Here is a 115,343-nt window from a genome sequence, read left to right as displayed (position 1 = left end):
TATCATCGTCACCTGCGCCAAGGGTATCGACCGCAGCTCCGGCCGGCTGCTGACGGAACTTCTCGAGGCGGAACTGCCGCATCATCCGATTGCGGTCCTTTCCGGTCCCGGATTTGCGGCAGATATCGCGCGCGGCCTGCCCACCGCCATGGCGATTGCGGCGGAAGACGCAGCGGTTGCCGAACGGCTGGCGACCACGATTTCCGGCAGGACCTTCCGGCTTTATGCCTCCACCGACCGTATCGGCGTGCAGCTTGGCGGGGCGCTGAAGAATGTGCTGGCCATTGCCGCCGGCATCGTCGAAGGCGCGGGTCTTGGTGATTCCGCCCGGGCGGCGCTGATTTCGCGCGGCCTTGCCGAGATGTCGCGTCTCATCGTTGCGATGGGTGGCAAGGCGGACACGGTGCGCGGCCTCTCGGGCCTTGGCGATCTGGTGCTGACCGCCACCAGCCACCAGTCGCGCAACCTGCGTTTCGGCATCGCGCTTGGCCGGGGTGAGGGCAAGGATATGTCCGGTGGGTTGGTGGAGGGTGCCTTTGCGGCAGCCGTCGCCGCCCGGCTCGGAGAAAGTCATGCCGTCGACATGCCGGTTACCGAAGCGGTGGCTGCCATCATCGACGGCAATCTGGATGTGGCGAACGCCATGCAACAATTGATGACACGGCCCATCACCACCGAATGAGGATGGGTCTTTGCTCCAAGTCGCTGACGCGTTTGGAAGACATGTTTTAACGAGGAGACGAAAATGCTGTTTGCCTTTATCTGCAAGGACAAGTCCGGCCATCTGAACGTGCGCATGGAAACGCGCCCGGCGCATCTGGAGCACCTGAACAAGCTGAATGCCGAGGGTACGCTGAAGATCGCCGGTCCGTTTCTGGATGCTGAAGGCAAGCCGAATGGCAGCCTCGTGATCGTTGAAGCCGCTGATATCGATGCCGCGAAGGCGCTCGCCGATGCCGACCCCTATGCCAAGGCCGGCCTGTTCGAAAGCGTGGATGTGAAGCCCTACAATTGGGTCTTCAACAATCCGGGAGCTTGAGCAGGCATGGCGAATTACTGGCTTTACAAGTCCGAGCCGTTCAAATGGTCCTGGGAGATGCAGAAGGCCAAGGGCGAGGCGGGCGAAGAATGGACCGGCGTGCGCAATTATCAGGCGCGCAACAACATGCGCGCCATGAAGATTGGCGACAAGGGTTTCTTCTATCATTCCAATGAGGGGCTGGATGTTGTCGGCATCGTCGAAGTCTGCGCGCTGTCGCATCCGGACTCGACCGCCGAAGGGGATCTGAAATGGGATTGCGTGGATATCCGCGCTGTCTGCGATATGCCGCAGCCGGTTTCGCTGAAAGATGTGAAGGCCAACCCCAAATTGGAGAAGATGTCGCTCGTCACCTCCATGCGGCTCTCCGTGCAGCCCGTGACGGAAGAGGAATATCTTGAGGTCTGCCGCATGGGCAACCTCGCCAATCCGCCGAAGTCACCGGACTGAGCTTTCGGTGAGGACCGATCCCGAACGTTTCATTCTCGACAATACCGGCATCATGCATCCGCCGCATGTGCCGGAATTGCGCCTTCATCTCGCCACCGAAGCGCATGAGCTGTGGCTGAAGACGGAAGAGGAACTGGAGGAGATCGGCCTGCCGCCGCCCTTCTGGGCCTTTGCCTGGGCCGGCGGGCAGGGGCTTGCCCGTTATGTTCTCGATCACCCTGAAAGCGTTTCCGGCAGAAGCGTGCTGGATTTCGCCAGCGGCTCCGGGTTGGTCGCCATAGCGGCTGCGAAAGCGGGTGCCGATACAGTTCTGGCCGCCGATATCGATCCATGGACGGAAACGGCCATTCGGCTGAATGGGGCGCTCAATGGCGTGGATATCGGTTTTACGGGGCTCGATATGGTCGGAAAGCCGGTAGAGGCGGATGTGCTGCTGGCGGGCGATGTGTTTTACGACCGTGCCTTCGCCGATCTCTTGGTGCCGTGGTTTCTGGACCTGACGGAAAAGGGCGTGAGGGTGCTCGTCGGCGATCCGGGGCGGGCTTATCTGCCCAAAGAGCGTCTTCGCGCTGAAGCCACCTATCAGGTGCCGGTAACGCGGGCGCTGGAAGACAGCGAAGTGAAAAACACCACGGTGTGGCGCTTCATCTGATCGGAGCGTTCCGCATTTTCGAACGCAAGCTCGTTCTGCATTTTTACCGGAAACGCCTTAGGGCCTGATAATACAGACGCCATGTTCGTAGGCGCAGGCATCGCCCGCGCTTTCGGCATGGACGTTGATGATTTTAGCCTTGGGGGCAAGTTGCGCGGCCGTCGTATCCCCTGCTCCTCTTTGCGTAAACCCGCCGCCGATTGCAAAATAATTGCCGTTGCCGCGTATCCGCAGGGCCGATATCGCGCCCACATAGGTGCCGCCAGGCAGGGTTGACGGCAGCCCGTCCGTGGAGAAACTTGTCTGTGATTGCCTATGCCGATAATCATGGCGGCTATGAAAATCCTCTGCTGCCGCAGATGGCATTGCGGTGAAAATGACGCCTGCGACCATCATGGTCAGAGCGGCGATTCGGCGCTGTAACATGAGCCTCATTCTCCGGATTTTTCAGGTTAACCAAAGGTAAATTACACGATTTCTGAATTACGTAAAGGTAAATATTTCGAGGGTGTAAATCTTGGAAACGCTCGATTTTTTATTTTCACGCAAAAAAATTCCAAAAAAAATTCGTGAACCAATCGATTAAATTCGAATCGGTCATGAAATGTGCTTGTGGTGATGCCCCCATGTGATTAAACGTCGCGGTTGGTGCAATGCACATTCTTTCGTCATGTGCTGTTGCTTGGGGGCGTCCAATCTTGTGGGCGCACGGGAAAACGCCGCGAGGTTCTGATGGCGAATGTGACAAATAACCGGCCTCTGTCGCCGCATCTTCAAGTTTACAAGCTGATTCCGACGATGGTCGCATCCATCGTGCACCGCATTACAGGCGGCGCGCTTTATTTCGGAACGCTTCTGGTTGCCTGGTGGCTGATCGCAATCGCCTCGGGTCCTGCCTATTACGACTGGGTCAACTGGGCGATGGGTACGATCATCGGCAGGCTCATCCTGATCGGCTACACCTGGGCTCTGGTCCATCACATGCTGGGCGGTCTTCGCCACTTCATGTGGGATCTGGGCTACGGTTTCGAAAAGCACTTTACCACCAAGCTGGCAAAGGCCTCATGGGTGGTGTCGATCTGTCTGACCGCGCTGATCTGGGTCATTGCCCTGATCGTGCGCTGAGGAGATTTTTCATGGATATGCGTACACCTCTCGGAAAGGTTCGCGGCCTCGGCTCCGCCAAGGAAGGCACCGACCATTTCTGGCGCCAGCGTGTGACTGCGGTCGCCAACGTTCCGTTGCTCGTCTTCTTTGTCGTCTTCCTCATCAGATATGCCGGCGCGCCCTATCCTGAGGTCGTCGCGGCGCTGTCGAACCCGCTCGTTGCGGTCATCATGGCTCTGGTTCTGGTTTCCGGCCTCATCCACATGAAGCTCGGCATGCAGGTCATCATCGAAGACTACATTCACGCCGAGGTTTCGAAGCTCGTTCTTCTGATGCTCAATATGTTTTTCGCGGTTCTCATTGGCGGCCTTTCCATCTTCGCCATTCTGAAAATCGCATTCGCAGGATAAGTCCGCCATGGCATCGATCAGTTCACCTTCCCAGAATGGCAAGGCCTACACCTATGTCGATCACTCCTATGACGTGATCGTGGTGGGCGCCGGCGGCGCGGGTCTGCGCGCAACGCTCGGCATGGCGGAACAGGGTTTCCGCACGGCCTGCATCACCAAGGTTTTCCCGACGCGCTCCCACACGGTTGCGGCGCAGGGCGGCATCGCCGCATCGCTCACCAACATGACGCCAGACTGTTGGCAGTGGCACCTTTACGACACCGTAAAGGGCTCCGACTGGCTCGGCGACGTCGATGCGATGCAATATCTCGCCATGGAAGCGCCAAAAGCGGTCTATGAGCTGGAGCATTACGGCGTGCCTTTCTCGCGCAACGAAGAAGGCAAGATCTACCAGCGCCCGTTCGGCGGTCACATGCAGAACTATGGTGAAGGCCCGCCGGTGCAGCGCACCTGCGCCGCCGCCGACCGTACCGGTCACGCCATTCTGCACACGCTTTATGGCCAGTCGCTGCGCAACAATGCGGAATTCTTCATCGAATATTTCGCGCTCGACCTCATCATGTCTCCCGACGGCCGCTGCACCGGCGTCGTTGCCTGGAACCTCGATGACGGCACGATCCATCGCTTCGCCGCCAAGATGGTGGTCCTGGCGACTGGCGGTTACGGCCGCGCCTACTTCTCGGCGACCTCGGCCCATACCTGCACCGGCGACGGCGGCGGCATGATCGCCCGCGCTGGCCTGCCGCTTCAGGACATGGAATTCGTGCAGTTCCACCCAACCGGTATCTACGGCGCAGGCTGCCTGATCACCGAAGGTGCACGCGGCGAAGGCGGTTATCTCGTCAACTCCGAAGGTGAGCGCTTCATGGAGCGTTATGCGCCTTCCGCGAAGGACCTTGCCTCGCGTGACGTGGTCTCGCGCTGCATGACGATGGAAATCCGTGAAGGCCGCGGCGTCGGCAAGAACAAGGACCACATCTTCCTGCATCTCGATCATCTCGATCCGGCGATCCTGCATGAGCGCCTTCCGGGCATTTCCGAAAGCGCCAAGATTTTCGCCGGTGTCGACGTGACGCGCGAGCCGATCCCGGTCCTGCCGACGGTTCACTACAATATGGGCGGCATTCCGACCAACTACTGGGGTGAAGTGCTGAATGCCGATGCCAACAACCCGGAACGTATCGCACCCGGCCTGATGGCTGTCGGCGAAGCCGGTTGCGCCTCGGTTCACGGTGCGAACCGCCTCGGCTCCAACTCGCTGATCGACCTTGTGGTCTTCGGCCGTGCCGCCGCCATTCGCGCCGCGCAGGTCATCGACCGCGATGCGCCGGTTCCGGCGCTCGACATCGCGGCCTGTGACAAGATCATGGAACGCTTCGACAGCGTGCGTTATGCCAATGGCTCGACGCCGACGGCGGTGCTGCGCGACAAGATGCAGCGCGCCATGCAGGACGATGCGGCCGTGTTCCGCACGCAGGAATCGCTGGAAAGCGGTTGCCAGCGTCTTTCCGCCATCTGGAAGGAACTGCCTGACGTCAAGGTCACCGACCGTTCGATGGTCTGGAACTCCGATCTGGTCGAGACGCTCGAGCTGCACAACCTCATGGCCAATGCGATCACCACGGTCTATGGCGCGGAAGCGCGCAAGGAAAGCCGTGGTTCGCACGCCCGTGAGGATTTCGTCGACGGTCCGTTCGCCGGTCGCGACGATGTGAATTGGCGCAAGCACACGCTCTCCTGGGTCAGCCCGGAAGGCGACGTCAAGCTCGACTACCGCCCGGTTCACACCGACCTGATCGCCGACGGCATCGATCCCAAAAAGATCGAGCCGAAGGCGCGCGTCTACTGATTTGAGGAACTGGATATGGTTGAACTCGCTCTCCCCAAGAATTCCCAGATCAACGAAGGCAAGGTCTGGCCGAAGCCTGACGGTGCCAAGAATGTGCGCGAATACCGCATCTATCGCTGGAACCCGGATGACGGCCAGAACCCGCGCATCGACACCTATTATATCGATGTCGACGATTGCGGACCGATGGTTCTCGATGCGCTTCTCTACATCAAGAACAATATCGACCCGACGCTGACGCTGCGCCGCTCCTGCCGCGAAGGAATTTGCGGTTCCTGCGCCATGAACATCGACGGCACCAACACGCTTGCCTGCACCAAGGGCATGGAAGAGATCAACGGCACGGTGAAGGTTTATCCGCTGCCGCATATGCCCGTCGTGAAGGACCTTGTTCCGGATCTGTCGAACTTCTATGCCCAGCATCGCTCCATCGAGCCCTGGCTGAAGACGGTTTCGCCGACGCCTGCCAAGGAATGGAAGCAGAGCCATGAGGACCGCCTGAAGCTCGACGGTCTTTATGAGTGCATTCTCTGCGCCTGCTGCTCCACCTCCTGTCCCAGCTACTGGTGGAATGGCGACCGTTACCTTGGTCCGGCCGTTCTGCTGCAGGCCTATCGCTGGCTGATCGACAGCCGCGACGAAGCAACCGGCGAGCGTCTCGACAATCTCGAGGACCCGTTCCGTCTTTATCGCTGCCACACCATCATGAACTGCGCGCAGGCCTGCCCGAAGGGCTTGAACCCGGCCAAGGCGATCGCGGAAATCAAGAAGATGATGGTCGAACGCCGCGTCTAACGGCGATTCGCTGGTGACGGGAATTTATCCGGGCCGCGGTCTCAGCCGCGGCTCTTTTTACGACAGGGCTCGGGAAAATCGGTAAAAATCAACCGAAATTGTAATTATCCCGGCCATCGCTTGCGCAAGATAAGGCTTTGGTAATAATTCAGCCTTCTTGTTTGATCATCGTCTTTCCTGAAGCGAGAGAATCGGGAGCTTGATATGCAATTCAGATATGTGGTGACAGGCCTTGCGGTTGTGATGAGTCTCGCCGGTTGCCAACGTACCTCCTACGATTACAACAATAACGGCAGTAACAATCCCGGTTATACGCCGCCCTTGCAGGCTCAGCCGGTTCCTTCCGTTCAGTCCGGCGCCCTGCCGCCGCCTGGTGGCGCTTCGGGCAGCCAGTTCCCTTCGGCTCCGGCATCGGCGGCCCCTGGCGGCATGAATGTCGCTTCCGCAGCTCCTCCGGCAACGGCGCTTGACGTGACCAAGGAATCCATGGTCGGCAACTGGCGCGTTTCCAATGGCGGCGCCAATTGTGACATGTTCCTGACGCTCACCAATCTCGGCAGCGGTTCGCGCGGCGGCACACGTGGATGTTCCGGCGAACTGACGGCGATGGGTTCCTGGGAAGTGTCGGGCAAGATGGTTCTCTTCAAGAACCGTTCGGGCGACACCATCGGCCGCGTCTACAAGAGCGCCGATGCGCGCTTCGACGGCACGACCAACAGCGGTCAGCCGCTCAGCCTCAGCCGGTGAGCCGTTCCGGTGCGGCCGGATTGCTTTCGTTGTTCTGAGTCATTCCATTCCTCGCGGGTGCTGCGTTGCGCCCGCGGCCGGGGCGCTTTTCCATGAAGCCATTGCCTGATTACAATCATAGTGTCGTTGAACAGCTCAACGCATTGACGGCAGCTGGCACCTTGCAGGCCGATGCGGCTCAGCTTGGCGTGGCAGCGCATCTCGATCGTATCCTTGCCGATCTGAAGGCGCGCAAGCCGGCCAAGAAAAAGAGCGCGCTTGGCTGGATGTTCGCGCGCAAGGCCGGACCTGCTGCCGCCGTCAAGGGATTGTATGTCTATGGCAGCGTTGGTCGTGGCAAGACGATGCTGATGGACATGTTCTATGAAATGGCACCGGTTTCCTCCAAGCGGCGCTGCCATTTCCATGAATTCATGGCGGATGTGCATAATCGTGTGCACGCGCACCGGCAGAAGCTGAAGAACGGTGAAACCAAACAGGCTGACCCCATTCCGCCCGTTGCCGCCCAGCTGCTGGCGGAAGCCGAGCTTTTATGTTTCGACGAATTCACCGTCACGGATATTGCCGATGCGATGATCCTCGCCCGGCTGTTCAGCGAGCTGTTCGCCAATGGCTGCACGTTGGTGACGACCTCCAACGTCGTGCCGGACAATCTCTACAAGGACGGCCTCAACCGCGGTCTGTTCCTGCCCTTCGTCGATCTGCTGAAGAAATATGTGGAGGTGGTGACGCTGGACAGCCCCACCGACTACCGGATGGAGAAGCTGGAGAGCCTGCCCGTCTATGTCACGCCGCTCGACGGTTCGGCGGATCAGGCGATGGACATGGCCTGGCGGCACATGATTGCCGGTCACCTCGTTGCGCCGACCGAGATACCGATGAAGGGCCGCTCCATTCTGGTGCCGCGCGCCAGCGGCCGGGTCGCCCGTTTTTCCTTTTCCGATCTTTGCGAGAAGCCACTCGGGGCTTCCGATTTCCTTGCCATCGCCAATCGTTTCGATACGGTCTTCATCGACCACATTCCGTTCTTGAACGCGGACAAGCGCAACGAGACCAAACGTTTCATCATCCTCATCGATGCGCTTTACGATCACAGCGTCAGGCTTTTCGCTTCCGCTGCCGCCATGCCGGAGGACCTGCTCGGCAAACGCAAGGGCACGGAAGGTTTCGAATTCGACCGCACGGCCTCGCGGTTGTTTGAGATGCGCAGTGCCGATTATCTGGCGCTGCATCACGAAAAACGGCAGAAAGTTTGACACTTTCGTGACGCATTTTCTTACGTTTACGTAAGAAAATAATGATCTAAACGATTGAAAATATTCATCACAAAAGAATCTGTTGCCAATTTTGGCCAATGGGGCTAATCGAAGTGCGACAATTTAGCTGCCGGTTTGGCGCGGTGAAATTGAATTGAAGCTCAAGAGGAAGCATTCGATGGCTCGCAAAAAAATTGCACTTATTGGTTCTGGCATGATCGGCGGCACGCTGGCACACCTCGCCAGCCTGAAGGAACTGGGCGATATCGTCCTCTTCGATATTGCCGACGGTATTCCGCAGGGCAAGGGTCTGGATATTGCCCAGTCCGGTCCAGTTGAAGGTTTCAATGCCAAGCTCTCCGGCGCTTCCGATTATGCCGCCATCGAAGGTGCCGACGTCTGCATCGTCACCGCCGGCGTTGCCCGCAAGCCGGGCATGAGCCGCGACGATCTGCTCGGTATCAACCTCAAGGTCATGGAACAGGTCGGCGCCGGCATCAAGAAATATGCCCCGAACGCTTTCGTGATCTGCATCACCAACCCGCTCGACGCCATGGTCTGGGCACTGCAGAAGTTCTCCGGCCTGCCGAAGAACAAGGTCGTCGGCATGGCCGGCGTGCTCGACAGCGCCCGTTTCCGTCTGTTCCTCGCTGAAGAATTCAACGTTTCGGTTGAAGACGTCACCGCTTTCGTTCTCGGCGGTCACGGCGATACCATGGTGCCGCTCGCCCGTTACTCCACGGTCGCCGGCGTTCCGCTGACCGATCTCGTCAAGATGGGCTGGCTGACCGCCGAGCGCCTTGAGCAAATCATCCAGCGCACCCGTGACGGCGGCGCTGAAATCGTCGGCCTGCTCAAGACCGGTTCGGCCTATTACGCGCCGGCCGCTTCGGCGATCGAAATGGCTGAATCCTACCTCAAGGACAAGAAGCGCGTTCTGCCCGCCGCTGCCCATCTCTCGGGCCAGTATGGCGTTGACGACATGTATGTCGGCGTGCCCACCATCATCGGTGCCGGCGGTATCGAGCGCATCATCGAGATCGAACTCAACAAGGAAGAAGAAGCCGCCTTCCAGAAATCCGTCGGCGCTGTCGCTGGTCTTTGCGAAGCCTGCGTCAACATCGCTCCGTCGCTGAAGTAATATTCCAAGCGGCTCCAAACAGGGATTATTCCATGAATATTCACGAATATCAGGCCAAGGCTCTTCTGAAGGGCTACGGCGCGCCGGTTGCTGAAGGCGTCGCCATTCTCAAGGTCGAAGAAGCCGAAGCTGCCGCCAAGCAGCTTCCCGGCCCGCTCTACGTCGTCAAGAGCCAGATCCACGCTGGTGGCCGCGGCAAGGGCAAGTTCAGGGAACTCGGCCCGGACGCCAAGGGCGGCGTTCGTCTGGCGAAGTCGATCGACGAAGTCGTCTCCCACGCCAAGGACATGCTCGGCAACACGCTGGTAACGGCGCAGACCGGTGAAGCCGGCAAGCAGGTCAACCGCCTCTACATCGAAGACGGCGCTGACATTGCCCGCGAACTTTATTGCTCGCTGCTGGTTGACCGTTCCGTCGGCCAGGTTGCTTTCGTGGTTTCCACGGAAGGCGGCATGGACATCGAAGCTGTCGCCCACGACACGCCGGAAAAGATCCACACCATCGCCATCAACCCGGAAAAGGGTGTGAGCGACGCCGACGTTGCCGCGATCTCCAAGGCTCTCGAGCTTGACGGCGTTGCAGCCGAAGACGCCAAGGCGCTGTTCCCGATCCTCTACAAGGCCTTCAACGAGAAGGACATGGCTCTCCTCGAGGTTAACCCGCTGATCGTCATGGAAAATGGCCATCTGCGCGTTCTCGACGCCAAGATGTCCTTCGACGGCAACGCGCTGTTCCGCCATGACGATGTCAAGGCGCTGCGCGACGAGACCGAAGAAGACGCCAAGGAAATCGAAGCCTCCAAGTGGGACCTCGCTTACGTCGCCCTCGACGGCAACATCGGCTGCATGGTCAACGGCGCCGGTCTCGCTATGGCGACGATGGACATCATCAAGCTGTACGGCAAAGAGCCGGCTAACTTCTGCGACGTCGGCGGCGGTGCCGGCAAGGAGAAGGTTGCGGCAGCCTTCAAGATCATCACGGCCGACCCGAAGGTCGAGGGTATCCTCGTCAACATCTTCGGCGGCATCATGAAGTGCGACGTCATCGCCGAAGGCGTGATCGCAGCCGTCAAGGAAGTCGGTCTGAAGGTTCCGCTCGTCGTGCGCCTCGAAGGCACGAATGTCGAGCTTGGCAAGAAGATCCTCAACGAGTCCGGCCTTGCGATCACCGCGGCTGACGATCTCGACGATGCGGCGAAGAAAATCGTCGCAGCGGTGAACGGCTAATTTGAAGGACCGGATATAATGTCGATTCTCGTCAATAAAGACACCAAGGTCCTCGTACAGGGCCTGACCGGCAAGACCGGCACCTTCCACACCGAGCAGGCGCTTGCCTATTACGGCACGCAGATGGTTGGCGGTATTCACCCGAAGAAGGGTGGCGAAACCTGGACCGGTTCCAAGGGTGAAACCCTGCCGATCTTCGCAAGCGTTGCCGAAGCCAAGGAAAAGACCGGTGCGGATGCATCCGTGATCTATGTTCCGCCGGCAGGTGCAGCCGACGCCATCATCGAAGCCATCGATGCCGAAATTCCGTTCATTACCTGCATCACCGAAGGTATCCCGGTCATGGACATGGTGCGCGTCAAGGCTCGCCTCGACCGCTCCACGTCGCGCCTGCTCGGCCCGAACTGCCCGGGCATCCTGACGCCGGAAGAATGCAAGATCGGCATCATGCCGGGCTCCATCTTCCGCAAGGGTTCGGTCGGTATCGTTTCCCGTTCGGGCACGCTCACCTATGAAGCCGTGTTCCAGACCTCGAACGAAGGTCTCGGCCAGACGACGGCTGTCGGCATCGGCGGCGACCCGGTCAAGGGCACCGAGTTCATCGACGTGCTCGAAATGTTCCTCGCTGACGAAGCCACGCAGTCGATCATCATGATCGGCGAAATCGGCGGCTCGGCTGAAGAAGATGCGGCGCAGTTCCTGATCGACGAAGCCAAGAAGGGCCGCAAGAAGCCGATGGCCGGCTTCATCGCGGGCCGTACGGCTCCGAAGGGTCGCACCATGGGCCACGCCGGCGCTGTCGTTTCCGGCGGCAAGGGCGATGCGGAATCCAAGATCGCTGCCATGGAAGCGGCCGGCATCAAGGTTTCGCCTTCCCCGGCGCGCCTCGGCAAGACGCTGGTTGAAGTCCTCAAGGGCTGAGACCACATGAGACCGGTAACGGGCGGTGCGGCTTTATCGCCGCGCTGCCCGATGCCGCAAAGACGATAGACAGAACGGCATACCGCCTCGGCGGCAGACAGCAATAATCAAAGCGGCAGGCCGGTGAAACGGCCCTAACGGCATCGAGGAGGCGGACGGACAAGTCCGCAGGAACGAAAATGGCAAGGCAAGAAGCGAACGAGCAGTTTCAGATCACGTCGTTTCTGGACGGCGCGAATGCGGCCTATATCGAGCAGCTCTATGCCCGGTACGAAGAGGATCCCTCTTCCGTGTCGCCGGAGTGGCAGAGCTTCTTCAAGGCACTGTCCGATAATCCGGAAGATGTGAAGAAGGCGGCCAAGGGCGCCTCCTGGAAGCGTGCCAACTGGCCTATCCCGGCGAATGGCGAACTGGTATCCGCGCTGGACGGAAACTGGGCCACGGTCGAGAAGGCCATCGAGAAAAAGGTTCAGGCGAAGGCCGAAGCCAAGAGCGCCGACACGGGCAAGCCGGTCAGCGAAGCGGAAGTGTTGCAGGCGACCCGTGATAGCGTTCGCGCCATCATGATGATCCGCGCCTACCGCATGCGCGGCCATCTGCACGCCAAGCTCGATCCGCTCGGCATCGCCGTCGCCGTTGAGGATTACAACGAGCTGTCGCCGAAGTCCTACGGCTTCGAGGAAAGCGACTACGACCGCAAGATTTTCATCGATAACGTGCTCGGCCTCGAATATGCGACCGTGCGTGAGATGATCGATATTCTGGAGCGCACCTACTGCTCCACCATCGGTGTCGAATTCATGCATATGTCCAGCCCGGAAGAAAAAGGCTGGATCCAGGAGCGCATCGAAGGTCCGGACAAGGGCGTCGCCTTCACGGCTGAAGGCAAGAAGGCCATTCTGTCCAAGCTGGTCGAAGCCGAAGGCTACGAGCAGTTCCTCGACGTGCGCTTCAAGGGCACCAAGCGTTTCGGCCTCGATGGCGGTGAATCGCTGATCCCGGCGCTCGAGCAGATCATCAAGCGCGGCGGCCAGGAAGGTCTCGAAGAAGTCGTTCTCGGCATGGCCCACCGTGGCCGCCTGAACGTTCTGACCAATGTCATGGGCAAGCCGCATCGCGCCGTGTTCCACGAATTCAAGGGCGGTTCGTTCAAGCCTGACGATGTCGAGGGTTCCGGTGACGTGAAGTACCACCTCGGTGCCTCCTCCGACCGCGAATTCGACGGCAACAAGGTTCACCTGTCGCTGACGGCCAACCCGTCGCACCTTGAAATCGTCAACCCCGTTGTGATGGGCAAGGCCCGCGCCAAGCAGGACCAGCTTGCCAAGGCATGGGACGGCGACATCATTCCGCTGTCGGAACGCGCCAAGGTACTGCCGCTCCTGCTGCACGGCGATGCCGCTTTTGCGGGTCAGGGCGTTGTTGCTGAAATTCTCGGCCTTTCCGGTCTGCGCGGCCACCGCGTTGCCGGCACCATGCACTTCATCATCAACAACCAGATCGGTTTCACGACGAACCCGGCCTTCTCGCGTTCGTCGCCCTATCCGTCCGACGTTGCCAAGATGATCGAAGCGCCGATCTTCCACGTCAACGGTGACGATCCGGAAGCTGTGACCTATGCGGCCAAGGTTGCCACCGAATACCGCATGAAGTTCCACAAGCCTGTCGTCGTGGACATGTTCTGCTATCGTCGTTTTGGCCATAACGAAGGCGACGAGCCGGCGTTCACGCAGCCGAAGATGTACAAGGTCATCCGTGGCCACAAGACCGTGGCGCGCATCTATGCCGACCGTCTGATCGCCGAAGGCCTGATCAACGAAGGCGAATTCGAGAAGATGAAGGCCGACTGGCGCGCCCATCTGGAGCAGGAATTCGAAGCCGGCCAGTCCTACAAGCCGAACAAGGCCGACTGGCTGGATGGTCAGTGGTCGGGTCTGCGTGCCGCCGACAATGCCGATGAGCAGCGTCGCGGCAAGACCGGCGTGCCGATGAAGCAGCTGAAGGAAATCGGCAAGAAGCTGTCGACCATTCCGGAAGGCTTCAGCGCCCACCGCACGATCCAGCGCTTCATGGAAAACCGCTCGCAGATGATCGAGACGGGCGAAGGCATCGACTGGGCGATGGCGGAAGCGCTGGCTTTCGGTTCGCTCGTTGCCGACGGCCACAAGATCCGTCTTTCCGGTCAGGATTGCGAACGCGGCACCTTCTCGCAGCGTCATTCGGTTCTCTACGATCAGGAGACCGAAGAGCGTTATATTCCGCTTGCCAATCTTTCGCCGACGCAGGCCCGTTACGAAGTCATCAACTCGATGCTTTCGGAAGAAGCCGTTCTCGGTTTCGAATACGGCTATTCGCTGGCCCGTCCGAATGCGCTGACCCTTTGGGAAGCCCAGTTCGGCGACTTCGCCAACGGCGCGCAGGTGGTGTTCGACCAGTTCATCTCGTCGGGTGAACGCAAGTGGCTGCGCATGTCCGGTCTCGTCTGCCTTCTGCCGCATGGCTACGAAGGTCAGGGTCCGGAACATTCGTCCGCCCGTCTGGAGCGCTGGCTGCAGATGTGTGCCGAAGACAACATGCAGGTTGCCAACTGCACGACGCCGGCCAACTACTTCCACATCCTGCGCCGCCAGATGAAGCGCGACTTCCGCAAGCCGCTGATCCTGATGACGCCGAAGTCGCTGCTGCGTCACAAGCGCGCCACCTCGTCGCTGGCCGAGCTTGCAGGCGAGTCCTCCTTCCACCGTCTCCTGTGGGACGATGCTGAAGTCATCAAGGACGGCCCGATCAAGCTGCAGAAGGATTCGAAGATCCGTCGCGTCGTCATGTGCACGGGCAAGGTCTATTACGATCTGCTCGAGGAACGCGAAAAGCGCGGTATCGACGACATCTACCTGCTGCGCGTCGAGCAGCTCTATCCGTTCCCGGCCAAGGCGCTCATCAACGAGCTGTCGCGCTTCCGCAATGCGGAGATGGTCTGGTGCCAGGAAGAGCCGAAGAACATGGGTGCGTGGTCGTTCATCGATCCTTACCTTGAATGGGTCCTGGCGCATATCGACGCCAAGTACCAGAAGGTCCGTTACACGGGCCGTCCGGCGGCCGCCTCTCCGGCGACCGGCCTGATGTCCAAGCATCTGGCGCAGCTTGCTGCGTTCCTGGAAGACGCGCTGGGAGAGTGAAAACTCTCCCGCATCGCCCCGCAAAAAAGACACCTGAATAACGGAACTAGATCATGGCCACTGAAATCCGCGTACCAACCCTCGGCGAATCCGTCAGCGAAGCGACCGTCGGCACCTGGTTCAAGAAGGTCGGCGATACCGTCAAGGCCGACGAACCTCTCGTTGAACTGGAAACCGACAAGGTTACCGTCGAAGTCCCGGCGCCTGCGTCCGGCGTTCTCACCGAAATCGTTGCGCAGAACGGCGAGACCGTCGGCCTCGACGCTCTTCTCGGCCAGATCGCCGAAGGTGCTGCCGGTGCAGCAACCTCCGCACCTGCCGCAGAACCGGCAAAGCCAGCTGCGGCCGCCGCACCGGCACCTGCCGCCGTTGCCGCTCCGGCAACCGGTTCCATGCCGCCGGCACCTGCCGCTGGCAAGCTGCTTGCTGAAAACAACCTGTCTGCCGATCAGGTCGATGGTTCCGGCAAGCGTGGCCAGGTTCTGAAGGGTGACGTTCTCGCCGCTGTCGCCAAGGGCGTTTCGGCACCTGCCGCCGCTCCGGCTCCGGTTGCTGCTGCTCCCCGTCCGGTTTCCGCCGAGCAGGATCAGGTTCGCGAAGAGCGCGTGAAGATGACCCGCCTGCGCCAGACGATCGCCCGTCGCCTGAAGGATGCACAGAACACCGCCGCCATGCTCACCACCTATAACGAGGTGGACATGAGCGCGGTCATGGACCTGCGCAACCGTTACAAGGACGTGTTCGAGAAGAAGCATGGCGTCAAGCTCGGCTTCATGGGCTTCTTCACCAAGGCCGTGACCCACGCGCTGAAGGAACTGCCCGCCGTCAACGCTGAAATCGACGGCACGGACATCATTTACAAGAACTATTGTCACGTCGGCATGGCTGTCGGCACCGACAAGGGCCTCGTTGTTCCTGTTATCCGCGATGCCGACCAGCTCTCCATCGCCGGCGTCGAAAAGGAACTCGGCCGCCTCGCCAAGGCAGCGCGTGACGGTTCGCTCGGCATGGCCGACATGCAGGGTGGCACCTTCACCATCACCAATGGCGGTGTCTACGGTTCGCTGATGTCCTCGCCGATCCTCAATGCACCGCAGTCGGGCATCCTCGGCATGCACAAGATTCAGGAACGCCCGGTCGCCATCGGCGGTCAGGTCGTCATCCGCCCGATGATGTATCTTGCGCTCTCTTACGATCACCGTATCGTTGACGGCAAGGAAGCCGTGACCTTCCTCGTTCGCGTCAAGGAAAGCCTGGAAGATCCGGAACGTCTGGTTCTCGATCTCTAATCGCTCTTGCTTTTCCTTTCAGCGGGGTTTCAAGTGAAGCCCCGCTGAAAGACCACCTGGAGAGCAGATGTGCAGCCGACATTTCTTGCCGCTTCCCCTTTTCTGCCGCTCATCGGTCTAAGCGTTCTTCTGCTCGTGTTTCACGTCATGCTGCAGGGCATGACGGCGACCAAGGAATTCGGGCTGGAATGGAATGCCGGGCCAAGGGATGGCAGCCAGGTGCCGCAGGGCAGGCTTTCCGGCCGTGCCTCACGCGCGTCTGCGAATTTCCGGGAAACATATCCGGCTTTTCTGGCGCTCGCTTTCGGGGTCATCATGGCGGGCGATCCTGCCGGTCTGGCGCTGACTGGCGCCTGGATCTGGCTGATCTGCCGGGTGATTTATATTCCGCTCTATCTGGCGGGCGTCCCTTATATCCGCTCTTTCGTGTGGCTGGGGTCCGTGCTTGGGCTGGCGCTCATGTTTGTCGTGCTGATGTTCTGAAGGCTGCTTTACGATGCATCAATATCTCATCGAACTTGCATCCCTGATGGCGATTTTCTCCTTCGCGATCGTGTCGCCCGGTGCCGATCTCGCCATGGTCATGCGCCAGGCCATGGTGCATGGGCGCAGGCAGGCCATCATCACCAGTTTCGGTGTTGGAACGTCTTTGATGTTCCATGTCACCTATACGATCCTCGGACTTGGCCTCATCATTTCCCAGTCGATCTATCTCTTCAACATCGTCAAATGGCTGGGCGTCGCGTATCTCATCTATATCGGTATCAAGGCGCTGCGTGCGGGCAAGACCGAATTGCCGGAGGCTGATGCGGATGGTGCCGTGCCGGTCAAAAGCAGGCAGACGGCGCTGAAGGCGTTCACACTCGGTTTTGCCGCCAATGCGCTCAACCCCAAGCCGGTGTTTTTCTTCCTGTCGATCTTTTCGACGGTGGTTCACGCGCATACGCCGGTCGCTATCAAATTCGGATACGGGCTCGTCATGGCGAGCTGCCTTATCCTGTGGTTCGTCGGCGTCAGCCTGTTCATGACGACGCCGCACATGCGCGCTGCATTTCAGCGCGCCAGCCAATGGATCGACCGCACCAGCGGCGTGGTCTTCATCGCACTCGGTATAAAACTCGCAACGGAAAAAGCGGCCTGAGTTTCAGGTCAAACGCAAGCAGGGCAACGATCCCGCATCTTGCCCGACATCAATCAGGAAAACGAACATGGCATATGATGTAGTTGTAATCGGCACGGGCCCCGGCGGTTATGTTTGCGCGGTCAAGGCGGCACAGCTCGGCCTGAAGGTCGCTGTCATCGAAAAGCGCGCGACCTATGGCGGCACCTGCCTCAATGTTGGCTGCATCCCTTCGAAGGCGCTGCTGCACGCGTCCGAAACCTTTGCCCATGTTGCCCATGGCGTCGATTCGCTCGGTATCGAAGTCGCCGCGCCGAAGCTGAACCTTGAAAAGATGATGGGCCACAAGGACGGCGTGGTGAAGGCCAATGTCGACGGCGTGTCCTTCCTGTTCAAGAAAAACAAGATCGATACCTTCCAGGGCACCGGCAAGGTCGTTTCCGCCGGCAAGGTTTCCGTCACCAACGACAAGGGCGAGAGCCAAGAAATCGAAGCGAAGAACATCGTTATCGCCACCGGTTCCGATGTTGCCGGCATTCCGGGCGTTCAGGTTGATATCGATGAAAGCGTCATCGTCTCCTCCACGGGTGCGATCGCCCTTTCCAAGGTTCCGGAAAAGCTGATTGTTGTCGGCGGTGGCGTCATCGGCCTCGAGCTTGGTTCGGTCTGGTCGCGTCTTGGCGCGAAGGTGACCGTCGTCGAATATCTCGACAATATTCTCGGTGGCATGGATGGTGAAGTTTCCAAGCAGTCTCAGCGTCTGCTCGCCAAGCAGGGTCTCGATTTCAAGCTCGGCGCCAAGGTGACGGCTGTTGAAAAGACCGCCGCCGGTGCAAAGGTGGTGTTCGAGCCGGTCAAGGGCGGCGCGGCTGAAACGCTGGAAGCGAATGTCGTGCTGATCTCCACCGGCCGCAAACCCTACACCGAAGGTCTCGGTCTTGCGGAAGCAGGCGTGGTGCTGGACAGCCGCGGCCGCGTCGAAATCGACGGCCACTACAAGACCAATGTCGACGGCATCTATGCGATCGGTGACGTGGTGAAGGGTCCGATGCTGGCGCACAAGGCGGAAGACGAGGGCGTCGCGCTTGCGGAAATCCTCGCTGGTCAGCGCGGCCATGTGAACTACGACGTCATTCCGGCAGTCGTCTATACCCAGCCGGAAATCGCTTCCGTCGGCAAGACCGAGGAAGAACTGAAGGCCGCTGGCGTCGCCTACAAGGTCGGCAAGTTCCCCTTCACCGCCAATGGCCGCGCCCGCGCCATGCAGGTGACGGATGGTTTCGTGAAGATTCTTGCCGACAAGGAAACCGACCGGGTTCTCGGCGGTCACATCGTCGGCTTCGGCGCTGGCGAAATGATCCACGAAATCACCGTGCTGATGGAATTCGGCGGTTCTTCGGAAGACCTCGGCCGCACCTGCCATGCGCACCCGACCATGTCGGAAGCCGTGAAGGAAGCGGCACTTGCGACGTTCTTCAAGCCGATCCACATGTGACCGGCGCTGGAACGGCAGAACGAAAACGAAAGCGTTCCGCCGGCCTGGCTTCTGTTTGCGTGCTGGCTTTCAAAACCGCCAGGGGTGTTTCTGCCCGACGTGCAAATATTAAATTTCATTCATCTGCCAAACCTCGGCTTGCCATGCAGGCCGGGGTTTCACATACTCGTGCCATAGCCTGTCTAACCTTTTGATAAAAGGCAATAAAATGGCATTTTCAACTCAAGTTTCCTTCTCGGTTCCACAGCGCATCATTCATTGGGCGATGGCGCTTCTGATCTTCTTCAATCTGCTGTTTCCCGACGCCATGGCCCATGCCTACCGGCTGATGCGGCGGGGTGAAACATTGACACCGGATCAGATTTCCTCGGCCAATATTCACGCCTATGTCGGTTTTGCCATCCTGTTGCTTGCGGTCCTGCGCCTCTGTCTGCGCTTTTTCCAGGGCGTGCCGCCGCATCCCGCGGAAGAGCCTCGGCCGTTTCAGATCGCGGCCAAAGTGGCGCATTTCACCTTCTACGCCTTGTTCTTCGTCCTGCCTCTATCCGGTGTCGCCGCCTATTATTTCGGTGCCCAGGCCGCAGGCCAGCTGCATTCCGGCCCGTTCAAGGCGCTGATGTGGGTGTTGATCGTCGGCCATGTCGCAGCCGTTCTGGTTCACCAGTTCTACTGGCGCACCAATGTCCTGAAGCGCATGACACACGGCTAGGGCACTTCCGGACGAAAGATGGCTTCGCGCTTTCGCCGGGAATGCTTCGAGCGGCGGTTTGTCGCGTTTCCCGCCCATCGGAAAAAGACGATGGTGGCTCCTGCCGCATCGGGCGGCCGGGGTTCATGGATGCGGAATAACGAAGACATATTGCCGGGCGCTGACTGGTGGGATCGTTTCGAAGGGGAGATGGTGTCACCGAAGTCGTCCTCGCTCGATGTGAGCAGGCTGCTTCTCGACCATCCGCCGCTATGGATAAGCCGCCTTATGACGCTTCGAAACCGTGTCGTTTCGCTTTTCGGCTTGAAAACGGTCGAACTGGCGGCGGGTGCTTCGGCGGGCGGGTTTCCGGTTCTGTCATCCACGCCGGAACGGACCGTGCTCGGCTTCGATGACCGCCATCTCGATTTCCGGATCGTCATCGATCTCGAAGAGACGGGTAGCCGCCAGACGGTGAGCGTCACCACCATTGTCAGGCGCAGGAACCTGTTCGGGCGGCTATATCTTCTTATCGTCGGGCCGTTTCACCGTCGGATCGTGCCGGCGACGATGCGGCCATTCTGCGCCAATGTCCGGCCTGTCCGCATCGCAGAGGGGGGTCTTATTCAACCCGCGTGAGGGTGAAGCCTTCTGCACGCAGGAGTTCGATCACGCCCTCTTCGCCCGGCAGGTGCAGGGCGCCCACGGCCATGAAGACATTGCCCTTGGCCAGTTCGGGGGTGGCCCGTTCCGCCATGACGTGATTGCGGTCGGTGATGATACGTTGCTCGAAGGCGGCGTAACCCTGTTCGTTTTCTGCCACTGCCTTCTTGGGGTCCAGGCTTTTCAGCATGGGCATGGTCATGCCGATATCGCCGGCGACATAGAGATCGGTCATGGTCTTCATCACGTCGTCCATGCGGTCGCCGAGTTCGAGCGTCTCAATCAGCGCTTGAAGATGAAATTCCATCGGCAGTTCGGACATGGCCGTCAGCTGCTCGACCATGGTTTCCAGCCCGACGAGACGTTTTCCATCCGCGAGTGCATCTTCGGCCAATTTCTTGTCGAGAAAGGAGAGGCCGGTGGCCTTGCGGGCAAATTCGCAGGCGGGAAGGGCAACGAAGCTCGAGAGCATCCACGGCTTCATCCGTGAAACGGCATTCAGCGGAATGCCGCGCTCCTTGAGGCCCTTTTCCAGACGCGTGACATTCTCCGGCGACAGGATGTCGGTGATCGACTTGCCGTCCAGAAACATGGTGAGTTCGGGTTTGCTCAGCAGCGAGGTCGCGACCTTCTTGTCGTCGACGATTTCGTCCGATTCCACGATGACAGTTGCGGCTTTTTCGAAGGCGGGGCTGGCAGCGGCAGGCATTTCCAGAACGCGTGGGTCGGTGACATGCATCGTACCGAGAAGATAGGAGGGCTCAGTTCCGGCCTTTTCGATGCGCCAGAAATTGCCCTTGCCATTGGGGATCGCTGCCGCTTCCTGTTCGATCTTCGCAAAAGCCTGCGGATCGGTCTTGCGCATATCCACGAGAATGTCGCTGCCCGTGCAGGTGATCTGTTGCCCTGCGGCTTCCGCTTCACTTAGCGAAAGCAAAGTCATGAGCAGAATGGCGAGGGCCGTGACATGCAGGGCCGCGAGCAGCCACAGCAGGGCGTCGCCGGTTTTGCCCATCAGGGTGGCGGTAAGGTTGTGTGGCTTTATCAGGCTGTGCATGGGTCCAATCCGGTTCTTGTTCGCTTATAGAACGGCGGCTTGGATGTCTGGTTAATGTTTATGGTTAACCATTTCCTGCGTCATGCGCGCGGGTGGGCATTGTCGTAGATTTCCAGCAGTCTGGCGGTATCGACGCCGGTATAGACCTGGGTAGTGGACAGGCTCGCATGGCCCAGCAGTTCCTGAATGGTGCGCAGATCGCCACCACCAGCCAGAAGATGGGTGGCGAAGGAATGGCGCAGCGCATGTGGCGTGGCGTTTTCCGGCAGGCCGAAAGCGCCACGCAGCTTCTGCATTTCCCGCTGTATGATGGCGGGCTGCAGCTTGCCGCCGCGTGCGCCGAGGAAGAGGGGGGCATCCGCCGCCAGAGCATAGGGGCAGAGCTTCCTGTAGGCATCGACTGCTTCCGTCACCACTGCCAGCAGTGGCACGATACGCGTTTTGTTGCCCTTGCCGGTGATGCGCAGGCTGCGGGCACCGGACGGAAAATCGGCTGGCGTCAGACCGAGTGCCTCGGAAATGCGGAGGCCGCAGCCATAAAGCAGCGAAAGGACTGCCGCATTGCGGGCGGCGATCCACGGTTCCTCGTTCAATTGTGCCTCGGCCGTGGTGATCTTCAGGGCCTGCCGGTCGGTCAGCGGTTTTGGCAGGGATTTCGGCTGTTTTGGCGCGCGCATGGCGGTGGCGCCGGCCGCATTGACGAGGCCTTTTTTTTGCAGGTGGTGAAGAAGGGAGCGTAGTCCGGCCAGATGCCGGCCGAGTGAACGCGCACCAACTCCCTCCTTGCGTCGGTTGGCCAGAAAGGCGCGAAGATCGACCGGGCGCAAATCGGCAATATCGGCGATGGTGGCGGGCTTGCCGGTGTAACCGGTGAGAAATGTCAGGAACTGGCGGGTATCGCGTTCATAGGCTTCGACGGTGTTGTCGGAAAGACGGCGCTCGCCGGCAAGACCGGCGAGCCAGGACTGGCGCTCGTTCAAAAGATCGGGTTGCGCAAATGTCAGGATTTCAGTCACGGGGTGCTCCATTCCATGCTTTGAAGCTATGCCTCTATGGTCAGTATTTGGTTAAGAGATGGACTTTGCGGGATGGGCCCACTACATCCGGGCGGTTTCCTTTTTCATCTCGCCGGGGCATGGTCGCCACATCATGGCAAAAGATTCGTCCGATCTGTTTGGGGCTTTGTTCGACCCGCCGTCGCCCGTGCGCACGGTGCCCGTTCTCGTGCCCATGCCGGCGCCCGGGCCCTACAGCTATGCGGTGCCTGAGGATATGGTGGTCGAGACCGGCTCGGTCGTGCAGGTGCCACTCGGTCCCCGGCAGGTCTTCGGCGTGGTGTGGGACGATGCCGGCGAAAAGGGCATCGATCCGAAGAAATTGCGGCCCATCACCAAGAGTTTCGAATGCCCGCCGCTGAAGGCGGAGATGCGCCGTTTCGTTGACTGGGTTGCCGCCTATACGCTTTCTCCGCCCGGCCTGGTGGCGCGCATGGCGCTCAGAGCGCCTGCCGCCTTCGATCCGGAGCCGATGATCGAGGGGCTTCGACTGACGGAAGGCCGGCCGGAACGCCTGACCCCCGCCCGCGAGCGGGTGATGGAACTGGCGGCGGAAGGGCACGGCTGGACGAAGAGCGGGCTTGCTCATGCCGCCGGCGTTTCGACCAGCGTCATCGACGGCCTTGTCAAACAGGGCGTATTCGAGACGGTTTTTCTGCCAGCGCCGCCTGTCGTGGCCGAGCCTGATCCTGACTTTGTCGAGCCGCGTCTGGAGGGCCCGCAGAAACAGGCCGCTTCGGAAATCCTTGAAGATGTGCGCAAGGGTGGTTTTCATGTCTCGCTGATCGATGGCGTGACCGGTTCGGGCAAGACCGAGGTCTATTTCGAGGCGGTGGCCGAGACGCTCCGTCAGGGCAAGCAGGTTCTCATCCTGCTGCCTGAAATCGCGTTGACGGCGGCCTTTCTTGAGCGTTTTCAGGATCGTTTCGGCGCGAAACCGGCGGAATGGCATTCGGACCTGTCGCCGCGTATGCGTGAAAAGGTCTGGCGGCAGGCGGTGACGGGCGAGGTGAAGGTGGTGGCTGGCGCGCGCTCGGCACTTTTCCTGCCCTTCGACAATCTCGGTCTCATCATCGTTGATGAAGAGCACGACCCCGCCTACAAGCAGGAAGACCGCGTCTTTTATAATGCCCGCGACATGGCCGTCGTCAGGGCGCGGATCGCAGAATTTCCTGTCGTGCTGGTGTCGGCCACGCCGTCGGTGGAAAGCCAGGTCAACGGCAGTTCGGGGCGCTACAACACCATTCACCTGCATACGCGCTTTGGCGATGCGGCCATGCCCGATCTGCACCTTGTCGATATGCGCCGCCATCCGCCGGAAAGGGGAGGGTTTCTCTCGCCCGTCCTGCTGCGCGGCATTGGCAAGACCATCGAAAAGGGCGAGCAGGCACTTCTCTTCCTCAATCGCCGTGGGTATGCGCCGCTGACGCTTTGCCGTGTCTGCGGCCACCGTTTCCAGTGCCCGCAATGTTCCAGCTGGCTGGTGGAGCACCGTTTCCGCAATCAACTGCAGTGCCACCAGTGTGGCCATAACGAGCCGACACCTGATCATTGCCCGGAATGCGGCACCTTCGATCATCTGGTGGCCTGCGGTCCCGGCGTGGAGCGCATTGCCGAAGAGGTGGAGAAACATTTCCCCGAGGCCCGCACCATCGTGCTCTCCTCCGATCTCATGGGTGTCAAGCGCCTGCGGCTGGAGCTGGAGGCGATCGTCAAGGGCGAGGCGGATATCGTCATCGGCACGCAGCTCGTCGCCAAGGGGCATAATTTTCCGCTGATGACGCTTGTCGGCATCGTTGATGCCGATCTGGGCCTTGCCAATGGCGATCCGCGCGCGGCAGAGCGAACGTTCCAGCTGCTCTCGCAGGTGACAGGGCGCGCCGGGCGCACGGGGTTGAAGAGCCATGGTCTGCTGCAGACCTACCAGCCGCAGCATCCCGTCATGCAGGCGATCGTTTCGGGTGATGCCTCGGCCTTCTACGAAAGGGAGATCGTGGAGCGGGAAAAGGCTGTTCTGCCGCCCTTCGGCCGTCTCGCCTCGATCATCGTTTCCGCCGATACGCGCGGAGAGGCCGAAACCCATGCGCGGGGTTTAAGGGCCGCAGCGCCGCAGGTTACCGGCATCATGCTGCTCGGCCCGGCGGAAGCGCCGCTCGCGCTCATCCGCGGCCGCCACCGTTTCCGCCTCCTGGTGCATGGGCGGCGCAATTCCGATATGCAGTCCTTCCTTCGCACATTGCTGGCCAATGGCCCCAAAGAGCGCGGCAGCGTGCATGTTCAGCTCGATATCGATCCGCAAAGTTTCCTTTGAACTTTGCCGCCGGGGCGTTTTCCCGCTGTCATGACCGTGTCATAACGCAGCAGGCAGTCAAAATGATTTGGGGACCGAGATGGAGTTTTATTTTCCCGCCGAGTTCGGCGAGCAGCTGGCTTTCGGAGCGGCGGTGGTTTCGGCCGTGATGGGCCTCTTTTTTATGTTTGCGCCGGGTATTACGCTGCGTGCCTTTGGTCTGCAGCCGTCGGGTGAGCGCAGGGATGGTTATGCGCTCGTGCGCTCATCGCTTGCCGGCTTCTATCTCGGTCTCGGCGCCGCTGCCCTGCTTCTGGCGCAGCCCATGGTCTATCTCGCCTTCGGTGCGGCTTTCGGTCTCAGCGTATTCGGCGGCATTCTCTCCATTCTCTCGGACGGAGGCGCAACCATGCGGAATTTCATACTCCTGGTTGTACACTTTCTGCTCGCTGCACTGTCGTTGAGCTACGTGTTCGGGCTGGTCTGAAGCGGGCTTTTTGCCTTTTGTGACGCACAGATGCCGCATCCTGAGCGAAATCGGAAAATTTAAACGCATTCCCCCTTGCCCAAACGGCGCTTTCCGCTATTACGCGTGTTGCGAGTCCCGGCGTCCTATGCTAGACGGACCGCGAAATTGGGAAAAGACAGGGGGGAATTCCGGTCTTTTTCGGGGAAATTGAAACGATTTCAAGAATTTGATGTGATGGATCCCCATCGCTGACGATCTTGGATGATTAGCAGGGAAAAAGTGCCCGTGGCAGACACCTCCCAGGGAACATCCGGTGTAGCGGAAAGGTATGCGTCGTCGCTTTTCGAGCTTGCTTTGGAAGCGGGTGCGGTTGAAGCGGTTGGGGCCGATCTGGACAAGTTCGGCGCACTTCTCGACGAAAGCGACGATTTGAAGCGTCTGGTTGCGAGCCCGGTGTTTTCCGCCGAGGATCAGTTCAAGGCAATCACCGCGATCTGCGAGAAGGCCGGCATTGCCGGTCTTGCTGTTAATTTCCTCAAGGTCGTTGCGAATAACCGCCGTCTCTTTGCCGTTCCCGGCATGATCCGCGCCTACCGTGCCATTGCCGCCGACCACCGCGGCGAAATCACCGCCGAGGTCACCTCGGCACATGCGCTCGACGAGGCGCAGGAAACTGAACTGAAAGCGGCGCTGAAGAGCGTTACCGGCAAGGATGTGACGATTTCCGTTACCGTCGATCCGTCGATCCTCGGCGGCCTGATCGTCAAGGTCGGCTCTCGCCAGATCGATACGTCTCTTCGCACCAAACTTTCCACCCTTAAGCTTGCACTGAAAGAGGTTGGCTGATGGATATCCGCGCCGCGGAAATTTCCGCAATTCTGAAAGATCAAATCAAAAATTTCGGCAACGAGGCGGAAGTCTCGGAAGTCGGTCAGGTGCTTTCCGTCGGTGACGGTATTGCCCGCGTTTACGGCCTCGACAATGTTCAGGCCGGTGAAATGGTCGAGTTCCCCGGCGGCATCCGCGGCATGGCACTCAACCTTGAAGCCGACAACGTCGGTGTGGTTATCTTCGGTTCGGACCGTGACATCAAGGAAGGCGACACCGTAAAGCGGACTGGCGCTATCGTTGACGTTCCCGTTGGTCCGGAATTGCTCGGCCGCGTCGTTGACGCGCTTGGCAACCCGATCGACGGCAAGGGCCCGATCAATGCCGCCAAGCGTTCGCGCGTTGACGTCAAGGCTCCCGGCATCATTCCGCGCAAGTCGGTTCATGAGCCGATGTCGACCGGCCTCAAGGCTATCGACGCGCTCATCCCGGTTGGCCGTGGCCAGCGCGAGCTCGTCATCGGCGACCGCCAGACCGGCAAGACCGCGATCATTCTCGACACGATCCTGAACCAGAAGGCCATTCACGACAATGGCCCTGACGGCGACAAGCTTTATTGCGTCTACGTCGCTATCGGTCAGAAGCGTTCGACCGTTGCCCAGTTCGTGAAGGTTCTGGAAGAGCGCGGCGCGCTGCAGTACTCGATCATCGTTGCCGCAACGGCTTCCGATCCGGCTCCGATGCAGTACCTCGCTCCGTTCGCCGGCTGCGCTATGGGCGAATATTTCCGTGACAACGGCAAGCACGCTCTCATCGGTTACGACGACCTTTCCAAGCAGGCCGTTGCCTATCGTCAGATGTCGCTTCTGCTGCGTCGTCCTCCGGGCCGCGAAGCTTATCCGGGCGACGTTTTCTACCTTCACTCCCGTCTTCTCGAGCGCGCTGCAAAGCTCTCCGACGAAATGGGCGCAGGTTCGCTGACGGCTCTGCCGGTCATCGAAACCCAGGGTAACGACGTTTCGGCCTTTATTCCGACCAACGTGATCTCGATCACCGACGGCCAGATCTTCCTTGAAACCGACCTGTTCTACCAGGGCATCCGTCCGGCCGTTAACGTCGGTCTGTCGGTTTCGCGCGTTGGCTCTGCCGCTCAGATCAAGGCGATGAAGCAGGTTGCCGGTTCGATCAAGGGTGAACTCGCCCAGTATCGCGAAATGGCCGCTTTTGCCCAGTTCGGCTCGGACCTTGATGCGTCCACGCAGCGCCTGCTTAACCGCGGTGCCCGCCTGACCGAGCTTCTGAAGCAGCCGCAGTTCTCTCCGCTCAAGACGGAAGAGCAGGTTGCGGTGATCTTCGCTGGTGTTAACGGCTACCTCGACAAGATTCCGGTCGCACAGGTCGGCAAGTTCGAGCAGGGTTTCCTCTCCTACCTCCGCTCGGAAGGCAAGGCGATCCTCGACACCATCCGCACGGAAAAGGCTATCAGCGACGATACCAAGGGCAAGCTCAAGGGCGCTCTTGATACCTTCGCCAAGTCTTTCTCTTAAATCAGGGCTCTTTTACTCGGACGGATAACGGATGCCTTCACTAAAGGATCTGAAAAACCGCATTGCCTCCGTGAAGGCGACGCAGAAGATTACCAAGGCGATGAAAATGGTCGCCGCGGCGAAGCTTCGGCGCGCCCAGGAAGCTGCGGAGGCCGCCCGGCCTTATTCTCAGCGCATGAGCGCCGTTCTTGCCAACATCGCCTCGGCGGTCGAGGCAGACGTTGCTCCGGCGCTGATGACCGGCACCGGCAAGGACGACGTGCATCTGCTCGTCGTCTGCACGGCTGAACGTGGTCTTTGCGGCGGTTTCAACTCGCAGATTTCCCGTTTTGCCCGCGATCATGCCCGCAAGCTGATTTCGGAAGGCAAGACGGTCAAGATCATCACGGTTGGCAAGAAGGGTTACGACAGCCTTCGCCGCGAATTTGCAGCCAACATCATCGAGCGCGTCGAACTGCGCGAAGTGAAGAAGGTCGGTTTTGAAAACGCCGACCAGATCGCCAAGAAGGTGATCTCGCTCTTCAACGCGGGTGAATTCGACGTCTGCACGCTGATCTATTCGGAATTCAAGTCCGTCATCAGCCAGATCCCGACCGGCCTGCAGCTCATTCCGGCCGCTACGCCTGTTGTGGAAGCGGATGAGACGACGCAGAACGCCGTCTACGAATATGAGCCGGATGCGGCTTCTATTCTGGAAGACCTTATTCCGCGCAACATTTCGGTTCAGGTTTTCCGGGCTCTGCTCGAAAACGTTGCCGGTGAAATGGGCGCCAAGATGAGCGCGATGGACAATGCAACGCGCAATGCCGGTGAGATGATCAACAAGCTGACGCTGTCCTACAACCGTCAGCGTCAGGCTCAGATCACCAAGGAACTCATTGAAATCATTTCGGGCGCGGAAGCGCTCTGAGGTAAGGAAAGAGGGTAAGGATAATGGCTAAGGCAGCTACCCCCAAGAAAACCGCAGCGGTGAACGGCGCGGGCAAGGTTACCCAGGTTATCGGCGCTGTTGTCGACGTGGCGTTCGAAGGCGAACTGCCTCCGATCCTGAACGCGCTCGAAACCGAGAACAACGGCAACCGCCTCGTTCTGGAAGTCGCGCAGCACCTCGGCGAAAACGTCGTTCGCACCATCGCCATGGACTCGACCGAAGGTCTGGTTCGCGGTCAGGGCGTCGTCAACACCGGTGCACCGATCTCCGTTCCGGTTGGCCCGGAAACGCTCGGCCGTATCATGAACGTCATCGGCGAGCCGGTTGACGAAGCCGGTCCGATTGTCACCGCTTCCAAGCGCGCGATCCACCAGGACGCTCCGTCCTATGTCGAGCAGTCGACGGAAGCACAGATCCTCGTCACCGGCATCAAGGTCGTCGACCTTCTCGCACCTTACGCAAAGGGCGGCAAGATCGGCCTGTTCGGCGGCGCCGGCGTTGGCAAGACCGTTCTCATCATGGAACTGATCAACAACGTTGCCAAGGCACACGGCGGTTACTCGGTATTCGCCGGCGTGGGTGAACGTACCCGCGAAGGTAACGACCTCTACCACGAAATGATCGAGTCGAACGTCAACAAGCTTGGCGGCGGCGAAGGCTCCAAGGCCGCGCTGGTTTACGGCCAGATGAACGAACCGCCGGGTGCACGCGCCCGCGTCGCTCTGACCGGTCTGACGATCGCTGAAAACTTCCGTGACGAAGGCCAGGACGTTCTGTTCTTCGTGGACAACATCTTCCGCTTCACGCAGGCTGGTTCGGAAGTGTCGGCTCTGCTCGGCCGTATTCCTTCGGCCGTGGGCTATCAGCCGACGCTGGCAACCGACATGGGCCAGATGCAGGAACGCATCACCACCACGACCAAGGGTTCGATCACCTCGGTTCAGGCGATTTACGTTCCCGCCGACGACTTGACCGACCCCGCGCCGGCCACCTCGTTCGCGCACCTTGATGCAACGACGGTTCTGTCGCGTTCGATCGCCGAAAAGGGTATTTACCCGGCTGTTGACCCGCTCGACTCCACCTCGCGTATGCTGGACCCGATGATCGTCGGCGAAGAGCACTACGAAGTGGCTCGTAAGGTTCAGTCGACCCTGCAGCGCTACAAGGCTCTCCAGGACATCATCGCCATCCTCGGCATGGACGAACTGTCGGAAGAAGACAAGCTGACGGTTGCCCGCGCCCGCAAGATCGAGCGCTTCCTGTCGCAGCCGTTCTTCGTTGCTGAAGTCTTCACCGGTTCGCCGGGCAAGCTCGTTGCGCTCGAAGACACGATCAAGGGCTTCAAGGGCCTGGTCAACGGCGAATACGACAACCTGCCGGAAGCTGCCTTCTACATGGTCGGTTCGATGGAAGAAGCCATCGAAAAGGCGAAGAAGCTGGCTGCCGAGGCTGCCTGATCATGAATTGGCGGGCGCGCGGTTCATCCGCGCGCCTTGCCGACAATGGTGAAACCGGAACGGCTTTCGCCTGCGTTGTAAAAGACAAGTCCGTGACGCCCGCGTAATTGAAAAGAAGTGAATAGCCATGGCTGACAGTTTCAAATTCGATCTCGTTTCCCCGGAGCGTCTGCTCGTTTCCGAAACGGTTACGGAAGTCGTCATCCCGGCTACGCTGGGTGAAATGACCGTTCTGGCCAATCATGCTCCGACGATGACGACGATCAAGCCGGGTCTGGTAACGGTGAAGTTCGCTTCCGGCGAGACGCACAAATATGTCGTCTTCGGCGGTTTTGCCGATATTCTGCCGACCGGTTGCACGCTTCTCGCCGAATCCGCCGTTTCGGCCGATGATATGTCTCCCGATACGCTGCAGAAGCGTATCGATGCGGCCAAGGCCGAAATCGAAGAGGGCAATCATCACCACGAGCACCTGACCAAGCTTGAAAAGCACCTTTACGAACTGACGAACCTGCATGAGGTTCTCGTCGCTGCTTGAAAGCACCGGGCGGGTTCGAAAGAATGACTGCCCACAAAAAACCTGAAGCAGAAAGCGGCCGTTTCGGTCGCTTTTTTGTTTTCGGCTCCGAGCTGAATGAGACCCACGCCTGCTTATGCCAGGAGCCTGTGAATGGCGCTGGCTCGCTCGCAGAACGGCTGAATGGGGGGGACGCCTGAAGGCCGCTCAGCGAGGAAATACAGAGCGCATCCCAGCCTTCCGTTTCAACGCTCGTGATGGGAAACCGATTCCGATTTTCAGCACAATGGGCTAGATGTGAAGTCGGAAGCAATCCTGCCCTCCGATCGCAAACGGGGCAGCGGCTGGTTTCGTCATGGAGGGAGGATCGGCATGTCGGTTGAGGCAAGTTTCCGGAGGGTCGCGAGAACCGCTTTGCGCGACGGGGCAAGAGCCGAGGGCGAACGCGCGGTGCCTGAGGAAGTGCCGGTGGCCTTTTCTTATGGCGGCAGCACGCATGCGGTGATGATGGCGAGCCCTGCCGATCTGGTCGACTTCGCCCTTGGCTTCAGCCTTACGGAAGGCATCATAACGTCGCGCGCTGAAATTCGCTCCATTGAAGTGGTCGAGGCCGGGCAAGGGTATGATGTTCAGGTGGACCTGCAGGATGCTAAGGCCGATGCCCTGCGGGCGAGACGGCGGCACATGGCAGGCCCGGTCGGTTGCGGCCTGTGCGGCATTGAATCCATCGAACAGGCGGTGCGCACGGTGCCCGATCTAAGCGGCGTTGAACTCTTCGTCAACGGCCATGATATTGTTGCTGCGGTGAAAACGTTGAGCGAGGCGCAAAGCCTCAATCGCGAGACGCGGGCCGTTCACGGTGCTGGTTTTTATAGCGCGCAGGAGGGGCTGCTTGCCGTGCGCGAAGATGTCGGCCGCCACAACGCGCTCGACAAGCTGGCAGGCGCGGTGATCAACACCGAAATATCTCCGCCTGCCGGCATTGTGGCCGTCACAAGCCGTCTGTCGGTGGAGATGGTTCAGAAGACGGCAATCCTCGGTAGTCCCGTTCTGGCGGCCATCTCGGCACCGACGGCGCTCGCTATTGAAACGGCCGAGCGCGCGGGTGTTACCCTCGTCGCTCTGGTTCGGGGTGAAGATTTTGAAATCTTCACCCGTGCGGACCGCATCGTTCTTTAGCGTGCAGGCCGACGACTCCCGGCGGCCTGCCGGTTTCCGGGAGCTAGAACTCCGCCCATTCGGCCGCGGCATTTCCATGAGACCTTGGTGCGGCATATCGCGCCTGCGGTGTCGGCAGTCTGGTGATCACGGCCGGCTTTCTGTCGACCGGCCGGGCGGATGATACGGATGTCTCGTGCGATATTCTGAATTGCCGCAGCAATTCATGCAGATTTTCCGCTTCATTGGCGAGACCGTGGCTGGCGGCGGTGGTTTCCTCCACCATGGCGGCGTTTTTCTGGGTGGCCTGATCCATGACGTTGACGGCCTGATTGATTTCCCTGAGGCCGTTTGCCTGTTCCCGGGAGGCTTCTACGATGGCGGAGACATTGGCGTCGATTTCCCCCATCTGTGATTGAATATCCCTGAGGGCGCCACCGGTCCTGCCGACGAGGTCCACCCCATTGGCGACCTGTTCGCGAGAGGTGTTGATGAGGGATTTGATCTCCTTGGCCGCAACCGCCGATCGTTGCGCCAGCTCGCGAACCTCCTGCGCGACCACGGCGAAACCCTTGCCTGCCTCACCCGCACGGGCGGCTTCCACCCCCGCATTGAGGGCCAGGAGATTGGTCTGGAAAGCGATATCGTCAATGACGCCGATGATATTGGTGATCTCCCCGGAGGACCGGGAAATTGCGTCCATGGCTGAAATTGCGTGCTGGACGATGTCGCCGGAATGTTCGGCATGTTCTTTCGTCCGCAGCACCAGCTTGCCGGCCTCCCCGGCACGCTGGCTGGCATCGGTAACGGTGGTGGTGATTTCCTCCAGTGCCGCCGCCGTCTCTTCCAGTGAGGCGGCCTGCTGTTCGGTGCGCTGTGAAAGCTGGTCGGCGGCGATGCGAATTTCACCCGAGCCGGAAGCAATGGTAGAGGCATTATGGGCGATGGTCTGCATGGTGACCTGAAGCTTGGCGACCACTTCGTTAAAATCCTGGCGCAGTTTCTCCATGCTGGGCACGAAGCTATTATCGAGGCGTTGTATGAGATCGCCCTCGGCCAGCGCGCGCAAGGCTTCGGCAAGAACGGCGATGGCGCTCATGCGCGGGGTTACGTCAGTGGCGAATTTCACCACTTTCACCACCTTGCCTTTATCATCCAGCACAGGGTTATAGGCAGCCTGAATCCATACCTCCTTGCCGTTCTTGCCATATCGGACAAATTCGTCCGAGATGAATTCCCCCGCCGCCAGCCGTGGCCAGAAATTGCCGTAGGCCGGTGACGCCGCATAGGCAGGATCGCAGAACATGCGATGGTGCCTGCCCTCGATCTCCCTGAGGTCGTAATCGACGGTGGTACAGAAATTCGGATTTGCAGTGATGATGGTTCCGTCGGGCAGAAATTCGATGGTTGCCTGGGAGCGGGAAAGCGCCTCCAGTTTGCCGGCATCTTCCACGGCCCTGATTTTCTTGGCGGTGATATCGGTGGCGATCTTGACCACCTTATAAGGTTTGCCGGAACGGAAAACCGGATTGTAGGAGGCTTCTATCCAGATCACCGATCCATCCTTGCGGATGCGGCGATATTCCTTGGCCTGAAATTCACCGCGGGTGAGAGCGTCCCAGAAGTCCTGATAGGCGCGCGAGGCGACGAAATCTGCGTCGCAGAACATGCGGTGGTGCTTGCCGATGATTTCGGCGAGGTCGTAACCCAGCGCCGTGCAGAAATTCCTGTTGGCGGTGAGAATATTTCCCTTGAGATCGAATTCTATGACCGCCTGCGATCTGGATATCGCATCGAGCATGTTCCGGTTATCTGCACTCTTCCCTAACCCCAGCATTGGATGTCCCCCGAATATCGGCCCACGGCGCGGCTGGCCGCACAGAGGATGCGGTCCGCGCCGTCTCATGTTGAACAACGAACAGGTTTTGCCGCCAATGGCAGCAATGCAGGCAATTCTCGTTTTCTGGCCTGGGTCAGTATCGGACCTGCGATATAGGGTGCCGGTGCGGCACTGATCTTCGGCTTTTAATATTAGATATCTATAATATTAAAATGTTCTTATTTACTAAGTGAAAGAAAAGGAAAAACAAAACCGCCGGAGAGGTGCTCCGGCGGTTGGATCTAACTGTCGATAATCGCGGCCAGCGGGTGTTGCCGCCCGATATGCGGGCTCAGGCCGCGAGATCTTCTGCTTCGGTTCCCTTGAACATCTTTGCAAGGTTCAGGAAGCAGATCATGCCATGTTCGTTGGCGATGATGCCTTCGGAATAGGACTTGTCGAAAGAGGCCGAAATTTCCGGAACCGGCTGGACCTGATTTGCCGGGATCGTGAGGATATCGGACACGCGGTCGACCAGCATGCCGATGACCATATTGTGCACTTCGGCCACCACGATGGCGCTTCTTTCGTTGGCGACGGTGCTTTTCATGCCGAGCTTGTGGGCCAGATCGATGATCGGAATGACCGAGCCGCGCAGGTTCATGACGCCGATGACGTCTTTCGGCGCGTGGGGAATGGGCGTGGAAGGCGCCCAGCCGCGGATTTCGCGGATGGTCGTCGTCTTCACGCAGAATTCCTGATCATGCAGGCGGAATGCGATGATTTCGAGCGTCTCACCGCCAAAATTGGTAGAGTTTATCATTGCCATCAGAATTCTTCCCAATGCTCGCTGTGGAGGCCGGCGCAAGTGCACCGACACTTGCATATGCGGGTTTGGCGTTCTGCCTGGTGCCTGAACAGCCGGAAACAATATTTCCGTCTTCAATGGAAGAGTCGTATCATGAGATGGTTTCGCAAACCTAAATGCGACCGGTCTCAATATTCCTTCTCATAAAATATGCCGGCCGCGCCTTCGCCATCGCCGCCCGCTTCGCCACGCAATTTCACGCCACGCCCGACATCGAGGTTGATGATCGCCTTCGCGCCGGATTCGCCGCTCTGCTGCAGCTCGAGATAGGTTCTCTCGTTGAGATATTTGCCGGCGGAAACCCGGGCCTGGCCTTCGGAATCCGTCGAGATATCGAGATCGTCGACACCGAGATTGCTTCTGAGCTTGTCGAACAACGAGGTGGAGCGACCGCCGGCCAGCTGGGCTGCGGCATCCGCCAGCCGGGCGATCTGCAGGGCGGAGAGTTTCGACATGGACTGGCCAAAGATCAGCTGCGCCATGACCTCATCCTGCGGCAGGGCAGGGGCCGAGGAGAAGGCGAATGTCGGGTCGTTGGCATTGCCGGAAACCGCAACCGTGACGGTGGTTGAACCAACCGTCGAGTCCGCTTTCATATCGAGGACAGGAATGAGGCCGCCACCGAAGCTGATATTGCCGGTGGTGAAATCAAGACGGCGGGTGAGAATTTCGAGCCTGCCGCGGCGCATTTCAAAACCGCCGGAGATGACGGGAACGGCAGCCGTGCCGCGGATCGTGAGATTGCCGGTCAATTCCGCATCGATGCCACGGCCGCGCACGAAGATGCCGCTCGGCGCGTTCACCTGCAGATCGAGATTGATGGTGGACGAGCTGCCGCTGCCGCCCTGATCGCCGCCGAGCGCCTTCGCCTGCGCGCGTACCTTGGGCGGGGCGTTCTTGTGCTTGACGTCGATTTCCGTCAATGAGGCCGGGAGTTTCTCCGGAATGGTGATGGCGCTTCTGTCGAGCGTCAGATTGCCGCCCAGCACCGGTGAATTCAAGAGCGGGCCTTTCAGTGTCAGCGTACCGCTTACCACCGTGGTCACCAGCGTTCCGTCATTATAACCGGCGCGATCCAGCGTGATCGAAATGTCTGCGGGGAAGCCCGCGCCGCCGGCTATGCCGACGCTGCCGGTTCCCGAGATCGTGCCGCCGCCCGCCAGCTTGCCCGCCAGTCGGGAAATGACGGCGCGATCGCGATCGAAGGTGATGGTTGCACCCAGCCCATTGATCGTCAGGTTTCGGCGCACGTCGGTCAGGCGCGTGCCGTCAGTGGTGATGTTGCCGGTCACGACCGGTGCCGTGGCGCTGCCGGAAATTTTCACGTCGATGGCGGCCGTGCCGTCCACATCGAGGCCCTGGGCGGCAGTCTGCGCGGCTACGGCGGAGAAGGGCAGCCTGCCGGTAAAGGCCATGGAAAGCGGGCGATTGCCGGCAATGCCAAGGGAGCCACCGCCCGCAAGCGACATGCCACCCTGACCAGTCACATTCGTATCGATCTGCAGCGTGCCGCCGGCAAAGCGGCCGTTTGCCTTGATGCCGAGCGCGGCAAGTCCCGCGGCGCGGGTCTGCGACACCTCTGCATTCGTCCAGTTCAGATTATAATCGACTGTCGGGTCCGATGCGGCACCTTTGGCGCTGACGGTGCCGGATATGCTGCCCGCCGCATCCAGCCCGGCGGCGAAGGCGTTTGCGAGACTGGCGGGAAGCGAACGGATATCGGCGTTGATATCGAGTGACGATCCGGCGGTGCCGTTGACCTCAATACGCCCGTCGCCGGTGATGATGGTCAGGTCGGAGATACGGGCGGTGCCGTTCTGGATGGCAATGGTGCTTGATTTTTCGAGCCGCACCGCAATGCCCTTGGGCGCGGCGGAAAAGGCGTCGAGCCTCACCGTCATCGGCGCGCCGCCTGTGTCGGCGCTGCCCTTCACTACCAAGGGCGCATTGTCGTAGCGGCCGTTGACGTCGAATGCGGTCGTTGTGCCGGAATGGCCGATAGTGGCATTCAGGCCGGAAATCGAGGCTGCGCCGGCATTAACGCTGTCGGCACTGACCTTGCCGTTGATGGCAAGCGCCTGCAGGTCATCGATGGAAATATCGGCGGCCAGCTTCGAGATAACCGTGGTTCCCTGACGGATGCTGCCGCCATTCGCCTTTATCGTCGCGGCGATCCGACCATTGGCGTTGCTCAAGGCGATATCGCCGGCAATATCCCCGTCCGCCTGCTGCGCGGCAAGTGCGGCCAGCAGCGCAAGGTCCGGGAAATTGAAGGAGAGATTGCCTGTCGGCAGGAATTGCTGCGAAAATTGCAACTGCCCGTTCAGCAGGTTACGACCTACTGCGACATGCAGTTCGGGGATAGCCGTACCGTTTTCGGTCTGCACCACATTGGCGTTGGCGTCGATCTTCTGCCGGTCGAGGCTGCCGCTGGCGGTGAGTTTTGCCTGCGGTGCCTTGGGATCAGCCTTGCCAGCGGCGCTGACTTTCAGCGCTTCGAGGGTTCGCCCGGCAAGGATTGCGCTTTCAGAACTCAGGGTGACGTTGAAATCCGGTGCGGAGACTGCGCCACTGGCTTCGATTGCAAAATCGGCAATGCCCTTGGCCTGCGGTGTCAGCTTTTCGAGAGCGGGGAATTTGCCCGTCAGGCTGGCGTTCAACGCCTCGTTTTCGAGGCTGACATCGCCTGCCGCCTCTATCGTGCCGGATTTGACGGTGAGGTTCTGCACGCTGATGCGCCCGCCGACGGTCAGGTCGATATCGCCCTGCAGGGCGATTGTGGTGTCGAATTTTTCCGCCAGCGCCGGAGGCAGGGTGGCCGGCAGCGCGAAGAGCTGCACGCTGGATGTCAGCCGATTGCCGGCGAGGTTGAAACTTCCATTCAGCGTTCCGCCGACGCTGGCGCTTTCCAGCGTCGTGCCGTCAAAGCCGATGGCGGAAGAGGTGAGGCTGAGCGGCGCCCTGATGGTGAGAGGTGCCCGTACCAGCCGGTCGATATCCGGGCTGACGAAGGACGATTGCGCTACCGAGAGGACGGTTGCGATGGTGCCGCTGCGGCTGGCAATGTTGAGATCGGTGCTTTCGGCCGTCAGCTTGACGTCGTCAAGCCGGCCCTGTGGCAGGGCAAGGCTGCGCAATGACGCCGTGGTCTTGAGATGTGCGGCGTCTGCGCCACCCTTCAGGGACAGATCGAGACCGTTGATGAGAGCCTGGACTTCGCCATTCTCCAGCGGCCAGCGGAAATCCACGGGGCCGGCGGTGCCGATGAGATTGGCGGCAAGATCGTTTTGGCCGTTCGGATCGATGGTGCCGGAAGCGGTGAGCAACAAGGTGCCTGTTTCCAGCGTGCTGCTGCCGATTTCGATGCGGCCCTGCGGCGAGAGCGTGGCGTTTGCGTCGAGCTTCGTCTCACCGGCAAAAAGCTGGCGGAAGGCGGGCGGAAGAAGCAGGTCCGGCTGGCCGCCGCCCGCGACCTCGATACGGCGCGTTCCGTCATCTCCAAGGATGTGGCGGCCGGTGAGATTGATCACCTGGTTGCCGGAGACATTGCCGCGGAGCGTGCCGGTCCAGTTGGAAAGCGGCCCTTCGCCGTTCACGTCGATTGCCACTGCGGGTGTGCCGGGAAGCGAAAGCAGCGTGGCAAGGAGACCGCCTTCGGGCTCCTTCATCTCCGCCTTCAGCTTCAGGACATTTTCATTCGGCAGAAAGGCGATGTCGGCATTGACGGCGGCATCCGCCGCATTCACCCGATGCGCCGTGAGGGACAGCCGGATATCGTCGCGTGCGGCCTTGAGATTGCCTTCGGCGGTCAGTTCGAAAGGCGTGCCGAGAAGTGATTGCCCGAGGCTGATATCGGGGAAGCTGAAATTGTCGATACCGATTTCAATCGGTAGCGAGGAACTGCCAGAGCTTTTGGTCGTCGTCTCTTCGGCCGCAAGGGGCTTGCGCTCGACATCGATCGATCCGGCCGACACGTGATCGGCATGAAAGGTTCCCGCAAGAAGCGAGAGCGGCGACCAGTCGACGGCGATCTGGTTCACGCGGGCATAGGGTCCCTGTCGATCCGAAAGGGTGACATTGTCGAGCCGCAAGCGGCCGGTCAGAAGACCGCTGGGGGGAGAGATTTCGATCGTCTGATCGGGCGTCGATACGAGCGATGAAATCTGCTTTGCGGCAATTCTTGCGCCCATCGGCGTAAAACCGACGAACAGAACCGCAAGCAGCACCAGCACCACGCCGCACAAGGCAACGTAGCCCAGCCATTTCAGCAATCGAATCAACGTTTTCATCAAAGGTAATCTACACTCTGTTGCAAGGGTGTTCGATGGCGGCGTTTAAAAAGACTGGCCGATGCCAGCATAAATGCCGAAACTGTTACCGCCATCATATTTTTTTAGCGGCGTGGCGACATCGAGACGCAGAGGCCCGAAGGGCGTCGCGTAACGCAGGCCGATACCGGCACCCGCCCGGATATCGGAAAAATCAGGGGTTACATCCTCCGAAACCACACCAGCATCGATGAAAGGCACGATGCCGATCGTATCGGTGACCTTGATGCGCGCTTCGATGGAACCCACGACATAGGAGCGGCCGCCGGTCGCATCGCCTGCTGCATTATAGGGCGATATTTCCTGATAGCTGTAGCCGCGCACCGATCCGCCGCCGCCAGCATAAAAGCGCCGGGTGGTGGGTATGTCCTGCAGGTCGCTGCCGCCGACCAGTACACCGCCGGAGAGCTTTCCGGCCATGATCAGCCGGTCTTCGGCACCAAGTCCCTTGTAGCCGGTAATCGAGCCCTCGAAAGAAGAAAAGAACGTGCCGTTCAGTGCCTCATAGCTCGGCTTGGCAGCCACCGACGCGCGAAAACCTTCGGTGGGGTTGAGCTTGTCGTCACGTGTGTCGCGAACAAATTCCAGCGGTATCGAGGTGGTCAGGTATTCGTTCTTGCCGAAGGCGTCTTCGGTGTCGGCCCATTGTACCTCAAGGCCGGCTGCGGCAGTGTCGGTGTCGTTCAGCTCATAGGCGAAACCGGCCGTGCCCGTCAGCGTCTTGGCTTCATAGGTGTCGGGGTGTTCGGTCTTGGCGATCAGGCTCGTCTTGAATGTGGTGCGCGGATTGAACATGCCGGGCTTGGTGAAGGTGATGCCGGCCGAATAGTCCATGCCTTCCACGCTTGACGCTTCGGCGATGCGTGAGACCGAGCCTTCGATACGCAACGATTCCGCCTTTCCAAACAGGTTCCGGTGACCCCAGTAACCCTGGAGGCCAATGCCTTCGGTGGTGGAATATTGGGCGCCGACGCCGAAATAGCGATGCTTGCCTTCGGATACTTCGATGGTCAGCGGAATGGAGCCGTCACGCGCCAGCGTCCCCGCTTCCTTGATTGTCAGGCTGGAGAAGACGCCCAGCTGGCGTAGCCGGTCCGCGGCCTTGCGCAGTTTTTCCGGCGAATAAGGTTCGCCGCCATTGAGGCGCGAATAACGGCGGATGAAGTCGCCATCGACGGTTTTTTCGCCAGTGACGGTGACCTCGCCCAGCGGCGCAACAGGCCCACCTTCGGCTGCCATTGTGATGTCGACCGTATTTGTCGCGTGATTTGCGACCGCCTCGCGCTTCGTCAGCTTTGCGAGTGGCCGGCCTTCCGCCTTCAGGTCGTCGATCAGCTTGTTGCCGGCGCGGATGATCGCCAGAGACCCGGCATCGCCGCCGGTGACGAGGCCGTATTCTTCAAGGTTGCGGCCCGTCACATCGCCTTCAAGGCGGACGCTGCCGAGCGTGAACTTCGGACCTGGCGTTACCGTTATGACGACCGGTACGGGTGCGCTGTGATCGAAGACCGGATTGGGTGGCAGAGCATCCACGTCCCTGCCGGCGACGGTGACCTTGACGATACCGCCATACCGGGCGTTTTCATAAAGCGCCGCGATCAGCCTGTCGCGGTCGTCCCTGGCCTTTATGAGAAGGCCAAGGTCGCCGGAGGCGGGCTTGTCCTTGTCGGCGAGAAGAAGCGAGCTGTTTTCGAGGCTGCCTTTCAGCGCCTTGTCGGCTTCACCCGCGTCGAGCGTGACGGCGTATTTGACGGGGTTGATAACCTCCACCTCCGGTTCTTCCGAACCCCAGAGGCGCATACCGAACAGTTTGAAGGCAAAGGCGTCACGGGTAAACGCCGGATACAGGGCGAACGTGAAAGCAACCGCAAGTGCGGTGCCAGCCTTCCGATACGCAATACCTGTCTTCGGGTTAGTTCGTGTTCTTCGCATATGCTGCTTTATGGTTGAGCATTTATTGTCGCTCTAACCCGTTTCCTGTCCGTTAACATTGCAATTTAATCATAAATAAACGGCTTTGAGGACCCTTCGACTGGCGTTTTGCCGCCCTAAACGCAAAAAGCCCCGGATGACCGGGGCTTCTGTGCAACGGTATTTCGCGCAGCGATTAGCGGCAACGTGCCGTGTAACGCTGACCGTACTGGTCGCGATAATAGCAATAGCCCGGCTCGGAAGCGTTGCCGATCAGAGCGCCGCCTACACCGCCGATTGCCGCACCAACAGCCGCGCCACGAACGTTACCCGTGATAGCGCCGCCGAGGACCGCACCGGAAACGGCACCGATCGAAGCACCCTTTTCGGTCTGCGTGCAGCTTGCGAGCGACAGGCCGACCAGCGCAAATATGATTGCCTTCTTCATGAAACTCTCTCCAACGTTACAATGAGCTCTTCGGCTCGGTAGGCGTCCCATATTTATCTGCGGCGACTGCTACCTCCGACCGCCACAGATAACTAACAATTCGATGCCGTTAAGGGAAGCCTCATGTTTCGGGGATTCCTCCGCGCGTAAATCGATTGCGTGCCAGACAACGGGACTAGGCGAAAAAGGTTCCAAAATTCGTGGTTTTTTGATGTGAATCAATTTTGTACTTTTCATCGGCGGCTATAAACGGTTTATTGGAATGGTTCAAAACAACGGCGAATTGACGCAGACGCGGTTAAAGTGGCCCGAAAGGGTTGACGGTCCGGGTGTCGGAGCGGAAAACGGTCTGGTCAATTCTGGAGCATGGCATGGACTTCGAGGCATTTTTCACGACGGAACTGCAAAGCCTGCATTCTGAGGGACGTTATCGCGTTTTTGCGGATATCGAACGCCAGCAGGGTAATTTTCCCCGCGCGACACGCTATAACGCCAATGGCGAGCGCAGGGACGTAACGGTCTGGTGCTCCAACGACTATCTCGGCATGGGCCAGAATCCGAAAGTCATCGAAGCCATGAAAGCCGCCATTGATCACTGTGGCGCGGGTGCGGGAGGCACCCGGAATATTTCTGGCACCAACCACTACCACGTCCTGCTTGAACAGGAACTCGCCGACCTGCATGGCAAGGAAGCGGCGCTGATCTTCACCTCGGGTTATGTGTCCAACTGGGCGACCCTCGGTACGCTTGGCCAGAAAATTCCGGGCCTCATCATCTTCTCGGATGCGCTCAACCACGCATCGATGATCGAGGGTATCCGTTACGGTCGTTGCGAACGGGTGATCTGGAAACACAACGATCTCGAAGATCTCGAGGCAAAGCTCAAGGCTGCCGATCCGAACGCGCCGAAGCTCATCGCCTTTGAATCCGTCTATTCGATGGATGGCGATATCGCGCCGATCAAGGAAATCTGCGATCTGGCCGACCGTTATGGCGCCATGACCTATCTCGATGAGGTTCACGCCGTCGGCATGTATGGTCCGCGCGGTGGCGGCATTGCCGAGCGCGAAGGGCTGATGGATCGCCTGACGATTATCGAGGGAACGCTTGGCAAGGCCTTCGGCGTCATGGGCGGCTATATTACCGGTTCTACGGCGGTCTGCGATTTCATCCGTTCTTTCGCCTCAGGCTTCATCTTCACGACGGCCCTGCCGCCGTCGCTTGCTGCCGGTGCCATTGCCTCGATCCAGCATCTGAAGGCAAGCCCGTTCGAGCGCGCCCGCCATCAGGACCGGGTGCGCAAGCTGCGCGGCCTTCTCGACGCGCGCGGCATTCCGCATATGGACAATCCAAGCCACATCGTGCCTGTCATGGTGGGCGATGCCGCCAAGTGCAAGTGGATTTCGGATATCCTGCTCGACAATCACGGTGTCTATGTGCAGCCGATTAATTACCCGACCGTGCCGCGCAAGACAGAGCGCCTGCGCATTACCCCGACGCCGCTGCATACCGATGCCGATATCGAGCAGTTGGTCGGTGCGCTGCATCAGCTCTGGTCGCATTGCGCACTGGCGCGGGCGGTGGCGTGAGGCCTCCACTTAAATAAAAGTAGATAGGGCCGCGTTTACGCGGCCTTTTCTTTGGTGGAGATCAATTCACGAGCGTGGCGGCGGGCTTCTTCGTCGGCCGCGAAGACATCTTCAATCGTGGTGGCGGAGCGGCCGTCATGCAGGCGGTCCATGACCGTTTCGACGATTTCGGCCATGTCGAGGAAGCCGATACCACCCGCGACGAAGGCGTGAAAAGCGGTTTCTTCCGCTGCGTTCAGGGCGGCACCCTGCAAACCGCCACGCTCCAGCGCCATGCGGGCGAGCCGCAGCGCGGGGAAGCGGGCCTCATCCGGTGCCTCGAAATCGAGCCGTGCCAGTTTCGCGAAATCCAGTCGTTCCACGTTGAGATTGCCGCGCCGGGGATAGGTGAGGGCATAGGAAATGGCGGTGCGCATATCGGGCGAGCCGAGCTGGGCGATATAGGAACCGTCGCTGTAACCGACCATCGAGTGCACGATCGATTGCGGATGGACGATCACCTCCACCTGATCGGGTCTGAGATCGAAGAGGTATTTCGCCTCGATCATTTCCAGCCCCTTGTTGAACATGGAGGCGCTGCCGATGGAGACCTTCAGCCCCATCGACCAGTTGGGATGGGCGCGGGCAATATCGGCCGTGACATTGGCCATTTCGTCGCGCGACCAGGTGCGGAATGGCCCGCCAGAGGCTGTCAGAACGATGCGCTCCACTGCCTGTTTGTGATCGCCCGTCAGGCACTGGAAGATCGCGCTATGTTCGCTGTCGACGGGGATCAGCCTGCCGCCGCCCTGTTTGACCGTGCGCAGAAAAACATCGCCCGCCGAGACCAGACACTCCTTGTTGGCAAGGGCGATATCCGCGCCGCGCCTGGCGGCTGTCAGCGTCGGGTCAAGGCCTGGCGTTCCGGCAATCGCTGCCATCACCCAGCCGGCGTCCATCGAAGCGGCTTCTTCAAGGCCGGATTTGCCGGCCGCGACTTTTATGCCGGTGCCGGTAAGGGCGGATTTCAATTCTTCATATTTGTCATCTTCGGCGGTAACCGCAAGCTTCGCACCGAACTCGCGCGCCTGTTCCGCCAGAAGCGCGATATTTCCCGCACCGGTCAGGGCCATGATCTCGAACTGATCACGGCCGCCCAGCTGACGCACGACATCCAGCGTATTGGTGCCGATCGAACCCGTCGAACCCAATATGGTCAGCTTGCGTGGCATTTCACTGGCATTCGTCATTTTCAGTCCGTCGATCGGTTGCGGTTCGCACCCTTTGGTGCATGCCGTTCTTCCGAAACCGCTGCACTTTTTCGGGCTACATGCATTAGCCTCTACTCGCGAAAACCAGCCATAACAAGGACAAACGCCGGGCTATTGTTTTTGCGGATGGCAAAGCCATATGCAAGAAAACGATGAGAGGACCTTGATGCGACGATTTCTAGTTTCCAGCGGGTGGATTTTTGCGGCAAGCCTTGTGCTGGTGCTGGTCTTTATTCCTCTCGATCCACGTCTTTCCGAAAGCGCGCAGGCCCTGCCCGGAACGATCGTCTCCTTCAATCGCGCCATCACCGATTTCGGAACCTTCAGCTGGATGCTCTATTCCACGGGCGCCCTTGCCATTCTTGCCTATGTCGGCGCACGGGTTTTGCAGGCTCAGACCTATGCAGGGCGCTTGAGAACCGCATGGCGGCTTCTTGCCTATTTCTTCCTGACGATCGGCACGGCGAGCATTCTCGTCCATACGCTAAAATTCCTGATCGGGCGGGCGCGACCGGAGCTTTTTCTGGAAATGGGCGCGTATAGTCTCACGCCGTTTACCGGTGACAATCTCTATGAAAGCTTCCCTTCGGGGCATTCGACGGCCGCCGGTGCCTTTTTCGGTGTTTTGGCCATGCTGGTGCCGCGCTTCCGCTGGGCGTTTCTTTTGCTCGCCCTCGTCATCGGCGTTTCGCGTGTCATCGTTGGCGCGCATTATCCAAGTGATGTCGCCGCCGGGCTGCTACTCGGCATGTGGACGGCCATGGCCTTCGCTTTTATCTTTGCCCGGTCCGAAATGCTGTTTCGGTTCGATGCCTATGGCTGGCCGCAGCCAAAAAATGCAAATCTTCCGGTGACGGATCCACGATAGAATGTTGAACGGGGCGGAAACGGAGAGATGTGATGGAAGAAGCGAAAGTCGCGCCGGAAAATGACGGTAAGGCGGTTCAGCACATCCGGACCTCCGTTGCCATTGCTGGCGGTGGGCCGGCGGGTGTGATGCTTGGCCTGCTGCTTGCCCGCAGCGGTATCGATGTGACGGTGGTCGAGAAGCACGGGGATTTCCTGCGCGATTTTCGCGGCGATACCATCCACCCCTCCACGCTTGAACTGATGGAGCAGCTGGGTTTCATCGATGAGTTCCTCAGTCTGCCGCATACGCGCGCGTCGCGGCTGAATGCGGTTATCGGCGGCGAGCGTATCACGATCGCGGATTTTTCCCGGTTGCCGGTCCACCATCGTTTCATCGCCTTCATGCCGCAATGGGATTTTCTCAATTTCATCGTCGGCAAGGCCGGGCAATATGAGAACTTCCGGCTGCTGATGAATGCGCCGGTCACCGGCTTGATCGAGCGCGACGGGCGTGTCGGCGGTCTGATCGTCAATACAGCGGATGGGGTGATCGAGATTGCCGCCGATCTGGTGGTGGGCGCGGATGGCCGTACTTCCATCGTCCGGGAGGCGGCGGGGCTGGAAATCCAGCGGTTCGGTGTTCCGACCGAGGTGCTGTGGATGCGCCTTTCAAAACAGCCGGGCGATTCGACCGAAACCATGGGTCATGTCGGCTCGCGACAGGGTTTCGTGATGATCAACCGCGGCGATTACTGGCAATGCGGTTATGTGGTGCGCAAGGGCTTTTTCGCGGACATAAAGCTGCAGGGACTTGAGGCGTTCAGGGAGAGGGTGGCGGAAATCTGCCCTTTCCCGCGCGAGAGGCTTGACGAGCTTACCAGCTGGGACGACGTGCATCTCCTGACCGTTCGCATCGACCGGCTGCAGCGCTGGTGGAAGCCCGGCCTGATCTGCATTGGGGACGCGGCCCATGCCATGTCGCCGGTTGGCGGTGTCGGCGTCAATCTGGCCGTTCAGGATGCCGTTGCTGCGGCCAATGTGTTGGTGCCGGTATTTTTATCCGGCCGGCCCGTTGGTGATGATGATCTCGCCGCAATCGAGAAACGACGATCCTTCCCGACCAAGGCCACGCAATTTCTGCAGCGAATGATGCGCATCGGCCGCAAGAAGGGGCAGGTGGAGGAGGCGGAAAAGCCGAAAGGTCCACCGGCGCTTGTGCTGGCGCTCATGCGATTTCCGCTTCTTGCCCATTTGACCGGGCGGCTGGTCGGGCTGGGCTTCCGCCGGGAAAAGATCGAGACCTAAGGCCGCTCAGGCAGGAACGGCGATTTCCTTCTCATATTTCAGTCCGATGACGGCTGAACCGATCAGCCCCGGCTCGATCCGGCAAATGGCAGGCACGACCAGCGGGCGGTTGAAACGCCGGAGAACGCGGCCCCTGACCGCTTCGTCCAGAGCGGCCAGAAGCTCTCTTGAATTCGAAAGCCCGCCGCCGACCGGCACGATGGTTGCGCCGGTGACGTTGATCACCATCGCGAGTGGCGAGGCGAGAATATCAACGAGAATATCGATGGTTCGTGCGGCCTGCGCATCGCCCGCCTGCCAGGCGGAGATGATGTCCTCGCTGGTCATCTCCCGCTGGTGAAGATGCAGATGCAGCTTTTCCATGCCACGGGCGCTGCCGATGGCATCAATGCAACCGGTGAGGCCGCAGCCGCACTCAAAACGCGGCAGCGCTATCGGCGGATTGCCGGCCAGGGTTGCGGCCACCGGCCCGTGGCCCCATTCGCCGGCGAAACCGCCATCGCTGTTGATGAGCCTGCCATCGATGACCAGCCCGCCGCCGACACCCGTCCCGAGGATGACGCCGAAGACGACACGATGGCCCTGTCCGGAGCCGATTTCCGATTCGGCGATCACGAAACAATCGGCATCATTTGAAACGATGACGGGAAGGTTGAGCGCCTTTTCCAACTCGTCCTTCAGCACCCTGCCATGGATGCTCTGAATATTGGCAACGGTGGCCTTGCCGGTTTCGGGATCGATGACGCCGGCAATCGACAGCGACACGCAGGCGGGTGTGCCGCCGCTATTGTCGATGACGGATTTAAGGCCGGCCGCGAAGTCCTCGAAACTGGTTTTCGGTGTCGGTATGCGCGGCACGGGGCGAATATCATCCGGGGCATAGGCAATGGCCCCCTTGATGGTCGTTCCGCCAATATCGAAACAAACGATCATTGTTCAGGCTCCGGAACGGGCGGCATCGTGGATTTTTTCTCCGCCGATCCATGTGGAATGCATTTGAAGATCAGGTGTCAGCACGACGAAATCCGCATCGGAACCGGGCAGGAGTTTCCCCTTGGCCGTAGCACCGATGGCTTCTGCTGGATAAGCGGAGGCCATTCTCAAGGCCTCCTCCAGCGGCGTGTTCATTTTCTCATGCATGAAGCGGATGCAGGACAGCATGTCGATATCAGCCCCCGCGAGCGTGCCATCGGCAAGCGTCAGGCGTCCGCCATTGCGATAGACGCGCCGGCCGTTCAGTTCGAAGCCGTCATCATCCGTGCCGATGGTGGACATGGCATCGGTGACGAGGAAGATGCGGGCCGGGCCGTTCTTGGCGCGCAGCGCAATGCCGATCGCGGCTGGATCGACATGGAAACCATCGGCGATCAGCCCGCAATCCAGTTTTCCGTTCGAAAGTGCGGCTCCCACCAGCCCCGGTTCACGATGGCCAAGCGGGCTCATGGCGTTGAAGAGATGGGTCACCATGGAAGCGCCGGCATCAGCATAGGCCATCGCCACATCGAGGCCTGTGTCGGTGTGGCCGAGGCTGACGACGATGCCGGCTTTTCGGAGCGCTGTAACCTGCTCCCTGGTCACGTTTTCCGGGGCAATGGTGGTCAGCACGAAGGCAAGTTCCGCCTTACAACGGGTCAGAACCTCAAGATCGGCTGCCTCCATCTTGCGGATCAGCGCCGGATCATGGGTGCCCTTGCGTGCGACGGAAAGATGCGGACCCTCGAAATGCAGGCCGAGGAAACCCGGCACATTTGCCTTACCGGCGGCGATACCCGCCTGTGCTGCTTTGGAGCTCACATCCGGCCGGTCGGTGATGAGCGTGACCATCAGCGCCGTGGTGCCGAATTTTGCATGGGCGGCGCAGATCCGGGCGATGCCATCCACATCCGGCTGGTTGTTGAACATGACCCCGCCGCCGCCATTGACCTGAAGGTCTATGAAGCCCGGCGCGATCAGCAGCCCGTTCGCATCAATCACGTCGGCTTCGGTGGGCACTTTGTCTGAGATGTCGGTGACATGTCCGTCACTGGTCAGCAGTACCTTGCCATTGTGCCAGGCGGCGCCATCGAAAATGCGGGCGCCGACAAATGCCTTTATGCCGCTCATTGGGTTTCCGTTACCTTCTTCAATGCCGCCGGCGCATCCGGGTTGAAGCCGCGCGCGCGCGACAATTGCTCGATGAAGCCGTAAAACGGCGCGATCAGCAACAGGGCATCGGTCAGCGGGTGGTTGGTCTCGACGAAGGGCAGGGGCTTGGCCGGGCTGCCTTTTGCAGATGTGACGAAAACATTTGCGCCTTTGTGGGCAAGACCCGCGGCAATGTCCGTCACGGAAGCCTCCGCGCGGTCGCGTGCGGCAAAGGCGATGACGGGGAACTTCGGCGCGACCAGCGAGACCGGGCCATGCATGACTTCCGCCGAGGAGTAGGCTTCCGCATGCAGTTCGCAGGTTTCCTTGCATTTCAGCGCGGCTTCTGCGGCAATGGCAAGGGCGGGGCCACGGCCCAGCATATAAAGCGATTCTTCGCCTTTCACCGCCTCGGCAATCTGGCTCCAGTCGAGGGCAACGGCTCTTGCGAAATTCTGCGGCAGGGCGCTGACGGCCTTGGCGAGCAGGTTGTCTTCCGTCCATTCGGCAAGGATTGCGAGGCCAGCAACGATGGAGTTGACGAAGGATTTGGTGGCGGCGACCGCTTTTTCCGGTCCTGCTTGGATGTCGATGGCCTGATTGGCTGCATTACCAAGCGGAGAGGGCAGGGTGTTGACGAGAGAGACGGTGAATGCACCGCCCTTGCGGGCACTTTCCGCTAGCGCAACGATATCAGGGCTTTTTCCGGACTGAGACACGGCGAAGGCCGCCGCCCGTTCCAGCCGCAATTTCGTCTGGTAGATGGAGGCGAGCGAGGGCCCGAGCGACGCCACCGGCAGCCCGGTCTGCAATTCGATCGCATATTTCAGGAAATGTGCGGCGTGGTCGGAGGAACCCCGCGCAATTGTGACGATAACGGCTGGATCACGGGCCTTCAGCTGGCTGCCGGCTTCCTGAAAATCATTTTTCGCATTGTCCAGCAGACGGGCGACGGCATCGGGAATCTCGTTGATTTCCTGGCGCATCAGGGTTGTCATCGTTTTGTGTCCTTGGTCGGTGTGTTTCACTCGGAGGTCATCGTCAGTTCGGCGACGAGGTCATAGGCGTCGCTGCGGTAGAGGGCGCGCGATATTTCCATGAGGCGCCCGCTTTCCAGATAGGCCATGCGCTGGACGGATAGTGCGGCGGAGCCTGGCGGAACGCCGAGCAGCAGCGTTTCCTCATCCGTCAGATTGCGGGCGGAGATGCGTTGAATGGCGCGAACGGGGCGGATGCCGTTTTTTTCAAGCTCGAGATAAAGCGAGTTTTCGACCAGCTGCGGGTCGGGCAGAAGATCGCCGGGCAGGCTCGTCACTTCGAGCGCAATCGGCTGATCATTGGCAAGGCGCAGGCGGGTAAGCCGTGCCACCATGGCCGATTGTGAAAGGCCGAGCGTCATCATCTCGTCGCCGGTCGGGTAAAACAATCCCCGGTCCAGCCAGCGGGTGCTTGCCGTCATTCCCCGCCGGCGCATGTCCTCCGTAAACGAGGTGAGCTTGGTCAGCGGCTGCTGCATGCGGGTGATGGGCTTGACGACGAAGGTGCCGGAGCCGTGTCTGCGAACCAGAAGACCATCACGCACGAGATCATCCACCGCCTTGCGCACCGTGACGCGGCTGACGCAGGCGCTTTCTGCAATATCACGCTCCGGCGGCAGGGCGTCACCGTGCTTCAGGCGGCCGCCATTGATGGCGTCTTCAATCGTCTGACGCAGTTTCAGGTAAAGCGGGCCGCCGCCTCCCGATTGCAGGTCGTCCAGATTAAGCACTGCCCCGTTCATCCATAACCTCTGTCACAATCGATCTGGCCATGTCTGGCTATATCATACGGGCCGCAATCGGCAATACCAAAATAGAACCATTACCAAATTTGTACGATTAATCGGTGTTTTATTCGATCGTTTGCCGAATAATCAGGCTTCATGCTTGATATTTTCGCATTAACCAAAAAAATTTTCCAGTTGTGGATATTGCTATAGACGATTGGCATTTTTTTGGTATTGTTTTTGTATCGGTGGCGATCGGCGCTCTGTTCGGCACCCGCGTTGCCGGAAAAAATCGGCTTCTGATTCTCAGTCGGGCGCATGAAATCGAATTTAGCTTGACCGTCTTGAAAATTAATTTCATCGTGACGGGAAATTATCGCAGATAACTGAATGGCCGGCGTAGAAACGGTCACTTCTGCGAAAATGAATTACGAATGAACAGGGAACAAAGTTCATGAAGGTGGGAATTATCGGACTCGGATTCCGTCTCGGTTATCTGGGCTACGTTTTTCATGAAATCGACAAGGATTTCGAGATCGTCGGTTATGTCGATCCCGCTCCGGCCGGTCTGCCGGGTCTGCAGGAAAAGGGCATTTCGGTCGGCAAGGCGTATGACAGTCCCGAGGCGCTCATCGCCAACGAGAAATTCGATCTTCTGATGATCGGCTCGCCGAACCATATGCATCTAGAACATATCCGCATCGGGCTTGAGGCCGGTTGCACCATCTTCAGCGAAAAACCAATCGTCGTCAGCATCGAGGAAAGCCTTGAGCTTGCCCGGTTGCTCAACAAGCATGGCCACGAGCGGCTGTTGGTCGGCCTTGTCCTGCGTTATTCGCCGCTTTACCGCGATCTGCGCGCCGCGCAGGCCGAAGGCAAGCTCGGCGATGTCGTTTCCATCGAGGCTTCGGAACATATTCCGCCCTATCATGGTGCGTTCTTCATGCGCGACTGGCGGCGTTACGAGCATTATTCCGGCTCCTTCATGCTGGAAAAATGCTGCCACGATCTCGATCTTTATAATGGTGTCGTCGGTGCAAGGCCGCGGTTCGTATCGAGCTTTGGCGGGCGCAAAAGCTTCACGCCTGCCAATGCCCCGCAAAATGACGGTATCAACGACATGGAGGTCTACCATCGCAAGCCGAGCGGCTGGATGGGTTCCGAAAAGGTCTTCGACAGCGACGGCGACATCATCGATTACCAGACGGCGATCGTTGAATATGAAAATGGCGCGTCGCTTGCCTTCCATACCAATCTCAACGTTCCCGACGATTTCCGCCGTTTCTGCGTGATCGGCGCCAAGGGTATGGCGGAGGGCGACTTCGTGCGCGGCTTCCTCAACGTGCACAATGCCCGGACCAACGAGAAGACCGTGGCAAAGACCTATTCGGCGGCAACCACGCTTTCGCAGCACTACGGTGCCGACGAACAGATGGCCGAGGACGTCGTCGCCCATATCGTCAAGGGCACACCCCTGCCGGTTTCCGCGCTCGATGCGATCGAGGCCGGTATTCTGGCGCTCGCCATGGACGAGGCGCGTCACGGCCGCAAGGTGGTCGATCTCCAACCTGTGTGGGATGAATATGACCTGGCGCTCCATGGGCGGCCGAAATCCCCCGCCGCGAAGTCGGCTTGAGGGGGCTGCGCGATGGATGCAAAACGTAGCGCAGTCGTCTTCGCCTGGTGTCTTCTTCTGCCGGCGCTTTTATATATCGCTCTAATCGTCGCCTATCCGCTCGTGGATACGTTCATCCTGTCGTTCACTGATGCGTCGCTTAAAAAAGTGACGAATTGGGTCGGCTTCATCAATTACGAGAAGATCTTCAACGCGACGTTTGCCGATGTCATCACGCGGACCTTTATCTGGACGTTCTTTTCCGTTTCGATAAAGATGATCATCGGCACATTTGGTGCAGTGCTTCTGAATTCGGCGGTACCTGGCCGGGCACTGTTTCGTATCCTGACAATGCCGCCATGGATCGTGCCGATGGCTATCGGCATCTTCATGTGGGGCTGGATGTATAACGGCCAGTTCGGCATGATTTCCGGCGTGCTGCAGAATCTCGGTCTGGTAAACGGCCCGGTCGCGTTCCTTGCCTATGGCAATACGGCCTTCTGGGCAACGATCATCACCGATGTGTGGATCGGCGTGCCGATGGTGACGCTCTATCTGCTGGCCGCCATCCAGTCCATTCCGCAGGACCTTTACGAAGCGGCGTGGACGGACGGGGCAAGCCGCGCCTATCGCTTCCGCCGTATCACGCTGCCGCTGATGTTGCCCGCCATGATCACCATGTCGGTCCTGTCACTGATTTCGACCTTCAATTCCTTCGATATCATCTGGATTCTCACGCGTGGCGGTCCGAACGGCGAAACCACAACCATGATCATCGATACCTACAAGACGGCGATCGGAGCTTACAAATATGGTGAAGGTGCCGCGCGCGCCGTGCTGATCTGCATCTTCCTGTCGATCTTCACCTTCTTTTATTTCCGCATCACCAGCCGTTTCTCGCAGGAGGCCAGCCGATGACCGACAAAAATGCGATGATCAACCGCTACAGATGGTATGAAGTTGTCGGGATCTATTGCGGCGTCGCTGTGTTCCTCACCTTCGTGCTGGCACCCTTCGTGGAAGGGTTTCTGGTTTCGCTGAAACCGCTCAGCCTGCTGTTTTCGTCCCCTTACAAGTTTTGGCCCGAGAATGGCTCCTTCGAGGCCTACCGGACGATGTGGGTCAGCGTGCCGGGTTTTGCGCTTTATATTTTCAACTCCTTTTTCATCGCGGGGAGCATTACGCTCATCGTTCTGGTACTCGTGATACCCGCTTCATACGCGTTTGCCCGCTTTAACTTCAAAGGCGCGGGTCTGCTGCTAGGAATATTCCTTGCCGTGAAGATGTTTTCGGGCGCCGTGCTCCTTATTCCATTGTTTCGCCTCATGCGCTCCATTGGTGTATTGAATACCTACTTCGCGATGATCATTCCCGGAGTCGCTTTCATAATTCCGACGGGCATCCTGCTCCTCGTGACCTATATGCGCCGCATACCCCGAGAGTTGGAGGAGGCGGCTTATGTCGATGGCGCAAGCAGGCTCTACACCCTGCGTCGGGTTGTCTTGCCCATAGCAACGCCGGGTATAGCGGTCGTCGCAATCTCATCGTTTATCGAGGCCTATGCGCAGCAATTCATCTACGCGCTGACGTTCAATTCCAAGACCGAATATATGCCGCTGCCAGTGGGTCTGTTTGCCTATTTCGGCCGGCAGGAGGTCGTCTGGAACGAACTTATGGCAGCGAGCTTCGTCGGTATCGCCCCAGCGATGATCGCGATTTTCCTGATGCAACGATATCTCGTCGGCGGGCTAACCGCAGGCGCGGTGAAATAACCAACAACCGGAACGACTACCAAAAACGGGAGACTACTATGGCACTGAAACATTACGGATTGGCGCTCTGCGCTTTCGCACTTGCCGGTTCCACCGCCCTTGGCACGGTGACGGCGCATGCCGCTGACAAGGAGATCAGCTGGATCTATTGCGGCGACAAGATGGATCCCATCCATGAAAAATACATCAAGGAATGGGAAGGCAAGAACGAGGGCTGGAAGGTCGTGCCCGAAGTCGTCGGCTGGGAGCAGTGCCAGGACAAGGCCACCACGCTTGCCGCCGCCGGCACCCCGGTCGCCATGGCCTATGTCGGCTCGCGCACGCTGAAGCAGTTCGCGCAGAACGATCTCATCGTTCCGGTGCCGATGACGGAAGATGAAAAGAAGAGCTACTACCCTAACATCGTCGACACGGTCACCTTCGAGGATACGCAGTGGGGCGTGCCGGTCGCGTTCTCGACCAAGGCGCTCTACTGGAACAAGGACCTGTTCAAGCAGGCCGGTCTCGACCCGGAAGTGCCGCCGAAGACCTGGGCTGAAGAAATCGCCTTCGCCAAGCAGATCAAGGAAAAGACCGGCATTGCCGGCTATGGCTTGCCCGCCAAGACTTTCGACAACACCATGCACCAGTTCATGCACTGGGTTTATACCAATAACGGCAAGGTCATCGATGGCGACAAGATCACCGTCGACAGCCCGCAGGTTGTTGCAGCGCTCACGGCTTACAAGGACATCACGCCTTATTCCGTCGAAGGTCCCACGGCCTACGAGCAGAACGAAATCCGCGCCATCTTCCTTGATGGCAAGGTTGGCATGATCCAGGCCGGATCGGGTGCCGCAACCCGCCTGCAGGAAACCAAGATCAACTGGGGCATCGCCACGCTGCCGCTCGGCCCCGAAGCCAAGGGTCCCGGCACGCTGCTCATCACCGACAGCCTTGCGATCTTCAAGGGAACCGGTGTCGAAGAAAAGGCGACCGAATTCGCCAAGTTCATCACCTCACCCGGTCCGCAGGGCGAGTACGAGTTGCAGGGCGGCGCTGGTCTCACCCCGCTGCGTCCGTCGGCCAAGGTTGATGAATTCGTCGCCAAGGACCCCTTCTGGAAGCCGCTGATCGACGGTATCGCCTATGGTGGTCCCGAGCCGCTCTTCACCGACTACAAGGGCTTCCAGGACGTGATGATCGAGATGGTGCAGTCTGTCGTCACCGGCAAGGCAACACCGGAAGATGCCGCGAAGAAGGCTTCCTCCGCTCTCGAGCAGTATAAATAATCCGCATCGGCATGGTTGCGGGCGCGTGTCGTCCGCAACCGGCTATTTCGCCGCGAGAATGATCGCCGCCTTCATGGACGCGTCCTCTCGTGTTTTTTCAACGGTTCCGATCCGACACGGTTTTCCCCCGTGTTTCGGAACGTCTCTGAACGCAGCCTGATGTCGGCTGGTGACGGGAGAGGCAAGTTTTGGGTCAGCTTTATCTCAACAACGTCCGCAAGAACTATGGACATTTCGAAGTCATCAAGGGCGTTCAGCTCGACATCAGGGATGGCGAGTTCGTCGTTTTTGTCGGCCCTTCGGGATGCGGCAAATCCACATTGCTGCGTATGATCGCCGGCCTTGAGGATATTACCGCGGGCGACGTCGTCATTAACGGCGTGAAGGTCAATGAATTGCCGCCGGTCAAACGCGGCATCGCCATGGTCTTCCAGTCCTATGCGCTCTATCCGCATATGACTGTTTTCGAAAACATCGCTTTTCCGCTGCGCGTCGAAAAGATGGAAGAGAGCAAGATCAAGGAAAAGGTCGAGGGGGTTGCCAAGATCCTGCAACTCGACCAGCGCCTGCAGCAGCGCCCCGGCATGTTGTCCGGCGGCCAGCGCCAGCGCGTCGCGATCGGCCGCGCCATCGTTCGCGAGCCGAAGATATTCCTGTTCGACGAGCCGCTGTCCAACCTCGATGCGGCACTTCGCGCCGACATGCGCATCGAACTTACCAATCTTCACCGGACGCTGCAGGCGACGATGATCTATGTCACCCACGATCAGGTGGAAGCCATGACCATGGCTGACCGCATCGTGGTGCTGAACGCCGGCGAAATCGCCCAGGTCGGTGCGCCGCTCGAGCTTTATCACAAACCGGCAAACCTGTTCGTGGCCGGTTTCATCGGCAATCCGAAAATGAATTTCCTGAAGGTCACCTGCAAGTCCGTCAGCGCCGAGGGCGTGACTGTGGAATATGAGGGTCAGACGGTAACGGTACCGGTGGAACCTCGCGCCGGCCTTGAAGGTAGGCAACTGACGCTTGGCATTCGCCCGGAACATACCGGTCTGGAAACGGCTGACCTGAACGTGAAGGTTGCGCCCAGCGTCATCGAGCGGCTGGGGGTGAACACGATCGCTTATGGCGTCGCCCCTACGGGCGAGAACTATTGCGCGCTGCTTTCCGGTTCTGCGCCTGTCGTCGTTGATGAACCGATCGTCACCGGCATCAAGGCGGCGGATTGCCATCTTTTCGATGAAAGCGGCATTGCGCTCGAACGGCGTGTCGACCTTTCCGTCCTCAAGCTGATCCAATAAAGGGCAGGAGCCGGGCCATGACATCCGTTTTTCCGTGCCCGGCTTTTTCTGACGCGATGCGTTTTCGGCGGTTTTCATCCGTCTCCGCCAGACGCAAAAACAACGCCGGGCTTTCGGCCCGGCGTTCGCAACATTCCCGCATGTCTGCTCTGTCAGGCCATGGGATTGGGCATGTAACCGGTGAAACCGCTGATCTTCCAGCGTCCCTCATGCAGCCGGCAATAATAGAGCGTCTGCCATTTCATGACGTCGAAGCTGCCGTCAGCCTTGCGAAGTCCTCCGTCGAACTTCTTGCGAACCAGCGCGGTCTCACCCTCCACTTCGATCTCTTCGAGCGTTGTGGTCGTGAAGATCGCATTGCGCGGATCTTCGGCGAATTGCTGGGTCTGGAAATCCTTCGCCTGTCTCAGCCACTCGTCGCGATAGGCGGTGAGCGAAGGGAAGGACAGACGCCAATTGTCCGGGTTCGCATCCCGATTGGCATTGATGCCGAGAAAACCGTCCTCGACGAAATCATCCGCGACCTTGGACCAGTCCGCGGTGAGGAAAGCGTCGATGTCCCGCGTCACCAGCATCTCCCAGATGGAATGACGGGCAATGTCTGTTTCGGGAAAGGGGTTTTTGAAGGGGTCGCGCATGATTTGTGTCCGTTGTTGAAATTATTTTCAGGATTTGGAGATTTCTCTGGCGAATATTGTTGGCATATGCTCATCTCGCAATCAACAGAGAAAATTATTTTCAAATCAGGGATATGCAGCGTGTCGTCATCGGGATGGAAGGCGGTCGATTCATGGGTGTGTACGGTTGACGGGCGTCCTGGATTAGGGTGCATCGGTAACGGGGCCAAGGCTTGAGTTTTGGCGGAACGGAGACCGGTGAGCATGGATATTTTCGCAAGAATACAGGAAGACAGGGGACAGTTCTCGCAATCGGAACGGCGGATCGCCGATATTCTGGTTTCGGACTTCGAATTCGCCGTTAACGCCTCGATCATCGAGCTTGCCGCGCGCGCCGAGGTTTCCCCGCCGACAGTCACGCGGTTCTGCCGCAGGCTTGGTTGCCAGAGTTTTTCGGATTTCAAGGTCAGCCTCGCCAAGACCGCTTATGTCGGTATTCGTTATTTGACCTCGGAACCATCGAGCACCGGACCGTCGGATGTTGCCGAAGAGGTGCTTGCCAAGGCGCAGGAAGCGCTTTTCCTGCTGCACAGGACGCTCGATCCTGCCCTTGCCGAAAAGGCGGCGATCAAGATCGCCAATGGCGGCATGATCTACGCCTTCGGTGCCGGCGGCAATTCCTCGATGATCGCCTCGGAAATCCAGAACCGGCTGTTCCGCCTTGGCCTGCGTGTCTCCACCAGCGCCGATCACAGCATGCAGCTGATGATGACGGCCGCCGCGCGCAAGGAAGACGTGATTATCGGTTCGTCCTTTTCCGGCCGCAACATGGAGCTGGTGAAGTGTTTCAGGCTGGCGCGGGAAATGGGGGTGACCACCATCGCGCTGACCCAGAGTGACACGCCGCTTGCCGCGGCGGCCGATATCGTCGTGGCCGTCAATGTGCCCGAGGGAAACAACATCTTCCGCCCGACCTCATCGCGTTACGCCTATCTGGCGGCCGTCGATATTCTGGCGACGCTTGCCGCCTATCACCATCGGCAGAGGTCGATGGTGACGTTGCGCCACATCAAGCAGCAGCTCGTGGAGCATCGCGATTCGGATGACAAGCAATTGCTCGGTGACTGAGTGCGGACGATGAAAAACACGGACCGTTTTGCCTGAGACCCCGCCCCGCGGTGGATTGGAAAGCTTCAAGGGAGTTGTAGGAGATGCAGGACAGGAAAGACCAGCTCGCTATCGTGACCGGTGCGGCAGGTGATATTGGCCGGGCGATTGCGGCAGCACTTTCTGAAAGCCATGCGAAGGTGGTGCTCGTCGATATCGATGCCGACGCCTTGTCCAATGCGCTTTCCCAGCTTTCCGGCCCCGGCTTCGTCGCGAAGACCTGCGATGTAACCCATCCACAGGACCTTGCGCGGCTGGCCGCCGAGGTTTCGGAACTGGGTGATGTCGCGACCCTCGTTAACAATGCGGGTGCTGCAAGGGCCGTCAGCCTGCATGACACGACCGCCGACATATGGCGCAGGGATAATGCCCTTAATCTGGAAGCGCCGTTTCTCTGCTTCAGGGCTTTCGAGGATGCGCTGAAGCGGACACAAGGGTCTGTGGTCAATATCACCTCCGTCAATGGCATGGCGGTGTTCGGCCATCCGGCCTATAGCGCGGCCAAGGCCGGGCTGATCCATCTGACGAAGCTGATCGCCGTCGAATACGGAAAATTCGGTATCCGCTCCAACGCCGTGGCGCCCGGAACCGTGCGCACGCAGGCATGGGAAGCACGGGCGGCCAGCAATCCGCAAGTCTTCGAGGAGGCGAAGCACTGGTATCCGCTGCAACGGATCGTGCGGCCCGAAGATGTGGCCAGCGCCGTCGCATTTCTGGCCGGTCCGCAGGCACAGGCCATCAGCGGCGTGTGCCTGCCGGTCGACTGCGGGCTGACGGCGGGGCAGGCGCCGTTGGCCCGGACTTTTTCGCAGTCTGAACACTACTGATCGAAGCCTTTCACGGGCTCAATACGCAATGGAGGGGAGCATCATGGCGCTCGCAAATTACCGTCTCGAAAATTCATGGCATCCGCTAGCAGAGTCCGCATCCGGCGGCTTTACATTCACGCTGGTCAATCTTTCGCGTGAGCCGCTGAAGGATTTTCGCATCGTCTATACGTCGCTGACGCGGACGGTGGACAAGCCGGTTTGCGGCAATGCCGTTTATCTGCGCCGCAATGCCAATTTCCATGAATTTGCGCCGCCAGCCGGTTTCGTGCTCGAAGCGGGGAAATCCTGGCGCTTTACCGTCGATGGCCTCCTGAGGCCCGCGCGGCATCGCACCGACGGGGCGAAATCCGCCTATGTCAGCCTTGCCGATGGCACACATCGCGCCGTTGATGTCGGCGATTTGATGCTGGATGGGCGTCACAGCGAGCCGGCTCCGGTGCTGCTCCCGGAAGGAAAGCTCGACCTGCCTTTCGCCATCCAGCCATGGCCTGCTGAAATCAATGCCGAACCGGGCGAGGGCTTTCCTGTCGCGCTTTTCCCGACGGAAGACGCAAGCACGGAAGAGGTTCTTGCGGTGGAAACCGTGCTTTCCCTGTTCCGCAGGCTTTTTGCCGTGGGACATGTGCCCTTCAGCCTTGCACCGGTTCATGAGGGAAAGCCGCTTCATTTCAAACAGCATAGCGGGCTGGAAGCCGAAGGTTATCGTCTCACCTTTTCCGGAGAAGCGGTTGTTGTGGAATATTCGGCCGCTGCCGGTCTGCAATATGGCCTGACGGTTCTGGCGCAACTGCTGCATGGCGCGCGCATCGATCCCCAATTCCGGTTCCCGGCGTCCGGCAGCATCAGCGATGCGCCGCGTTACAGCTGGCGCGGCTGCCATCTGGATGTCTCGCGGCAATTTTATCCGACCGGCGATGTCGTGCGGCTCATCGATATTCTCGCATGGCTGCGCATGAACCGGTTCCATTGGCACCTGACGGATGACGAGGCATGGCGTCTGGAAATCAAGGCCTATCCGCTGCTGACCACCGTGGGTGCGACCCGTGGTCCGGATGCGCCGCTTCTGCCGCAGCTTGGCAACGGGGCCGAACCGGTTTCGGGCTATTACACCCAGGACGACGTCCGCAGGGTCGTTGCCCATGCGGCCGCGTTGAATGTCGAAATCGTGCCGGAAGTCGATATTCCCGGTCACAGCACGGCGGCTCTCGTCGCCTATCCGGAATTGACGGATGGGCAGGAAGCGCCCGACAGTTATCGCTCGGTGCAGGGATATCCGAACAACGCGCTCAACCCGGCCATCGAGCTGACCTATGAGTTCCTCGGCAAGATATTTGACGAGATGGTGGAGCTGTTCCCGTCGCGGCTGATCCATATTGGCGGCGATGAGGTTGCGGATGGTTCATGGCTGGCCTCGCCGCTTGCCAAGGCATTGATGGAAAAGGAGGGGCTGGACGGCACCTTCGGCATCCAGTCCTATTTCATGAAGCGCATTCAGGGGATGCTGCATGAGCGTGGCCGCCAGCTTGCCGGCTGGGACGAGGTTTCCCACGGCGGCGGTGTCGACCCGGCTGGAACATTGCTGATGGCATGGCAGAAGCCGGAAGTCGGTCTTGAGCTTGCAAAACAGGGCTATGACGTGGTGATGACACCGGGTCAGGCCTATTATCTCGACATGGTGCAGGATGAAGCCTGGCAGGAGCCGGGTGCAAGCTGGGCCGGCACCGTTCCGCCCTCGCATACCTATGCCTATGAGGCCGTCGGCGAATTTCCCGAGGAATTAAAGGAGCGGATGAAGGGCGTTCAGGCCTGCATCTGGTCCGAACATTTCCTCAACCGCGCCTATTTCAACCATCTGGTTTTCCCGAGGCTGCCGGCCATTGCCGAGGCGGCATGGACGCCGAAGGCGCAGAAGGACTGGCTGCGGTTCTCCGCCATCGTTCCCTTGAGCCCGGTTTATTAAGGGGGAAGGTGCCATGCGTATTGCCGTTGGTGGAATCCATACCGAATGCAGCACCTATTCGCCGGTGCTGATGGGCGAGCAGGATTTTCGCGCCTTTCGCGGCGCGGAGCTTCTGGAAGCCGAATACTTCAATTTTCTCGGCGAAGGCGGGGCGGAAGTGCTGCCGCTTCTGCACGCTCGTGCGGTGCCCGGCGGCCCGGTGTCGCGGGTGGCTTATGATGCATTCAAGGCGGAGTTTCTTGACCGTCTCAAGGCTTGCCCGCCGCTCGACGGGCTTTATCTCGCCATGCATGGCGCGATGAATGTCGAAGGCATGGATGATGCGGAAGGGGACTGGATTTCCAGCGCTCGCGCCGTGGTCGGGCCGGATGTGATCATTTCCGCGAGCTACGACCTGCATGGCAATGTCAGCCAGACGATCATCGATCAGCTGGATATATTCGCCGGCTACCGAACAGCGCCACATATCGATGTGCGCGAGACGATGGTGCGGGCTTGGACGATGTTGCTCAGGGCCCTGAAAACGGGTGAAAAGCCCGGTGTGGCTTGGGCGAAAATTCCTGTTCTCCTGCCCGGTGAAAAGACGTCCACCGAAGATGAACCGGCCAAAAGCCTTTATGAGGTTCTGCCGGGCTATGACACCCGGCCCGGTATTTGGGACGCGAATTTCATGATCGGTTACGTCTGGGCCGATGAGCCACGGGCGACGGCCTGCGCGGTGGTGACGGGATCGGATCGAGAGGCCGCACAGGCCGTCGCGGCCGAAATCGCGCAATCTTACTGGGACGCCCGGCAGAATTTTCGTTTCGGTCCTGTGACCGAGCCGCTCGAGGCCATTCTGGATATTGCGGAAAAGACGGTTACCGGCCCGATCATTCTCGCTGACTCCGGCGACAATCCAACCGGTGGCGGGGTGGGCGATCGTGCCGATGTTCTGGCGGCGCTGATTGCGCGCAACTGGCAGGGTGCACTCCTGGGCGGCATCACCGACAGGCCTGCGGTCGAAGCCTGCTTTGCGGCAGGCGAGGGGGCGAGCCTTTCCCTGAAGATCGGCGGCAGTCTCGATCCGCAAAGCCCTTCGGTCACTGTCGAAGCCACGGTCCTGAAATTGGATGATTCCAGCGCTGCGGATCAGCGGCAGGCGGTGGTAGGCATCGGCGGTATCACCGTCATTCTGGCGGCGCGACGCAGGCCCTATCACATGATTTCGGATTTCACCCGTCTCGGTTTCGATCCGAAGGCGGTGAAGCTGCTGGTCGTCAAATCGGGTTATCTTTCACCGGAGCTTGCGCCGATCGCCAATCCCAACCTGATGGCGCTGACGGAAGGCGTTATCAATCAGGATATCGAAAACCTTCCCAATCGCCGCCGGGATGGGGATTTTTACCCATGGAAGCCGCATTTCGATTATATGCCCGAACCCATTCTTTCGGCCCGCTGGCGATGACAGCGGTCCGGTAGCTTTTATCCAGCGATCCGGCGGGGCCGGATCATCTCAGGCGAATATCCATGCCGTCGGCTCTTTCTATCGTCATCAATAATCCGTCGATCCGCATCGGGGCGCTCGCCATCCTGTTTTTCGGATTCTCGAATGCGGCGACCGCACCTTATCAGGCGGTCATCGGCATTCGCGAAATAGGGCTCAGCAACACCGTTTATTCCCTGCTGATGCTGTTTGCCGCCATCATCAATGTCAGCGCCAGCGTGCTGATGGGCATTGTCGCCGACAGGCTGGGCGAATATCGCAAACCCATGCTGTTCATCGCACTGTTCGGTGTCAGCGGTTATATGCTGGTTTATCTGGCCGGCAATGCCACGGCCTTTGTCAGCGCGAAGCTCATTCTCCTGCCGATTTTCGGGGCGATGAACTCGCTGATCTTCGCGCATGTGCGCGCCGATGCCCGCAATCTTTCGACGGGCGACATGATCGCGGTGAACTCGATCATGCGGGCGACAATCTCGCTATCATGGGTGCTGGTGCCGGGTATCGTCGGCATTTTTCTCATCAGTTCCGGCAACATGCTGACGGCCTTCCTTTTTTCCGGCCTCTGCGCACTTGTCTGTTTTCTGCTCGTGGCCTTCTGCCTGCCCCGGGCGGCCACGCCGGCGGTGGCGAATACCGAAGCGCGTTTCGGCCTGCGTGCCTCGCTTGCGGAAATCGGATCGCGGCGAGTATTGTTGCGGATCATCGCCATTGCGCTCATCTGCTCGATGCTGCATCTCAATGATTCCATACGTTCGCTCATCATAACCGGTCAGGCAAAGGGCACGGTCGCGGATATCGGCATCGTGGCGGGCATCGTTGCCGCGCTGGAAATCGTTTTCATTCTCTTGTGGGGCTGGATCGAGAAGAAGGTGCCGCAAACGCTGACGCTGGCGGCGGGAGCGGTGCTTTATGCGGTCTACCTCATTCTGCAGGGGCTTGCGACGGCTCCCTGGCATATCTATGCGCAGACCGTCATCAGCGCGCTGGGGGCCGCTGCCATCATCAGCATCCCCATCACCTATCTGCAGGAGTTGATCGCGGACCGGCCGGGGCTCGGAAGCTCGCTGATCGCGGTCAATATCTTCCTCGGCGCAGGTCTTGGCGCTTTGATTTTTGCCCTCGGAACGATGGTCTCCACTTATTCGGGCACCTCGATATTGGGGGCCATCGTGGGTCTTGGCGGTGTTTATATGCTCTACACGCTTGATGGGACGGGTCGCCGCAGGTAGAGCGTCGGACCGAAAAGTGTGGACGGTTTTCGGATGGTCCGGCGCGAAAACGGGACACATTCAAATGAAAGAGGTTAGGATGATTCTCGAGATTTGCGTGGACGATGTGGCCGGTCTGGAAGCGGCGGTCCGGGGTGGGGCCGATCGGATCGAGCTTTGTGCTGCGCTATCGGGTGGCGGTGTAACGCCGTCCGCCGGCTTCATGCAGCGGGCGGCGTTCTGTGGAGTGCCTGTCAGCGTGATGATCAGGCCACGTGCCGGTGACTTCGTGTTCACGCGTGACGAAGCGGATGTGATGAAACGCGATATCGACGCGGCACGCGCTGCAGGCCTTTCCGGCCTGGTGCTCGGCGCATCGCGTGGCGACGGCTCGCTTGATATTGCCTTGCTTGAAGAGTTACGCGGCCACGCAGACGGGCTGGATATGACTCTGCACCGCGCTTTCGATGTCGTTCCGGATATGGATGAAGGGCTGGAGGCGGCCATCGCGCTCGGTTTCCCGAGAATTCTGACCTCCGGCGGCGCGCGTTCGGCGCTTGAAGGGATTGAGGCGCTGGCGCGTCTATCCGAGAGAGCGGCCGGTCGGATCGTCATCATGCCGGGTGCTGGCGTGCGTCCGCAGAGCGTGCAGGCATTGCTGGATCGCTTTCCGATTACCGAGATTCACGCATCCTGTTCCGCCGTCCCGCCTTATGACCCGGAAAGCCGGGTGGCAAAGCTCGGTTTCACCGGCGATGGCCGCAAGGGCACGGATGAGGCGGCGGTTCGCGAATTAAAGGCGATCCTCACCGCTCATCATAAAGGCGGCGCAGAACTCTAGCCGTACCGGCCGCGCCATCGAGATCGAGGTGGATCGTGTCCGGTCCGGGTAGAGCCAACGCCGCGGTGATGGCTTCGGCCATGGATTGCGCGGAGATATCTTTCTCCTCCAGCACATGCGCGAGCCCCAGCCGTGCCAGCCGTTCGGCACGGGCGCTCTGTTCGGTTTCGCCCCCCACCGCGAAGGGGATGAGCAGCGAGCGGCATTTGGCCTGAAGAATATCGCAGACGGTGTTGTAACCCGCCTGTGAAACCGAAAGCCGTGCGCCGGCGAGCAGGCTCGCGAAATCCTTGCGGAAACGGAAGACGGAGACATTGTCCGGCGCCTCAGCCGAGATGGCATCGAAATCCGCTTGTGGCATGTTGGGGCCGGTGATGAGGCACCAGCTTTTGATAGCGTCCAGCAGCGGCGCGGCCTCAAGGGCGGCCCGGACAAGTGCTGCACCAACCGCGCCACCGCCTGCGGAGACCACGATATCGAATTTCTCCGCCGGTTGCGACGGTGGCAGCGGGGCAACAAGGCCGGTATAGACGATGCGTTGGCTGATTTCGCCGGCAAGGGGGAAGGTGTCCTCCAGCCGGGCGAAGCCGGGGTCGCCATGCACCAGCACCGCATCGAAATGTTTTTTCACCAGCGACACGGTTTCCTCGTCCCGGCCCGGCTTGGTTTTTTCCTGCAGGATGTCGCGCAGCGATGTCATGACCAGCGGGCGCGGTTCGCTGTCCTCGATCTCGTCCAGAAGTGGCAGCAATTCGAAACGCACCTGCCTGCGGCCGAAGGGAAAAGCCTCGATGATGACGATATCGGGTTTCGCACCGTGATAGGCGCCGATCAGCATGTCGGTTCTGAGTTTCCTGAAGGTATCGTCCACCGGCTTGCCGGAACTGTCGACAAGACCGGAGAAGTTGCCGTCGCTGACTGCGATCGGCGGCAATTCGACATGGCGGATGCCTTCGCCCGGAAAGCCCGGAACCGGGGTGCCGCCTGTCACCAGAACGACATCGAAACCATTCGCCTGCAGGGCATTGGCAATGCGGCTGGCGCGGGCGATATGGCCGATGCCCAGAAGATGCTGGACATAAAAGAAGACGGAGGGGCGCTTTTCCGTGTCATTCATGGCGTCTTTTCCCACTCGGTCTCGAACAGGGCCTTCAGTTCGGCAATGCTGGTGCGGTGATCGAAGGCGGTTCGAACGCGGTTTTCGGCGGCAGCGCCCAGACGCTGGCGCAATTGCGGATCGGTGATCGCGCTGCGCAGAGCCTCTGCGAAGGCTGCGGGGTTTTCCGGCTCCGTCAGCAGTCCGTTTTCACCAGAGACGAAAAACTCCGGAATGCCCGAAATATTGGTGGAAATGCAGGTCAGCGCCTGACTGGCCGCCTCGACCAGCACATTGGGAAGGCCGTCTCGGTCGCCATCGCTGGTGATGCGGCAGGCCAGCGCGAAGAGATCGGCTTCACGGTAGTTCTCCAGCACCTGCTTCTGGTCCATGGCGCCGGTCCAGACGATCCTGTCGGCGATGCCGAGTTCGTCGGCGAGTTTCTTCAGCGCGGCCAGTTCATCGCCGCCGCCGATATGGGTGAAGCGCCAATGGATATGCTGCGGAAGAGACGCCAGCGCCTGCAGCAGAATATCGATGCCCTTTTTCTTGACTGCCCGGCCGACACTTAAAATCCGGACCGGATCATCCGCGTCGGATCCGTCTCGTGCCGGACGCGGTGTGTCGAAATGGGGAAAACGGGTGAGATCAAGCCCATGATAGCTCAGATGAACATTCCGTTTTGCTCCGGAAAGGGTTTGCAGGTGTTGAAAACCACCGGCGGTGCAGGTTACGGCCCAGCGGGCGCTTTGCAGCTTGGCGGCAAGGTCGCGGTCGTTCGAGGTCCAGATATCCTTGGCATGGGCGGAAATCGTCCAGGGTGTGCCGGTGATGAGATGGGTATAGGCGGCGACCGAGGCGGGCGTGTGGATGAAGTGGACATGCAGCCACTCGGCATCCGCAGGCCATTCATGCGCCAGCACGGCGGCCTGCCCGAAACGGCGGAAACGGTTGCGGCTGAGATCATGTGGCAGATCGCTGAAGAAGCGGCGAAGCGCGCTGGTGAAGCCCGGTTTCTTGCGGCAGGCCCATAGCGCCTTTAAAACCCGCAAGGGTTCTTCATGCAGATATTCCGGCAGATAGGTGACGGGTGCACGGATTTCATCATGGACGGGGTGGCGTTTTTTATCCGTCGGCCGGCGCATGGACATGAGTTCAAGTTTCAGCCCGGCCTTTTCAAGCCCCAGAAGTTCCTGTGCTATGAAAGTCTCGGACAGGCGCGGATAGCCCTTGAGGAGCACCACGATTTTTTTTGTATCTGTCACGTTGCGCGTGTCTCTTTTGAAGCGGTGTTGGTCGGGGAGCCGGTCACGCGGTCAGCGTGATCGGCGCCTTTTCGCCCTCGGGCGGCAGCCATTCGGCGATCCGGCGCGATATGTTTTCCAGACCGTCGAGCTTGAGATTCCGTGAATTGACGGAAGGCGGCGCGCGGTTCGGCAGCGCTTTCAGAGCCGCGGCCATCTTGGCGGGATTTTCGGCGTCTTCCGGCAGAAGCATGTCGAAAAGACCAAGCTCCGATGCGCGGCTGGCGCGGATAAGCTGCTCTTCCCGCGGCACCGTGCGCGGCACGACGAGGGCGGGCTTGTCGAAGGACAATATTTCGCAGACGGTGTTGTAGCCGCCCATCGACACGACGGCCTGGGCGCCGGCGACGAGATCTTCCATGCGGTTGTCGAATTCGATGATCTCTATATGCGGAATATCGGCGACGCTGCTCATGAAACGCTGACGCTGATCGGCCGGCATATAGGGGCCGAGAACCACCAGCGCCTTGTGCGTCAGTTCCTTGTCATGGCGATAGGCGTTGATGACATCGTCGATCAATTCGCTGCCATCGCCGCCGCCGCCGGTGGTGACGAGAAGGTAGTCACCTTCCGGTCGATGTGACACGGTTTCGGCCTGCGTTTTGGAGCGCTGCAGGAAGCCGACGAAATCCATCTTGTCGCGAACGGTCTCAGGAACATCAAGGCCCGTCAGCGGGTCGTGGAAATCCGGTGGGCCGTAGACCCAGACATGGTCATAGAACTGGCCGATCTTGGTCATGACGTTGTTGCGCTTCCACTCCGCCTCGAGCAGTTGCGGCGCATCCATGACATCGCGCAGGCCGATGACGAGCTTTGTTCCCTGTCCCTTGAGATAGGCAAGGGTTTCCTCCACTTCGCCGCGCAGGCCCATGGGCTCCTTGTCGACGATGAAGATGTCAGGCTTAAAGCTCTCGGCGGTGTGATAGATGATGGAGCGGCGCATCTTCAGGGTTTCCTGAAGGTCGATATGCCTGTCCATCGAGGTATATTCGCCGTTGCGCAGCTTGATGACGCTCGGGATTTTCACGAAATCGACGCGGGCGCGATAATCGAATGCGCCGGCAATGGTGGCACCCGAAATGATGAGGACATTCAGGCCGCGATAATCCTCCACCAGCGCATGTGCGATCGTGCGACACCGCCGCAGATGCCCGAGGCCGAAGGAATCGTGGCTGTACATGAGGATGCGCGCGTCGTTTAAACGGGAGGTCATGGGCCACACCTCTTGTTGCCTTTCACGGTAAAGGCGATGGCGGAAGGGCAGTTCATCAAGGCGTATTCCATTTTATCTGAAGGGGTCCGCAGCATCACGTAGTCCGTCACCGAAGAAATTAAAGGCCAGAATGACGAGGACGACCGGGATCGTCGGTATGAGAAGCCATGGATATAGCGCAATGACGCTGACGCTGCGCGCCTCCGTGAGCAGAATTCCCCAACTTGTGATCGGCGGGCGAAGACCGAGGCCGAGGAAGCTCAGTGCGGTTTCGCCGAGAATCATGCCCGGTATCGTCAATGTGGCCGAGGCGATGAGATGCGACATGAAGCCAGGAATAAGATGCCTGCCGATGATGCGCGGTGTGCCAGCACCCATCAATTGTGCAGCCAAAACATAGTCTTCCTCGCGAAGTGCCAGCAGTTTCGAGCGCACGGCGCGCGCCAGCCCCGTCCAGTCCAGCATGCCGAGAATGATGGTGATGCCGAGATAGACGAGGATCGGGCTCCAGGTCACAGGCATGATCGCCGCAAGCGCCAGCCACAGCGGAATGCTTGGAATGGATTGCAGGACCTCGATGATGCGCTGGACAATCAGATCGAAGGTGCCACCGCGATACCCTGCCAGACCGCCGATCACAATGCCGAGAACGAAGCTCATGGCGACGCCGAGTAGGCCGATGGTGAGCGAAATGCGGGCGCCGTAAATGATGCGGGACAGCACATCGCGTCCGAGGCGATCCGTGCCGAACAGGAACATTTCACCGCCTTCTGCGGGGCAGACGAAATGGGTCCTGCCCTCGAACATGCCCCAGAAACGATAGGTATCGCCCTTGCAGAAGAAACGCAGCGGCTGGATATCCGTCGGCACATCCCGGTAGACGCGTTTCAGATTGTCCATATCGAGCGTCATTTCCCGGCCGTAAACAAAGGGGCCGACAAATTTGCCGTCGTTGAAGAAATGAATGGCCTGAGGCGGGGCGTAGATATGTTCGATATTGCGGGTGTGGAGATTATAGGGCGCGAGGAATTCGCAGATCAGGATCGAGAGATAAAGCACCAGCAGAAAGGCGCCGGACCAAACCGCGATCTTGTGCTGGCGGAACTGCCACCACATGAGCCGCAGTTGCGACGCCTTGCTGAAGGCCGCCATTCCAGAGGTATTGGGCTCGATCAACGATGGATCGAAAGGCGCGGTCGATACGTAATGGGGCAGCGCTTCGCCCGGTTTCGGGATGGATGAAGTCATTTGACGTTACCACCTCCGAAGCGGATTCGCGGGTCGAGTATGGCAAGGGCGATATCCGATACCAGAACGCCGATCACCGTCAGGAAAGCGAGGAACATCAGGAACGAACCGGCCAGATACATGTCCTGGCTCTGCAACGCCCGGATGAGCATCGGGCCGGTGGTTTCGAGCGACAGGACGACAGCGGTTATTTCTGCGCCCGATATGATCGCGGGCAGGATTGAGCCGATATCCGAGATGAAGAAATTCAGCGCCATGCGCAGCGGATATTTGGTCAGCACCTTGAAGGGGTGCAGCCCCTTGGCACGGGCGGTGACGACATATTGCTTCTGCAATTCATCGAGCAGGTTGGCGCGCAGGCGGCGGATCATGCCGGCGGTGCCGGCCGTTCCGATGATGAGGACGGGTATCCAGATATGTTCAAGGATCGACTTGAACTTCGCCCAGCTCATCGCCTGGTTGAGATATTCCCGATCCATCAGATGGCCGATGGATATGCCGAACCAGATATTGGCGAAATACATCAGGATCAGCGCCAGCATGAAGTTGGGAATGGCGATGCCGAGCAGACCAAGGAAGGTGAGCCCGTAATCTCCCCAGCTGTATTTATGCGTGGCGGAATAGATGCCGATCGGGAAGGCGATAAGCCAGGTAACGATAATGGTAACGAAGGAGACCAGAACTGTCAGCCAGAGGCGATCTCCGACCACGTCACTGACCGGCAGCTGATATTCGAAGGAATAACCGAAATCACCGACCAGCATGCCGGTGGCCCAGCGGAAATAACGGATCGGCGCCGGTTGATCGAAGCCATAGCGGACGCGCAGTTCCTCGATTTCGGCGAGGTTTGCCGTTTCGCCCATGGCGCGCAGTTCGGCGACATAACTTTCGAAATAATCGCCCGGCGGCAATTCGATGATGGTGAAGACCAGCATCGAGATCAGGATCAGCGTGGGGATCATGACGAGGATGCGCTTTAAAATATACCGCAGCATATCAGGCGTCTCCGTCGTACCAGAAGGCATCCGGCATATAGACGCCGAGATAGGATGTGGGTTCGTAACCGAAGAGTGCCTTGTCCGGCACGTTTCGCATGCGTTTTACGTGGACGACGGGTTGCAGCGCGCCGTTGACGATGCCGATGGAAAACACCTGCTGCGTATAGATCCCAAGCATTTCCAGCCAGATCGCCTCGCGCTCCTCCTCGGTGACGCTTCTGCGCCATTTTTTGAGGAGATCGAGCAGATGCGCTGCTTCGGCCAAGTCCGGCTCCTTGCCTTCGCGGCCGCCGGAAAGATAATGCACGCCCCAGACGGGCCATTGCAGCTGGTCGTCGCCGGTGGGGGCAAGGCCCGAAGGCAGCATGTCCGGTGTGGGCACGCCGTTGTCCATGCCCATCCATACCGACATCAGCACTTCGCCGCCCATGGCGCGCTTGCGGAAGACATCGCGCTGGGTAGGGCGCACGGAAACCGCCACGCCGATATGCCGCCAGTGATCCGTCACCAGTTCCATCACATCGGTTTCGAGCGTGCTTTCGCCTGTCGTCTCGACAATGATATAGACCGGCCGTCCGTCCGGCAAAAGCCGGATGCCGGCATTGTCGCGTTTGTCGAGACCGGCCTCATCCAGCAGCCGGTTGGCCGTCGCCCGGTCGAAGGCGCTCCAGGCGTCTGCAAATTCCTGCCGGTAAAGCGGACTTTCCGGCAGAACGGTATCGGCGCTCTCCTTTGCCAGCCCGTAAAAGCAGACCATGTTGATCTCATGCCTGTTTATCGCGAGCGACAGCGCGCGGCGCACGCGCACATCCTGGAAACAGCCTCGCCATACCGGGTCGGCGCAATTGAGATTGGGCAGAAGCGCGATACGCGACCCCTGAGAGCGCTTGTATAGATTGACCTTCAGCGGGAAACGCTTTTCCGCATCCTTCAGGAAGGTGTAATCGGCAAAATCGAGGCCGAAATATTGCAGGTCGCTGTCGCCGGATGCTGTCTTGGCCGAAATGATATCGGAGGACGTGACGTTGAGCAGGAAACGGTCGAGATAGGGTAGCTGCAGCCCGTTTTCGTCGACACGATGGTAATAGGGATTGCGTTCGAAGACGAACTGTTCAGCCGGTGGCGCGGTGGTGTTGCGCCAGGCATCCAGTGTCGGCAGGTCGGGGTTTTCCGGGCGGACCTGCCGTGACATCTTGATATGCAGCCCGCTCCAGTCATCCGTCTTGTTTTTCTTGATGAGCTTGGCGAGGTTTTCCGCCGTCTGATATTTGACGTGGAACTGTTTCATATAGGCGGCGGGTAAAAACAGCCTCGCCGGGGAGGCTGCTGCAAGCTTCGCCAGAAAATCCGGGTTCGGACTGTCCCAGCTGTAACGCACGGTCAGCCGGTCGATGACTTCGATCAGGGGCGGCTTGTCATTGACCAGCAGTTCGATGGGGGGGCCACCCTTGTGGATTTCCCTGTTGAGAGCGACATCCTCCCAGAAATAACGGAAATCCTCTGACGTGAAATCGCTGCCGTCGGACCATTTGTGGCCTTCGCGCAGCTTGAAGGTGAAGATGCGCTCTTCCTGGATGTCGTAGCTTTCCAGAATGTCCGGATGCAGCTCGAATTTCTCGTCATAACCGACAAGGCGGGCATAGTTGCTGATCGGCATGAGCCGGATGTCGCGCTGGCCGCCGATCAGCATGCGTACCGAGCCGCCGTGTTTTCCCGGCTCCCGGCCAATCGATTTCATGTCGATGACGCGCGGATTTTTCGGCAGGCGTTCTGCAACATCCGGCAGTTCGCCCTTTTCCCGCTTTTCCTTGAAATAGGCCGGATCGGTATAGGCGGCCCGCGCATAGGCCGGCAGGAAGACGGAGGCCAGCAGGGCAAGAGTGGTGCGGCGCGTGATCAAGGGCGAAGCTCCCGGATGTCGGCATTGCCGTTGGCAAGGACGAAATGGCCGTCGCCGAGATCGGCGGAAATCATCTCGCCGTCACCCTCGTCGCGGAACTGCTTGCCCCAGTCGAACTTGCCGGTTGCACTGATCTTGCCGATCGTGCGGAAATCGAGGGGACGGTCGAGATCGGGGAATGGCACGGCTGCCAGCAGGGATTTCGTATAGGGGTGAACCGGAGAGCGCATCAGGAGTTCCCGCGGCGCAAGTTCGACGATGCGGCCTTCGCACATCACGGCCACGCGGTCGGCCATATAGTCCACCACGGCCAGATTATGCGAGATGAAGAGATAGGTGAGACCGAGATCCTGCTGAAGATCCTTCAGCAGGTTGAGAATTTGCGCCTGTACCGAGACATCGAGAGCGGAAACCGGCTCGTCACAAATGAGAAGCTCGGGACCGAGCGCCAGCGCTCTTGCGATGCCGATACGTTGCCGCTGGCCGCCTGAGAAACTGTGCGGATAGCGGTTCAGCGCGCTTTCGCCAAGGCCGATGGCCCTGACGAGGTTGCGGACCTTCTCCGCCCGGTATTTCGCATCGCCCCGCCCATGGATTTCCATCGGTTCGCTCAGGATGTTGCCTACGGTCATGCGCGGAGACAGCGAGGAGATCGGGTCCTGAAAGACCATCTGTATCTTCGAGCGCAGTTCCTTGAGATCGCCATCTCTCGCATTGAGCACGTCGATATTGCCCTGCGGGCGGTGGAAGGTGACGGCACCTTCATCCGGGCGAACGGCGCGCATGAGGATCTTGCTGACGGTGGTCTTGCCGCTGCCGCTTTCGCCCACGAGCCCAAGGCATTCCCCCCGGCGGATTTCAAAACTGACGCTGTTGACCGCCTTGGTGGCGTTGGCGTCGCCTTTGCGAAACCAGCTGGATTTGCGGGTCGTGAAGGTCTTGCTGATATTGTCGACGGTGAGAAGCGGGCCGGGTGTCTTGTTCACCGCCGCGGTTTTCTTGCCGACAAGGCTTTCATGATCGACCTTGATTTCACGCAGCGCCTTCAGCCTCTCGCCGGGCTTCATGTCGAAATGCGGTACAGCGGCCATCAGGCCCTTGAGATAGGGATGGCTCGGCGCCTTGAATATGTCATCGACCGTGCCGGCTTCCATGATCTCGCCCTGATAGATCACGGCGACCTCGTCGGCGATATTCGCGACGACGCCGAGATCATGGGTGATGAGCAACATGCTCATGTTCAGCCGGCTTTGCAGATCACGCAGCAACTTGAGGATTTGGGCCTGGATGGTCACGTCCAGCGCCGTCGTCGGCTCGTCGGCGATCAACAGGGCAGGGCGACAGATCAATGCCATGGCGATCATGGCGCGCTGGCGCATGCCGCCGGACAATTCGAAGGGATACATGTTCACGACCTTCTTGGGCTTGGAAAACCCTACGAGATCGAGCGTTTCATACATTTTTTCGGCGCGCTCTGCCGGCGACAGGATGCTGTGGATTCTGAGCGCCTCATCGATCTGGTTGCCGATGGTGTGCAGCGGCGAAAAGGAGGTCATGGGCTCCTGAAAAATCAGCCCGACGCGGTTGCCGCGTATGGAGCGGATTTCCCGGCCGTCCTTCGGCAGTTGCAGCAGATCGACGGCGCCGGCGGCGGTATTTTCCGGATCGGTGAACAGCACGCGGCCGTTGACACGTGCGGTCTTGGGATGGATACCCATGATCGTCTGGCCGATGACGGATTTTCCGGAGCCGGACTCTCCGACCAGTGCTGTTACTTTTCCCGGAAGAATACGGAGGCTGGCACCCCTGACGGCATCAATCGTGCCACCCATAAGAGAAAACGAGACCCGCAGATTTTCAATACGGAGCAAATCTGCGCCTGCGCTCATGCCAAAGGGTTCCTTGCCGTCTCTTTATCGTTGCCTTGTGACAATTGCTCAGGAGGGCTTAAAGCAACGTTATCGCAGGGTTTGTTGTCTGTCTATGCTTCTGAAACATCGAATTGTTTAGCAAATTCAAAGCCGGCTTCCGAAATAGAGTGGCTTGCCTGACGGCTGCCGTTTCGTGATATGTTAACGGGCGCTTTTGAACGAGGATTCATGTCCGACAAGAAATATTACGATGCCCAGCTGCAAATAGCCCGTCAGTTGCAAAATGACGGCCAGTATGCGGAGGCGCATGCGCTTCTTCTATCTTTGGTTGCGGCAAAGGACGGATATCTTATGGGCGAACGGACGGTGCTTGGCCTGCCGCGCAGGCTGCACGCGGCGCGGCTGCGTCTTGCCAAGGCTGAAGGCGATATGGTCGCCAAAATCGGCTATCAATATACGCTGGTGCCGCCGCCGCAGCTGCTGGCGAAATATGCACGGTTTTCCCCACAGGAGTGCCGCACGATCGGCCTTAAAAGCAGAGAGGATGTGCCGCGGCTCATTCACCAGATATGGATCGGCGAAAAAGCCCCGCCGATATCCGTGGAGGCCTGGGCTGCTCATGCCGCAAGGCATGGATATGACCATCACCTCTGGCGGGAGGCCGATCTTGAGCGCGAAGGCGTGTTTTCCAACGCCGTCTTCAAGGCCATGCTGGATCAGGGGGACTATCCGGGTGCGGTGGATGTGGCCCGTTATATCGTGCTGGAGCGATTTGGCGGCATCTATCTCGATTGTGACTGGTATCCGGCGCGGGACGATATGAGTTTCGATGCATTCCTGCCTCTGGCGGGGTTGACGGCATTCGATGAAAAAACGCCGCGTGACACGGGGCAGGGCAGCATGCTGCTTGCCAATTCCTTCATCGCCGCCCCGGCCGGACATCCCGTTTTCCGCAGGATGCTGGAGGCCTTTCCCGGCATCCTCGAAGACATGCCGCGTGCGCCGGCCTGGTGGTCGACCGGGCCGTTGATCTTCACCGTTATTGCCCGGGCGGGAAGCATCAGCCTTGCGCCGGCGGGATTTGTCGCCGCGTCCCTTGCCGACCGCGCGCCGTTCGAGGACGTGGAAGCGGTCAGGCGGGAACTTGCCACTGAGGCGAGCGGGTTGCTGATCGCCTGGAAGTCATGGTGAGATTTCGTCGACGAGGTCTTTCGAGGAACGCCACAGGGCGGCGGGGTGCCGGTTGGTTACTTCGAAAAGCCGCCTCAGAAAGCCCCATACGGCGTCATCATGCACGAGATGATGGGTAAGGATGCCCGTTGTACCGCCGTTTTCAACGGTGCGTATGATGCGTGCGGCGGTTTCGGCGAAAAGGATATCGTCGTCGCGACCGCCACGGCTGCCGTGCCAGTCGATCACATCGACATGGGTGTTCAGGCAGGGCGGGAGGGTGGCCTTCTCCGGGCCGAAAACGGACAGGGCGCGATAGCCGAGCCCCGCCAGTTCCTCGATGGTACTGGCATCCACGCGGTTCCACGGTGGCACGAGCATCGGCACGAAACGCCCGCCATGCAGGTCGTGGAGCTTGTCCAGCCCGGATTGCAATTCGTCAAGAACGAGGGAAAGCTCGCGGTGCGTTCCGAGTTCCTGTTTCTTTTCGCCGCTCCCGGCATAATTCGTGTGCGACCAGCCGTGCACGGCGACATGGGCGATATCCGATGCGTCGAGATGCTGGGCGAGCCTGTTCGTTGTCATTTCGGGAATGACCGCGAGGGTGACCGGAACGGAAAAGCCGCGGCAAAGATCAAGCAGCGTATCGAGTGCGGATGTCGGTTCCACCGCATCGTCGTCCCGAAGCCAGAGATGGGCCTTTATGCCGCGTCGATCGCATTCGTCCAGTGCCGCAACGAGTTTTTCCAGACTCATGATCTTCGTGCCTTTGCTTGCAGCAGGATATGGTTCAGCGTTGTCGCGGCGTTTTCCAGAGATCGTTCATTGACGACGAACCGGCGGGCCGCTTTTGCCAGTTCCTCGCGCTGCCTGTTATTGCCGAGCAGGGTTCTGATCGCGTCGGCATAGGCGGCTTTATCATTTTCCGGTGTCAGTAATCCTGTGATACCGGATTTTACCACTTCGGGAACGCCGGCCACTTTTTCGGCCACCACCGGCAGACCGGCGGCCTGTGCCTCAAGATAGGCAAGACCATAGGCCTCGCCGTGGCCTGGCCAGACATAGAGGGATGCTTTTGACAGAAGCGTGGCGATTTCGGGTGCGGTTTTTTCTCCGTGCCAGACGAGGCGCTTATCGGGAAACGCGCTGAACATGGCCTCTACAGCCGCGCGTTCCGGCCCGTCACCAATAACATCCAGTGTCCAGTCGAGATCGTGCGGCAACAGGGCGAGCGCTTCGGAAAGTGCGCGATAGCTGTCCAGCTTGTCGCCCGTTCGCATCATGGCGATGGTGACGAGTCTTGCCGGTGTCGGATGTGGAACAATTTCAGTAAAATTTCCGGCATCGATAAAGGGTGACAACATAGCCCAGTGCAGTGCCGGTTGAGCGCGCAAAAGTCCTTCACGATCCCGCTCGGTGAAGCAGATATTGACGGCTGCTGCATTCAATGCGGCCAGCAATCCGTCCTGTATCGCCTGCCAGCCCATGGCATTGCGCTTCGGCGAATAGGAGGCCTCGGCGGTGACGTAGGGAATACCGAACCGTCTGGCGAGTTCCGGCCCGAGCAAATCCGGGGCCTTGTAATAGGGATGGTAACAGAACAAGAGGTCCGGTGGCCCATCCCGCCGCCAGCGATCGGTGATCGTTTCGATTTCAAGTTCAGCGCTGCTGGTGAGCGAGCGCCGTGCGGGGTCGTCCGCCTGTTTCAGAAAGCTGCGCAGTTCGGAGGCGACGAAGACCTCGTGACCGCCCATCGTCATTGCCCGCATCAGCAGGCGGGCCATCAACCGGTCTCCGGAGGGAACGGGATGGTTGGGCGATTTGAGCGGCGAATAAAAGGCGATCTTCATGCCGAAGGTTGTGCGTTGGCCGTAGCATCGGCGTCAACCGGAATTTGAAAGGGCCGAGCCTTGACAGCCCGGCCATTCTTGCCCAACTGAAAGGCATCTTTTGCACATGCGCGGAGCGTGACACGCTTTGACTTCCCCAGATATCTTCCGGAACCTGCTTTCCAGCATCGAAAACAAAAGCGCCAGGGCGGGTGTGATCGGCCTTGGTTATGTCGGCCTGCCGCTGGCCATGACGGTGGCGAAAGCCGGTTTCAAGGTCGTTGGCTTCGATATCGACCCCGGTAAAATTACCGCGATCGACGCGGGCCGCAGCTATATCGAAGCGGTATCTGACGAGGTGCTGGCAAGTGTGAGGCAGGATGACCGTTTCGTCGCCACCTCCGATTTTGCCAGACTGGCCGAATGTGACGTGATCGCGATCTGTGTGCCGACGCCGCTGACGAAATATCGCGAGCCGGACCTCTCCTATGTCGAAAAGACCTGCCGGGAGATTGCCGCCTATCTGCGCAAGGGGCAGCTCGTGGTTCTGGAATCGACCACCTATCCCGGTACGACCGACGGGGTGGTGAAGACCATTCTGGAAAGCAGCGGACTGGCCTCCGGCGTCGATTTTTTCATCGGCTTTTCGCCGGAACGGGAAGATCCCGGCAATCGCGATTTCGAGACCTCGACCATTCCGAAGGTTGTTGCCGGCGACGGCGAGGCGGCCGGAAAACTGATGATCGCCTTCTACGGTTCGGTGGTCAGAAAGATCGTGCCCGTTTCGACAAATGCCACGGCCGAGGCGGTGAAAATCACCGAAAACGTCTTCCGTGCCGTCAATATCGCGCTCGTCAACGAACTCAAGGTCGTTTACGAGGCCATGGGTATCGACATATGGGAAGTCATCGACGCGGCGAAAACCAAGCCGTTCGGTTTCATGCCGTTTTATCCAGGCCCGGGTCTCGGCGGCCACTGCATACCGATCGATCCGTTCTATCTCACCTGGAAATCACGGGAATATGAATTGCCGACGCGGTTCATCGAACTTGCCGGTGAAATCAACACCGGCATGCCGCGCCATGTTATCGGGCGGGTTGCGGAAGCGCTCGATATCCATTCCGGCAAGGCGCTCAGCCGTTCGAAGGTTCTGGTCGTCGGCCTCGCCTACAAGAAGAACGTGCCCGATATTCGCGAAAGCCCCTCGCTGAAGCTCATCGAACTTATCCAGGAGCGGGGTGGCGAAGCGGCCTATTATGATCCGCATGTGGCGGAAATCCCGAAAACCCGCGAATACAGCCACCTGATGGGCATGAAATCGGTGCCATGGGACAGACAGACCATCGGCGCCTTCGACGCCGTTCTCGTCGCGACTGATCATGACAATGTCGATTATGCCGCTCTTTGCGAATGGTCGCCGCTGATCATCGACACACGAAATGTTTTCGCGCGGCGGGATATTGCCGCAAAACACATTATCAAGGCCTGATACGGACGGATCATGAGCAGACTAGACAGTTTCATTCGCCGGTTGACCGCGCAGCGGGATATTCTCAATCACCTCGCGGCCGATCTCGAATTGCCAAATGAGGGTGTGCTCATGGAAATCGGTCTCGGAAACGGGCGGACTTTCAATCACTTGCGGGAACTGTTTCCCGACCGTCGCATCATTGCCTTCGACAGGGCCATGGGTGCGCATGCCTCGTCCGTTCCGGCGCAGGAGGATCTTGTGATCGGCGAGATATCGGAAACCGCTCCTGCTTTCATTGGCGTGGATGCGGCGATGGTCCATGCCGATATCGGCACGGGTTATCCGGAAAAGGATGCGGTTACCCTGACATGGCTGCCCGAGCTTGCCGCGGGCATGCTGGCGAAAGGTGGCGTTGCCGTCAGCGGTCTGCCTCTCGATCATCCCATGCTGAAGCCTTTGCCGGTGCCGGAAAGCGTGCCGACGGACCGATATTTTCTCTATCGCAAGATTTGACGTCATACAGCCCCGGCAGCGGAAACGCCGGGGTGGTTCAGAGATAACGTTCGCTTTCTGCTCTTGAGAGCAGGAAAACCTTCATCTGCGAGTTACGCCCGCGAATGGAGATCTGTTCGCTTCTGAGATCGTCAATATCCTGACCCGCCTGAATGATGGCCGGTTCGGAGACGACGATGGCGGCACCGAATTCCTTGGCCTTGGATTCGAGCCTGCTTGCGACATTGACGGTGTCGCCTATGGCCGTCAGGGTTTTTGCGGCGCCGTATCCCATAACGCCTACGATGCTCGGACCGAAATGAATTCCGACGACGACCTCCAGACGGACGGTGAACTGTTTCTCCAGTCCCTCATTCAGGATTGCGATATCCCGCAATATCACCGCCGCCGCTTTCATGGCGTTGCGACAGGCATGTTCCGCGTCCTCGCCAAGCCCGAAAAGGGCCATGGCGCCATCGCCGATGAATTTGTCGAGATGGCCACCCGCCTGCTCGACGGCCTGGCCGACGATGGTGAAATAACGGTTCAGAAGGAAGACGACGTCATAGGGTAGTTTCGCTTCGGACAGCGTGGTGAAGTTGCGCAGATCGCAGAAGAGGATGGCGATTTCCTCTTCCCGGCCGGGGCGGGCCGGCTGCGCGTCGGCTGGCAGGTCGCTCTGCTGGGGCGGCGAAACGAGAAGTGCGACGCCGAGATCGCTCGTGGGGCGCAGCTGACAGCCGAGCCGCACGTCCGAATCGGCGTGGATGCGCCTCAATGTGGTTTGTTCGATGTCGCCGGGCGGTGGAAGCGGGCCCTTGTTGTCCAGTATCTTGACCCGACAGGTTGAGCAGCGTCCCTTGCCGCCGCAGACGGAGTAGTGCGGTATGCCCGCAAGCCGGCTGGCTTCCAGAATGCTGAGCCCGGCTGGCACACGCGCCTGCGCACCATGTTCATAGCGGATTTCGATTGCCGTCAGCCGCTGCCGCCAGCTGCGCACGCCGCGAAGGGCGAAGACCAGCATTACCGCGCCGGCAAACAATGCCTCCACCGTTCCGGTGACGAACCTGATCTGCGTCTCCATCTCGCGTTGTAGCGGTAATTCGTCTTTTTGAATGGTATTGTCGACCAAACCGGGAGGAAGCGCGTATTTTTCGTCGATCTCCGCCAGCCACCGGCCCGCATCGCTGAAGCCCAGCAGTGCCAGAAGCGGCAACATTACCGCCACCGTCATGAAGAGCCCGGCTATGCGCGGATACCAGTCCCGGTAACGCAGCCAGAAATAAAGGCCGATACATCCGTGGACCCAGATCACGATCAAGGCGAGGCTTTGCCAGGCACCTTGTATCGGATTGTTGATCCACAGCCTGCGGATGACCGAATAATAACCGACATCAATGCCATAGAGCATATGCGACACGCGGATATTGACGGCGTGGCCGATGATCAGAAACGGGATAGCCAGGCCGAATATGACCTGAAGCGCTTCGCGGAGCGGCATCCGCAGCGTCCTGCGCAGATAAAGCGAGCGCAGAACAAGGCAGACATGCACCAGAACCGAACCATAAAAAAGCAGGCTGCTGACGGGGTTGAGCCAGATCAGGCTGAACCATTTTCGCGCCCGTTCGGCGGTGTCAATGGAGATGAGGGCAAGAGAGTGATTGAAAAGATGGGAAAATACGAAAGCAAATATGATGAGGCCGGATAAAATCCGGGTGCGTCTCAAATTGGTCTCCGAAAAGAAACGGATCATGCAAATCCCATCATGTGGCCATTCGGTACAGAATCATCATCTGGTGTGACGTCTTAGTGCGTTGCATCTCATGGCAATATCGTGGAGCAACGCGATCCGCTACGGTCAATTGTGCGTGTTCGAATGTCCGTGCGAGCCGGAATTGTCAGATTCGGCATGCGAGAACCGTCAAATATTCACAAGCGCCAAGAGGCTGTCGCGGTCAGATCTGGATGACCTGACCGTCCATCGCCGCGAAGGCGCCGTCGAAAAGGGCCTTCGCCTGTTTCTCGATACTGTCCAGTTCCTCGTCGCTGCGGCTTGGGGCGTGGTGGATGAAGCCGACATTTTTGGCGTCGGCCAGTTTGGCGAGACGGAGTGCCTGTTGCCATGATGAATGGCCATAACCGCGATAAAGGCCCATTTCATCATCGGTGAACATGGCGTCATAGAGGAAAAGATCGACATCTCGGATCAGATCGAGCACGGTTTCGTCAATGCTACCCGGCTCGTGTTCGGTATCGGTGATGATGGCGAGGGATTTTCCTTCCCAGTCCAGCCTGTATCCGACGGCATTGCCGGGATGATTGAGCATACCGGTCCTGATTGAAAGGCCAGGGCGTGGGGTGAGCGTGTCGCCGGGCATGAAGTCCCGTGTGGCGATCTTTGCGCAGCAAATCTCCAGCGGCACGGGAAACCAGGGCGGGCTCATGAAGTCCTTGAGCATTTCCCGCGTTGTCATCGTGCCGGCAAGATGGCCCGACCAGATGGCGACGTCGTTGCAGCTGTTATAGAATGGCTTGAAGTAGGGAAATCCGACAATATGGTCGTAATGGCAATGCGAGAAGAAGAGGTCGACATCCGTGATGCCTTCCGCCCGTAACGCCAGACCGGCGGGATGAAGGCCTGAACCTGCATCGAACAAAAGAACGTGATCTCCGCATCTTACCTCGATGCAGATGGTATTTCCGCCATATTTTCGGAAGTTTTCACCTGAAACAGGAAGCGTTCCCCGCGCGCCCCAGATCTTTACCCGAAAATTTCTATTACTTTCCCGACTTGCTGTGTCGGAATCGAACGCCATGACACACCCCAATAACAACGGAATCTTGCACGCTTTCCTCCCATGAAGCCCGTTGTCTCTATAGATTCTTATATCCGCCGTTTTTTGGCGGATGCCTTTACCCCTTATTCAGTCAGCATTTCATTTATATTGCAATGGTGCGACATTTATTTTTCCAATATCGCCCTTCAGGGTAGCAAGGAATTGCAGCTCATGTTCTGGCGCTTGCGCGCGCTTTGCTGAGTTCCGCCGTCGTCTGTGTCAGGCGTTCGGCGAGGACGCGCATGACTTTGATGGTAATATCGGGGAAATCGGACATCAGCTTGAAGAACTGCTCCTTGCCGATGCGCAGGGCTTCCACATTGGTGGAGGCGCGCACGGTGGCGGTTCTGACGCTGTCGCAGAGGATGGCGATTTCACCGACGATGGCGTTGCCGGTCATCTCCGCCACTTTCAATGTGCCCGATGGTGAATCGACCAGAACATCCACCTTGCCGGTCAGAAGGACGTAGGCCGCATCACCGACATCCCCCTGCCGGAACAACACGTCGCCGGTGTGATAGGACACGCGGTCGGATGCGAAAGCGAGCAGTTTAAGTTTCGACGGTTCCATTTCCGAAAAAAACGGGACGCGTTTCAGCATTTGAATTTCGTCTTTAAACAGCATTGCCTTACCCTATTCTTGTTCCACCTCGGCCGCGTTCTTGGACTTATGTTGCGACCATGTCCTTGAATGTACCGTTTTCCTCGGCGAGAGTCTCGTAACTTCCGTCGGCGGTAACCAGTCCCTGGTGGACGACGATGACCCGGCCGAACATGCGCGAAAGGCTTGCGTTCGACAGAACCCATATGATTGACGGGTTATTGTTGTTCTGTTTCAGGAGTGTGATGACCCGTTCGACAATTTCCTCCTGTTGTCGTGGATCAAGGCCGGGAAGGGGGCGATTAAAGACATAATAGTCGGATTTGCGGATGAGCGCCCGCGCGAGATTGAGCTTCTGGCGCTGGAGCGGGCCGAGCCGCTTGCCGCCGGCGCCGAGATTGAAATCCAGGCCGACCGCCAGAACACGCTCGTATACGCCCTGTTTGCGCATCACATCCGCCACGATGCGGGTAATGCGCCGTGAGGCATCGGTATAACGATGGCTGACCTTGCCGAAGAGAATATTGTCCAGAAGGCTGGTGGCGCTCATGTATTTCGTCGGATCGTAGATCTCGATCACGTTCTTCAGACTGTCGGGCAGGTTTTCATGGAACATGTGCCGGACTTCGACGATCCTGTTCATGATTTCCGGCGACAGCAGACCGAAACGCTGTCGGGGCTCGATGTAGAAGAAGCTCAGCCGCAGCATCGCGCGCTTTTCGCTTTCATTGGCATCATCGAAACCGCGTCCCTGCAGGCGCTGCAGCATTTGCTGATAGACCGGGATGTCATCGGGCGTCATGAATGTCAGCTGCTGGAAGAAAGGGTGGTCGCCCGGCAGATCGGCGAAGATTTCGACGATGTTTTCGGCGATCGTGTATCCCATCTCGAACAGGGTCTTGACGAGGCCGGTTTCGCGCATCAGGGAGCGGAAATAGTCGCTTTCGATGATGGTCCGGATCGTCTGGGAGGGGTCCCGCATGGTACCGAACAGCAGGTTTTCGCCGACCGTCGCCTCGCTGTTGTAGCTTTCAAGCTCGAAGGGCGCGATGAGGCCGCTCAGATTTTCCTTTTCCAGTTCGGCGCGCAACACATGCCGCAGTTCCACGATACGGGCGGCAAGATGCAGGTCGGTCAGAGGATCGATCGATGAGCGCAGCGCAAATTCCAGAATGTCCTGTGACAGTTCCACGCTGTCGAGGACGGCGAGAATGGCCCTGATGAGATTTTCCGGACTGCTGTCGCCGGCGGGGCTCGAAGCGTAGTCGATCCATTCGCTGTTTATGTCGATCAGCGGATTGCCGGCCATCTTCGCTTCGCGGATTTCCCACTTGCGGTGTTCCAGCGCCGCACCCTCGTAATTTTTGTCCGCGAGCGGGGCGTGCTTCAGGCCGTAGAGCAGATTGTCCATCAGGCTGGCATGGAAAAAATAGCTGTCCGAAGAGACATAGGAGATGCGACGTCCTGTCAGCGATTCCGGCAGCTCCAGTATGTCGACATCGTTGATGCTGATCTTGCCGGAGGCTGGCCAGAGCGTGCGACCGATCGCATCCGCAAGGGCTTCGCCCCCCGCGCCGCCTACGATGGCGATGACTTCACCCGGCTCGATCTTCAGCGACGCCTGCTCCAGAAGCCGGCTGCCACTGTCGTCTTCCAGTGTCAGATTGGTGACGACGATTGGTCCCGTGATGGCTGCGACGGCCCCCGGCGACAGTTTCTGCACGTTCGGTTCGATCATGTTCGGGGCGTTGAACTGTTCGAACACCTGCTCGTATTTCACCTGCACGTCCTGGCGCGCCTGATCCCAGTCGATCAGTTCCTTCAGCGGTCCGGGCAGTTCCTTATAAGCGTTGATGACGGCGACCAGCTGCCCGACATCGAGGCTGCCCCTGAGGGTGAGATAACCGCCGAGCGCATAAAAGAAAAACGGGGTAAGCTGTGCGAGGAAGTTATTGATGAATTTGACCAGGAACTTCCACTGGTAGAGATCGTAACGGATCTTGAAGATGTCGCCGAGCCGGTGCGAGGCATCGGCGCGCTCGTAGTTGGAGGTATCATAGGCGTGGATCGTGCCGATACCGTCCACCATTTCGCCGATGCGTCCGGCAAGCTGGCGGGCGCTCAGCTGCCGCTGGCGACCGAGTTCGATGAGGCGGCGGCGCATCTTGGGAATGATGCCGACCTGTATCGCGGCCATGAAAGCTGCAATCAGGCCCAGCCAGAAATTCTGCACGAGAATGAAGAAGAGCGCGGAGAGCGCCTGCCCGCCGAGAAGCGCCGGCTGCACAAAGGCATCGCCGGTAAATCCGCCGAGCGGTTCCACCTCGTCCTTCACCATGCTGGAAATTTCCGCGCCCTTGACCCGCTTGAAATGCGAGGGCGGGAACCGCAGGATCTTGTCGATCAGTTCGAAACGGATACGCCGCAGCAGGCGCTCACCGAGGCGGCCTTTGTAGGTATTGATGTAATATTTGAAAAGGCCGTTGATGATGACAAGCGCAAGGAAGGTCAGGCTGAGAGCCATCAGCATCGACATGCGGTTGAGTTCAAGCCCGGGGAACAATGTCACGGTGCCCCAATAGGGAATATCGACCGTGAGATGCATGAAAAGCTGCGTCGCGTTCGCCCCTTCGAAGCCGTCACCCTGAATGGGGCCGTTGACGATCTGTTTGGGCAGATCGAAGGCGAGGAAATAGGGGATCATCGATAGGGCGACGATCAGCAGGATGAAAAGCTGCTGCCGCCTCGTATGCGACCAGATGTAACGCGTAAGGCTTTGTTCCATATAAAACTTCTATGACCTGGCGGGGCGGGCCCGGCGTGTTGGTTTGCACGGTGTCAAGACGATCAGGCTGCCGGGTGGCGGAGTCTCCTCCTGCAAATAGGTACGTGACTCGCTATTTATCAGTATATTCAAGCGGTTTCGAGCAAAATAGCATCCGCGGCGAGGCTTGCCGGCCACACTGAAGGATTGTTTTTGCAACCTGTGGGCCGCACCTGAAATAAATGCCACGGTATTTTTAGAATTATCTAATGTTATTGTTTTTGGTGTAGAACAGGCGCTAAGAGACTTGGGTATAGTGATCCCGTAATGGTTGAGCCGGGCACTGGCGCAATAGTGGCAAGGTCGATGGCAATAGATATTTCAGCGCGTGCAGGCAGTGAACCTTCCCTCGACGCATTGCAGCTTTCCGATATTGCGGTGGATGGCATGATTGCGCACCCCGTTTCGTTTGAAGGGCTTGCGGGTATTTTTCATCCGGCGCGCAAAGACGTGAAGCGGGATCGCGCGGTGCTTTTCGTCAGCCCCTGGGGCATGGAAGAGTTGTGCAGCCGCAAGTTTCAGCGGGTTCTGGCCGAGCGGCTGGCCGCTTCCGGCGTTGCCAGCCTGCGGTTCGACTATCTCGGTGCCGGCGATGCGCTCGATCCTGAAGATGCCGGCCGGATGGCGGACTGGTTTTCCGATACGCGGGCCGCGCTGGACTATCTGACGCGTCTTTCCGGCTGTTCCGGAGTTGTCGTTGTCGCGCAGGGTCTCGGTTGTCCGATCGCCGCGCAGGCGCTTGCCGGGTCTGCGGCTGTCGATTCCATGGCCTTTCTTGCACCGGTCGTTTCCGGCCGCGGCTATCTGCGCGAGCTGGCGATGTGGTCGTCCATGATCGATGACGGTCTTGGACTTCTGCCCGGGCAGCGTCTGGCGGAGGCCGGGGCGATTGCCGGAACGGCGATGCCGGCCGGTATTGCGGATAGGATCAAGAAGGTGAACCTCTCCGGTCTCGACGCCATTCCGGCGCGCAATTTTCTCGTGCTTTCGAGACCCGGTCGGGTGACCGATGGTGATTTTGCCAGACATCTTGCGGCCATCGGCGGTGAGGTGGAGGAGGCGGAGTTCTGCGGTTATGATGATCTCGTTTCCAGCCCGACACTTTCGAAAATATCGGGCGAGGTGGTGAACCGACTGGTGGATTGGGTCTTGTCGCAGACCCACGCCGGGAACCCGGCAGCCGTCCTGGAAGATTTCATTATCAATGATCCGCAGCGCGGTCGGGGCTTTTTCGAACAGCCGGTGCAATTTGGCGAGGGTGGGCGGCTTTTCGGCATTTTTTGCGGACCGGACGATCGGCAACCGGTTTCCTCGGTCCTTCTGCTTGGCGCCGCCTATGACAGGCATTCGGGTTGGGGCAGGCTTTCCGTGCAGACCGCCCGGGCGCTTGCACGCGAGGGTGTCGCTTCGCTGCGCTTCGATGCGGCCAATATTGCCGATAGTCCGCCTGTCAAAAACAAGCCGGATCAGGTTCTTTACGATGCCGCGCAGAATGACGATGTCGCTGCCGCGCTCGATTTTCTCGGGCGGCGCAGCAACGGGCCCTTCATTGCGGCAGGCCGGTGCAGCGGTGCCTATCTCGCTTTCAACGGCGCGCTTGCCGATGATCGGATCAGTGCCGTCGCGGCGGTCAATCCGGTGGTTTTCCACTGGCAAAAAGGTCGCTCGGTCGATGAGGCTCTGCACAAGCGGCCGCGCTCCTTTGGGGAATACAGCCAGCGCTTTCGACAGGGAGCGACATTCAAGCGTCTCGTCAGCGGTGATGTCGATGTGGTCAGCGCCGGGCTGAACATCGTCAAGGCGACGTGGAAGAGGCTGTCGACAAAAACGGCGCGGCTCTTCCGTCGGGGTAGCGAGGAAGGGCGCGCTGTTTACAGCGCTTTCGATTCACACAAGGCCAGGGGCACCGCCATCAGCCTGCTTTACAGCGACAATGACGACGGGCTTGAGCATTTCCGTTATTATTTCGATGCCGATGGTGGTGGGCTTTCCACCTATCGGAACGTATCGCTGACCATCATTGCGGATGCCGATCACAACCTGTCGACGCCAGAGGCGAAAAAAATCTTTATCGATGCGGTGAAACGGCTGGCTCTAAAAGGAGAAACGCCGGCTGGAGCCCAGTGATACCACCTCGCCGGAAGGCGGTGTTTCGGCCGCCGTGGCCACCGGCACAAGGTTTATTCTTTTGCTCTCGCCGGGCGCGAGATGGAACCAGTTATCCGAGGCGCCATAACCTTCCGCCGTGACATGGACGGATTGCGCCAGACGATCCGTACCGATCTCAAGCGACCAGATGCCGCTGGTTTCGCTGACCCCCAGTTGCAGGTTTGCGGAATGCAGCGCCTTTTTCCGGCCGAGAGGAAAATGGAATGCATCGGCAATGACCTGCCCGGTTGCGACATTGCGAAGCCGTGCGACGGTGACATCATGGGATGGCGGGCCGAAACGATAGGCATAGGTCGTATCGAAAAAGGCGCCGAACAAGTCGGTTGCGGCAATCGTCTGGTTCTGCCTCGGCGGAAGCGTCAGCGGCCTTTTGGCGTGGACGACGGGCTGTGTGCCGTCGCGCAGGCAGGTGAGTTCCAGCATGGTCTCAAAGCTCTCGCCGGTCTCGTTGACGAGATGAATATCCAGCCCGTTGGTGCCTTCGTCGGAGAGGCTGACCTGTATCGGGCGGAACGCCCGCTTCAACGCGTGCCAGACGGATTTGGGTCTGCCGGCGGCATCGATGATACCCCAACCCGCGCCGGGAACGAGATCCTGCAGGGTCCAGACCAGCGCACCCTGGCAAGGGGAGCCGCTGCGCCGCCACTCACCGAAGGTTGCTTCCATGACCTCGGCGGTCGCGGCCCGCGACATATCAAGATAAAGGCTGCCATCCTCCCGCCGCAGAACGTCCGGTTCGACCTCGTAAAGCAGCTTCAGATAATGATCACGAACATCCTCGAAATCCCATGAGGCACCGCGGTCGCGCGGGGTGCGGGCTTTCCATCGCGGATCGTGCACGGCCACGCCGGGAAGATAGTGGTCCAGTGTTTCCTGTTCTGGAATATTGGCGAAGGCGAGGCATTCGGCGGCAAAGCGCACCTCGGCGCGGCGGGCATCCTCCAGCGGGCGGCAATAGGCGCCCACGCCGTAATAATGGCCGACCCCGGCGTTGGGAAAAAATGGCAATGCGCCGCCGGAGGGGGAATTGGCGACATAGGCTGCGTCCGGTCTTTTCGCGGCAACCAGTTCTGGCAGGATCTCTTCGGTAAGCGCTCCCTTCCATATCTGTTCCGGCAGACCGAGCATCGCGCCCTGCTGGTACATTTCGCTGCCGCCGCAGAAAACGGCGAGCGATGGAGAAAGCGCAGTCGCTTCGAGGAATTGCGAGATTTCGGCCACGATATGCTGGCGGAGGGCATCATCCTTTGCCGGGTAATCGAAATTGGCGAGCATGGCATCCTGCCAGACCATGATGCCGAGTTCGTCGCAGAGCGCGAAGAATTCCGGTGTCTCATAAGCCATGGTGCCGCCGATACGGATCATGTTCATGCCGGCTTCGGCGGCTTTTCTAAGCCATGGCTCATAATCCGGCCGTGTTCCCGGCAGGCGCACGATATCGGACGTCGTCCAGACCGCGCCGCGGCAGAAGACGGGTTGCCCGTTCACTTTAAGCCCGAAACCCTTGCCGTCCCCGCCATGATCGATCTCTATCCGCCGGAAGCCGGTGCGCCCGAGCCGATGCTGTTTGCCGTCCAGCTCCAGAAGGATCTCATGGAGCGCCGGCCTGCCATGGGTTTTCGGCCACCATGTTTCGACATCGGGAATATGGAGTTCGCCGGAGAGTTTACCGCCTTCATCCGTGGAAAGATCGGCACTGTAACCGGCACAGCTCAGCCGTGCCGATGTTATGGCGCGGCTGGTTTCAAGGGCGATGCTGACGGTGCCGCGCCCGGCGGCGTCCAGCCAAGACCCTAGTGTGCAGAGTACGCCGTCCTGCCTTATCAGGCTGATGGGTCGCCATGGACCGGCGGCATGGATTTCCGGGCACCATCCGGGCATGTAGCCCAGTGCAGTGGTGCGGATCAGCCGCAGGCCCTGCGTGTTCATCATCTGCGGGCGCCAGCGGGCGCGCGGGCCGGTTTTTTCGAGCCTTGGAGCAAGAGCCCTGAAGCAGATCGAAAGTTCGTCCGCGCCCGTCAGATCGACAGGCACTTCCAGCCTTTCGAACATGCTCTGGCTGGCGGCGATCAGTTCACCGTTAAAGAAGATTTCGGCAATGGTGGAGAGGCCATCGAAGCGCAGTGTGGCCCGCTCCCGCGCATCGGAAATCATCGTCAGCCGATACCAGGCGTCCCTGTCATTGAGGGCGACGGGGGCAAGGCGATCGAATTTCCCGGCCGCTTCCAGAGCTTGGGCTACCGTGCCCGGAACGGAGACGTGAAGGCTTTCAAGCGATGCCGGAATGTCGGATGGGGTCTCGCAGGCATCGGCCGGCGTCAGTGTCAGCGTCCAGCCTTCACTCAGCAATTCCTCGCTTTCGCCCGGAAGATAGGTCCTCACGCGGCCTCGCTGGCATCAGACAGTTTGGCCGCAAGGCTTTTCATCAGAGCATCCCATGCGTCCGCTGCCGGATCGAGCACGGAGGCCAGCGCATCGAATTTGCGGCGCGTGACAGCGCGGGCAAGCTGGAACTGCACGGTCTTGGCGACCTCGGAGATGCGCAGCGCGTGGTCTCGTGCTTCAGAAAAACCATCCTTGTCCAGCCATTCGAAATGGCTTGCCGCCAGTTCGAAATTGGCGCCGAGTTGGCGCAGCGTGTTGAAGGCATATTTGTGGAAAAAGCCGAAGGGCCTGTCGGCAACCTTTTCCACCTGCGCCGGAAACACGGTTGAAAAAGCTCTGACCGGATTGGCGGATGGCCGCCGCGAAAAATGAAATCTCAGCAACCGCTCGGCCGTCTTGCGAATATGGGTCGGCGAGGGATTACCGTCTGCGAATTTCGCAAATTCGGTGTAGGGCAGGAAAGGTGGGTCGGTCTCAGCCAGATGGTGCTGGAACAACCCGTCGAAATCCTCGCCCGACAGATGGAAAAAGCCGGCATTGTGGAAATAGTCGAGTTCCCGGTTCGCCAGATCGAGCCGGTTGATGGCGACGGTGGTTTTGCCGTGCTCCTTCTGATAACCCACCCCATGGGTGTCGGGCATATAGAAGCTGTCCATCTCGATCAGGCAGATGCGGCCGCGTTCCAGCTGCGCCTCGATGTGGTTTTCCACCCGGTCGAAGATCGCAAGCTCGGTGGCGCGAACGCCATAAAGCGCTTCGAGATCTTCCAGCGGCACCTTGAAGAAGGTGAACTGGTCACCCTCAAAGTCTTGCGTCAGGGTGAAACCGAACATGGCTTCCGGCGGCAGGCCTTTCGAGGCCAGCACCTCGATCCACAAATCAATGTAGCAATTGGTCTCCGGCCACATTCTTTCGGAGGAATGGAGCGGATGTTGCACATAGTTCTTGGGATCAAGGCCCGGAAAAATCTGCCGCATGGATAATCAGCCCCAGAGCGTTTCCACGACCTTTGCAGGCCATTTCTTCACATCCAGACCATGATGCGCAAACAGCGCCAGAGCGATACGCTCAAGGCCGAAACCGACGCAGGCGGTATGGGCGACATCGCCGTTGGCGAGGTTCAGACCCCATTTCTGGCCGAAGGCATCCTGATGGTAGTTGAAGCTCATGCAGGCTGTCGGATTGGTCGTCGATGTGACCGGGATCAGCAATTCGAATTTCAGGTTCTGATCGCGCTGGTTGTTGGCGAGCATCTTGCCGGCACGGCCGAAGAAAGGATCGTTGGCGATATCGATGGTGACGTCGAGCCCGACCGCTTTCATCATCTCGACGCCACGGTCCATCCAGGTCTGGCGGAATTCGGTGACGTCGGATTCGGTGCCCATGCAAACATATTCGCGCATGCGGAAAAGCTGCTGGCGGGCCGGATCCTTGGAGGGCTCATGGCGGAAGCAATAGGACTGGATGTCATAGAGACCACCGCCGGCAGGCAGCGCGCCGCGCTTGGCGATCGTCGGATAAAGCGGATAGCAGGCTGCCGGCGTCAGCACGATGTCTGTTGCTTTCTGGTCCTTGGTCCAGTCGCCGCCCTCATCCATGGTCTTCAGCAGGCTGACATGGTCGAGCTCACAGCCGCAGAAGGAATGAACCGTGCCGGCCAGCTGCGGGAAGCTCTTCATGTAACCGCTTTTTTCAAAATGGGCGCGGTTGATGCCGGGCGGAAAACGGATCGCTTCGGCGCCATCGGCGGCGCCCGTGCGGTCGATCAGCCGCTCGAATGCGGCAATCACGTCCTCGAACTGGCCGCTACGTCCATAAAGGCCGTCCACACCCGTTTCAATCAGCAGGCCTTCTTCGAACAATCGGTCGAGAAACGATGTTTGCATGTCCATGGTCTTATCCCAAGAGGCTGGTGTCCTGCTTGTGAACCAGCAGGAGATTGGCGGAATTACCGAGAATACGGTCGTTGGAAATCATCAGCCGGGCGGAATGCGCATCGCGCAGATGCCGGCCGAGGCTGTAGGGCGTGCCGTTCTTGTAGCCCATGATGCCGCAGACCAGCATGGCGTGGTCGATGATCTCAAGAATGGTTTCCGAAGAGCAGATCTTCACATTGTTCATGGCAACAGCAAAGGCCATGGACATCAGCTTTTCCGGATCGCTCTTGGTGTCCTCGTAAGCCTTGATGCCGGCAATGATGTTGGATTTCACCACCTGCAGCTTGGTGGATACCTCGGCAAGGCGGATCGCGCCGGGAGGGGCGGTGCCGGGTGACTTGCGGGCCGCGGCCCTGACGAAGGACTGGGCGCGCAGCACAGCATCCGAGGCGATGCCATACCAGACGGCGCTCCACAAAAGATGGGAGCTTGCAAGCATGGATTGCGCGGCGATTTCGGCGAAAGGCTTCGGGAAAATCTGCGCCGCCGGCGCTTCGCCGCGAAACAGGAAGCCGTCCGAACAGGTGCCACGCATGCCGAGCGTATCCCAGACATGGGTCTTTTCGAGCGTGTACTGGTTTTTCAGGAAAACGGTCATCACCTGATCGGCCGGCGCGGCATCCTTGTGGGCGCGCGAGGTGATGAGGATCGCATCGGCATTGCTGCCATAGGAAATGACGGTGGCATCCTTTTCCAGCCGGCAGAAGTCGCCATCGACCTCGATCGCGCAGATGGAGTTGCGCAGATTGCCGCCGATGCCGCCTTCGGTGGTGGCGGAGCCGAGCAGAAGCTGTTCACCCGCGATGCGGCGCATGAAGCCCGCATGCCATGCGCTAGCCTCGCCGTGTTCCACCAGGCTGGACAGCTTGATGTGATGCATGGCGAAAATCATTGCGGTTGCCGAACAGGCCTGGCCGAGCCGGGCGCAGATATCGGCGATTTGCTGCAGGGAAGCGCTTTCGCCGCCCAGCGAGGAGGGGATCTGGATGCCCAGCAGGCGTTCCTGCCTCAAGGCATCGACAGCCTCCTCAGGGAAGCGGCCGGTGACATCCACCTCGTCCGCATGTCTGGCGGCAATGGCCGCGACACGGCCCGCGCGCGCGGACAGAGTTTCATCCTGCGGCGCAACGGTCACGTTCATCAGGCAGCCTCTTTACCATCCAGAATAAGCTTAACGGTGTCTTCAATGGCCTTGATGCTGGCGAAGGACTTGCGGTTCAGCAGGTTATCGGGAAATTCGATGTCGAAAGCTTCTTCGATTCCCAGCATCAGTTGCACGGATGCAAAGGAAGAAAGGCCTGCCGCATAAAGATCGGCTTCATCTGCAATCGTATCGACCGGGGTTGGAAGCTGGCCGAATTTGGCCAGTATTTCACGTATAGTCGCGTTCATTCCGACGTATCTCCCATAAATTTCATATCTGCATAGTTTGTGCTTATCGTTACGTGGCAAACGATAATATTCACCTAAACCGTTAGGTTAATTACAACTAACGGCAGCATGCGCCATTCCCGCACCTTTGCCAAGCGGTGATCGGCGGCCTTGACAAAAGCCGGGCGGTGTTTTTTGCTGTGGCCATTCACCAGGGGTGTCCCGTCAAGGGGCTGAGATTCTGCTTTCATGCGCAGTGACCCGTTGAACCTGATCCAGTTCATACTGGCGTAGGGACGGTGCAAAGACCTGATGTCGGGCGGGCGCATGGCGTTTCGTGTCGGCAGTCAGGTATTTTCCATCATTCCGGCTCGAACTGGGTCTCCACTGTCAAACTTTGGAGCCTCAAGATGAATATCGCTGCCAAGACTATCCCGCTGTCGGTTACCACCGGACCGCATGCCGCCTCCACGAAAATCCATAAACCGGGAATTCTGCATCCGCATATTCGCGTGCCGATGCGCGAGATCGCGGTGCACCCGACGGCGGGCGAACCGCCGGTGACGGTCTATGATTCCTCCGGCCCCTATACCGATCCCACACATCCCGTTCTGATCGAAAAGGGTCTGCCGCGACTGCGTCACGACTGGGTCGTGGCACGTGGTGATGTCGAGGCTTATGAGGGCCGGCACGTTAAGCCGGAGGATAACGGCTTTGCCACCGGCGAGCGCCTGACACCGGAATTTTCCGTGCGCCACCAGCCGCTGAGAGCCACGGCAGGTAAAGCCGTGACCCAGCTTGCCTACGCGCGAGCCGGCATCATCACGCCGGAAATGGAATTCATCGCCATCCGCGAAAATCTCGGGCGCGAGGCGGCCAAGGAGAAGCTGGTGCGCGATGGTGAAAGCTTTGGCGCGCATATCCCTGACTACGTGACGGCCGAATTCGTTCGGCAGGAAGTGGCGTCGGGCCGGGCCATCATTCCTGCCAATATCAATCATTCGGAACTTGAGCCGATGATCATCGGCCGTAATTTTCTCGTTAAGATCAACGCCAATATCGGCAATTCCGCCGTCACTTCCTCCATGGCGGAAGAGGTGGAGAAGATGGTCTGGGCAATCCGCTGGGGTGCGGATACCGTCATGGACCTTTCGACCGGGCGCAACATCCACAATATCCGTGAATGGATCATCCGCAACTCGCCGGTGCCGATCGGCACGGTGCCGCTTTATCAGGCGCTGGAGAAGGTCAACGGCATTGCCGAGGATCTGAATTGGGAGGTGTTTCGCGACACCCTGATCGAGCAGGCGGAACAGGGCGTGGATTATTTCACCATCCATGCCGGCGTGCGGCTGCATTACATTCCGCTCACCGTCAACCGCGTTACTGGCATCGTCTCGCGCGGCGGCTCGATCATGGCCAAGTGGTGTCTGCATCATCATCGCGAAAGCTTTCTCTATGAGCATTTCGACGAGATTTGCGACATTTGCCGCGCCTATGACGTCTCCTTCTCGCTGGGCGATGGCTTGCGTCCCGGCTCGATCGCCGATGCCAATGACGCTGCGCAGTTTGCGGAACTGGAGACGCTGGGCGAGCTGACGCAGATCGCCTGGGCGAAGGATTGCCAGGTGATGATCGAAGGCCCCGGCCATGTGCCGATGCACAAGATCAAGGAAAATATGGACAAGCAGCTGAAGACCTGCGGTGAGGCGCCCTTCTATACGCTTGGGCCGCTGACCACCGATATCGCGCCCGGTTACGACCACATCACGTCAGGCATCGGGGCGGCGATGATCGGCTGGTTCGGCACGGCGATGCTCTGCTACGTCACGCCCAAGGAACATCTCGGCCTGCCTGACCGTAACGACGTGAAGGTCGGTGTCATCACCTACAAGATTGCCGCCCATGCCGCCGACCTTGCCAAGGGCCATCCGGCGGCACAGGTGCGGGATGATGCGCTGTCGCGCGCAAGGTTCGAATTCCGCTGGGAAGATCAGTTCAACCTGTCGCTCGACCCGGATACGGCGCGGTCCTTCCACGATGAGACCCTGCCGAAGGAGGCGCACAAGGTCGCGCACTTCTGCTCCATGTGCGGGCCGAAATTCTGCTCGATGCGGATTTCCCACGATATCCGCGCCGAGGCGCAGAAGGAGGGGCTGGAGGCGATGGCCGCCCGCTTCAAGGAAGGCGGCGAGCTTTATATGCCGCTGCCGACGCCTGCGAATGCCGAATAAATGCGCGCCCTTGTCAAGGGAACGGGGGTCGCCGGATTAACGGCGGCCTTCGAGCTAGCGCGGAGCGGCGTTGTTGTCGAGGTCTCGGAGCGCAATGCCGAGCCTTCTCGCGGGGCGTCGTTTTATGCGGGCGGTATGCTGGCGCCCTGGTGTGAGCGCGAAAGCGCGGAAGAGGCGGTTCTGACGCTTGGCAAAGCGGCGCTTGATTGGTGGGCCGAAGCGGCTCCCGGCCTTGTAGTCCGCAATGGCACGCTGGTGGTCGCGCCTGCCCGCGACAAGGCGGAGCTGTCTCGTTTCGCATCGCGGACCAGTGGTTATCGCTGGGTGGATGAGGGGGGGATCGCCGCTCTGGAGCCTGATCTTGCCGGCCGGTTCCTGTCCGGACTTTACTTCCCGGGCGAAGGACATCTCGATCCGCGCCTTGCTTTGAAATCGCTGCATGAGCGGCTTTGCGCCATGGGTGTGCGGTTTCATATGGGCGTTTCGGTGGATGAACAGCGGTTCGACCGGGTGGTGGATTGCACCGGGTCTGCGGCGGTAGGAACGATTTCCAGCCTTCGCGGTGTGCGGGGAGAGATGCTTTATCTCGGCACGCCAGAGATTTCCCTCTCCCGTCCTGTCCGGCTGCTACATCCACGCATTCCGCTCTACATCGTGCCGCGTGAGCCCGGCCGCTTCATGGTGGGTGCGACGATGATCGAGACGGAGGATGACGGGGCGATTTCCGCCCGTTCGATGATGGAATTCCTCAATGCCGCCTATGCCGTGCATCCGGCCTTTGCGGAGGCGGAAATCATCGAGACCGGCACGGGCGTGCGCCCCGCCTATCCCGACAATCTGCCTGACGTGACCGAGGACGGGCGGACCATCTTCATCAACGGCGCGTACCGGCATGGCTTTCTGCTCTCGCCGGCGATGGCGCGGCATGCGGCCGGGATCGTCTGCCAAACTCTTATTCAAAAGGAACACGATCATGAAACTTCTGGTGAATGGCGACGAGCTTGATCTTGCCGCCGAGACGCTGGCCGGCCTGCTTGCCAGCCTCGAATATGAGGGCGAGTGGCTGGCGACGGCGGTCAATGGCGATCTGGTGCATTCGGAAGAGCGCGCCGATTATTTGCTGAAAGCTTTCGACCGCGTCGAAATCCTTTCGCCGATGCAGGGAGGTTGAGGCCATGCTGACGCTTTATGGCCGCGAGGTCTCGTCCCGTCTTCTGCTCGGTACGGCGCGTTATCCGTCTCCCGCCGTGCTTGCCGATGCGGTGCGGGCCAGCAATGCGGATATTCTGACGATTTCGCTGCGTCGGGAAATGGCGGGCGGCAAGCAAGGCGGTCAGTTTTTCGAGCTGATCCGCGAACTGGACCGTCATATCCTGCCCAATACCGCCGGTTGCCACACCGTGAAGGAAGCGGTGTTGACGGCGAAGATGGCGCGTGAGGTGTTTCGCACCAACTGGATCAAGCTCGAAGTCATCGGTCATCACGATACCTTGCAGCCGGATGTCTTTGCGCTGGTGGAGGCGGCAAAAATCCTCTGCGACGAGGGTTTTGAGGTCTTTCCCTATACGACTGATGATCTTGTCGTGGGCGAAAAGCTGCTGGAGGCCGGCTGCAGGGTGCTGATGCCCTGGTGCGCGCCGATCGGCAGCGCCATGGGGCCGCTTAACCTGACGGCACTGAAATCGATGCGGGCGCGGTTTCCCGATGTGCCGCTGATCGTCGATGCCGGCATCGGCCGGCCGTCACATGCGGTGACGGTGATGGAGCTCGGCTATGACGCTGTTTTGCTCAATACGGCGGTTGCCGGGGCACGTGAACCGGTCGGTATGGCGGAGGCTTTTGCCCGCGCGATAGAGGCTGGCCACCGGGCATTTCTGTCCGGGCCGCTGGAACCACGGGATATGGCCGTTCCCTCGACACCTGTTATCGGGAGGGCAGTTTTCTCCTGATCGCGGCTTTTGCCAGAGGCGGGGCATGTCACCTTTTTGCGTTGACAGTGCCCTGCGGCGGCGGGATACCGGGAGAAAAGGGGAACGGCATGGCGACGCGCAACAATCTTCTCACGGATATCGACGGCGTTTCGGTCGGCAATGTCACCGATCTCTCCCTCGGCTCCGGCGTCACGGCGATTGTTTTCGAAAAACCCGCCATCGCCTCCGGCTCGGTTCTCGGCGGTGCGCCCGGCGGGCGTGACACCGGCCTGCTCGACCCCGCGATGACGGTGGAAACCGTGGATGCACTGGTGCTTTCCGGCGGTTCGGCCTTCGGGCTGGATGCGGCGGGCGGTGTTCAGGCCGGGTTGCGCGAGATCGGCCGTGGGTTGCAGGTAGGTTCCACCCGCGTGCCCATCGTACCTCAAGCCATCCTGATGGATTTGCTGAATGGCGGCGACAAGGAGTGGGGGTTGCATTCGCCTTATCGTGAGATGGGATATGCGGCCTTCAAGGCGGCAGGTCGCGAGACTTTCGAACTCGGAACGGTGGGCGCAGGAACGGGCGCGACGACCGCCACCTTCAAGGGTGGCCTTGGTTCGGCCAGCGCCATCAGTTCCGGCGGCTATAAGGTGGCGGCCATCGTCGCGGTCAATGCGCTGGGTTCCGCGACTGTTGGCACAAGCCGCCATTTCTGGTCCGCACCTTTTGAAATGCAGGGCGAATTCGGCGATTGCGGTTTTCCGGAACGTTTCGAACCGGACCATACCGCGCTGCGGCTCAAGGGGGTCAATCTCACTGCGACGACCATCGGCGCTGTCGTGACCGATGCGACACTTACAAAGGCGCAGGCGCATCGCCTCTCCATCATGGCGCATGACGGGCTGGCGCGTGCGATTCTGCCCGCCCATTTGCCGAGCGACGGCGACACCATGTTCGCGGCGGCGACCGGCGACAAACCGCTTGAAGGCGGCGTTCATTTCGCCGAACTCTGCTATCTCGCCACAATCGTGATGGCGCGGGCGGTGGCGCGCGGTGTCCATGCGGCGACGGCGCTGCCGGTGGCGGGCGCACAAAAGGCCTATCGCGATCTTCATGGGCAGGACCGTTGAGCGATGAACGAAACGAGAGCACCACTGAAACCCGTTCTCCGCATTGATTTTTCGCCCGGGGAGCGTCTGGGCCACGGCAAGATCGAGTTGATGGAGCTGATTGTCGAGACAGGGTCCATTTCGGCCGCCGGGCGGGCCATGGATATGTCCTATCGCCGTGCATGGCTGCTGGTCGATGCGCTGAATCATATGTTCACGCAGCCGGTGATCGAATCCCAGCGCGGCGGCAAGCAGGGCGGCGGGGCGGCGTTGACCGCTTTTGGGGCCGAGGTGCTGGAGCGCTATCGCGGCATGGAAAAGCGGATGAACGAGGTCTTGCGTCAGGATATCGACTGGCTGGAGACCAACCGCAATCCCGATGATGCCGTCAATAGGGATCGAGAGCCGCCGATTTTATGATGGCATGCACCGGCTTCCCGGGCTCCAGTTGCAGGCGTTCACGTGACAGGTCGGTGATGCGCGACTGGATGATATCGCGGCCGCAATCCACCTGAACCGTCACCATGCCATCCTCGCTGACCGAGATATCTGCGACATAGCCTTCGAGAATGTTGAGCGCGCTGAGGCCTTCGGGTTTCACCAAAGCCAGCATGACATCGCGAGCCGGTATCAGCACCCGTGCAGGGTTGCCGGGTGCTCCCATTTTTGCCGGAACCTGAAGCAGCGCTGTGCTGAGCCTTACGGCGGCAAGCCCGTGCCGTGTATCGAAGCTTTCGATGTGTCCTGACAGGATGCTGCCCGCTTCCCGCCGCTCCAGATGGCTGCTGAAATCGGGTCTCCCCAGCACATCGGCCGCATTTCCCTGCGCCTCCACCTTACCGTCTTTCATCACCACGATGCGGTCGGCAAGGCGGGCGACTTCCTGGATGGAATGGCTGACATAGACGATCGGAATTTTCGTCTCGTCGCGCAGCCGTTCGAGGTAGGGAATGATCTCGGCCTTGCGCTGTTCATCCAGCGAGGCGAGCGGTTCGTCCATCAGCAACAGTCTGGGGGAAGAAAGCAAGGCGCGGCCGATAGCAACGCGTTGTTTTTCGCCGCCGGACAGTTTGTTCGGACGGCGCTGCAAGAGATGGCCGATGCCGAGCATGTCGACGATACGGTCTTCATGCGCGACCTTCGTTTTGTCTGCGGTGAACCACCTGCCGTAATGAAGGTTCTGTATCACGCTGAGATGCGGGAAAAGCCGCGCCTCCTGAAAGACGTAACCGAAGCGGCGTTTATGCGCTGGCAGAAACAATCGCTTTTCACTATCGGCCAAGACTTGGCCATCAAGAATGATCTGTCCGTTATCCGGCCGCAACAGACCGGCAATGATACGGATCATCGATGTCTTGCCGGAGCCGGAGCGCCCGAAGAGTGCGGTCACGCCGCCTTCGGAGGCAAATGACGCGTCGAGTTCGAAGGAGCCGAGGCGGTGGTGAGTTGAGACCGAAAGCGTCATTCCATGCTCACCCGTTTGCCAATGATACGGGCCAGAAACTCCGAGACGAGCAAGGCGAGCATGGAAATCACGACGGAAACGATGGTCAGCCGCAATGCACCGGCATCGCCGCCGGGCACCTGCGTGAAGGTGTAGATGGCGGCGGAAAGCGTCTGGGTCTCGCCCGGAATGTTTGAAACGAAGGTAATGGTCGCGCCGAATTCGCCCATGGCCTTGGCAAAAGCGAGGATCATGCCGGCGATGATGCCGGGGAGTGTCAGGGGGAGCGTGACGGTGAGGAACACCCAGAACGGGCTTGCCCCGAGCGTTCCCGCTGCCTCTTCCAGCTTGCGGTCCACTGCCTCGATGGAAAGGCGGATGGAGCGCACCATCAGCGGAAAGGCCATGACGGCGCAGGCGAGCGCCGCCCCGGTCCAGCGGAAGGAAAAGACGATGCCGAAATAAGTATCGAGAAATTGCCCGATCGCGCCCCTGCGGCCGAAGAGAACAAGCAACAGAAAGCCGGTGACGACGGGCGGCAGAATGAGCGGCAGGTGGACGATGCCGTTCAGCAGCGATTTGCCCCAGAAGCGGCCGCGCGCCAGTGCCACGGCCACCGCAATGCCGAAGGGCAGGCTGGCAAGCATGGCGATGGAGGACACCCAGAGGCTGAGCCTGATCGCCGTCCATTCTTCAGGGCTGAGTGTCCACCAATGCAATGCCATATCCTGCAATCGTCAAGTTTCATGGCCCACCGGGAGGTGGGCCTGAGACAAGCTTATTTCAAAACGGTAAAGCCTTGCTTTTCGAAGAAGGGCGTTGCCTTGGCCGACTTCAGGAAGTCCAGATAGGCCTTTGCTGCCGGGGACTTTGCTTCCGAAAGAATGGCGACCGGGTAGATGATCGGCGGGTGGCTGTCTTCCGGGAAGGTGCCGACGATCTTCACACCCGGATCGGCGGCTGCGTCGGTCTGGTAAACGATGCCATAGGGCGCTTCGCCGCGCGAGACGAGCAGCAGGGCGGCACGCACGCTTTCCGCGCCGGCGACTTTCTTTTCAACCGAAGACCAGGCGCCGAGCTTTTCCAGAGCGGCCTTGCCGTATTTGCCGGCGGGAACGGAATCCACCGCGCCCATGGCCAGACGGCCATCGCCCACCAGAGCAGCAAGATCGAAGCCCTGCTTGATATCGACCGGCTTTGCCTTGTCTGCGGGAGCGACGAGAACGATGCGGTTACCGAGAAGATTGGAGCGGCTGTCAGCGTCGATCAGCTTCTTTTCGGCGACATAGTCCATCCATGCAAGGTCGGCGGAAATGAAGATATCCGCCGGTGCGCCCTGCTCGATCTGCTTGGCGAGCGCGGAGCTCGCGGCATAAGAAACGGTCGCTTCGTTGCCGCTATCCTTCGCCCATTCGGCATTGATGGCGTCGAGCGCGTTTTTCATGCTCGCGGCGGCGAAGATAGTAACCTTTTCGGCGGCATGAGCCGGCACGGCCACAAACGAGGCCGCCACCCAGAAGGATGTGGCGGCGGCAATGGTCTTGAAGAAGCTGCGACGCAAAAGTCTCATGGTCTGTTACCCCCGTTTCGAGATATTCCAATGAATATATCGATAGGCCTATAGGGCAATCATTATATTTTCAAGGATATATCGATGGGATAGGGAAAAGGCCGCAGCTTTGGCTAATGTGCCTGGTGAAAAGAGTTCGAGGATCTTTCATTCGTCATGTTTGGGCATGCCCGCAACATCGCAGGCATAACAATACCCAACCCATTGGCCTGTGCCCGCAATCCGATCAGAAACGTTCGCCGGCAAAATGGGCGATCTGCGCGCCTGCCTCGTAATAGGCTTCCTTCACCGCACGGAAAGTCTGCGCTTTCGGCTCGGTCAGCGGCAGAGGCAAATCGTTTTCGGTGACCTCACCCAGAATATGCTGCGCGATTACCTTGCCAAAGGTTGTGCCCGGCGCGATGCCGCGACCGTTATAGCCTGAAAAGCCGACGACATTTTCAGCGAATTTGTGGAAGCGCGGCACGGCATTGTCGGTCATGCCGATCTGGCCATACCATTCACATTCGAATTCCGTATCGCCGAGCTGCGGGAAAAGCCGTTTCAGCGAGCGCTTCGCCCAGGCCCGGTGGATGGCGGCGCCGGTGCCGCGTAGAGCACCCACACTGCCAAAGACCAGCCGGCCGGTCTTGTCCATGCGGAAGGATGAGAGGATTTCCTTCGTGTCCCAGCAGCCTTCGCGGCCGGGCAGGATGCTTTTTTGCAGGTTGTCGCCGAGCGGTTTTGTGGCGAAGTTGAAATAGGGCAGGTAGACCTGTTCATCGCGAACGATCTGCCATGGGCCGGTGCTGTAGGCTTCGGTGGCCACAACGATCCAGCTGGCGGTTACCGATCCCTCCGGTGTCTTCACCACCCATTTCCCGCCGCTGCGCTCGGTTGCCACCACGGGGCTTGCGGTATGCATTCGTGCACCTGCCTTTTGTGCGGCGGCAGCCAGGCCGCGAACATAGGCAAGTGGCTGGATCGTGCCGGCGCGTGTATCCAGAAGCGAACCGGAATAGGCAGTGCTGCCGGTCCGCCTGGCTGTTTCCCCGGCATCGAGAACACGGACGGGTGCGCCTCTCGCGGCCCATTGTTCGCAGCGTTCACGGATTTCGGTAAGCCCCTTCTCGCCAACGGCGCAATGCAGCGTACCGTTTTTCTCGATCTCGCAGGGGATTGCGTGTTTTTCCACCAGTTCGCGCACGAGAAGCGGGGCATTGCCCAGCAGGTCGAGAAGGCGTTCGCCATAAACCTCGCCCAGCACACCCGGCAGCTCTTTCGGCATGACCCACATGCCGCCATTGATGAGGCCGACATTACGGCCTGAGCCGCCGAAGCCGATTTCCCTGGCCTCGAGAAGAACGACGTCCACGCCCTTTTCCGCAAGATGGAGGGCGGCGGATTGTCCGGTGAAGCCACCGCCGACAATCACGACATCGGCAGTTGCAGCACCTTGCAGCGCAGGCGTTACGGGTGGCTGCGGGGCGGTCTTTTCCCAGAGGCCGTGCGAGCGGGGGTCATTATACATCGTTCCACCATGTTTCGGGCCAGTTCATTTGATTTCCGTATGAGTGACAAGCCCTTGTTTATGAGACTTTACAAGCGGCTCCACCTGTTGAATATCGACATATCGTCAAGAGTTCATTCCGTGAGGGAATATGGTTCTGCCGCCGCGTCGCTTTTTGCCATCGCTTTCGTTGCTGGCAGCCTTCGAGGCCGCTTCGCGCGCGGGTAGCGTTACGGCTGCGGCGAGGGAACTTGGCCTCACGCAGGGTGCGGTCAGCCGGCAAATACTGGCGCTTGAGGAGCAGCTCGGCGTGGCGCTGTTTCTCCGCGAGCGGCAGACCATCCGGCTGACAAGGGCTGGGGAGGGTTATGCGCGGGAAATTCGCGAGGCCCTGCGGCGCATATCGACGGCTTCGCTCAATCTGCGCGCCAACCCGGATGGCGGGACGCTCAATCTCGGTGTTCTGCCCAGCTTCGGCACACGCTGGCTCGTGCCGCGCCTTCCCGATTTCCTCGCCCGGCATCCGGGCGTTTCGGTCAATCTCCTGACGCGGTCGTCGCTGTTCGATTTCCGGACCGACACCGTCGATGCGGCAATCCATTTCGGACTGCCGCACTGGCCGGGCACCGAACTGGTTTTCCTGATGCATGAAAAGGTCATTCCGGTGTGCAGCCCGGCCTTCAAGGAGCGCCATGGACTTTCAGGGCCGGGCGATCTGCTGCGTGTGCCGCTCTTGCACATGACAACCCGACCGGATGCCTGGGAACAATGGTTTCGCAGCCATGAAGTGCGTTTCGACAATGTGCATGGCATGCTCTTCGATCAGTTTACGACGATTGCGGAGGCGGCGAGCGCAGGCGTCGGTGCGTCGCTCATTCCGTCCTTCATGATCGAGGAGGAGTTGCGAAGCGGCCGACTCGTGGCGGCGGTTGCGGGAGAGGTGGAGAGCGAGGAGGCCTATTATCTTGCCTGCATGCCGGATCGCGCCGGTTATGCGCCGCTCGAGAGTTTCCGGCGCTGGGTCGTGGCCGAGGCCGCATCCGGAGCGAGTGACGGGACGGTTGAGTTTTCGGCGTAAACCGGCGGGCGGTCTTGCAAGACCGGCGCTGGTCAGCCAATAGTGCGCCATGACGTGTGGCAGCAGAAGCCACGCACCGAAAGTTCCAATACGGGAGATGTCCGTGAAGCCCATTTTTGTTCAGCTTCAATGCGAGCCCGGCAAGACCTATGATGTCGCCGATGCCATCTATAAAACGGAGCTGGTTTCCGAGCTTTACTCCACCAGTGGAGAGTATGATCTGCTGTTGAAAATCTACCTGCCGCCAGAAGAAGATATCGGCAAGTTCATCAACCAGAACATCGTCAATATTCCGGGAATCGTTCGTTCGCTGACGACGCTGACCTTTACCGCGTTCTGACGCGGACAAGCCTTGATCCACCGATATCATCGCCGGGAAGGCGCTGATCGGCTCTTGCGGCGATATAGGGCACTTCAATTGACCAGGGTGTATATTTTTCGGGGGAGAGCTTTGCCGGGCTTTTCAACGCATCGGATCAGAGTGTTCCGATGCACCGTGAATGGGGTGAGCCACGGCGAAAGACGAATTGTCATGTAAAATAAAAGCGCGCCATCGGCCCGCAATTTGGGGTCCGATATTTGGCGCGCTTTGGTTTTGACGGTTCCATGAGCGGGCGATGGTTTTCCCGCATCAGGCCGCGGCCAGGTTCCGGTTGCGTACGAGATCGCGAATGGCAATCCGCACGTCGTCGGCGCTGTCGAACTTCTGTTCGTCCAGGTCATGAACGTGGAACTTCACCGCGATGAACTTCAGCCGGTCGTTGTCCGGGATGACGATGCCGACGGGTTCGCCAGCGAATTCAATAACTTGCTTCTGCATAGATATACTCCCGCTGTGGCTACTTCACACAGCATGTTGTCGAACTGATTTTCAGGAAATTGAGACCGTTAAGTCACATTCGACAGCAGCGGGAACACGTGGATTTAAATCCAGCATTCCAGGATTCAAGACCAAGGATTGCGTTGATGTTGATATGTTTTGACATGACACACTCCCTGTATTGGTGTTGATCCGGAATCAGGAGACTCGTTCTCCAGTTCCACACTGATAATCCAGACCAGCACTAAAATCAATGCTGATTGTTATAGGTAGAATATTTTTCTTTATGATGACAGGAGAGGGGCGGAATTGTGAAATTTTTGTTTTCTTGCCCTGCCGCTTCGAAAAGCCCGGCGTCGCGGGCTTTTTATGCTTTTTTTAATCGTCGCCAGATGCCGCCGGGGGGTAGATGTGATCGTTTCCGTTGAAATCGGAAACGGAATAACAGCCATCGATTGTCTTTTTGGCCGCATTTCTGCCAATAGCCGCCTTGCCGTGGCCGCCCGGAATGTCGAGGACATAGGTGGGCTGGCACAGGCCGGAGACATGTCCGCGCAAGGCGGAAACGATTCGCTGTCCCTCTTCGATCGTCAGCCGGAAATGGCTGGTGCCGGGCGCGAGATCGGGATGATGCAGATAATAAGGCTTGATACGAGCCTCGACAAAGGCGCGCATCAATTCGGCAAGCGTTGCCGGATCGTCATTGATGCCTTTCAGAAGCACCGTCTGGCTGACCATGGCTATGCCGGTATCGATCAAGCGCGCCGCAGCACCCCTCGCAGCTTCACCGAGTTCCCGTGCGTGATTCGCGTGCAGGGCGACATAGATGGTCTTGCCGCTCGCCTTCAGCGCATCGATCAGCGCCGTGTCGATACGTTCGGGGTCGACCACCGGCACGCGGGTATGGAAACGGACGATCTTTACATGGGGTATGTCTTTCAGGCGTGTCATCAGGTCGGACAGGCGCCGCGGGGAAAGTACCAGCGGGTCACCACCGGTGAGGATGACCTCCCAGATCGCCGGGTTGGCCTTGATATAGTCGAATGCGGCGTCCAGTTCCTCCGGGCTCATCATGCCGTTGCCCTGAGGCCCGACCATTTCGCGGCGAAAACAGAAACGGCAATAGACGGGGCAGACATGCACCGCCTTCAGAAGGACGCGGTCGGGATAACGGTGAACAATGCCGTGCACGGGGCTGTGGGCATCGTCGCCAATCGGATCGTCGCGCTCTTCGGGAAGATGGATGAGTTCGGCCGGGTCCGGCACGAATTGTCGGGCAATGGGATCGTGCGGATCGCGATTGTCCATCAGATCGGCAATGGCCGGCGTGATCGCCAGCGCATAGCGCTGCGTCACCGGGCGCAGGCCTTCCAGCGCTCCGGCCTCGATCAGCCCCGCCTCGACAAGCGCTTCGGGTGTCTTGATGGTTTCAGGCCTTGTCATCGCCCATAGTCCGCAACGGGTGCCCACATGACGAGATCGATGCGGGGTGCCCCGGTGGCCAGCATCACCAGCCGGTCGAAACCGAGCGCTATGCCGCTTGCCGGTGGCATGATCGCCAGTGCTGCGAGAAAATCCTCATCCAGCGGATAAGTCTCACCATAGACCCGCTGCTTCTCGGCCATTTCCATTTCGAAACGCCGCCTCTGCTCGGCAGCGTCGGTCAATTCGCCGAAGGCATTGGCAAGTTCCACGCCGCAGGCATAAAGCTCGAAACGTTCCGCTACCCGTGCGTCCTTCGGGGACTTGCGGGCAAGGGCCGCTTCACTGGTGGGGTATTCATCAAGGATCGTCGCGCGGCCGAAACCCAGTTCCGGTTCCACCCGCTCGACGATGACACGGCTGAACATGTCCGCCCAGGTGTCGTCCCCGGCCACGCGGATGCCGGCATGGGTGAGGTTTGCGGCAAGATGTCGGCTGTCGGTTTCGCCGTTTCGGCCGATGGTGGCCAAAAGGTCAATTCCCGCATAACGCTCGAAGGCTTCGGCGACGCTCAGGCGTTCCGGCTCAAGGAAGGGGTCGACGCTGCGGCCACGATAGGTGAAATGTTTGGTCCCGGTGGTTTCGGCCGCCAGCGCCAGAAGATTGGCGCTGTCCTTCATCAGGCTCTCATAGGTTTCGCCGACCCGATACCATTCCAGCATGGTGAATTCCGGGTGGTGCAATGGGCCTCTTTCCCGGTTCCTGTAAACGTGGGCGAAACAGGAAATGCGTTTTTCACCTGCGGCGAGCAGTTTCTTGCAGGCGAATTCCGGCGAGGTATGGAGATAGAGCGGTATGGCATCGCCGCCCGGCGTCAGACCCTCAGTGGCAAAGGCGTGCAGATGCGCCTCATTGCCGGGCGAAATCTGCAGGGTGGCGGTATCGACCTCGAGAAAATCGGCACGGGCGAAATAGCCGCGGAATGCCGACTGGATCGCGTTGCGGCCAATGAGAAAAGCGCGGCGGTCGGCGTGGACATCGGGCGTCCACCATGGCGACATTATCTCTTTGCTTGCGCGCATCTTCTCTTCTTTTCCGTCTTCTCTGCGGCGTCCCATTGCGGATAAATAGCCCGCAAAACGCCTGATCGCGTCATTTAAAGCAATTCCGGGCGGAAAACCGCTAGGCACTCTTCCGCGAATTGCTGTAGAAGGCTGGCAATTCGCGCGGATTTAAGGTAGTTGCGCCCCAGAAAAAAGACAAAACGTCTGCCGGGGCCGGTGCTGCCGCGCAGTCCTTTACGACGCATTTCATCGAGTTACAAGGAAGTCATATGGTCAAGGTTATCGCCTCATCCGTCCGCAAGGGCAATGTTCTCGACGTGGACGGCAAGCTTTACGTCGTTCTCACCGCGCAGAACTTTCACCCCGGCAAGGGTACGCCGGTCACGCAGGTGGACATGCGCCGCATCGTTGATGGCGTGAAGGTCTCCGAGCGCTGGCGCACCACCGAACAGGTCGAGCGCGCTTTCGTTGAAGACCTGAACTTCCAGTTCCTTTATGAAGACGGCGAAGGCTTCCACTTCATGAACCCGGAAAACTATGACCAGGTCGTTGTCGATGTCGAGACGATGGGTGACCAGAAAGCCTATCTTCAGGAAGGCATGACCTGCGTTCTTTCCATCCACGAAGGCAATCCGCTGGCGGTTGAACTGCCGCGCCACGTCACGCTGGAAATCACGGAAACGGAACCGGTCGTGAAGGGCCAGACGGCTTCTTCCTCTTACAAGCCGGCAATTCTCTCCAACGGCATCCGCACCATGGTGCCGCCGCATATCGATGCCGGCATCCGCGTGGTCATCGCCACGGAAGACAATTCCTACGTCGAGCGCGCCAAGAACTGAGCCTGACGGCTGGGTTAAAGAAAAGCACCGGGTGACCGGTGCTTTTTTGTATCTGGACCAACAAAAAAGCCCGCGTCGAGACGCGGGCTTTTATTTGTCTTGCTGGCTGGGCTTACATGCCCTTGGCGGCAGTCCGGGTCGGACCGGCCTTCTTCGGAGCCGTGGTCTGGCCAACGGCGTAACCGCCGCCGAGCGCCACGTTCAGCGATACATAGTCCTGCGCGGTCTGCTGTACAGCCTGTGCGAGGCTTGCCTGCGCGGTGGAAACCTGACGCTGCGCATCGAGAACGTCGAGCAGCGAGGAGGCGCCATCGCGGTAGCTGGCCGTCGAAAGCTGCAGCGCTTCCTGATAGGAAGCCACCGTCTTGCGCAATGCATCGGCCGTGCGCTGATCGCGAGTGACGGCGGCCAGAGCGTTTTCGACTTCTTCCACGGCGGTCAGCACCGTCTGCTTCCAGACGAGATATTCTTCGCGTGCCTGGGAATTGGCGAGGTCGATATTGGCGCGGATGCTGCCGCCATCGAGGATCGGAAGAACGAGGCTCGGACCAAAGGACCAGCTGTTGGCCGTTCCCCTGCCGCCACCGCTCAGGAAGTTGTAGCTCGGGGTGATGGAACCACCGAGCTCGATGCTCGGATAAAGCTGGGCTTCGGCAACGCCGATCGAGGCGACCGCGGCGGCGAGATTGCGTTCTGCAACGCGGATGTCCGGGCGGTTGCGAATGAGGTCGGCCGGAATACCGGTACGCGGAACGCTGCGTGCAACGGGCTGGCGTGCGCCCTTCTGCAGTTCGGAAATCAGCGACGAGGCGGGCAGGCCGAGCAGGGTGGCGATGCGATGGGCCGCCTTGCGGAAGTTGGTTTCAAGGCCCGGAATATCGGACAGCGTCGAATTGACCAGACCTTCGGACTGGACGACATCGAGGCGCGAAGCCGCACCGGCTTCCAGCTGCAGCTTGGTCAGATCCAGCGTTTCGCGACGGGACGCCAGGTTCTGGCGGGCAATCGCCAGGCGCTCCTGATAATAGCGCACGTCGATATAGGCTGCGGCGACCGACGAAATCAGCGTCAGGCGCTGAACGTCAACGGTGGAGTAAGCGGCATCGAGCGATGCATTGGCGCTTTCCGTTGCCCGGCGATAGCGACCGAAGAGGTCGAGCAACCAGGAAACGCTGAGGCTGCCTGAAGACACGTTGGTGACGGGAACGTCACGGTAGCTGCCCTTGGTCTCACTGGTCGTGTGGCTGCCATTGGCCGTCAGGCTCGGCAGGCCGCCGGCGCCGGCCGAGATCACCTGGGCTTCCGCCTGGTTGATGCGTTCGATCGCCTGCATCACCGTCAGGTTCTGCTTCAGGCCGGTCGAAACGTAACCGTTCAGGCGGCTGTCATTGAAGGCTGTCCACCATGCAACGCTGCTGATGTCGCCATTACTGGTTTTTCCGGCTTCCGCAAACTTTCCCGGCAATTGAACTTCGGGCGTCTTGTGGTCAGGTCCAACAACACAGCCTGAGAGCAGCAGCATTGTCAGGGGAAGAGTAGCGCGAATAGACAGCATATAATTTTCCCAATTCTTAGGTTGGCTTACCGAGCGCGGCTTGCTGACAAATGGGCTGCGCGGTCGATATGCCGTAGAAACGTGCATTTGCCAAATCGGCGACATTTCTAGCAGCGTATTAACGGTTGGCACAGCCCATTTTTGTTTTGTTAACGCCTTGAAAGGCGACGAATGATGACGAAAAAGGACGGAACGAAGAAAATTCCGAGCAGTGTTGCAGAAAGCATACCACCCAGCACCCCGATACCGATTGCATTTTGCGCGGCAGAACCCGCTCCGGTTGCGATTGCGAGAGGCACGACACCCAGGATGAAGGCGAGCGACGTCATGATGATCGGGCGCAGTCGCAGCTTCGCTGCCTCCAGTGCTGCTTCCACCAGACTTAACCCATGCTCCTGCCTCTCCTTGGCGAATTCGACGATCAGGATCGCGTTTTTCGCGGCAAGGCCGATGGTCGTCAGCAGGCCCACCTTGAAGTAGACGTCGTTCGTCTGGCCGAAGAAGTGGGCCGCAGTCAAAGCGCCGAGGACACCCACCGGAACGGCCAGAATGACCGAGAAGGGGATCGACCAGCTTTCATAGAGAGCGGCAAGGCACAGGAAGACGATCAGTACCGACAACGCATAGAGCATCGGCGCCTGTGATCCGGAGAGACGCTCCTGATAGGAAATGCCCTGCCACGCAACGGTGTAGCCACCCGGCAGGCTTGCCGTCAGGCGTTCCATCTCGTCCATGGCTTCACCGGAAGCGACGCCTGCACCGGCGGTGCCTTCCAGCGAGATCGCACCCGTGCCGTTGAAACGGGCAAGAGACGGCGGAGCGTTGATCCATTTCACCTCGCTGAAGGAGGAGAAAGGCACCATCTCGCCGTTGGTGTTGCGGGCATACCAGAACTTCAGATCATCAGGCTGCATGCGGTAGGGCGCGTCACCTTGGACATATACGGGCTTGAGTTCGCCGTTGAGGGTGAAGTCGTTGACATCCCGGCCGGCAAAGATCGTCGACAGCATGAGGTTCACGGAGGAGAGATCGACGCCCATGGCCCCCATCTTTTCCTGATCGAGAATGATCTTCATCTGCGTTTCATTGTCCTGACTGTCGCTTCGAAGCGAACTGATCTTCGGATTGCCGGTGGCAAGCGCGATCAGTTCCTTGGACGAAGCGGTCAGGGCGTCGGTGCCGTTACGGCCGCTATCCACGAGATACATCGAGAAACCGCTCGATGTGCCCATGCCCTGAATGGCCGGCGGCAGAAGCGGGAAGACCTGCGCATCGCGGAAACCGAAGAAGGTGCCCATCGCACGCTGCACGATGGCGCCAGCGTGCTGATCGGGTGCGGTTCGTTCGGAGAAATCCTTGAGCTTGGTGAAGACGATGGCGTTGTTCTGGCCGGAGCCGCTGAAGCTGAAGCCAAGCACGCCGAAAACCGATTCGACATTGGCGGCTTCCTTTTCGCGGAAGTAGCTTTCGACCTGCTTCACCACCTCGTTGGTCCGTTCGATATTCGAACCGGTCGGCGTCTGGATGATCGTCAGCAGCACGCCCTGGTCTTCCTGCGGCAGGAACGAGCTGGGCAGCTTGCTGAAGAACCAGGCGCAGCCGCCGATGACGATCGCGAAAATAATCATCACGCGCAGAGGCCGTTTCAGCAGATAACCGATGGAGGAGACATAACCATCCGTCGTCTTGCCGAAGCCGCGGTTGAACCACGCGCCCGGTCCGCGCTGCTTCTTGTGGTGGTCGATCGGCTTCAGCATCGTGGCGCAGAGCGCCGGCGTCAGAACGATGGCGACCACTGCCGAAAGCAGCATGGCCGAAACGATGGTGACCGAGAATTGCCGATAGATGATGCCCGTCGACCCACCGAAGAAGGCCATCGGAATGAACACGGCGGTGAGCACGAGCGCGATACCGATGATCGCACCGGTGATTTCACCCATCGATTTTTCGGTCGCCTCGACCGGAGACAGGCCCTCTTCCGACATGATTCGTTCGACGTTTTCGACAACCACGATGGCGTCGTCGACGAGCAGACCGATGGCGAGAACCATCGCGAACATGGTGAGCGTGTTGATGGAATATCCCGTCAGCGCAAGGATGCCGAAGGTGCCGAGAAGCACGACGGGAACCGCGATCATGGGAATGAAAGTGGCCCTGAGATTCTGCAGGAACACCAGAAGCACGACGAAGACGAGGATGATTGCCTCAATCAGCGTATGCACCACTTTTTCGATCGACAGCTTCACGAAAGGCGTCGTGTCATAGGGATATTCGATCGCGACGCCTTCCGGCAGCGAGCCTTCGACGTTGGCCAGCGCAGCTTTCACGCGCGCCGCCGTGTCGAGGGCGTTTGCACCCGTGGCGAGGTTGACTGCGAAACCGGCGGAAGGACGACCGTTGGAGCGTGAATCGCCGCCATAGGTTTCCTGGCCGATCTCGATGCGGGCCACGTCGCTGAGACGGACAGTCGCGCCGTCCTTTTCAACCTTCAGGATGACCGACTCGAAATCGGCGACAGTGGTGAGCTGGCTCTGCGCCGTCACTGTGACGTTGAGCTGCTGGCCCTTGACTGCGGGAACGGCACCGAGCGAACCGACCGAAACCTGGGTGTTCTGGCTTTCGATGGCGCTGGTGACGTCGGCCGTGGTCAGCTGGTATTTGTTCAGTTTGAACGGATCCAGCCAGATGCGCATTGCATATTCGGAACCGAAGACGTTGATGCTGCCCACGCCTTCGAGGCGCTTGATCTGGTCTTCGACACGCGAGGAGAAGACGTCGCCGAGATCGGCGGAGTTGCGCTTGCCGTCGGTCGAGATCAACGCGCCAACCATCAGGATGCTCGATGTGGAGCGGCTGACCTGGATACCCTGCTGCTGCACGGTATCGGGCAATTGCGACTGGACGAGCTGCAGCTTGTTCTGCACCTGAACCTGCGCGATGTCAGGCATGATGCTGTTGCCGAAGGTCAGTGTCACTTCGGCGCTGCCGGTAGAGGATGACGACGTCATGTAGGTGAGGTCGTCAAGACCGGTCATGCCGTCCTCAATGATGGTCGTCACCGATTTTTCCACGGTTTCGGCGCTGGCGCCGTTATAGGTTGCGCTGACACGCACCGTCGTCGGCGCAATATCGGGATATTGCGAGATGGAGAGCGTCGCGATCGCCAATGCGCCGCCCAGCATGATGACGATGGCGATAACCCATGCAAAAACGGGGCGCCGGATGAAGAAATGGGCCATGGCAGTCCTGCCTTACCTTTTACGAGCTTCGACCGAGGGTTTCGTGCTCATGCTTATTTCGAGGGGGCGGCGGCAGGCGGAGCTTGCTGCGGCAGAACGACGATACCGCGATCGTCGATGGTCACTTCAACGGGCGCGACTGTCGCGCCATCGGCGATCCACTGGAAGCCGTCGACGATGAGCTTGTCGCCATCCTTGACGTTTTCCGTCACCAGCCAGGCGTTGCCCGACTGCTGGCTGGACGGGAAGGTGCGGGTTTCCACCTTGTTTTCCGCGGTCACGAATTTCGCGGTCAGTTCGCCATTGGCGTTGCGGCTCGCGGCGCGCTGCGGAATGCGGAAGCCCTTTTCCTTGCCGATGGTCAGCGTGGCGCGGACATAGGTGCCGGGCAGCAGCAGATCGTCCGGATTGTCGAACAGGGCACGGATGGAGAAGGTGCCGGTGGTTTCGCTCACCGCCATGTCCGACATGTCGATCTTGCCGTCATGCTTGTATTCGGTGCCGTCTTCCAGCGTCAGGTGAATACCGGTCTCCTTTGTATCGCCGCCGAGCTGGCCCGACGAGATCGCCTTTTTCAGACGCAGAAGATTGGTGCTGGACTCCATCAGATCGATATAGATCGGGTCGATGCGGCGCAGCGTCGTCAATGCCGTCGTCTGGTTTGCCGTTACCACGTTGCCGATGCTGAAGGCGGTTGCGCTGGTGATGCCGTCGAAAGGCGCGCGAACCTTGGTAAGGTCGAGGTTGATTTCAGCCGTTTCCAGCGCCGCCTTGGTCTGGGCCACATCGGCTTCGGCCTGCAGCAGCGTCACCTTGGCGTTTTCATATTCGATCTGCGTTGCGCCGCTGTTGACCAGCCGCTCGTAACGGGCAAGGTTCGCCTGGGCGCTCGGGATGCTGGCTTCGGCCTTGGCCACGTTTGCCTTCGCCTGCGCTACCTCGGCCAGATAGGTATTGTCCTCGATCTGGTAGAGAATATCGCCCTGCTTGACCTCGCTGCCTTCCTTGAAGGGAATTTCGCGGATGATGCCGGTGACGCGGGGGCGGATTTCCGCTGTCTGGAACGCGCTGGCACGGCCGGGAAGAACGGTCGTCAGAGGATATTCGCTGTTCTTCATCAGGATGATGCTGACCGGTGACGGCGGACGTTCGCCACCCGGAGCGGCGGCCTGGCCGCTCTCGCCGCCATCGCTGCATCCCGCCAGAATTGCGGTCACGCACAGAGAAGCAAATAGGGGTAAAATACGTCGGCTCATTGTTCTTCCCTGCGTATCGGTCGCATTCAACTATAAGCGCAATGTCGCTCGGCGGATGCGCGTCCGGGAGAACAGATGAGACGACACAAAGGCCTTTTTGGGCCTTCTTCGTTCATTCCTTCCGGACCGCCATGCGCATAGAAGCGCAGGCTTTGGCGCTTCGCAAGCAGTTGCGAGAAGGTGACGTAAATTGGGAATCGTCACTTAGCAAGCGGATTGCGCAATCCCGCATCGATTAAATCGACCAGTTGATCGCAACGTGTTGCCAAATTGCCGATGTCTTCCCGTGCGATGAGCACCGGGTGAATGACGCTTGTCAAAGCATGGAGCACGGTTTCCGCAAGTGGCGGAATGTCGGCCGGTGCATAGATTCCGGCATCGATACCGTCGCTGATGATGTCGGCCAGCAGGCTGGCAATGACGGCCTTATAATAGTCGCCGCACTTCATGTCCTGCTTGGCCGTCATCAGGATCATTTCGAAGATATAGGGATTGTCGTTGAGGTCCTGGTGGTGCTGCTCCATCAGGGTGCGGGCGAGGTGGCGTAACCTCGAAAGCGGCGCGTGGTTTTTATCCAGCGGCCGGATGTCCCGCTCGAATGCGCCGATCTGCTCGAAGGCAATGGCGTCGACAAGGGCGTTCTTCGAGCTGAAATTCTTGAAGACATTGGCGGGCGACATGCTGAGCGCGGCGGCGATATCGGCAATTGCCACGGCGTTGAAGCCGCGCTCGCGGAAAAGCTCTTCAGCCTTGGCAAGAATGTCCCGCCGCGTTTCCTCGGCGGAACGGCGAGGCCGGCGTCTGACAGGACGGTCGTTCTTCCTGTCGCCTTTTCTCGCCTGTTCGATCGTTTTGCTCACGGTCAGACTCCGGGGAAGAACGGCTCCAGATTCCGGCGTACTCTTGCCAGCGGCGTCTCGCCGCTATCGTCGGGAACGAAGCGCTCTCCGGTGATGCGTTCGTAGGCATCAATATAGACCTTCGAGGTTTGCAGCACGAGGTCCTGCGGAATTTCGGGAACATCGTCCTTGTAGGGGTCGCAGCGTTCGGCAACCCAGGCTCTCACAAAATCCTTGTCGAAGCTCGCCGGCCGTGTGCCGTTGCGGAAGCTTTCCTCGTAGCTGTCGGCCATCCAGTAGCGGCTGCTGTCCGGAGTGTGGATTTCGTCGGCCAGGATGATCGTACCGTTTTCGTCCGTCCCGAATTCATATTTCGTGTCGACGAGGATAAGGCCCTGCTTTGCGGCAATTTCCTGTCCGCGCCTGAAGAGTGCCAGCGCGTAACGGGACAGGGTGTTCCATTGCTCCTGCGTCAGGAGCTTCTTCTCCACGATCTCTGCCGGCGTCAGCGGTTCGTCATGGCCGCCATCGAAGGCCTTGCTTGTCGGCGTAATGACCGGCTCGGGCAGAATCTGGTTGTCTTTCATCCCGTCCGGCAGGCTCATGCCGTACATCTGTCGCTCACCCTTCTTGTAAAGGGTCAGGATCGACGTGCCGGTGGTGCCGGCCAGATAACCGCGGACCACGACTTCGACCGGCAATATTTCAAGCCTCTTGCCGATGACGACATTGGGATCGGGGTAGCTGACCACATGGTTGGGGCAGATGTCCTTCGTCTGTTCGAACCAGTAGCGCGCTGTCTGGGTCAAGACCTGCCCCTTATAAGGAATGCAGGTAAGGATGCGGTCGAAGGCGCTGAGGCGGTCGGTGGATATGATGATGCGGTTGCCGTCGGGCAGATCGTAGTTTTCCCGTACCTTGCCACGGTAATAATTGGGCAGCTCGGGAATGACGGCTTCATCGAGAATGCGCACGGGTTCTCCACTTCTTGACTTTACAAGGGGCGCCGGACGCCCCGCTCTGGCTTAAAATCCTGTCCGTTCCTATTGCATGTTTCCCTGTACAGGGCCAGCCGCCAGATAAAGGAGGTGTTCCCCGC

100 protein-coding genes and 1 riboswitch (1 of these 101 running past the window's edge) are annotated in these 115,343 nt (G+C 59.4%); of the genes, 55 read left to right on the top strand and 45 right to left on the bottom strand.

All coding sequences use genetic code 11. The features are described from left to right. The 4 genes from JZX88_RS17415 to JZX88_RS17400 all read left to right on the top strand — a co-directional run. A protein-coding gene (locus tag JZX88_RS17415; RefSeq protein WP_206914289.1) for an NAD(P)H-dependent glycerol-3-phosphate dehydrogenase crosses the window boundary here: on the top strand, positions 1–682 show its 3' portion. The gene continues 302 nt to the left of window position 1, outside the view; only the last 682 of its 984 coding nucleotides appear in the window; the start codon falls outside the window, past its left edge; the stop codon is at positions 680–682. A 63-nt stretch (positions 683–745) separates the two neighbouring features. Next, positions 746–1,039, top strand: a complete 294-nt coding sequence (locus JZX88_RS17410; RefSeq protein WP_080792463.1) for a YciI-like protein — start codon at positions 746–748, stop codon at positions 1,037–1,039. A gap of 6 nt (positions 1,040–1,045) precedes the next feature. Continuing rightward, positions 1,046–1,489, top strand: coding sequence for an EVE domain-containing protein (locus JZX88_RS17405; RefSeq protein ID WP_003504993.1), 444 nt, complete (start codon positions 1,046–1,048; stop codon positions 1,487–1,489). Positions 1,490–1,496: 7 nt separating this feature from the next. Continuing rightward, on the top strand, positions 1,497–2,141 hold the full coding sequence (locus tag JZX88_RS17400; protein ID WP_206914288.1) for a 50S ribosomal protein L11 methyltransferase: 645 nt from the start codon (positions 1,497–1,499) through the stop codon (positions 2,139–2,141). A 57-nt stretch (positions 2,142–2,198) separates the two neighbouring features. Here JZX88_RS17400 and JZX88_RS17395 read toward each other — a convergent pair whose 3' ends face one another. Next, a complete protein-coding gene (locus tag JZX88_RS17395; RefSeq protein WP_065116065.1) occupies positions 2,199–2,567 on the bottom strand; it encodes a hypothetical protein in 369 nt (122 codons plus the stop codon). Between the two features lie 306 nt (positions 2,568–2,873). Here JZX88_RS17395 and sdhC point away from each other — a divergent pair, with 306 nt between their 5' ends. From sdhC to JZX88_RS17315, 16 genes are all read left to right on the top strand, one after another. Next, positions 2,874–3,266: a succinate dehydrogenase, cytochrome b556 subunit gene (gene sdhC / locus JZX88_RS17390; protein WP_065114275.1), complete on the top strand. Its 393-nt coding sequence runs from the start codon at positions 2,874–2,876 to the stop codon at positions 3,264–3,266. A gap of 11 nt (positions 3,267–3,277) precedes the next feature. Beyond that, positions 3,278–3,658 (top strand): succinate dehydrogenase, hydrophobic membrane anchor protein, encoded by a 381-nt coding sequence (gene sdhD / locus JZX88_RS17385; protein ID WP_065114274.1) that lies wholly within the window; start codon positions 3,278–3,280, stop codon positions 3,656–3,658. 7 nt (positions 3,659–3,665) lie between these two features. After that, on the top strand, positions 3,666–5,507 hold the full coding sequence (sdhA, locus tag JZX88_RS17380; RefSeq protein ID WP_065114273.1) for a succinate dehydrogenase flavoprotein subunit: 1,842 nt from the start codon (positions 3,666–3,668) through the stop codon (positions 5,505–5,507). Positions 5,508–5,522: 15 nt separating this feature from the next. Next, positions 5,523–6,302, top strand: coding sequence for a succinate dehydrogenase iron-sulfur subunit (locus JZX88_RS17375; RefSeq protein ID WP_052818754.1), 780 nt, complete (start codon positions 5,523–5,525; stop codon positions 6,300–6,302). A 204-nt stretch (positions 6,303–6,506) separates the two neighbouring features. Next, the gene (locus tag JZX88_RS17370; RefSeq protein ID WP_065114271.1) at positions 6,507–7,049 is read left to right on the top strand and encodes a protease inhibitor Inh/omp19 family protein; all 543 of its coding nucleotides are present in this window, start codon (positions 6,507–6,509) and stop codon (positions 7,047–7,049) included. Between the two features lie 92 nt (positions 7,050–7,141). After that, the gene (gene zapE, locus JZX88_RS17365; RefSeq protein ID WP_065114270.1) at positions 7,142–8,305 is read left to right on the top strand and encodes a cell division protein ZapE; all 1,164 of its coding nucleotides are present in this window, start codon (positions 7,142–7,144) and stop codon (positions 8,303–8,305) included. A gap of 178 nt (positions 8,306–8,483) precedes the next feature. Beyond that, positions 8,484–9,446 (top strand): malate dehydrogenase, encoded by a 963-nt coding sequence (gene mdh / locus JZX88_RS17360; protein ID WP_142858175.1) that lies wholly within the window; start codon positions 8,484–8,486, stop codon positions 9,444–9,446. 32 nt (positions 9,447–9,478) lie between these two features. Next, a complete protein-coding gene (sucC, locus tag JZX88_RS17355) occupies positions 9,479–10,672 on the top strand; it encodes an ADP-forming succinate--CoA ligase subunit beta (protein ID WP_174030545.1) in 1,194 nt (397 codons plus the stop codon). An 18-nt stretch (positions 10,673–10,690) separates the two neighbouring features. Beyond that, complete coding sequence (gene sucD / locus JZX88_RS17350; RefSeq protein ID WP_065114267.1) at positions 10,691–11,593, top strand: succinate--CoA ligase subunit alpha; 903 nt, start codon at positions 10,691–10,693, stop codon at positions 11,591–11,593. Between the two features lie 179 nt (positions 11,594–11,772). Next, on the top strand, positions 11,773–14,769 hold the full coding sequence (locus tag JZX88_RS17345) for a 2-oxoglutarate dehydrogenase E1 component (RefSeq protein WP_065114266.1): 2,997 nt from the start codon (positions 11,773–11,775) through the stop codon (positions 14,767–14,769). 53 nt (positions 14,770–14,822) lie between these two features. Continuing rightward, on the top strand, positions 14,823–16,058 hold the full coding sequence (gene odhB, locus JZX88_RS17340; protein WP_174057454.1) for a 2-oxoglutarate dehydrogenase complex dihydrolipoyllysine-residue succinyltransferase: 1,236 nt from the start codon (positions 14,823–14,825) through the stop codon (positions 16,056–16,058). 69 nt (positions 16,059–16,127) lie between these two features. After that, positions 16,128–16,541 carry an MAPEG family protein gene (locus tag JZX88_RS17335; protein WP_065114264.1) on the top strand — a complete coding sequence of 138 codons (414 nt, stop codon included), beginning with the start codon at positions 16,128–16,130 and terminating at the stop codon, positions 16,539–16,541. A 13-nt stretch (positions 16,542–16,554) separates the two neighbouring features. Then, complete coding sequence (locus JZX88_RS17330) at positions 16,555–17,199, top strand: LysE family translocator (RefSeq protein ID WP_206914287.1); 645 nt, start codon at positions 16,555–16,557, stop codon at positions 17,197–17,199. A 67-nt stretch (positions 17,200–17,266) separates the two neighbouring features. Next, positions 17,267–18,673, top strand: a complete 1,407-nt coding sequence (lpdA, locus tag JZX88_RS17325) for a dihydrolipoyl dehydrogenase (protein ID WP_065114262.1) — start codon at positions 17,267–17,269, stop codon at positions 18,671–18,673. Positions 18,674–18,881: 208 nt separating this feature from the next. Further along, on the top strand, positions 18,882–19,382 hold the full coding sequence (locus tag JZX88_RS17320) for a cytochrome b (RefSeq protein WP_065114261.1): 501 nt from the start codon (positions 18,882–18,884) through the stop codon (positions 19,380–19,382). Between the two features lie 129 nt (positions 19,383–19,511). Beyond that, positions 19,512–20,000 carry a DUF2867 domain-containing protein gene (locus tag JZX88_RS17315; RefSeq protein WP_206914286.1) on the top strand — a complete coding sequence of 163 codons (489 nt, stop codon included), beginning with the start codon at positions 19,512–19,514 and terminating at the stop codon, positions 19,998–20,000. Here JZX88_RS17315 and JZX88_RS17310 read toward each other — a convergent pair. Then, positions 19,984–21,081, bottom strand: a complete 1,098-nt coding sequence (locus JZX88_RS17310) for a TraB/GumN family protein (RefSeq protein WP_206914285.1) — start codon at positions 21,079–21,081, stop codon at positions 19,984–19,986. The genes JZX88_RS17315 and JZX88_RS17310 overlap by 17 nt on opposite strands. Before the next feature lie 80 nt (positions 21,082–21,161). Next, a complete protein-coding gene (locus JZX88_RS17305; RefSeq protein WP_206914284.1) occupies positions 21,162–22,109 on the bottom strand; it encodes a tyrosine recombinase XerC in 948 nt (315 codons plus the stop codon). A 121-nt stretch (positions 22,110–22,230) separates the two neighbouring features. On the opposite strand from JZX88_RS17305, the gene JZX88_RS17300 reads away from it, so the two are divergent. The 8 genes from JZX88_RS17300 to fdhD all read left to right on the top strand — a co-directional run bounded on the left by JZX88_RS17300 (position 22,231) and on the right by fdhD (position 31,354). Continuing rightward, positions 22,231–24,447 (top strand): primosomal protein N', encoded by a 2,217-nt coding sequence (locus JZX88_RS17300; protein WP_206914283.1) that lies wholly within the window; start codon positions 22,231–22,233, stop codon positions 24,445–24,447. Between the two features lie 79 nt (positions 24,448–24,526). Further along, the gene (locus tag JZX88_RS17295; RefSeq protein ID WP_110756744.1) at positions 24,527–24,913 is read left to right on the top strand and encodes a phage infection protein; all 387 of its coding nucleotides are present in this window, start codon (positions 24,527–24,529) and stop codon (positions 24,911–24,913) included. Positions 24,914–25,174: 261 nt separating this feature from the next. After that, the gene (locus JZX88_RS17290) at positions 25,175–25,741 is read left to right on the top strand and encodes a F0F1 ATP synthase subunit delta (RefSeq protein WP_174030529.1); all 567 of its coding nucleotides are present in this window, start codon (positions 25,175–25,177) and stop codon (positions 25,739–25,741) included. Beyond that, entirely contained in the window at positions 25,741–27,270 is a 1,530-nt protein-coding gene (gene atpA, locus JZX88_RS17285; RefSeq protein ID WP_003492364.1) for a F0F1 ATP synthase subunit alpha, read from the top strand. Before JZX88_RS17290 ends, atpA begins: the two co-directional genes overlap by 1 nt. Before the next feature lie 31 nt (positions 27,271–27,301). Continuing rightward, positions 27,302–28,180 (top strand): F0F1 ATP synthase subunit gamma, encoded by an 879-nt coding sequence (locus JZX88_RS17280; protein WP_142842309.1) that lies wholly within the window; start codon positions 27,302–27,304, stop codon positions 28,178–28,180. A gap of 23 nt (positions 28,181–28,203) precedes the next feature. Beyond that, on the top strand, positions 28,204–29,658 hold the full coding sequence (gene atpD / locus JZX88_RS17275) for a F0F1 ATP synthase subunit beta (RefSeq protein WP_065114256.1): 1,455 nt from the start codon (positions 28,204–28,206) through the stop codon (positions 29,656–29,658). A gap of 127 nt (positions 29,659–29,785) precedes the next feature. Next, positions 29,786–30,196, top strand: coding sequence for a F0F1 ATP synthase subunit epsilon (locus JZX88_RS17270; protein ID WP_003492358.1), 411 nt, complete (start codon positions 29,786–29,788; stop codon positions 30,194–30,196). Between the two features lie 351 nt (positions 30,197–30,547). Then, positions 30,548–31,354, top strand: coding sequence for a formate dehydrogenase accessory sulfurtransferase FdhD (fdhD, locus tag JZX88_RS17265; protein WP_206914282.1), 807 nt, complete (start codon positions 30,548–30,550; stop codon positions 31,352–31,354). Between the two features lie 43 nt (positions 31,355–31,397). Here fdhD and JZX88_RS17260 read toward each other — a convergent pair whose 3' ends face one another. The 5 genes from JZX88_RS17260 to JZX88_RS17240 form a co-directional block, all read right to left on the bottom strand. After that, positions 31,398–33,134, bottom strand: coding sequence for a methyl-accepting chemotaxis protein (locus JZX88_RS17260; protein WP_206914281.1), 1,737 nt, complete (start codon positions 33,132–33,134; stop codon positions 31,398–31,400). Positions 33,135–33,504: 370 nt separating this feature from the next. Beyond that, positions 33,505–33,981 (bottom strand): chemotaxis protein CheW, encoded by a 477-nt coding sequence (locus tag JZX88_RS17255; RefSeq protein WP_003504949.1) that lies wholly within the window; start codon positions 33,979–33,981, stop codon positions 33,505–33,507. Positions 33,982–34,148: 167 nt separating this feature from the next. After that, positions 34,149–38,309: a translocation/assembly module TamB domain-containing protein gene (locus JZX88_RS17250; RefSeq protein ID WP_206914280.1), complete on the bottom strand. Its 4,161-nt coding sequence runs from the start codon at positions 38,307–38,309 to the stop codon at positions 34,149–34,151. Positions 38,310–38,354: 45 nt separating this feature from the next. Next, complete coding sequence (locus JZX88_RS17245) at positions 38,355–40,280, bottom strand: autotransporter assembly complex family protein (RefSeq protein ID WP_110756752.1); 1,926 nt, start codon at positions 40,278–40,280, stop codon at positions 38,355–38,357. 175 nt (positions 40,281–40,455) lie between these two features. Then, complete coding sequence (locus JZX88_RS17240; protein WP_003492347.1) at positions 40,456–40,707, bottom strand: YMGG-like glycine zipper-containing protein; 252 nt, start codon at positions 40,705–40,707, stop codon at positions 40,456–40,458. A gap of 371 nt (positions 40,708–41,078) precedes the next feature. On the opposite strand from JZX88_RS17240, the gene hemA reads away from it, so the two are divergent. After that, the gene (hemA, locus tag JZX88_RS17235; protein WP_065114252.1) at positions 41,079–42,296 is read left to right on the top strand and encodes a 5-aminolevulinate synthase; all 1,218 of its coding nucleotides are present in this window, start codon (positions 41,079–41,081) and stop codon (positions 42,294–42,296) included. 35 nt (positions 42,297–42,331) lie between these two features. On the opposite strand, the gene dxr is transcribed toward hemA, so the two are convergent. Continuing rightward, positions 42,332–43,525: a 1-deoxy-D-xylulose-5-phosphate reductoisomerase gene (gene dxr / locus JZX88_RS17230; protein WP_206914279.1), complete on the bottom strand. Its 1,194-nt coding sequence runs from the start codon at positions 43,523–43,525 to the stop codon at positions 42,332–42,334. A gap of 187 nt (positions 43,526–43,712) precedes the next feature. Here dxr and JZX88_RS17225 point away from each other — a divergent pair, with 187 nt between their 5' ends. Together JZX88_RS17225 and JZX88_RS17220 are read left to right on the top strand one after the other, a co-directional pair. Next, entirely contained in the window at positions 43,713–44,414 is a 702-nt protein-coding gene (locus tag JZX88_RS17225) for a phosphatase PAP2 family protein (RefSeq protein WP_065114250.1), read from the top strand. A gap of 32 nt (positions 44,415–44,446) precedes the next feature. Continuing rightward, positions 44,447–45,700: an FAD-dependent oxidoreductase gene (locus JZX88_RS17220; RefSeq protein ID WP_206914278.1), complete on the top strand. Its 1,254-nt coding sequence runs from the start codon at positions 44,447–44,449 to the stop codon at positions 45,698–45,700. Between the two features lie 6 nt (positions 45,701–45,706). Here the strand turns inward: JZX88_RS17220 and JZX88_RS17215 are convergent, their stop codons facing one another. The 5 genes from JZX88_RS17215 to JZX88_RS17195 all read right to left on the bottom strand — a co-directional run bounded on the left by JZX88_RS17215 (position 45,707) and on the right by JZX88_RS17195 (position 50,002). Further along, positions 45,707–46,633, bottom strand: a complete 927-nt coding sequence (locus tag JZX88_RS17215) for an ROK family protein (RefSeq protein WP_206914277.1) — start codon at positions 46,631–46,633, stop codon at positions 45,707–45,709. 3 nt (positions 46,634–46,636) lie between these two features. After that, complete coding sequence (gene nagA, locus JZX88_RS17210) at positions 46,637–47,803, bottom strand: N-acetylglucosamine-6-phosphate deacetylase (protein ID WP_206914276.1); 1,167 nt, start codon at positions 47,801–47,803, stop codon at positions 46,637–46,639. Further along, the gene (locus JZX88_RS17205) at positions 47,800–48,822 is read right to left on the bottom strand and encodes an SIS domain-containing protein (RefSeq protein WP_110756873.1); all 1,023 of its coding nucleotides are present in this window, start codon (positions 48,820–48,822) and stop codon (positions 47,800–47,802) included. The genes nagA and JZX88_RS17205 overlap by 4 nt, the downstream gene beginning before the upstream one ends. 26 nt (positions 48,823–48,848) lie before the next feature. Next, positions 48,849–49,604 carry a GntR family transcriptional regulator gene (locus JZX88_RS17200; RefSeq protein ID WP_065114245.1) on the bottom strand — a complete coding sequence of 252 codons (756 nt, stop codon included), beginning with the start codon at positions 49,602–49,604 and terminating at the stop codon, positions 48,849–48,851. A gap of 80 nt (positions 49,605–49,684) precedes the next feature. Continuing rightward, complete coding sequence (locus JZX88_RS17195) at positions 49,685–50,002, bottom strand: hypothetical protein (protein ID WP_206914275.1); 318 nt, start codon at positions 50,000–50,002, stop codon at positions 49,685–49,687. A gap of 41 nt (positions 50,003–50,043) precedes the next feature. Between JZX88_RS17195 and JZX88_RS17190 the strand changes: the two genes are divergently transcribed. The 5 genes from JZX88_RS17190 (at position 50,044) to JZX88_RS17170 (ending at position 55,548) form a co-directional block, all read left to right on the top strand. Then, on the top strand, positions 50,044–51,225 hold the full coding sequence (locus JZX88_RS17190) for a Gfo/Idh/MocA family protein (RefSeq protein ID WP_206914274.1): 1,182 nt from the start codon (positions 50,044–50,046) through the stop codon (positions 51,223–51,225). A gap of 12 nt (positions 51,226–51,237) precedes the next feature. Continuing rightward, positions 51,238–52,122, top strand: a complete 885-nt coding sequence (locus JZX88_RS17185) for a carbohydrate ABC transporter permease (protein WP_206914273.1) — start codon at positions 51,238–51,240, stop codon at positions 52,120–52,122. Beyond that, on the top strand, positions 52,119–52,976 hold the full coding sequence (locus tag JZX88_RS17180) for a carbohydrate ABC transporter permease (protein WP_065114241.1): 858 nt from the start codon (positions 52,119–52,121) through the stop codon (positions 52,974–52,976). The genes JZX88_RS17185 and JZX88_RS17180 overlap by 4 nt, the downstream gene beginning before the upstream one ends. A 38-nt stretch (positions 52,977–53,014) precedes the next feature. Beyond that, positions 53,015–54,247 carry an ABC transporter substrate-binding protein gene (locus JZX88_RS17175; RefSeq protein WP_065114240.1) on the top strand — a complete coding sequence of 411 codons (1,233 nt, stop codon included), beginning with the start codon at positions 53,015–53,017 and terminating at the stop codon, positions 54,245–54,247. A gap of 188 nt (positions 54,248–54,435) precedes the next feature. Next, positions 54,436–55,548: an ABC transporter ATP-binding protein gene (locus JZX88_RS17170; protein WP_065114239.1), complete on the top strand. Its 1,113-nt coding sequence runs from the start codon at positions 54,436–54,438 to the stop codon at positions 55,546–55,548. A gap of 152 nt (positions 55,549–55,700) precedes the next feature. Here JZX88_RS17170 and JZX88_RS17165 read toward each other — a convergent pair whose 3' ends face one another. Further along, positions 55,701–56,186: a hypothetical protein gene (locus tag JZX88_RS17165; RefSeq protein WP_174030502.1), complete on the bottom strand. Its 486-nt coding sequence runs from the start codon at positions 56,184–56,186 to the stop codon at positions 55,701–55,703. Positions 56,187–56,429: 243 nt separating this feature from the next. On the opposite strand from JZX88_RS17165, the gene JZX88_RS17160 reads away from it, so the two are divergent. From JZX88_RS17160 to JZX88_RS17135, 6 genes are all read left to right on the top strand, one after another. Then, positions 56,430–57,293, top strand: a complete 864-nt coding sequence (locus JZX88_RS17160; protein WP_142858135.1) for a MurR/RpiR family transcriptional regulator — start codon at positions 56,430–56,432, stop codon at positions 57,291–57,293. Positions 57,294–57,376: 83 nt separating this feature from the next. Next, positions 57,377–58,159, top strand: coding sequence for an SDR family oxidoreductase (locus JZX88_RS17155; RefSeq protein WP_206914272.1), 783 nt, complete (start codon positions 57,377–57,379; stop codon positions 58,157–58,159). A 43-nt stretch (positions 58,160–58,202) separates the two neighbouring features. Further along, a complete protein-coding gene (locus JZX88_RS17150; RefSeq protein ID WP_206914271.1) occupies positions 58,203–60,122 on the top strand; it encodes a beta-N-acetylhexosaminidase in 1,920 nt (639 codons plus the stop codon). A 13-nt stretch (positions 60,123–60,135) separates the two neighbouring features. Next, the gene (locus tag JZX88_RS17145; RefSeq protein ID WP_206914270.1) at positions 60,136–61,569 is read left to right on the top strand and encodes a M81 family metallopeptidase; all 1,434 of its coding nucleotides are present in this window, start codon (positions 60,136–60,138) and stop codon (positions 61,567–61,569) included. A gap of 62 nt (positions 61,570–61,631) precedes the next feature. Further along, positions 61,632–62,837: an MFS transporter gene (locus JZX88_RS17140; RefSeq protein WP_174030496.1), complete on the top strand. Its 1,206-nt coding sequence runs from the start codon at positions 61,632–61,634 to the stop codon at positions 62,835–62,837. Positions 62,838–62,916: 79 nt separating this feature from the next. Then, entirely contained in the window at positions 62,917–63,657 is a 741-nt protein-coding gene (locus JZX88_RS17135; protein WP_065114232.1) for a copper homeostasis protein CutC, read from the top strand. Here the strand turns inward: JZX88_RS17135 and JZX88_RS17130 are convergent. From JZX88_RS17130 to JZX88_RS17100, 7 genes are all read right to left on the bottom strand, one after another. Further along, positions 63,623–64,774: a glycosyltransferase family protein gene (locus JZX88_RS17130; RefSeq protein WP_065114231.1), complete on the bottom strand. Its 1,152-nt coding sequence runs from the start codon at positions 64,772–64,774 to the stop codon at positions 63,623–63,625. The genes JZX88_RS17135 and JZX88_RS17130 overlap by 35 nt on opposite strands. Beyond that, a complete protein-coding gene (locus tag JZX88_RS17125) occupies positions 64,771–66,018 on the bottom strand; it encodes a glycosyltransferase (protein WP_206914269.1) in 1,248 nt (415 codons plus the stop codon). The genes JZX88_RS17130 and JZX88_RS17125 overlap by 4 nt, the downstream gene beginning before the upstream one ends. A gap of 43 nt (positions 66,019–66,061) precedes the next feature. Further along, positions 66,062–67,270 carry a glycosyltransferase family protein gene (locus JZX88_RS17120; protein WP_065114229.1) on the bottom strand — a complete coding sequence of 403 codons (1,209 nt, stop codon included), beginning with the start codon at positions 67,268–67,270 and terminating at the stop codon, positions 66,062–66,064. Between the two features lie 72 nt (positions 67,271–67,342). After that, complete coding sequence (locus JZX88_RS17115; RefSeq protein WP_065114228.1) at positions 67,343–68,518, bottom strand: ABC transporter permease; 1,176 nt, start codon at positions 68,516–68,518, stop codon at positions 67,343–67,345. Then, on the bottom strand, positions 68,515–69,513 hold the full coding sequence (locus JZX88_RS17110) for an ABC transporter permease (protein ID WP_003521288.1): 999 nt from the start codon (positions 69,511–69,513) through the stop codon (positions 68,515–68,517). The genes JZX88_RS17115 and JZX88_RS17110 overlap by 4 nt, the downstream gene beginning before the upstream one ends. A gap of 1 nt (position 69,514) precedes the next feature. Beyond that, on the bottom strand, positions 69,515–71,416 hold the full coding sequence (locus tag JZX88_RS17105) for an ABC transporter substrate-binding protein (RefSeq protein ID WP_206914268.1): 1,902 nt from the start codon (positions 71,414–71,416) through the stop codon (positions 69,515–69,517). Then, the gene (locus JZX88_RS17100) at positions 71,413–73,305 is read right to left on the bottom strand and encodes an ABC transporter ATP-binding protein (RefSeq protein WP_065114226.1); all 1,893 of its coding nucleotides are present in this window, start codon (positions 73,303–73,305) and stop codon (positions 71,413–71,415) included. The genes JZX88_RS17105 and JZX88_RS17100 overlap by 4 nt, the downstream gene beginning before the upstream one ends. A 210-nt stretch (positions 73,306–73,515) precedes the next feature. Here JZX88_RS17100 and JZX88_RS17095 point away from each other — a divergent pair, with 210 nt between their 5' ends. Next, positions 73,516–74,478: a glycosyltransferase family 32 protein gene (locus JZX88_RS17095; RefSeq protein ID WP_206914267.1), complete on the top strand. Its 963-nt coding sequence runs from the start codon at positions 73,516–73,518 to the stop codon at positions 74,476–74,478. Here the strand turns inward: JZX88_RS17095 and JZX88_RS17090 are convergent. Beyond that, positions 74,470–75,213 carry a polysaccharide deacetylase family protein gene (locus tag JZX88_RS17090; protein ID WP_206914266.1) on the bottom strand — a complete coding sequence of 248 codons (744 nt, stop codon included), beginning with the start codon at positions 75,211–75,213 and terminating at the stop codon, positions 74,470–74,472. The genes JZX88_RS17095 and JZX88_RS17090 overlap by 9 nt on opposite strands. Beyond that, positions 75,210–76,307 carry a glycosyltransferase family 4 protein gene (locus JZX88_RS17085; RefSeq protein ID WP_206914265.1) on the bottom strand — a complete coding sequence of 366 codons (1,098 nt, stop codon included), beginning with the start codon at positions 76,305–76,307 and terminating at the stop codon, positions 75,210–75,212. The genes JZX88_RS17090 and JZX88_RS17085 overlap by 4 nt, the downstream gene beginning before the upstream one ends. Before the next feature lie 127 nt (positions 76,308–76,434). On the opposite strand from JZX88_RS17085, the gene JZX88_RS17080 reads away from it, so the two are divergent. Next, complete coding sequence (locus tag JZX88_RS17080; RefSeq protein ID WP_206914264.1) at positions 76,435–77,775, top strand: nucleotide sugar dehydrogenase; 1,341 nt, start codon at positions 76,435–76,437, stop codon at positions 77,773–77,775. Between the two features lie 12 nt (positions 77,776–77,787). Beyond that, positions 77,788–78,270 (top strand): class I SAM-dependent methyltransferase, encoded by a 483-nt coding sequence (locus JZX88_RS17075; protein ID WP_110756789.1) that lies wholly within the window; start codon positions 77,788–77,790, stop codon positions 78,268–78,270. A 37-nt stretch (positions 78,271–78,307) separates the two neighbouring features. Here the strand turns inward: JZX88_RS17075 and JZX88_RS17070 are convergent, their stop codons facing one another. From JZX88_RS17070 to JZX88_RS17055, 4 genes are all read right to left on the bottom strand, one after another. After that, positions 78,308–80,002: an adenylate/guanylate cyclase domain-containing protein gene (locus JZX88_RS17070; protein WP_206914263.1), complete on the bottom strand. Its 1,695-nt coding sequence runs from the start codon at positions 80,000–80,002 to the stop codon at positions 78,308–78,310. A 202-nt stretch (positions 80,003–80,204) separates the two neighbouring features. Continuing rightward, on the bottom strand, positions 80,205–81,065 hold the full coding sequence (locus JZX88_RS17065; protein WP_081284466.1) for an MBL fold metallo-hydrolase: 861 nt from the start codon (positions 81,063–81,065) through the stop codon (positions 80,205–80,207). A gap of 190 nt (positions 81,066–81,255) precedes the next feature. Then, the gene (locus JZX88_RS17060; RefSeq protein WP_065114218.1) at positions 81,256–81,711 is read right to left on the bottom strand and encodes a cyclic nucleotide-binding domain-containing protein; all 456 of its coding nucleotides are present in this window, start codon (positions 81,709–81,711) and stop codon (positions 81,256–81,258) included. Between the two features lie 43 nt (positions 81,712–81,754). Next, entirely contained in the window at positions 81,755–84,472 is a 2,718-nt protein-coding gene (locus tag JZX88_RS17055; RefSeq protein WP_206914262.1) for an ABC transporter ATP-binding protein, read from the bottom strand. Positions 84,473–84,817: 345 nt separating this feature from the next. Between JZX88_RS17055 and JZX88_RS17050 the strand changes: the two genes are divergently transcribed. Beyond that, positions 84,818–86,638 carry an alpha/beta hydrolase gene (locus tag JZX88_RS17050; RefSeq protein WP_206914261.1) on the top strand — a complete coding sequence of 607 codons (1,821 nt, stop codon included), beginning with the start codon at positions 84,818–84,820 and terminating at the stop codon, positions 86,636–86,638. On the opposite strand, the gene JZX88_RS17045 is transcribed toward JZX88_RS17050, so the two are convergent. The 5 genes from JZX88_RS17045 to JZX88_RS17025 are packed head-to-tail and all read right to left on the bottom strand — an operon-like array spanning position 86,606 to position 92,394. After that, entirely contained in the window at positions 86,606–89,062 is a 2,457-nt protein-coding gene (locus JZX88_RS17045; RefSeq protein WP_206914260.1) for a glycoside hydrolase family 2 protein, read from the bottom strand. The two genes, JZX88_RS17050 and JZX88_RS17045, sit on opposite strands and share 33 nt — an antisense overlap. Continuing rightward, positions 89,059–90,042 (bottom strand): DUF1839 family protein, encoded by a 984-nt coding sequence (locus JZX88_RS17040; protein ID WP_206914259.1) that lies wholly within the window; start codon positions 90,040–90,042, stop codon positions 89,059–89,061. The genes JZX88_RS17045 and JZX88_RS17040 overlap by 4 nt, the downstream gene beginning before the upstream one ends. Before the next feature lie 6 nt (positions 90,043–90,048). After that, on the bottom strand, positions 90,049–90,957 hold the full coding sequence (locus tag JZX88_RS17035; protein WP_206914258.1) for an amino acid--[acyl-carrier-protein] ligase: 909 nt from the start codon (positions 90,955–90,957) through the stop codon (positions 90,049–90,051). Positions 90,958–90,961: 4 nt separating this feature from the next. Then, positions 90,962–92,143 carry an acyl-CoA dehydrogenase family protein gene (locus tag JZX88_RS17030; protein ID WP_142858101.1) on the bottom strand — a complete coding sequence of 394 codons (1,182 nt, stop codon included), beginning with the start codon at positions 92,141–92,143 and terminating at the stop codon, positions 90,962–90,964. Continuing rightward, positions 92,143–92,394, bottom strand: a complete 252-nt coding sequence (locus tag JZX88_RS17025; protein ID WP_003504852.1) for an acyl carrier protein — start codon at positions 92,392–92,394, stop codon at positions 92,143–92,145. Before JZX88_RS17025 ends, JZX88_RS17030 begins: the two co-directional genes overlap by 1 nt. A gap of 182 nt (positions 92,395–92,576) precedes the next feature. Then, a riboswitch (TPP riboswitch) is annotated at positions 92,577–92,688 on the top strand. Positions 92,689–92,783: 95 nt separating this feature from the next. Between JZX88_RS17025 and thiC the strand changes: the two genes are divergently transcribed. The 6 genes from thiC to JZX88_RS16995 all read left to right on the top strand — a co-directional run bounded on the left by thiC (position 92,784) and on the right by JZX88_RS16995 (position 98,049). After that, complete coding sequence (thiC, locus tag JZX88_RS17020; protein WP_206914257.1) at positions 92,784–94,607, top strand: phosphomethylpyrimidine synthase ThiC; 1,824 nt, start codon at positions 92,784–92,786, stop codon at positions 94,605–94,607. Beyond that, positions 94,608–95,612, top strand: a complete 1,005-nt coding sequence (gene thiO, locus JZX88_RS17015; protein WP_110756803.1) for a glycine oxidase ThiO — start codon at positions 94,608–94,610, stop codon at positions 95,610–95,612. Next, positions 95,581–95,778, top strand: coding sequence for a sulfur carrier protein ThiS (thiS, locus tag JZX88_RS17010; RefSeq protein WP_065114209.1), 198 nt, complete (start codon positions 95,581–95,583; stop codon positions 95,776–95,778). The genes thiO and thiS overlap by 32 nt, the downstream gene beginning before the upstream one ends. Before the next feature lie 4 nt (positions 95,779–95,782). Then, on the top strand, positions 95,783–96,556 hold the full coding sequence (locus JZX88_RS17005; protein WP_110756804.1) for a thiazole synthase: 774 nt from the start codon (positions 95,783–95,785) through the stop codon (positions 96,554–96,556). Between the two features lie 89 nt (positions 96,557–96,645). Next, entirely contained in the window at positions 96,646–97,650 is a 1,005-nt protein-coding gene (locus JZX88_RS17000) for a P1 family peptidase (protein ID WP_110756882.1), read from the top strand. A gap of 3 nt (positions 97,651–97,653) precedes the next feature. After that, positions 97,654–98,049, top strand: a complete 396-nt coding sequence (locus JZX88_RS16995; protein ID WP_110756806.1) for a winged helix-turn-helix domain-containing protein — start codon at positions 97,654–97,656, stop codon at positions 98,047–98,049. On the opposite strand, the gene modC is transcribed toward JZX88_RS16995, so the two are convergent. The 4 genes from modC to JZX88_RS16975 form a co-directional block, all read right to left on the bottom strand. Then, positions 98,018–99,094, bottom strand: coding sequence for a molybdenum ABC transporter ATP-binding protein (gene modC / locus JZX88_RS16990; RefSeq protein WP_206914256.1), 1,077 nt, complete (start codon positions 99,092–99,094; stop codon positions 98,018–98,020). The genes JZX88_RS16995 and modC overlap by 32 nt on opposite strands. Beyond that, positions 99,091–99,798 (bottom strand): molybdate ABC transporter permease subunit, encoded by a 708-nt coding sequence (modB, locus tag JZX88_RS16985; RefSeq protein ID WP_065116060.1) that lies wholly within the window; start codon positions 99,796–99,798, stop codon positions 99,091–99,093. Before modB ends, modC begins: the two co-directional genes overlap by 4 nt. Positions 99,799–99,851: 53 nt before the next feature. Then, complete coding sequence (gene modA, locus JZX88_RS16980) at positions 99,852–100,643, bottom strand: molybdate ABC transporter substrate-binding protein (RefSeq protein WP_110756810.1); 792 nt, start codon at positions 100,641–100,643, stop codon at positions 99,852–99,854. Between the two features lie 226 nt (positions 100,644–100,869). Further along, on the bottom strand, positions 100,870–102,153 hold the full coding sequence (locus JZX88_RS16975; RefSeq protein WP_110756812.1) for an FAD-binding oxidoreductase: 1,284 nt from the start codon (positions 102,151–102,153) through the stop codon (positions 100,870–100,872). Between the two features lie 130 nt (positions 102,154–102,283). Here JZX88_RS16975 and JZX88_RS16970 point away from each other — a divergent pair, with 130 nt between their 5' ends. Then, entirely contained in the window at positions 102,284–103,210 is a 927-nt protein-coding gene (locus JZX88_RS16970) for a LysR family transcriptional regulator (protein WP_206914255.1), read from the top strand. A 103-nt stretch (positions 103,211–103,313) separates the two neighbouring features. Next, on the top strand, positions 103,314–103,550 hold the full coding sequence (locus JZX88_RS16965; RefSeq protein WP_065116059.1) for an Lrp/AsnC ligand binding domain-containing protein: 237 nt from the start codon (positions 103,314–103,316) through the stop codon (positions 103,548–103,550). Positions 103,551–103,841: 291 nt separating this feature from the next. Here JZX88_RS16965 and JZX88_RS16960 read toward each other — a convergent pair whose 3' ends face one another. From JZX88_RS16960 to epmA, 3 genes are all read right to left on the bottom strand, one after another. Next, complete coding sequence (locus JZX88_RS16960; RefSeq protein WP_045019798.1) at positions 103,842–104,030, bottom strand: hypothetical protein; 189 nt, start codon at positions 104,028–104,030, stop codon at positions 103,842–103,844. A gap of 378 nt (positions 104,031–104,408) precedes the next feature. Further along, positions 104,409–105,473, bottom strand: a complete 1,065-nt coding sequence (locus tag JZX88_RS16955; RefSeq protein ID WP_206914254.1) for a lysine-2,3-aminomutase-like protein — start codon at positions 105,471–105,473, stop codon at positions 104,409–104,411. After that, positions 105,470–106,534, bottom strand: coding sequence for an EF-P lysine aminoacylase EpmA (gene epmA, locus JZX88_RS16950; RefSeq protein ID WP_206914253.1), 1,065 nt, complete (start codon positions 106,532–106,534; stop codon positions 105,470–105,472). Before epmA ends, JZX88_RS16955 begins: the two co-directional genes overlap by 4 nt. A 251-nt stretch (positions 106,535–106,785) precedes the next feature. On the opposite strand from epmA, the gene efp reads away from it, so the two are divergent. Then, positions 106,786–107,355, top strand: a complete 570-nt coding sequence (gene efp, locus JZX88_RS16945; protein WP_065114199.1) for an elongation factor P — start codon at positions 106,786–106,788, stop codon at positions 107,353–107,355. A 112-nt stretch (positions 107,356–107,467) separates the two neighbouring features. Here efp and JZX88_RS16940 read toward each other — a convergent pair whose 3' ends face one another. The 5 genes from JZX88_RS16940 to JZX88_RS16920 all read right to left on the bottom strand — a co-directional run bounded on the left by JZX88_RS16940 (position 107,468) and on the right by JZX88_RS16920 (position 115,218). Then, positions 107,468–108,910: an efflux transporter outer membrane subunit gene (locus JZX88_RS16940; protein ID WP_065114198.1), complete on the bottom strand. Its 1,443-nt coding sequence runs from the start codon at positions 108,908–108,910 to the stop codon at positions 107,468–107,470. A 149-nt stretch (positions 108,911–109,059) separates the two neighbouring features. Beyond that, positions 109,060–112,149 carry an efflux RND transporter permease subunit gene (locus JZX88_RS16935; RefSeq protein WP_065114197.1) on the bottom strand — a complete coding sequence of 1,030 codons (3,090 nt, stop codon included), beginning with the start codon at positions 112,147–112,149 and terminating at the stop codon, positions 109,060–109,062. A 53-nt stretch (positions 112,150–112,202) separates the two neighbouring features. Next, complete coding sequence (locus JZX88_RS16930; RefSeq protein ID WP_065114196.1) at positions 112,203–113,405, bottom strand: efflux RND transporter periplasmic adaptor subunit; 1,203 nt, start codon at positions 113,403–113,405, stop codon at positions 112,203–112,205. A gap of 200 nt (positions 113,406–113,605) precedes the next feature. Further along, positions 113,606–114,265: a TetR family transcriptional regulator gene (locus JZX88_RS16925; RefSeq protein ID WP_206914252.1), complete on the bottom strand. Its 660-nt coding sequence runs from the start codon at positions 114,263–114,265 to the stop codon at positions 113,606–113,608. 2 nt (positions 114,266–114,267) lie between these two features. Then, the gene (locus tag JZX88_RS16920) at positions 114,268–115,218 is read right to left on the bottom strand and encodes a phosphoribosylaminoimidazolesuccinocarboxamide synthase (protein ID WP_110756818.1); all 951 of its coding nucleotides are present in this window, start codon (positions 115,216–115,218) and stop codon (positions 114,268–114,270) included. Between the last annotated feature and the right edge of the window lie 125 nt (positions 115,219–115,343).

Origin of the sequence: Agrobacterium sp. OT33 (assembly GCF_017313365.1) — a bacterium.
Lineage (GTDB): Bacteria > Pseudomonadota > Alphaproteobacteria > Rhizobiales > Rhizobiaceae > Agrobacterium > Agrobacterium rhizogenes_A.
This window is presented reverse-complemented; position numbering and strand designations above follow the sequence as displayed.

Bases quoted from the DNA above. Each gene is read 5' to 3' on its own strand.
- JZX88_RS17410 (WP_080792463.1), top strand. From the start codon at position 746: ATGCTGTTTGCCTTTATCTGCAAGGACAAGTCCGGCCATCTGAACGTG.
- JZX88_RS17405 (WP_003504993.1), top strand. From the start codon at position 1,046: ATGGCGAATTACTGGCTTTACAAGTCCGAGCCGTTCAAATGGTCCTGG.
- JZX88_RS17395 (WP_065116065.1), bottom strand. From the start codon at position 2,567: ATGTTACAGCGCCGAATCGCCGCTCTGACCATGATGGTCGCAGGCGTC.
- sdhC (WP_065114275.1), top strand. From the start codon at position 2,874: ATGGCGAATGTGACAAATAACCGGCCTCTGTCGCCGCATCTTCAAGTT.
- sdhD (WP_065114274.1), top strand. From the start codon at position 3,278: ATGGATATGCGTACACCTCTCGGAAAGGTTCGCGGCCTCGGCTCCGCC.
- sdhA (WP_065114273.1), top strand. From the start codon at position 3,666: ATGGCATCGATCAGTTCACCTTCCCAGAATGGCAAGGCCTACACCTAT.
- JZX88_RS17375 (WP_052818754.1), top strand. From the start codon at position 5,523: ATGGTTGAACTCGCTCTCCCCAAGAATTCCCAGATCAACGAAGGCAAG.
- JZX88_RS17370 (WP_065114271.1), top strand. From the start codon at position 6,507: ATGCAATTCAGATATGTGGTGACAGGCCTTGCGGTTGTGATGAGTCTC.
- zapE (WP_065114270.1), top strand. From the start codon at position 7,142: ATGAAGCCATTGCCTGATTACAATCATAGTGTCGTTGAACAGCTCAAC.
- mdh (WP_142858175.1), top strand. From the start codon at position 8,484: ATGGCTCGCAAAAAAATTGCACTTATTGGTTCTGGCATGATCGGCGGC.
- sucC (WP_174030545.1), top strand. From the start codon at position 9,479: ATGAATATTCACGAATATCAGGCCAAGGCTCTTCTGAAGGGCTACGGC.
- sucD (WP_065114267.1), top strand. From the start codon at position 10,691: ATGTCGATTCTCGTCAATAAAGACACCAAGGTCCTCGTACAGGGCCTG.
- JZX88_RS17345 (WP_065114266.1), top strand. From the start codon at position 11,773: ATGGCAAGGCAAGAAGCGAACGAGCAGTTTCAGATCACGTCGTTTCTG.
- odhB (WP_174057454.1), top strand. From the start codon at position 14,823: ATGGCCACTGAAATCCGCGTACCAACCCTCGGCGAATCCGTCAGCGAA.
- JZX88_RS17330 (WP_206914287.1), top strand. From the start codon at position 16,555: ATGCATCAATATCTCATCGAACTTGCATCCCTGATGGCGATTTTCTCC.
- lpdA (WP_065114262.1), top strand. From the start codon at position 17,267: ATGGCATATGATGTAGTTGTAATCGGCACGGGCCCCGGCGGTTATGTT.
- JZX88_RS17320 (WP_065114261.1), top strand. From the start codon at position 18,882: ATGGCATTTTCAACTCAAGTTTCCTTCTCGGTTCCACAGCGCATCATT.
- JZX88_RS17315 (WP_206914286.1), top strand. From the start codon at position 19,512: ATGCGGAATAACGAAGACATATTGCCGGGCGCTGACTGGTGGGATCGT.
- JZX88_RS17310 (WP_206914285.1), bottom strand. From the start codon at position 21,081: ATGCACAGCCTGATAAAGCCACACAACCTTACCGCCACCCTGATGGGC.
- JZX88_RS17305 (WP_206914284.1), bottom strand. From the start codon at position 22,109: ATGGAGCACCCCGTGACTGAAATCCTGACATTTGCGCAACCCGATCTT.
- JZX88_RS17300 (WP_206914283.1), top strand. From the start codon at position 22,231: ATGGCAAAAGATTCGTCCGATCTGTTTGGGGCTTTGTTCGACCCGCCG.
- JZX88_RS17295 (WP_110756744.1), top strand. From the start codon at position 24,527: ATGGAGTTTTATTTTCCCGCCGAGTTCGGCGAGCAGCTGGCTTTCGGA.
- atpA (WP_003492364.1), top strand. From the start codon at position 25,741: ATGGATATCCGCGCCGCGGAAATTTCCGCAATTCTGAAAGATCAAATC.
- JZX88_RS17280 (WP_142842309.1), top strand. From the start codon at position 27,302: ATGCCTTCACTAAAGGATCTGAAAAACCGCATTGCCTCCGTGAAGGCG.
- atpD (WP_065114256.1), top strand. From the start codon at position 28,204: ATGGCTAAGGCAGCTACCCCCAAGAAAACCGCAGCGGTGAACGGCGCG.
- JZX88_RS17270 (WP_003492358.1), top strand. From the start codon at position 29,786: ATGGCTGACAGTTTCAAATTCGATCTCGTTTCCCCGGAGCGTCTGCTC.
- fdhD (WP_206914282.1), top strand. From the start codon at position 30,548: ATGTCGGTTGAGGCAAGTTTCCGGAGGGTCGCGAGAACCGCTTTGCGC.
- JZX88_RS17260 (WP_206914281.1), bottom strand. From the start codon at position 33,134: ATGCTCGATGCGATATCCAGATCGCAGGCGGTCATAGAATTCGATCTC.
- JZX88_RS17255 (WP_003504949.1), bottom strand. From the start codon at position 33,981: ATGGCAATGATAAACTCTACCAATTTTGGCGGTGAGACGCTCGAAATC.
- JZX88_RS17250 (WP_206914280.1), bottom strand. From the start codon at position 38,309: ATGAAAACGTTGATTCGATTGCTGAAATGGCTGGGCTACGTTGCCTTG.
- JZX88_RS17245 (WP_110756752.1), bottom strand. From the start codon at position 40,280: ATGCGAAGAACACGAACTAACCCGAAGACAGGTATTGCGTATCGGAAG.
- JZX88_RS17240 (WP_003492347.1), bottom strand. From the start codon at position 40,707: ATGAAGAAGGCAATCATATTTGCGCTGGTCGGCCTGTCGCTCGCAAGC.
- hemA (WP_065114252.1), top strand. From the start codon at position 41,079: ATGGACTTCGAGGCATTTTTCACGACGGAACTGCAAAGCCTGCATTCT.
- dxr (WP_206914279.1), bottom strand. From the start codon at position 43,525: ATGACGAATGCCAGTGAAATGCCACGCAAGCTGACCATATTGGGTTCG.
- JZX88_RS17225 (WP_065114250.1), top strand. From the start codon at position 43,713: ATGCGACGATTTCTAGTTTCCAGCGGGTGGATTTTTGCGGCAAGCCTT.
- JZX88_RS17220 (WP_206914278.1), top strand. From the start codon at position 44,447: ATGGAAGAAGCGAAAGTCGCGCCGGAAAATGACGGTAAGGCGGTTCAG.
- JZX88_RS17215 (WP_206914277.1), bottom strand. From the start codon at position 46,633: ATGATCGTTTGTTTCGATATTGGCGGAACGACCATCAAGGGGGCCATT.
- nagA (WP_206914276.1), bottom strand. From the start codon at position 47,803: ATGAGCGGCATAAAGGCATTTGTCGGCGCCCGCATTTTCGATGGCGCC.
- JZX88_RS17205 (WP_110756873.1), bottom strand. From the start codon at position 48,822: ATGACAACCCTGATGCGCCAGGAAATCAACGAGATTCCCGATGCCGTC.
- JZX88_RS17200 (WP_065114245.1), bottom strand. From the start codon at position 49,604: ATGAACGGGGCAGTGCTTAATCTGGACGACCTGCAATCGGGAGGCGGC.
- JZX88_RS17190 (WP_206914274.1), top strand. From the start codon at position 50,044: ATGAAGGTGGGAATTATCGGACTCGGATTCCGTCTCGGTTATCTGGGC.
- JZX88_RS17185 (WP_206914273.1), top strand. From the start codon at position 51,238: ATGGATGCAAAACGTAGCGCAGTCGTCTTCGCCTGGTGTCTTCTTCTG.
- JZX88_RS17180 (WP_065114241.1), top strand. From the start codon at position 52,119: ATGACCGACAAAAATGCGATGATCAACCGCTACAGATGGTATGAAGTT.
- JZX88_RS17175 (WP_065114240.1), top strand. From the start codon at position 53,015: ATGGCACTGAAACATTACGGATTGGCGCTCTGCGCTTTCGCACTTGCC.
- JZX88_RS17165 (WP_174030502.1), bottom strand. From the start codon at position 56,186: ATGCGCGACCCCTTCAAAAACCCCTTTCCCGAAACAGACATTGCCCGT.
- JZX88_RS17160 (WP_142858135.1), top strand. From the start codon at position 56,430: ATGGATATTTTCGCAAGAATACAGGAAGACAGGGGACAGTTCTCGCAA.
- JZX88_RS17155 (WP_206914272.1), top strand. From the start codon at position 57,377: ATGCAGGACAGGAAAGACCAGCTCGCTATCGTGACCGGTGCGGCAGGT.
- JZX88_RS17150 (WP_206914271.1), top strand. From the start codon at position 58,203: ATGGCGCTCGCAAATTACCGTCTCGAAAATTCATGGCATCCGCTAGCA.
- JZX88_RS17145 (WP_206914270.1), top strand. From the start codon at position 60,136: ATGCGTATTGCCGTTGGTGGAATCCATACCGAATGCAGCACCTATTCG.
- JZX88_RS17140 (WP_174030496.1), top strand. From the start codon at position 61,632: ATGCCGTCGGCTCTTTCTATCGTCATCAATAATCCGTCGATCCGCATC.
- JZX88_RS17135 (WP_065114232.1), top strand. From the start codon at position 62,917: ATGATTCTCGAGATTTGCGTGGACGATGTGGCCGGTCTGGAAGCGGCG.
- JZX88_RS17130 (WP_065114231.1), bottom strand. From the start codon at position 64,774: ATGAATGACACGGAAAAGCGCCCCTCCGTCTTCTTTTATGTCCAGCAT.
- JZX88_RS17120 (WP_065114229.1), bottom strand. From the start codon at position 67,270: ATGACCTCCCGTTTAAACGACGCGCGCATCCTCATGTACAGCCACGAT.
- JZX88_RS17115 (WP_065114228.1), bottom strand. From the start codon at position 68,518: ATGACTTCATCCATCCCGAAACCGGGCGAAGCGCTGCCCCATTACGTA.
- JZX88_RS17110 (WP_003521288.1), bottom strand. From the start codon at position 69,513: ATGCTGCGGTATATTTTAAAGCGCATCCTCGTCATGATCCCCACGCTG.
- JZX88_RS17100 (WP_065114226.1), bottom strand. From the start codon at position 73,305: ATGAGCGCAGGCGCAGATTTGCTCCGTATTGAAAATCTGCGGGTCTCG.
- JZX88_RS17095 (WP_206914267.1), top strand. From the start codon at position 73,516: ATGTCCGACAAGAAATATTACGATGCCCAGCTGCAAATAGCCCGTCAG.
- JZX88_RS17090 (WP_206914266.1), bottom strand. From the start codon at position 75,213: ATGAGTCTGGAAAAACTCGTTGCGGCACTGGACGAATGCGATCGACGC.
- JZX88_RS17085 (WP_206914265.1), bottom strand. From the start codon at position 76,307: ATGAAGATCGCCTTTTATTCGCCGCTCAAATCGCCCAACCATCCCGTT.
- JZX88_RS17075 (WP_110756789.1), top strand. From the start codon at position 77,788: ATGAGCAGACTAGACAGTTTCATTCGCCGGTTGACCGCGCAGCGGGAT.
- JZX88_RS17070 (WP_206914263.1), bottom strand. From the start codon at position 80,002: ATGATCCGTTTCTTTTCGGAGACCAATTTGAGACGCACCCGGATTTTA.
- JZX88_RS17065 (WP_081284466.1), bottom strand. From the start codon at position 81,065: ATGGCGTTCGATTCCGACACAGCAAGTCGGGAAAGTAATAGAAATTTT.
- JZX88_RS17060 (WP_065114218.1), bottom strand. From the start codon at position 81,711: ATGCTGTTTAAAGACGAAATTCAAATGCTGAAACGCGTCCCGTTTTTT.
- JZX88_RS17055 (WP_206914262.1), bottom strand. From the start codon at position 84,472: ATGGAACAAAGCCTTACGCGTTACATCTGGTCGCATACGAGGCGGCAG.
- JZX88_RS17050 (WP_206914261.1), top strand. From the start codon at position 84,818: ATGGCAATAGATATTTCAGCGCGTGCAGGCAGTGAACCTTCCCTCGAC.
- JZX88_RS17040 (WP_206914259.1), bottom strand. From the start codon at position 90,042: ATGCGGCAGATTTTTCCGGGCCTTGATCCCAAGAACTATGTGCAACAT.
- JZX88_RS17035 (WP_206914258.1), bottom strand. From the start codon at position 90,957: ATGGACATGCAAACATCGTTTCTCGACCGATTGTTCGAAGAAGGCCTG.
- JZX88_RS17030 (WP_142858101.1), bottom strand. From the start codon at position 92,143: ATGAACGTGACCGTTGCGCCGCAGGATGAAACTCTGTCCGCGCGCGCG.
- JZX88_RS17025 (WP_003504852.1), bottom strand. From the start codon at position 92,394: ATGAACGCGACTATACGTGAAATACTGGCCAAATTCGGCCAGCTTCCA.
- thiC (WP_206914257.1), top strand. From the start codon at position 92,784: ATGAATATCGCTGCCAAGACTATCCCGCTGTCGGTTACCACCGGACCG.
- thiO (WP_110756803.1), top strand. From the start codon at position 94,608: ATGCGCGCCCTTGTCAAGGGAACGGGGGTCGCCGGATTAACGGCGGCC.
- thiS (WP_065114209.1), top strand. From the start codon at position 95,581: ATGAAACTTCTGGTGAATGGCGACGAGCTTGATCTTGCCGCCGAGACG.
- JZX88_RS17005 (WP_110756804.1), top strand. From the start codon at position 95,783: ATGCTGACGCTTTATGGCCGCGAGGTCTCGTCCCGTCTTCTGCTCGGT.
- JZX88_RS17000 (WP_110756882.1), top strand. From the start codon at position 96,646: ATGGCGACGCGCAACAATCTTCTCACGGATATCGACGGCGTTTCGGTC.
- JZX88_RS16995 (WP_110756806.1), top strand. From the start codon at position 97,654: ATGAACGAAACGAGAGCACCACTGAAACCCGTTCTCCGCATTGATTTT.
- modC (WP_206914256.1), bottom strand. From the start codon at position 99,094: ATGACGCTTTCGGTCTCAACTCACCACCGCCTCGGCTCCTTCGAACTC.
- modB (WP_065116060.1), bottom strand. From the start codon at position 99,798: ATGGCATTGCATTGGTGGACACTCAGCCCTGAAGAATGGACGGCGATC.
- modA (WP_110756810.1), bottom strand. From the start codon at position 100,643: ATGAGACTTTTGCGTCGCAGCTTCTTCAAGACCATTGCCGCCGCCACA.
- JZX88_RS16975 (WP_110756812.1), bottom strand. From the start codon at position 102,153: ATGTATAATGACCCCCGCTCGCACGGCCTCTGGGAAAAGACCGCCCCG.
- JZX88_RS16970 (WP_206914255.1), top strand. From the start codon at position 102,284: ATGGTTCTGCCGCCGCGTCGCTTTTTGCCATCGCTTTCGTTGCTGGCA.
- JZX88_RS16960 (WP_045019798.1), bottom strand. From the start codon at position 104,030: ATGCAGAAGCAAGTTATTGAATTCGCTGGCGAACCCGTCGGCATCGTC.
- JZX88_RS16955 (WP_206914254.1), bottom strand. From the start codon at position 105,473: ATGACAAGGCCTGAAACCATCAAGACACCCGAAGCGCTTGTCGAGGCG.
- epmA (WP_206914253.1), bottom strand. From the start codon at position 106,534: ATGCGCGCAAGCAAAGAGATAATGTCGCCATGGTGGACGCCCGATGTC.
- efp (WP_065114199.1), top strand. From the start codon at position 106,786: ATGGTCAAGGTTATCGCCTCATCCGTCCGCAAGGGCAATGTTCTCGAC.
- JZX88_RS16940 (WP_065114198.1), bottom strand. From the start codon at position 108,910: ATGCTGTCTATTCGCGCTACTCTTCCCCTGACAATGCTGCTGCTCTCA.
- JZX88_RS16935 (WP_065114197.1), bottom strand. From the start codon at position 112,149: ATGGCCCATTTCTTCATCCGGCGCCCCGTTTTTGCATGGGTTATCGCC.
- JZX88_RS16930 (WP_065114196.1), bottom strand. From the start codon at position 113,405: ATGAGCCGACGTATTTTACCCCTATTTGCTTCTCTGTGCGTGACCGCA.